This window comes from Nocardia sp. XZ_19_231 (assembly GCF_015355705.1).
Taxonomy (GTDB): domain Bacteria; phylum Actinomycetota; class Actinomycetes; order Mycobacteriales; family Mycobacteriaceae; genus Nocardia; species Nocardia salmonicida.
This window is the reverse complement of record NZ_JACUZI010000005.1, coordinates 509,684-624,091: the sequence shown is the minus strand read 5'-3', so window position 1 is coordinate 624,091 and position 114,408 is coordinate 509,684. Positions and strand designations below refer to the sequence as shown.

General features: G+C 67.3%; 103 protein-coding genes and 1 pseudogene (2 of these 104 only partly in view). 54 read left to right on the top strand and 50 right to left on the bottom strand.

Annotation, left to right across the window (positions count from 1 at the left end):
* Positions 1-757: the 5' portion of a sulfate adenylyltransferase subunit CysD gene (cysD, locus tag IBJ82_RS24915; protein ID WP_194828372.1), read on the bottom strand. It extends 149 nt beyond the left edge of the window; only the first 757 of its 906 coding nucleotides appear in the window; it begins with the start codon at positions 755-757; its stop codon lies off the left edge, out of view.
* A gap of 87 nt (positions 758-844) precedes the next feature.
* Here cysD and IBJ82_RS24910 point away from each other — a divergent pair, with 87 nt between their 5' ends.
* The 6 genes from IBJ82_RS24910 (at position 845) to IBJ82_RS24885 (ending at position 7,677) form a co-directional block, all read left to right on the top strand.
* Positions 845-1,774: an IclR family transcriptional regulator gene (locus IBJ82_RS24910; RefSeq protein ID WP_370585461.1), complete on the top strand. Its 930-nt coding sequence runs from the start codon at positions 845-847 to the stop codon at positions 1,772-1,774.
* A gap of 177 nt (positions 1,775-1,951) precedes the next feature.
* Positions 1,952-3,241, top strand: coding sequence for a hypothetical protein (locus tag IBJ82_RS24905; protein WP_194828371.1), 1,290 nt, complete (start codon positions 1,952-1,954; stop codon positions 3,239-3,241).
* 42 nt (positions 3,242-3,283) lie between these two features.
* Positions 3,284-3,955 (top strand): GntR family transcriptional regulator, encoded by a 672-nt coding sequence (locus IBJ82_RS24900; protein WP_194828370.1) that lies wholly within the window; start codon positions 3,284-3,286, stop codon positions 3,953-3,955.
* Positions 3,956-4,012: 57 nt separating this feature from the next.
* Positions 4,013-5,398, top strand: a complete 1,386-nt coding sequence (locus IBJ82_RS24895; RefSeq protein ID WP_194828369.1) for an allophanate hydrolase — start codon at positions 4,013-4,015, stop codon at positions 5,396-5,398.
* Positions 5,395-6,078 (top strand): cysteine hydrolase family protein, encoded by a 684-nt coding sequence (locus IBJ82_RS24890; RefSeq protein WP_194828368.1) that lies wholly within the window; start codon positions 5,395-5,397, stop codon positions 6,076-6,078. Before IBJ82_RS24895 ends, IBJ82_RS24890 begins: the two co-directional genes overlap by 4 nt.
* A gap of 15 nt (positions 6,079-6,093) precedes the next feature.
* A complete protein-coding gene (locus IBJ82_RS24885; protein WP_194828367.1) occupies positions 6,094-7,677 on the top strand; it encodes a regulator in 1,584 nt (527 codons plus the stop codon).
* A 34-nt stretch (positions 7,678-7,711) separates the two neighbouring features.
* On the opposite strand, the gene IBJ82_RS24880 is transcribed toward IBJ82_RS24885, so the two are convergent.
* The gene (locus IBJ82_RS24880; protein ID WP_194828366.1) at positions 7,712-8,560 is read right to left on the bottom strand and encodes an SDR family oxidoreductase; all 849 of its coding nucleotides are present in this window, start codon (positions 8,558-8,560) and stop codon (positions 7,712-7,714) included.
* Between the two features lie 153 nt (positions 8,561-8,713).
* On the opposite strand from IBJ82_RS24880, the gene IBJ82_RS24875 reads away from it, so the two are divergent.
* A complete protein-coding gene (locus tag IBJ82_RS24875) occupies positions 8,714-9,550 on the top strand; it encodes a DUF5995 family protein (RefSeq protein ID WP_228537583.1) in 837 nt (278 codons plus the stop codon).
* 14 nt (positions 9,551-9,564) lie between these two features.
* Here IBJ82_RS24875 and IBJ82_RS24870 read toward each other — a convergent pair whose 3' ends face one another.
* On the bottom strand, positions 9,565-10,500 hold the full coding sequence (locus IBJ82_RS24870; protein ID WP_194828364.1) for an SDR family oxidoreductase: 936 nt from the start codon (positions 10,498-10,500) through the stop codon (positions 9,565-9,567).
* Positions 10,501-10,605: 105 nt separating this feature from the next.
* Positions 10,606-12,333: a GMC family oxidoreductase gene (locus IBJ82_RS24865; RefSeq protein WP_194828363.1), complete on the bottom strand. Its 1,728-nt coding sequence runs from the start codon at positions 12,331-12,333 to the stop codon at positions 10,606-10,608.
* Between the two features lie 99 nt (positions 12,334-12,432).
* Here IBJ82_RS24865 and IBJ82_RS24860 point away from each other — a divergent pair, with 99 nt between their 5' ends.
* From IBJ82_RS24860 to IBJ82_RS24845, 4 genes are all read left to right on the top strand, one after another.
* Positions 12,433-13,149, top strand: coding sequence for a MerR family transcriptional regulator (locus IBJ82_RS24860; RefSeq protein WP_194828362.1), 717 nt, complete (start codon positions 12,433-12,435; stop codon positions 13,147-13,149).
* A gap of 7 nt (positions 13,150-13,156) precedes the next feature.
* The gene (locus tag IBJ82_RS24855) at positions 13,157-13,897 is read left to right on the top strand and encodes a TetR/AcrR family transcriptional regulator (RefSeq protein ID WP_194828361.1); all 741 of its coding nucleotides are present in this window, start codon (positions 13,157-13,159) and stop codon (positions 13,895-13,897) included.
* Positions 13,898-13,981: 84 nt separating this feature from the next.
* The gene (locus tag IBJ82_RS24850) at positions 13,982-14,575 is read left to right on the top strand and encodes a hypothetical protein (protein ID WP_194828360.1); all 594 of its coding nucleotides are present in this window, start codon (positions 13,982-13,984) and stop codon (positions 14,573-14,575) included.
* Between the two features lie 121 nt (positions 14,576-14,696).
* Positions 14,697-15,695 carry a diiron oxygenase gene (locus IBJ82_RS24845; RefSeq protein ID WP_194828359.1) on the top strand — a complete coding sequence of 333 codons (999 nt, stop codon included), beginning with the start codon at positions 14,697-14,699 and terminating at the stop codon, positions 15,693-15,695.
* A 17-nt stretch (positions 15,696-15,712) separates the two neighbouring features.
* Here the strand turns inward: IBJ82_RS24845 and IBJ82_RS24840 are convergent, their stop codons facing one another.
* The 3 genes from IBJ82_RS24840 to IBJ82_RS24830 all read right to left on the bottom strand — a co-directional run bounded on the left by IBJ82_RS24840 (position 15,713) and on the right by IBJ82_RS24830 (position 18,583).
* Positions 15,713-16,435: a TetR/AcrR family transcriptional regulator gene (locus IBJ82_RS24840; RefSeq protein ID WP_370585459.1), complete on the bottom strand. Its 723-nt coding sequence runs from the start codon at positions 16,433-16,435 to the stop codon at positions 15,713-15,715.
* Positions 16,436-16,473: 38 nt separating this feature from the next.
* Positions 16,474-17,796: a family 1 glycosylhydrolase gene (locus tag IBJ82_RS24835; protein ID WP_194828358.1), complete on the bottom strand. Its 1,323-nt coding sequence runs from the start codon at positions 17,794-17,796 to the stop codon at positions 16,474-16,476.
* Between the two features lie 241 nt (positions 17,797-18,037).
* Entirely contained in the window at positions 18,038-18,583 is a 546-nt protein-coding gene (locus IBJ82_RS24830) for a nitroreductase/quinone reductase family protein (RefSeq protein ID WP_228537581.1), read from the bottom strand.
* A 110-nt stretch (positions 18,584-18,693) separates the two neighbouring features.
* Here IBJ82_RS24830 and IBJ82_RS24825 point away from each other — a divergent pair, with 110 nt between their 5' ends.
* From IBJ82_RS24825 to IBJ82_RS24815, 3 genes are all read left to right on the top strand, one after another.
* Positions 18,694-19,176, top strand: coding sequence for a nitroreductase family deazaflavin-dependent oxidoreductase (locus tag IBJ82_RS24825; protein ID WP_228537580.1), 483 nt, complete (start codon positions 18,694-18,696; stop codon positions 19,174-19,176).
* A gap of 45 nt (positions 19,177-19,221) precedes the next feature.
* Entirely contained in the window at positions 19,222-20,211 is a 990-nt protein-coding gene (locus IBJ82_RS24820) for a LacI family DNA-binding transcriptional regulator (RefSeq protein ID WP_194828357.1), read from the top strand.
* Between the two features lie 236 nt (positions 20,212-20,447).
* Positions 20,448-21,290, top strand: coding sequence for an SGNH/GDSL hydrolase family protein (locus IBJ82_RS24815; protein ID WP_194828356.1), 843 nt, complete (start codon positions 20,448-20,450; stop codon positions 21,288-21,290).
* Positions 21,291-21,335: 45 nt separating this feature from the next.
* On the opposite strand, the gene IBJ82_RS24810 is transcribed toward IBJ82_RS24815, so the two are convergent.
* Together IBJ82_RS24810 and IBJ82_RS24805 are read right to left on the bottom strand one after the other, a co-directional pair.
* Entirely contained in the window at positions 21,336-22,538 is a 1,203-nt protein-coding gene (locus IBJ82_RS24810; RefSeq protein ID WP_194828355.1) for a site-specific integrase, read from the bottom strand.
* A 103-nt stretch (positions 22,539-22,641) separates the two neighbouring features.
* Entirely contained in the window at positions 22,642-22,881 is a 240-nt protein-coding gene (locus IBJ82_RS24805) for a hypothetical protein (RefSeq protein ID WP_194828354.1), read from the bottom strand.
* 129 nt (positions 22,882-23,010) lie between these two features.
* Here IBJ82_RS24805 and IBJ82_RS24800 point away from each other — a divergent pair, with 129 nt between their 5' ends.
* A complete protein-coding gene (locus tag IBJ82_RS24800) occupies positions 23,011-23,589 on the top strand; it encodes a hypothetical protein (protein WP_194828353.1) in 579 nt (192 codons plus the stop codon).
* On the opposite strand, the gene IBJ82_RS24795 is transcribed toward IBJ82_RS24800, so the two are convergent.
* On the bottom strand, positions 23,559-24,257 hold the full coding sequence (locus tag IBJ82_RS24795) for a helix-turn-helix domain-containing protein (RefSeq protein WP_194828352.1): 699 nt from the start codon (positions 24,255-24,257) through the stop codon (positions 23,559-23,561). The two genes, IBJ82_RS24800 and IBJ82_RS24795, sit on opposite strands and share 31 nt — an antisense overlap.
* Before the next feature lie 90 nt (positions 24,258-24,347).
* On the opposite strand from IBJ82_RS24795, the gene IBJ82_RS24790 reads away from it, so the two are divergent.
* A complete protein-coding gene (locus IBJ82_RS24790; RefSeq protein WP_194828351.1) occupies positions 24,348-25,469 on the top strand; it encodes an acyl-CoA dehydrogenase family protein in 1,122 nt (373 codons plus the stop codon).
* A gap of 35 nt (positions 25,470-25,504) precedes the next feature.
* Here IBJ82_RS24790 and IBJ82_RS24785 read toward each other — a convergent pair whose 3' ends face one another.
* Positions 25,505-25,945 (bottom strand): hypothetical protein, encoded by a 441-nt coding sequence (locus IBJ82_RS24785; RefSeq protein WP_194828350.1) that lies wholly within the window; start codon positions 25,943-25,945, stop codon positions 25,505-25,507.
* 339 nt (positions 25,946-26,284) lie between these two features.
* Here IBJ82_RS24785 and IBJ82_RS24780 point away from each other — a divergent pair, with 339 nt between their 5' ends.
* A complete protein-coding gene (locus tag IBJ82_RS24780; protein WP_194828349.1) occupies positions 26,285-26,809 on the top strand; it encodes a methyltransferase domain-containing protein in 525 nt (174 codons plus the stop codon).
* Positions 26,810-26,859: 50 nt separating this feature from the next.
* Here the strand turns inward: IBJ82_RS24780 and IBJ82_RS24775 are convergent, their stop codons facing one another.
* Positions 26,860-27,339, bottom strand: coding sequence for a MarR family winged helix-turn-helix transcriptional regulator (locus tag IBJ82_RS24775; protein ID WP_194828348.1), 480 nt, complete (start codon positions 27,337-27,339; stop codon positions 26,860-26,862).
* 102 nt (positions 27,340-27,441) lie between these two features.
* Between IBJ82_RS24775 and IBJ82_RS24770 the strand changes: the two genes are divergently transcribed.
* From IBJ82_RS24770 to IBJ82_RS24760, 3 genes are all read left to right on the top strand, one after another.
* Positions 27,442-28,518 carry an epoxide hydrolase family protein gene (locus IBJ82_RS24770; protein WP_194828347.1) on the top strand — a complete coding sequence of 359 codons (1,077 nt, stop codon included), beginning with the start codon at positions 27,442-27,444 and terminating at the stop codon, positions 28,516-28,518.
* Between the two features lie 235 nt (positions 28,519-28,753).
* Complete coding sequence (locus tag IBJ82_RS24765) at positions 28,754-29,272, top strand: pyridoxamine 5'-phosphate oxidase family protein (RefSeq protein WP_194828346.1); 519 nt, start codon at positions 28,754-28,756, stop codon at positions 29,270-29,272.
* A gap of 124 nt (positions 29,273-29,396) precedes the next feature.
* A complete protein-coding gene (locus tag IBJ82_RS24760) occupies positions 29,397-30,041 on the top strand; it encodes a DUF4097 family beta strand repeat-containing protein (RefSeq protein ID WP_194828345.1) in 645 nt (214 codons plus the stop codon).
* A gap of 175 nt (positions 30,042-30,216) precedes the next feature.
* On the opposite strand, the gene IBJ82_RS24755 is transcribed toward IBJ82_RS24760, so the two are convergent.
* Positions 30,217-30,837 (bottom strand): TetR/AcrR family transcriptional regulator, encoded by a 621-nt coding sequence (locus tag IBJ82_RS24755; protein ID WP_194828344.1) that lies wholly within the window; start codon positions 30,835-30,837, stop codon positions 30,217-30,219.
* Positions 30,838-31,019: 182 nt separating this feature from the next.
* On the opposite strand from IBJ82_RS24755, the gene IBJ82_RS24750 reads away from it, so the two are divergent.
* The 4 genes from IBJ82_RS24750 (at position 31,020) to IBJ82_RS24735 (ending at position 34,495) form a co-directional block, all read left to right on the top strand.
* On the top strand, positions 31,020-31,628 hold the full coding sequence (locus IBJ82_RS24750; protein ID WP_194828456.1) for a CatB-related O-acetyltransferase: 609 nt from the start codon (positions 31,020-31,022) through the stop codon (positions 31,626-31,628).
* Between the two features lie 32 nt (positions 31,629-31,660).
* Complete coding sequence (locus tag IBJ82_RS24745) at positions 31,661-31,951, top strand: hypothetical protein (protein WP_228537579.1); 291 nt, start codon at positions 31,661-31,663, stop codon at positions 31,949-31,951.
* A gap of 206 nt (positions 31,952-32,157) precedes the next feature.
* Positions 32,158-33,615 carry an amidase gene (locus tag IBJ82_RS24740; RefSeq protein ID WP_194828343.1) on the top strand — a complete coding sequence of 486 codons (1,458 nt, stop codon included), beginning with the start codon at positions 32,158-32,160 and terminating at the stop codon, positions 33,613-33,615.
* A gap of 10 nt (positions 33,616-33,625) precedes the next feature.
* A complete protein-coding gene (locus tag IBJ82_RS24735; protein ID WP_194828342.1) occupies positions 33,626-34,495 on the top strand; it encodes a class I SAM-dependent methyltransferase in 870 nt (289 codons plus the stop codon).
* Here IBJ82_RS24735 and IBJ82_RS24730 read toward each other — a convergent pair.
* Both IBJ82_RS24730 and IBJ82_RS24725 read right to left on the bottom strand, forming a co-directional pair.
* Positions 34,490-35,686 carry an MFS transporter gene (locus IBJ82_RS24730; RefSeq protein WP_228537578.1) on the bottom strand — a complete coding sequence of 399 codons (1,197 nt, stop codon included), beginning with the start codon at positions 35,684-35,686 and terminating at the stop codon, positions 34,490-34,492. The genes IBJ82_RS24735 and IBJ82_RS24730 overlap by 6 nt on opposite strands.
* A gap of 69 nt (positions 35,687-35,755) precedes the next feature.
* Complete coding sequence (locus IBJ82_RS24725; RefSeq protein ID WP_194828341.1) at positions 35,756-36,049, bottom strand: hypothetical protein; 294 nt, start codon at positions 36,047-36,049, stop codon at positions 35,756-35,758.
* Between the two features lie 173 nt (positions 36,050-36,222).
* On the opposite strand from IBJ82_RS24725, the gene IBJ82_RS24720 reads away from it, so the two are divergent.
* Positions 36,223-37,029 carry an alpha/beta fold hydrolase gene (locus IBJ82_RS24720; RefSeq protein ID WP_370585457.1) on the top strand — a complete coding sequence of 269 codons (807 nt, stop codon included), beginning with the start codon at positions 36,223-36,225 and terminating at the stop codon, positions 37,027-37,029.
* Between the two features lie 20 nt (positions 37,030-37,049).
* On the opposite strand, the gene IBJ82_RS24715 is transcribed toward IBJ82_RS24720, so the two are convergent.
* Positions 37,050-38,492 carry an amidase gene (locus IBJ82_RS24715; RefSeq protein ID WP_194828340.1) on the bottom strand — a complete coding sequence of 481 codons (1,443 nt, stop codon included), beginning with the start codon at positions 38,490-38,492 and terminating at the stop codon, positions 37,050-37,052.
* 186 nt (positions 38,493-38,678) lie between these two features.
* Between IBJ82_RS24715 and IBJ82_RS24710 the strand changes: the two genes are divergently transcribed.
* Positions 38,679-39,518, top strand: coding sequence for an alpha/beta fold hydrolase (locus IBJ82_RS24710; protein WP_194828453.1), 840 nt, complete (start codon positions 38,679-38,681; stop codon positions 39,516-39,518).
* Positions 39,519-39,538: 20 nt separating this feature from the next.
* On the opposite strand, the gene IBJ82_RS24705 is transcribed toward IBJ82_RS24710, so the two are convergent.
* Positions 39,539-40,108, bottom strand: coding sequence for a TetR/AcrR family transcriptional regulator (locus IBJ82_RS24705; RefSeq protein WP_194828339.1), 570 nt, complete (start codon positions 40,106-40,108; stop codon positions 39,539-39,541).
* On the bottom strand, positions 40,098-41,669 hold the full coding sequence (locus tag IBJ82_RS24700; RefSeq protein ID WP_194828338.1) for an MFS transporter: 1,572 nt from the start codon (positions 41,667-41,669) through the stop codon (positions 40,098-40,100). The genes IBJ82_RS24705 and IBJ82_RS24700 overlap by 11 nt, the downstream gene beginning before the upstream one ends.
* A gap of 378 nt (positions 41,670-42,047) precedes the next feature.
* Here IBJ82_RS24700 and IBJ82_RS24695 point away from each other — a divergent pair, with 378 nt between their 5' ends.
* Together IBJ82_RS24695 and IBJ82_RS24690 are read left to right on the top strand one after the other, a co-directional pair.
* Positions 42,048-43,166 (top strand): hypothetical protein, encoded by a 1,119-nt coding sequence (locus IBJ82_RS24695; RefSeq protein ID WP_370585456.1) that lies wholly within the window; start codon positions 42,048-42,050, stop codon positions 43,164-43,166.
* Between the two features lie 48 nt (positions 43,167-43,214).
* Positions 43,215-43,400 carry a hypothetical protein gene (locus tag IBJ82_RS24690; protein ID WP_194828337.1) on the top strand — a complete coding sequence of 62 codons (186 nt, stop codon included), beginning with the start codon at positions 43,215-43,217 and terminating at the stop codon, positions 43,398-43,400.
* Between the two features lie 4 nt (positions 43,401-43,404).
* On the opposite strand, the gene IBJ82_RS35470 is transcribed toward IBJ82_RS24690, so the two are convergent.
* Both IBJ82_RS35470 and IBJ82_RS35465 read right to left on the bottom strand, forming a co-directional pair.
* Positions 43,405-43,995 carry an LGFP repeat-containing protein gene (locus tag IBJ82_RS35470; protein WP_370585473.1) on the bottom strand — a complete coding sequence of 197 codons (591 nt, stop codon included), beginning with the start codon at positions 43,993-43,995 and terminating at the stop codon, positions 43,405-43,407.
* 468 nt (positions 43,996-44,463) lie between these two features.
* Positions 44,464-45,117 (bottom strand): annotated as a pseudogene (locus IBJ82_RS35465) (DUF1906 domain-containing protein); the annotation flags it as partial.
* A 232-nt stretch (positions 45,118-45,349) separates the two neighbouring features.
* Between IBJ82_RS35465 and IBJ82_RS24680 the strand changes: the two are divergent.
* The 15 genes from IBJ82_RS24680 (at position 45,350) to IBJ82_RS24610 (ending at position 61,019) form a co-directional block, all read left to right on the top strand.
* Entirely contained in the window at positions 45,350-46,105 is a 756-nt protein-coding gene (locus IBJ82_RS24680; protein ID WP_194828335.1) for a prolipoprotein diacylglyceryl transferase, read from the top strand.
* Positions 46,102-46,500 carry a hypothetical protein gene (locus IBJ82_RS24675; RefSeq protein WP_194828334.1) on the top strand — a complete coding sequence of 133 codons (399 nt, stop codon included), beginning with the start codon at positions 46,102-46,104 and terminating at the stop codon, positions 46,498-46,500. Before IBJ82_RS24680 ends, IBJ82_RS24675 begins: the two co-directional genes overlap by 4 nt.
* 5 nt (positions 46,501-46,505) lie before the next feature.
* A complete protein-coding gene (locus tag IBJ82_RS24670) occupies positions 46,506-48,056 on the top strand; it encodes a radical SAM protein (RefSeq protein WP_194828451.1) in 1,551 nt (516 codons plus the stop codon).
* The gene (locus tag IBJ82_RS24665) at positions 48,053-48,325 is read left to right on the top strand and encodes a hypothetical protein (RefSeq protein WP_370585455.1); all 273 of its coding nucleotides are present in this window, start codon (positions 48,053-48,055) and stop codon (positions 48,323-48,325) included. Before IBJ82_RS24670 ends, IBJ82_RS24665 begins: the two co-directional genes overlap by 4 nt.
* 69 nt (positions 48,326-48,394) lie before the next feature.
* Positions 48,395-49,843 carry a S8 family peptidase gene (locus IBJ82_RS24660; protein ID WP_228537576.1) on the top strand — a complete coding sequence of 483 codons (1,449 nt, stop codon included), beginning with the start codon at positions 48,395-48,397 and terminating at the stop codon, positions 49,841-49,843.
* Positions 49,844-49,851: 8 nt separating this feature from the next.
* Positions 49,852-50,463 carry a 1,4-alpha-glucan branching protein gene (locus tag IBJ82_RS24655; RefSeq protein ID WP_194828333.1) on the top strand — a complete coding sequence of 204 codons (612 nt, stop codon included), beginning with the start codon at positions 49,852-49,854 and terminating at the stop codon, positions 50,461-50,463.
* Positions 50,464-50,542: 79 nt separating this feature from the next.
* Positions 50,543-51,748 carry a GNAT family N-acetyltransferase gene (locus tag IBJ82_RS24650; RefSeq protein WP_194828332.1) on the top strand — a complete coding sequence of 402 codons (1,206 nt, stop codon included), beginning with the start codon at positions 50,543-50,545 and terminating at the stop codon, positions 51,746-51,748.
* A 139-nt stretch (positions 51,749-51,887) separates the two neighbouring features.
* Positions 51,888-54,197 (top strand): excinuclease ABC subunit UvrA, encoded by a 2,310-nt coding sequence (locus IBJ82_RS24645; RefSeq protein WP_228537656.1) that lies wholly within the window; start codon positions 51,888-51,890, stop codon positions 54,195-54,197.
* On the top strand, positions 54,194-54,781 hold the full coding sequence (locus tag IBJ82_RS24640) for a DUF308 domain-containing protein (protein WP_194828330.1): 588 nt from the start codon (positions 54,194-54,196) through the stop codon (positions 54,779-54,781). Before IBJ82_RS24645 ends, IBJ82_RS24640 begins: the two co-directional genes overlap by 4 nt.
* Before the next feature lie 222 nt (positions 54,782-55,003).
* Positions 55,004-56,425, top strand: a complete 1,422-nt coding sequence (locus IBJ82_RS24635; protein WP_370585453.1) for a three-helix bundle dimerization domain-containing protein — start codon at positions 55,004-55,006, stop codon at positions 56,423-56,425.
* Positions 56,426-56,687: 262 nt separating this feature from the next.
* Positions 56,688-56,888 (top strand): hypothetical protein, encoded by a 201-nt coding sequence (locus IBJ82_RS24630; RefSeq protein ID WP_194828329.1) that lies wholly within the window; start codon positions 56,688-56,690, stop codon positions 56,886-56,888.
* 124 nt (positions 56,889-57,012) lie between these two features.
* Entirely contained in the window at positions 57,013-58,377 is a 1,365-nt protein-coding gene (locus IBJ82_RS24625; protein WP_194828328.1) for an MFS transporter, read from the top strand.
* A gap of 107 nt (positions 58,378-58,484) precedes the next feature.
* Positions 58,485-59,312, top strand: coding sequence for an alpha/beta fold hydrolase (locus IBJ82_RS24620; protein ID WP_194828327.1), 828 nt, complete (start codon positions 58,485-58,487; stop codon positions 59,310-59,312).
* Between the two features lie 46 nt (positions 59,313-59,358).
* Entirely contained in the window at positions 59,359-59,787 is a 429-nt protein-coding gene (locus tag IBJ82_RS24615) for a nitroreductase/quinone reductase family protein (protein WP_194828326.1), read from the top strand.
* A 116-nt stretch (positions 59,788-59,903) separates the two neighbouring features.
* The gene (locus IBJ82_RS24610; RefSeq protein WP_228537575.1) at positions 59,904-61,019 is read left to right on the top strand and encodes a serine hydrolase; all 1,116 of its coding nucleotides are present in this window, start codon (positions 59,904-59,906) and stop codon (positions 61,017-61,019) included.
* 10 nt (positions 61,020-61,029) lie between these two features.
* Here the strand turns inward: IBJ82_RS24610 and IBJ82_RS24605 are convergent, their stop codons facing one another.
* Positions 61,030-62,022 (bottom strand): YafY family protein, encoded by a 993-nt coding sequence (locus IBJ82_RS24605; protein ID WP_194828324.1) that lies wholly within the window; start codon positions 62,020-62,022, stop codon positions 61,030-61,032.
* A gap of 62 nt (positions 62,023-62,084) precedes the next feature.
* Here IBJ82_RS24605 and IBJ82_RS24600 point away from each other — a divergent pair, with 62 nt between their 5' ends.
* Positions 62,085-63,221, top strand: coding sequence for an epoxide hydrolase family protein (locus IBJ82_RS24600; protein ID WP_194828323.1), 1,137 nt, complete (start codon positions 62,085-62,087; stop codon positions 63,219-63,221).
* 18 nt (positions 63,222-63,239) lie between these two features.
* On the opposite strand, the gene IBJ82_RS24595 is transcribed toward IBJ82_RS24600, so the two are convergent.
* Complete coding sequence (locus IBJ82_RS24595; RefSeq protein ID WP_194828322.1) at positions 63,240-64,250, bottom strand: saccharopine dehydrogenase; 1,011 nt, start codon at positions 64,248-64,250, stop codon at positions 63,240-63,242.
* Between the two features lie 83 nt (positions 64,251-64,333).
* On the opposite strand from IBJ82_RS24595, the gene IBJ82_RS24590 reads away from it, so the two are divergent.
* Together IBJ82_RS24590 and IBJ82_RS24585 are read left to right on the top strand one after the other, a co-directional pair.
* Positions 64,334-64,924: a TetR/AcrR family transcriptional regulator gene (locus IBJ82_RS24590; RefSeq protein ID WP_194828321.1), complete on the top strand. Its 591-nt coding sequence runs from the start codon at positions 64,334-64,336 to the stop codon at positions 64,922-64,924.
* Positions 64,925-64,934: 10 nt separating this feature from the next.
* Positions 64,935-65,450, top strand: coding sequence for a GNAT family N-acetyltransferase (locus IBJ82_RS24585; protein ID WP_194828320.1), 516 nt, complete (start codon positions 64,935-64,937; stop codon positions 65,448-65,450).
* A gap of 50 nt (positions 65,451-65,500) precedes the next feature.
* Here the strand turns inward: IBJ82_RS24585 and IBJ82_RS24580 are convergent, their stop codons facing one another.
* From IBJ82_RS24580 to IBJ82_RS24490, 19 genes are all read right to left on the bottom strand, one after another.
* Positions 65,501-66,382: an NAD(P)-dependent oxidoreductase gene (locus IBJ82_RS24580; protein ID WP_194828319.1), complete on the bottom strand. Its 882-nt coding sequence runs from the start codon at positions 66,380-66,382 to the stop codon at positions 65,501-65,503.
* Between the two features lie 49 nt (positions 66,383-66,431).
* Entirely contained in the window at positions 66,432-67,061 is a 630-nt protein-coding gene (locus IBJ82_RS24575) for a class I SAM-dependent methyltransferase (protein WP_194828318.1), read from the bottom strand.
* Entirely contained in the window at positions 67,061-68,683 is a 1,623-nt protein-coding gene (gene nuoN, locus IBJ82_RS24570; protein ID WP_194828317.1) for an NADH-quinone oxidoreductase subunit NuoN, read from the bottom strand. The genes IBJ82_RS24575 and nuoN overlap by 1 nt, the downstream gene beginning before the upstream one ends.
* Positions 68,680-70,302, bottom strand: a complete 1,623-nt coding sequence (locus IBJ82_RS24565; protein ID WP_194828316.1) for an NADH-quinone oxidoreductase subunit M — start codon at positions 70,300-70,302, stop codon at positions 68,680-68,682. Before IBJ82_RS24565 ends, nuoN begins: the two co-directional genes overlap by 4 nt.
* Complete coding sequence (nuoL, locus tag IBJ82_RS24560) at positions 70,299-72,185, bottom strand: NADH-quinone oxidoreductase subunit L (RefSeq protein WP_194828315.1); 1,887 nt, start codon at positions 72,183-72,185, stop codon at positions 70,299-70,301. The genes IBJ82_RS24565 and nuoL overlap by 4 nt, the downstream gene beginning before the upstream one ends.
* Before the next feature lies 1 nt (position 72,186).
* Entirely contained in the window at positions 72,187-72,486 is a 300-nt protein-coding gene (gene nuoK, locus IBJ82_RS24555; RefSeq protein ID WP_056819797.1) for an NADH-quinone oxidoreductase subunit NuoK, read from the bottom strand.
* On the bottom strand, positions 72,483-73,319 hold the full coding sequence (locus IBJ82_RS24550) for an NADH-quinone oxidoreductase subunit J (protein WP_194828314.1): 837 nt from the start codon (positions 73,317-73,319) through the stop codon (positions 72,483-72,485). The genes nuoK and IBJ82_RS24550 overlap by 4 nt, the downstream gene beginning before the upstream one ends.
* Positions 73,316-75,106, bottom strand: a complete 1,791-nt coding sequence (gene nuoH / locus IBJ82_RS24545) for an NADH-quinone oxidoreductase subunit NuoH (protein WP_194828313.1) — start codon at positions 75,104-75,106, stop codon at positions 73,316-73,318. The genes IBJ82_RS24550 and nuoH overlap by 4 nt, the downstream gene beginning before the upstream one ends.
* Positions 75,099-77,558 carry an NADH-quinone oxidoreductase subunit G gene (locus IBJ82_RS24540; protein WP_194828312.1) on the bottom strand — a complete coding sequence of 820 codons (2,460 nt, stop codon included), beginning with the start codon at positions 77,556-77,558 and terminating at the stop codon, positions 75,099-75,101. The genes nuoH and IBJ82_RS24540 overlap by 8 nt, the downstream gene beginning before the upstream one ends.
* Positions 77,555-78,874, bottom strand: a complete 1,320-nt coding sequence (gene nuoF, locus IBJ82_RS24535) for an NADH-quinone oxidoreductase subunit NuoF (protein ID WP_194828447.1) — start codon at positions 78,872-78,874, stop codon at positions 77,555-77,557. Before nuoF ends, IBJ82_RS24540 begins: the two co-directional genes overlap by 4 nt.
* Entirely contained in the window at positions 78,874-79,590 is a 717-nt protein-coding gene (nuoE, locus tag IBJ82_RS24530; protein ID WP_194828311.1) for an NADH-quinone oxidoreductase subunit NuoE, read from the bottom strand. The genes nuoF and nuoE overlap by 1 nt, the downstream gene beginning before the upstream one ends.
* Positions 79,591-79,696: 106 nt before the next feature.
* Positions 79,697-81,010, bottom strand: coding sequence for an NADH dehydrogenase (quinone) subunit D (gene nuoD, locus IBJ82_RS24525; RefSeq protein WP_194828310.1), 1,314 nt, complete (start codon positions 81,008-81,010; stop codon positions 79,697-79,699).
* On the bottom strand, positions 81,010-81,762 hold the full coding sequence (locus IBJ82_RS24520; RefSeq protein WP_194828309.1) for an NADH-quinone oxidoreductase subunit C: 753 nt from the start codon (positions 81,760-81,762) through the stop codon (positions 81,010-81,012). Before IBJ82_RS24520 ends, nuoD begins: the two co-directional genes overlap by 1 nt.
* Positions 81,759-82,313 carry an NADH-quinone oxidoreductase subunit B family protein gene (locus IBJ82_RS24515; protein ID WP_101468016.1) on the bottom strand — a complete coding sequence of 185 codons (555 nt, stop codon included), beginning with the start codon at positions 82,311-82,313 and terminating at the stop codon, positions 81,759-81,761. Before IBJ82_RS24515 ends, IBJ82_RS24520 begins: the two co-directional genes overlap by 4 nt.
* Positions 82,314-82,323: 10 nt before the next feature.
* Positions 82,324-82,704 carry an NADH-quinone oxidoreductase subunit A gene (locus tag IBJ82_RS24510; protein ID WP_194828308.1) on the bottom strand — a complete coding sequence of 127 codons (381 nt, stop codon included), beginning with the start codon at positions 82,702-82,704 and terminating at the stop codon, positions 82,324-82,326.
* Positions 82,705-83,076: 372 nt separating this feature from the next.
* Positions 83,077-83,478 (bottom strand): response regulator transcription factor, encoded by a 402-nt coding sequence (locus tag IBJ82_RS24505; protein WP_131816457.1) that lies wholly within the window; start codon positions 83,476-83,478, stop codon positions 83,077-83,079.
* A gap of 311 nt (positions 83,479-83,789) precedes the next feature.
* Complete coding sequence (locus tag IBJ82_RS24500; RefSeq protein WP_194828307.1) at positions 83,790-84,854, bottom strand: hypothetical protein; 1,065 nt, start codon at positions 84,852-84,854, stop codon at positions 83,790-83,792.
* Positions 84,855-84,939: 85 nt separating this feature from the next.
* Positions 84,940-85,287: a thioredoxin gene (gene trxA / locus IBJ82_RS24495; protein WP_194828306.1), complete on the bottom strand. Its 348-nt coding sequence runs from the start codon at positions 85,285-85,287 to the stop codon at positions 84,940-84,942.
* Positions 85,287-85,757: a MerR family transcriptional regulator gene (locus tag IBJ82_RS24490; protein ID WP_194828305.1), complete on the bottom strand. Its 471-nt coding sequence runs from the start codon at positions 85,755-85,757 to the stop codon at positions 85,287-85,289. The genes trxA and IBJ82_RS24490 overlap by 1 nt, the downstream gene beginning before the upstream one ends.
* 183 nt (positions 85,758-85,940) lie before the next feature.
* Between IBJ82_RS24490 and IBJ82_RS24485 the strand changes: the two genes are divergently transcribed.
* Positions 85,941-87,020, top strand: a complete 1,080-nt coding sequence (locus IBJ82_RS24485) for a class 1 fructose-bisphosphatase (RefSeq protein WP_194828304.1) — start codon at positions 85,941-85,943, stop codon at positions 87,018-87,020.
* Positions 87,021-87,050: 30 nt separating this feature from the next.
* On the opposite strand, the gene IBJ82_RS24480 is transcribed toward IBJ82_RS24485, so the two are convergent.
* Both IBJ82_RS24480 and IBJ82_RS24475 read right to left on the bottom strand, forming a co-directional pair.
* Positions 87,051-87,404, bottom strand: coding sequence for a PLD nuclease N-terminal domain-containing protein (locus tag IBJ82_RS24480; RefSeq protein WP_194828303.1), 354 nt, complete (start codon positions 87,402-87,404; stop codon positions 87,051-87,053).
* Between the two features lie 7 nt (positions 87,405-87,411).
* Positions 87,412-88,443: a hypothetical protein gene (locus IBJ82_RS24475; RefSeq protein WP_194828302.1), complete on the bottom strand. Its 1,032-nt coding sequence runs from the start codon at positions 88,441-88,443 to the stop codon at positions 87,412-87,414.
* Positions 88,444-88,556: 113 nt separating this feature from the next.
* Between IBJ82_RS24475 and IBJ82_RS24470 the strand changes: the two genes are divergently transcribed.
* Positions 88,557-89,153, top strand: coding sequence for a TetR/AcrR family transcriptional regulator (locus tag IBJ82_RS24470; RefSeq protein WP_194828301.1), 597 nt, complete (start codon positions 88,557-88,559; stop codon positions 89,151-89,153).
* On the opposite strand, the gene dinB is transcribed toward IBJ82_RS24470, so the two are convergent.
* The 4 genes from dinB to rox all read right to left on the bottom strand — a co-directional run bounded on the left by dinB (position 89,150) and on the right by rox (position 93,385).
* The gene (dinB, locus tag IBJ82_RS24465; RefSeq protein WP_194828300.1) at positions 89,150-90,376 is read right to left on the bottom strand and encodes a DNA polymerase IV; all 1,227 of its coding nucleotides are present in this window, start codon (positions 90,374-90,376) and stop codon (positions 89,150-89,152) included. The genes IBJ82_RS24470 and dinB overlap by 4 nt on opposite strands.
* Before the next feature lie 33 nt (positions 90,377-90,409).
* Entirely contained in the window at positions 90,410-90,883 is a 474-nt protein-coding gene (locus IBJ82_RS24460) for a flavodoxin family protein (protein ID WP_194828299.1), read from the bottom strand.
* A gap of 105 nt (positions 90,884-90,988) precedes the next feature.
* Positions 90,989-91,876: an RNA polymerase sigma-70 factor gene (locus IBJ82_RS24455; RefSeq protein WP_194828298.1), complete on the bottom strand. Its 888-nt coding sequence runs from the start codon at positions 91,874-91,876 to the stop codon at positions 90,989-90,991.
* 72 nt (positions 91,877-91,948) lie between these two features.
* Complete coding sequence (gene rox, locus IBJ82_RS24450; protein ID WP_194828297.1) at positions 91,949-93,385, bottom strand: rifampin monooxygenase; 1,437 nt, start codon at positions 93,383-93,385, stop codon at positions 91,949-91,951.
* A 216-nt stretch (positions 93,386-93,601) separates the two neighbouring features.
* On the opposite strand from rox, the gene IBJ82_RS24445 reads away from it, so the two are divergent.
* From IBJ82_RS24445 to IBJ82_RS24420, 6 genes are all read left to right on the top strand, one after another.
* Positions 93,602-93,979, top strand: a complete 378-nt coding sequence (locus tag IBJ82_RS24445) for a BlaI/MecI/CopY family transcriptional regulator (protein WP_357213769.1) — start codon at positions 93,602-93,604, stop codon at positions 93,977-93,979.
* 69 nt (positions 93,980-94,048) lie between these two features.
* Positions 94,049-95,161 (top strand): winged helix DNA-binding domain-containing protein, encoded by a 1,113-nt coding sequence (locus IBJ82_RS24440; protein ID WP_194828296.1) that lies wholly within the window; start codon positions 94,049-94,051, stop codon positions 95,159-95,161.
* Between the two features lie 49 nt (positions 95,162-95,210).
* Positions 95,211-96,290 (top strand): dihydrodipicolinate reductase, encoded by a 1,080-nt coding sequence (locus tag IBJ82_RS24435; RefSeq protein WP_194828295.1) that lies wholly within the window; start codon positions 95,211-95,213, stop codon positions 96,288-96,290.
* Entirely contained in the window at positions 96,287-96,766 is a 480-nt protein-coding gene (locus tag IBJ82_RS24430) for a carboxymuconolactone decarboxylase family protein (RefSeq protein ID WP_194828294.1), read from the top strand. The genes IBJ82_RS24435 and IBJ82_RS24430 overlap by 4 nt, the downstream gene beginning before the upstream one ends.
* Positions 96,767-96,861: 95 nt before the next feature.
* Positions 96,862-97,275 (top strand): NUDIX domain-containing protein, encoded by a 414-nt coding sequence (locus IBJ82_RS24425; RefSeq protein WP_370585452.1) that lies wholly within the window; start codon positions 96,862-96,864, stop codon positions 97,273-97,275.
* Between the two features lie 8 nt (positions 97,276-97,283).
* Positions 97,284-97,763 (top strand): hypothetical protein, encoded by a 480-nt coding sequence (locus IBJ82_RS24420; protein ID WP_370585451.1) that lies wholly within the window; start codon positions 97,284-97,286, stop codon positions 97,761-97,763.
* Between the two features lie 14 nt (positions 97,764-97,777).
* Here IBJ82_RS24420 and IBJ82_RS24415 read toward each other — a convergent pair whose 3' ends face one another.
* The 3 genes in view from IBJ82_RS24415 to IBJ82_RS24405 are tightly spaced (at most 29 nt apart) and all read right to left on the bottom strand, a layout consistent with a single transcriptional unit that may run on beyond the window.
* Positions 97,778-98,563 (bottom strand): MerR family transcriptional regulator, encoded by a 786-nt coding sequence (locus tag IBJ82_RS24415; RefSeq protein ID WP_194828291.1) that lies wholly within the window; start codon positions 98,561-98,563, stop codon positions 97,778-97,780.
* 29 nt (positions 98,564-98,592) lie between these two features.
* The gene (locus IBJ82_RS24410) at positions 98,593-99,273 is read right to left on the bottom strand and encodes a serine hydrolase (RefSeq protein ID WP_194828290.1); all 681 of its coding nucleotides are present in this window, start codon (positions 99,271-99,273) and stop codon (positions 98,593-98,595) included.
* 26 nt (positions 99,274-99,299) lie between these two features.
* Positions 99,300-114,408: the 3' portion of a non-ribosomal peptide synthetase gene (locus tag IBJ82_RS24405; RefSeq protein WP_194828289.1), read on the bottom strand. Its footprint extends 1,202 nt past the window's final position; only the last 15,109 of its 16,311 coding nucleotides appear in the window; the start codon falls outside the window, past its right edge — the gene reads right to left on this strand; its stop codon occupies positions 99,300-99,302.

The window sequence follows — 114,408 nt, the reverse complement described above, 5'->3', positions numbered from 1 at the left end:
TGCAGGTGGCGTCGCCGACCGTGCGGAACCGGACGGTGGCTTCGAAGGTGCGTTCACCGGGGGCCGGGGTGATGAATCGTGTCGCCGACAGCAGCATGCCGTCGCGTTCGATCACTTGACGCCGGTGCGCGTAGTACAGCGAGGGCAGTTCGACGGCCTCGCGATCGATGTACTCCCAGATGTCGAGCTCGGTCCAGTTCGACAGCGGGAACACCCGGATGTGCTCGCCGGGCTGATGGCGACCGTTGTAGAGGTTCCATACCTCGGGCCGTTGGGCTCGCGGGTCCCACTCGCCGAAACTGTTGCGGAAGCTGAACACGCGTTCCTTGGCGCGGGCCTTCTCCTCGTCGCGGCGCGCGCCGCCGAATGCCGCGTCGAACCGGTGCTCGGCGATAGCGCGCAGCAAGGTGGTGGTCTGCAAGGGATTGCGGGTGCCGCCGGGGCGTTCCACGGCGCGGCCCGCGTCGATGTCGTCCTGTACGCGGGCGATTTCCAGGCGGGCACCGGTGCGCTCGGCGGTGCGGTCGCGGAACTCGATCACCTCGTCGAAGTTGTGGCCGGTGTCCACGTGCAGCAGCGGAAACGGCAATGGCGCGGGCCAGAACGCGCGCCGCGCCAGATGTAGCAGCACGGCGGAATCCTTGCCGCCGGAGAAGAGTAGCGCCGGTCGCGCGAGCGTGGCCGCGACCTCCCGGAAGATGTGCACCGACTCGGCCTCCAAGGCCGCCAGATGCGATAACTCGTACCCCGTCTGCACTGTTCACCCACTTCACTCGCGCATTTCGTCGGAAAACATTCCCCGACGGGTTGCGGTGTCGAATATTCGACGCTATTGTTCGGTATTGTGACACCGACGATAAGCCGGGCCGAGCTCGCCGGTCAAGAGGTGACGCCGGATTCGCCCGGTGATGCCGAGATTCCCGGCGCCGCGTCGCCGCCGACACAGCGCGTGGTGAAGGTGCTCGAGCTGCTGTCACGGCGGGCGACCGAACGGCTGTCGCTGGCCCGCATCGTGCGGGAAGCGGGGCTCTCGCGCGCCACCGCGCACGCCGTGCTCACCCAGCTCACCGCCGATGGCTGGACGGTGCGCGACGAGGACGGCTGCTACGGCATCGGCTTGCGGCTACTGACCGTGGCCAGGCGTGCCGAGACAGCGTTTCCGCTGCGCCGCACCGCGGTGGCGCACCTGCGAGCGCTGTCCGAGCAGGCCGGCGTGCCGGTGTTCCTCGCCGAACGCGATGGGGAGAGCATCGTGGTCACCGAGGTCGTCGGTCATCCGTCGGCGGGCTGGATCCGGCCGGGTCGGCGCCTTCCGCTGGCACCCCCCGTCTGCCGCGAATTCATCGCCTGGGCAACGGAACCCGTCAGGCAGGCGTGGCTCGCGACCGCGAACTCGGCTCACCGTGACCGCCTCGCCCGTGTACTCGCCGAGATCCGAACCCGCGGCTACTCCGTCGAACGGCTGGTCGACGACTCGACACCGATGCTGGAAGTCCTGGCGGGCCTGCGTGATACACCGATCACCGCCGCCCTGCGCGCTCAACTCGGTTCCGTCATCACCGAACTGATCACCATCGACTACCTGCCCGATGAGCTCGGCCCCGAGAACGCGGTGGTTACCCTCGCCGCCCCCATCCGTGATCGCAACGGTGTGGTAGTGGCAGCGGTCGTCAGCTGCCCCGACACCCGGTTGTCGAGCCGGGCATTGAGTGAGCTCGGTGCGGCGACTGTGGCGGCCGCGGACCGGATCACCGCGGGCGTACCAGGAGACTGAAGCACGCCCTGCCGGTCAGAACCTGGATTCGGATGACCGCCTCTCGCACCGAACGGGTTGTGTTCCTACGGTTTCGAGTACTCGGCAGCGGCGGTTCGCCATTACGCTGAGGGGTGGATCTGCCCGAATGCGACCCGCTCGACGGTCGCGGAGGCGGAGGGCGAGGAAGGACGGGCCGTGGCAAACGACAGTGATCGGTGGTGGGAGGCGCCCGAAATCTCAGGCTCCACCCCTGACTCCACCGCGCAACCGGCGTCGGATCCCACCATCCTGAGAGCTCCCGGCAACCAGGGTCAGCCAGGCGCTGCGCAGCCGGTACCCGGACAGCAGCCGGGAACGGGGGAGCAGTCGCCATGGCAGCAGCCCGGTAGCGGCCAGCATCCGTTCGCGCCGCCGACAGTCGTCGGGCAGCACCCGTTCGGACAACCGGGGACCGGCGAACAGCCGTACGGGCAGCAACCCGGTACCGGACCGCAGCCACCGTGGCAGCCGCCGGCGACGGGACAACCGGGTAGCGGCCAGCATCCGTTCGCGCCGCCGGTCGGGCAGTGGGCCGGGCAGCAAACATACGGGCAGCAACCCGGAATGGGCCAGGATCCGTACGCCCCGCAACCCGGCAGTGGGCAGCCGTACCAGCCGGGAACAGGCCAACAGCCGTACGGGCAGCAGTATGGATCGGGCCAGCAGCCGTTCGCCCAGCCGGGATACGGGCAGCAGCCCTACGGCTATGCTCCTGCGCCACAGCAGTATTCGCCCCCACCACGTCGCAGTGGTGGCTCGGGCGGGATCATCGCGGTGGTGGCCGTCGTCCTGGTGCTGGTGATCGGAGTCGGGGTCGCGGTCGCGTTTGCCGCCCGTTCCTCCGACGAGTCCTCGGCGTCGGCGGGTACGACCACAACGAAGGCGGGACCACTGTCGGGCACGAGTACCGCACCCCTTGCCCCGGGCTCGAAAGGTGTGCTCATCCCGACCTATCGCGTCGCCTACGACGTGCCGACGGCCTGGACGATCCACTCCGACTCCGACCCGATGTCGTTCACCACCGCGACCGGCTCGGTGGACGGACGCGGTCAGGCCACCGAGGGAGCCAACTACTGCCCCGGCTCGGTCTACCGCGCCATGGCCGGAGTTACCTCGAGCACGGAAACCGACCTCGCTGCCGCCGCCAAGAGCGTCGCGAAAATCTCCGCGGCAGGAGGATATTCGGACTCGACCGGCGGAAAGATCAGCACGCCTACGTCGCTGAAGACCCAGAGCGGAGTCAGCGGCCAATTCGTGGAGACCTCCGGCGCGTGGACCCCACAGATCCCGGGTTGCACGGCGAACGCCTACTCCGTGTACACCTTCGGGTTCCGCAACGCCGCCGACACCACCCTCGTGCTGACCATCCTCGTCGACCGTGGCACCACCGGCGAACTCACCGCTGACCAGGCTCAGAAGATGATCGCCAGCCTGCGCCTGGTCTAGCGACATCGGCGCCACCGCGCTCGGAGTTCGTAGACTCGACTCATGACGGCAGCCGCATCGAATTCGACCGATCTCCCGGCGAGTCTGGTGGAGATGACCGCTGACCACGTGCGTGCGGAGGTACTCGGCGGTGCCTTGGCGCCGGGGGAGCGGGTTGGTGAGGAGGCGCTGTGCGCGCGGCTGGGTATCAGCCGGGCGCCGGTGCGTGAGGCATTGCGGCGCTTGGCCGAGCAGGGGCTGGTCGAGCACCTGCCGCGGCGCGGTTACCGCGTGGTCGTGTGGTCGGCGCAGGATATCGTGCAGCTGTTCGAGGTGCGGCGGGCGCTGGAGCAGCACGCGCTGTCCGCCGCGCTCCCGTCTGCGGATCTGCCGCGACGGCTGAGTCGGGTCCGTGCCGCGTTGGCGGAGCTGACCGCGGCGGACCAGCGTGCGGACTGGGTCGCCCGCGACGATGCGCACCGTCGCTTCCACGTCGAAATCGTTGCGCTGGCAGGCAATCGGCAGCTGGACCTGGTGTACGAGCAGGTTCTGGTGAAACTCCAGCTCGCGATGGCGCGCAATCTGCGCGAGGAAACCGAGGCAGGCGCTCGTCGCGAGGGGGTGCGCAGACATCAGGAACTGCTCACCGCGCTGGAGACCAATGATCCGCTCCGGGCCGAGGCCGCGCTGCGCAGGCACGGCGAGCAAACATACCTGAAACTCGGTATCTGCTAACACGTCCGATACAGACCGATCCCACCGCCGTCATACTTTCTGTCGACAATCGACAACATGACAGGCTCTACGGTCACCGAAATTCTCACCCAGCATCAGGGTGGCAGCGGTTCCCCGACCAGAACCGCGGAACGGGTGGCCGACGCGATCGCCGCGCGCGGCGACGACGGCACCTGGATCACTGCGGTGTCGCGCGCCGAGTTGCTCGCTGCCGCAGCGGCTATCGAACGCAGGCCGGGCGCACTGACGCTGCCGTTGTACGGCGTGCCGTTCGGGGTGAAGGACAGTATCGACGTCGCCGGCTACCCGACGACCCTGGCCTGCCCCGACTACGCCTATGTAGCCACCCGCACCGCACCGGCGGTGCAACGCTTGCTCGACGCGGGCGCGCTCTTCGTCGGCAAGACCAATCTCGACCAGTTCGCCACCGGCCTCAATGGAACAAGGACCCCTTATCCGGTGCCGCGCAGCGTCTTCGGCGGCGATCTGATCTCCGGCGGTTCCAGTTCTGGATCCGCGCTTGCCGTCGCACTCGGCCAGGTGCCGTTCTGTGTGGCCACCGATACGGCGGGATCGGGCCGCGTGCCCGCCGCGCTCAACGGCATCGTCGGCTGGAAGCCGTCCCGCGGCCTGATCAGCACCGTCGGGCTCGTGCCCGCCTGCAAGTCGCTGGACTGCCTCACCCTGATGGCGACCACTGTCGAGGACCTGGATCTGGTCGCGGAGGTGATCATGGCGGTTGATCACGAGGATCCGTGGACCCGCGCCAGGGGCGGGCGATTCCCCGGCGGCCCGATCCGGCTCGGGTTGCCGGCACCGCGGGAGCTCGAGTTCTTCGGCGACGAGGCCATGCGCGCCGCGCACCTCGGCGCGCGAGACAGGCTGCCGGGCAAGGGGTTCGACTGCGTCGACACGACCCTCGCGCCGTTCCTCGCGGCGGGCGCTCTGCTCTACCAGGGCCCGTGGGTGGCCGAACGCCTGGTCGAATTCGAGGAGTTCCTGACCGAACGGCCGGACTCGATTCTGCCCGTGATCCGGGAAATCCTCGACAGCGGACGACAGTTCAGCGCCGTGGACGTGTTCCGCGCGCAACAGCGATTGCAGACACTGCGCGCGGAGGTCAACCGCATGTGGGACGAGGTCGACGCGGTGATCGTGCCGACCATCGGCACCACGTTCACCGTCGACCAAGTGCTGGCCGATCCGATCGCGACCAATACCGTGCTCGGCCATTACACCCACTTCGGCAATCTCCTCGACTTGACCGCCATCGCGGTTCCCGCAGGCACCACGCGCGACGGAAGACCTGTCTCGCTCATGGTGTTCGGCCCGGCGCTCGCCGACGACGTCGTCCTCGCCGCCGCCGCGCGGCTGCTCGACGAGCCGCGCACCGCGGCTTTACCCCACCACCTCGGCCCGGTATCCCTCCAGGAGCGACGATGACCGAAATCCCTGCCGACCCGACCCCATTGTCCTTCGATCCCGCGACGACGGCGCTCGTCATCATCGATATGCAGCGAGACTTCCTGCTGCCCGGCGGCTTCGGCGAAAGCCTCGGCAACGATGTGGCCCTACTTCGCACCGTGATCGAACCGCTCGCCGAGCTGCTCGCGGCCGCTCGAGCGGCGGGCATCACCGTGATCCACACCAGAGAAGGGCACCTGCCCGATCTCTCCGATTGTCCACCGGCGAAACTGCGGCGCGGCAACCCGTCTCAGCGGATAGGCGATCCGGGACGGTTCGGGCGCATCCTGATCCGCGGCGAATACGGTCACGACATCATCGACGAACTGGCACCGCTCGACGGCGAGACCGTCATCGACAAGCCGGGCAAGGGCGCGTTCTACGCGACCGAGCTGGCCACTGTGCTGCAACAGAATTCGATCACCACCTTGCTCGTCGCCGGCGTCACCACCGAGGTGTGCGTGCACACCACCGTGCGCGAGGCCAACGACCGCGGCTACGAATGCCTCGTCGTCGCGGACTGTGTCGGCTCGTATTTCCCCGAATTCCAGCGTGTCGGGCTCGCGATGATCGCCGCCCAGGGCGCGATCTTCGGCTGGGTCGCCGACTCGGCGGATGTCATTGCCGCACTCACCACCACAGCCCCCGTCACGGCCTAGCGAACAGGATCCACCATGTCCGTCGACACCTCGAAAACGACCACCGCACCAGAACCACCTGCGCCACTGGCACTTCCGTGGTGGACGAGGGGAGACACCAACGCCTTCTTCGGCCTGGCGTTCAACATCCTGGTCAACGTCCTCACCCTGACCACGCTCACCATCGCGGTGGTCAAGATCCCCAGCACCGATGTGCTCGGCACGGTGCTCCCGGCTCTCGGTATCGCCCTCGTGCTCGGCAATCTGTATTACATGGTGCTGGCCAGGCGCCTGGCGCGGCGCGAAGGACGCTCCGATGTCACCGCCCTGCCCTACGGGCCGAGCGTTCCGCACATGTTCATCGTCGTGTTCGTGGTGATGTTGCCGATCTACCTGGCGACGGGAGATCCGTTGCGGGCGTGGGCAGCCGGTCTCGCCTGGGCGTTCATGATCGGCGTCATCGTGATGATCGGCGCCTTTGTCGGCCCGTACATCCGCAAAGTCACCCCGCGAGCCGCGATGCTCGGCACCCTGGCCGGAATCTCGATCACCTTCATCGCCATGCGCCCCGCCGCGCAGATGTGGGAGGTGGCCTGGATCGGGCTCCCGGTGCTGGCCATCATCCTGATCGGCTTCTTCACCGACGTGAAGATGCCGGGCAATATCCCGGTCGGACTGGTCGCGCTGCTGGTCGGCACGGCGATCGGTTGGATCGGCGGATACATGTCGGCACCCGACGTTGCCCAGGCCGCAGGCGATATCGCGCTCGGCTTGCCCGACCTGCGCCTCGACCTGCTCTTCGACGGTCTGAGCGACCTCGCCCCGCTGCTGGCGACCGCCATCCCGCTCGGCATCTACAACTTCACCGAGGCCATGAGTAATGTGGAGAGCGCGGCTGCGGCGGGCGACAACTACAACCTGCGCAGTGTGCTGCTGGCCGACGGCTTCGGCGCGGTGATCGGCGCCGGCTTCGGCTCACCGTTCCCGCCCGCGGTCTACATCGGTCATCCTGGGTGGAAGGACGCGGGCGGGCGCACCGGCTATTCCCTTGCCAGTGGCCTGACCATCGGAATCATGTGTCTGCTCGGGCTGTTCGGTGTCCTCGCGACGCTGCTGCCCATCCCGGCGATCGTTCCGATCCTGCTTTATATCGGCCTGCTGATCGGCGCGCAAGCCTTCCAGGCGGTGCCGCGCATCCATGCGGTCGCGGTCGTGGCCGCGCTGCTGCCCAATCTGGCGGAATGGGCGGTGACCCAGATCGACAACGCGCTGTCCGCCGCCGGGACATCGGCGGAGAAGATCGGTTCGGACGCGCTCGGCCAAGCGGGCGTGGTCTACGACGGGCTGAAGGTGTTCGGTTCCGGTGCGGTGCTGGCCGGTCTGGTGCTCGGCGCGATTGTCACGTTCATCCTCGACAAACGGTTCCGGGCGGCCGGAGTGGCAGCGCTCATCGGCGCGGGGCTGAGCTGGATCGGGCTGATCCACGCCCACGCGGTCGAATGGGCTGCCGCGCCCGGTGTGGCGCTGGGCTATTTGTTTTTCGCAGTGGTCTGTCTGGCCTACTCGCTGCTGCCGTCTCCGAGCACGGAGACCCCTGTCGCCGACGAGGTCGCCGTGTGAGGTGGTCTGCCCGGCTCGGCGCACAGGAGCTGGGTCAGGAGGTCTTCGGCAGTGTCGTGAGGAAATCGCGGAAGTCGGTGGCGGGGTGGCCGGTCAGGTTCGGGACCGCATCGGTGACGTGCTCGAGCTCGCCCCGAGCGATCGCGGTGTACGTGCTGACCCAGCCGTCGACTTCCCATTGCGGCGCGTTGTATTTCGCGCGGGAGGCATAGGCCTCGTCGACGGTTTGGTCGACGTAGCGGAACGGACGACCGAGGATCTCGGTCATGTCGGCGGCAGCGGTGCTCAGGCTGAACGCGAGCGGACCGGTGAGGTCGAAGGTCTTGCCGAGGTGGGCGGTCGAATCGAGCACTGCCGCAGCACAATCGGCGACGTCGGCACGAGTGACCGCGGCGACCTTACCGCCGGCCGCAGGGCCCTCGATCACGCCGTCGGCATCGGCGAAGTGCGGGATGATGTCCTGGTACTGGTTGTCGCGCAGGAAGGTGAACGCGAGCCCGGAGGCGCGGATCGCCTGTTCGGTGTGCCAGTGGTCGCGACCGAAGGTGAACGTGGCATCGGGCGCCGCGCCGACGAACGACAGATACACGATCCGTTGCACACCCGCGTCTTTCGCGGCGTTCACCACCGCGGTCTGCTGGGCAGCCCGGTCGGCGCTCTCGGTGGCGGAGACGAAGAAGAAGGTCTGCACGCCGTCGAGCGCGACACCCACGCTGGCCGGATCGCCGAAGTCGATGGTGGCCGTGGTGGCACCGTCGATGGGCGCGATGTGGTCGACGTTGCGTCCGAGCAGTCGCAATCGCGCGCCCGACCGCGCCAGCAGGTGGGCCACGCGGCCGCCGATATGTCCACTGGCTCCTGAAATCGCGATGGTCTCCGGCATCGGTCCAGGCTATGTGGCGGCCGCGGCAGGTCGTGCCGACACGCCCAGCAGGCAGGTCTGCGCGCGCGTCGAAGCGCGGATCCGCGGATGAGGTGGTGGAATCGGCGCGTGCGCGTATCGAGTGGAATTGCAGCCTGTGTCGCGGTCGTGGCGATGGCCTTGCCCGTAGGCCCGGCCGCCGGCGCGGTTCAGGACACGGCGTGCGGGTCGACCCTGTCGCAGGCCGACATCGCCGAACTCGCCCGGCTGTCGGACACGTCGGCGATCTCGGGTGCGGGCAGCCTGGCCGGCCTCGAGGATGCGGTCGCCCGCCACCACCGGATCACCGAGATCCTCGTCGAGCATCGAGACCTGCGCGGGCTGTTCGCGATCGGGCTCGACGGCGTCGAATACGCCGCGGTGATGCCGATGCAACGCGATCCGGCGGCATTCGTGAATCGCGAGTACGCGCACGCGATCAGCTTCGAACTGCTGCGGCGGTTCCTCGACAATCTGCACGCCGAATTCACCGGTGGTATCGCGGAACCCCAATGGGCGCACTACTTCGCGCTGGCCCGCGACTGTGGGGCATCGCGCGCTCGCACGGCCATGGCTGGATACAACGCGCACCTGACTGTCGACCTGACCTATTCGGTGGCCGCGGTCGCCAGCAAGCCCGAGAACGCGCCGGACTACTTCAAGATCGTGGCGGGAATCGCCTCGGCCGGCGACGTGATCATCGACCGCACGAAGGCGGCCTACGGCGCCGACCTCGGACCACTGTGGCGGTTCTACTTCGTCGGCGAAGGACTCGACCAGCTGTTCGGCGCGGGCGTAGCCACCGAACAGATGCTCATCGCCGCCGACCTCGGCGCGAACACGGTGATCTTCACCAACGGCCTCGCCCTACAAGACCCCGCCCTCGCACCCGCGATCCGCACCGAGATCACGGCGTTGTGGCAGGCAGCCGATCTGGCTTTCGAAGCATTGGCCCGAATCAACGCACTCTGAACACGTCGGTGCCTTCAGGAGCGGTCGAACAGGATATCTGCCGCGAGCGGGTCATGACAGATGTCGTCGAGCTCGAGAAGCTGGTGGATCCAGGTCGGCGCGGAGACCGGATTCCGGATCAGCGCGCGCACCGTGATGGCGGCGACCACGGCCGTAGCCAGTGATTGTCCGCGCCCGCTCGCCGATCTGATGGATCCGTCCGCGGACTGCGCGAGAGCTACCCAGCGATCGCTGCTGCCGGGCATATGGGCAGGCGCCAGCGATTGCAGAGCAGGGGTCCAGGTGAGGGCGGCCAGACCGAGAGTGGCGAGTCGGGAGTCGAGGCGGAGGTAGGTGCGCACCGGAACACCGAACTCGCGGGTGAGACGGTGCTGATCGGCGAAGTCGGCGCGCAGTGCGGGAAACGGTCGGTAGCCGGCGTGCGCGGGCGCTGCAAAGCGTTGCCGCCCGGTGAAATTACGGATGCTCGTGCCGTCGGCGTCGGGAAAGCGCTGACCGAGCAGCCGGTAGGTCCAGGCAGTCGCGGCGGGGCCGTGGGTCTCGCCGGAGCCGAGGCCGATCATGATGTCGACGGGGCCGCTGCGGGGTGTGAGTGCGTCGACGGCGAGCAGGGTGGTGAGTCCGGGAGCCAACCCGACGCCGAGCACCACGGGACCGCCGACGCCTTCGAGTGCCTGGACATAGCTCGACGTCGCGGAGATATCAACGAAGACGATCCCGTGACCGACACAGGCCTGGGCCAACCCGACATCCTCGGTGCCCGCGCAGTTCACGACGATGGTCGCTCCTGCCAAAGCCGCGTCGACACCGGCGCTGTCGCGCAGGTCGACCACCCGGTCCGCCCTGGCGGGATCGCGCCCCGCCGCCTGCACGGAGATCCCTTCGGCACGGAGCAATCGCACCAGATGCGCGCCGACCGTTCCGTATCCGCCCAAAACCAGCACCGTCATCGAAGGCTCCTCCCCGTCGTCGGCACCGATGCTACGTGGCCGGGAACAGAAAAGGCCCCGGCCCTCGCGGTGTCAACCGCAAGGCCGGGGCCTGGTTTCGTCGAATCAGCCCGCGGTCTTCTCCGAGCTGCGGACCTCGATGATCGGCAGGATCAAGGCGGCGGGCGCGCTCGCCGGCACGACCGGCTGGTTCGGGCGAACCGGGGCGATCTTGGTGTAGCCAGCGCTCTGCTCGGGGCGGGTGTCGACCTCGCCGTTGTTGGGCCAGTAGGCGGCCGCGCGCTCAGCTTGGGCGGTGATGGTGAGCGACGGGTTGACGCCGAGGTTGGCCGACACGGCGGCACCGTCGACAACGCTGAGCGTCGGGTAGCCGTACACGCGGTGGTAGGCGTCGATCACGCCGTGCTCGCGGTCGGCGCCGATCGCCGCGCCGCCGAGGAAGTGCGCGGTCATCGGCACATTGAACACATCACCCCAGGTACCACCGGCGACGCCGCCGATCTTCTCCGCGACCCGCCGGGTGACATCGTTGCCCGCCGGGATCCACGTCGGGTTCGGTTGTCCGTGGCCCTGTTTGGAGGTCAGCTTGCGACCACCGAACAGTCCGCGCTTGGTGTAGGTGGTGATCGAGTTGTCCAGGTGCTGCATGACCAGGGAGATGATCGTGCGCTCGCTCCAGTTCTTCGTGCTCATGAAGCGGAAGAAGGTCAGCGGATTGGACAGCACCAGGCCCAGGAACCGCAGCCATCGTGGCACCCGGCCGCCGCCGTCGACCATGAGCGTTTGCAGCATGCCCATCGAGTTGGAGCCCTTGCCGTAGCGGACCGGCTCGACATGGGTATCGGGGGTGGGGTGGATGGACGAGGTGATCGCGACACCCTTGGTGAAGTCCTGGTCCGGCCCCAGCGTTCGGGTCGCCGCACCGACGATCGACTCGGAGTTCGTGCGGGTCAGCAGGCCGAGTTTGTCCGACAGATTCGGCAGCGCACCCTCATCACGCATCGCGTGCAGCAGCTTCTGCGTACCGAGCGTGCCCGCCGCGAGCACGACATGCTTGGCGGTCAACGTCTTGGGCGCCTTGCGCAACCACGCGCCGGTGCGCTCGGTGGCCACATCCCAAGTACCGTCGGGCAGCGGTCGCAGCGACGACACCGTGGTCATCGGAATGACCTGCGCGCCGGCCTTCTCCGCGAGATAGAGGTAGTTCTTCACGAGGGTGTTCTTGGCGCCGAACTTGCAACCGACCATGCAGTCGCCACATTCCACACAGCCGGTGCGCTCGGGACCGACACCACCGAAGTAGGGGTCGGCCTCGGTCTCACCCGGGGTACCGAAGAACACGCCGACGGGAGTCTGCACGAACGTGTCGCCCACACCCAGGTCCTCGGCGACGGACTTGAAGATCTCGTCGGCGGGAGTCATGTGGGGATTCGTCACGACGCCGAGCATCTTCTTCGCTTGCTCGTAATAGGGGGTCAGCTCGGTGCGCCAGTCGGTGATCTCCCGCCACTGCGGGTCCTGGAAGAACGGCTCCGGCGGCACGTAGAGGGTGTTGGCGTAATTCAGCGAGCCGCCGCCGACGCCGGCGCCGCCCAGGATCAGGACGTCGCGCAGCGGGTGGATGCGCTGGATGCCGTAGCAGCCGAGCTTGGGCGCCCACACGAATTTGCGCAGGTCCCAGCTGGTTTTCGGCAGTTCGTCATCGGCGAAGCGGCGGCCCGCCTCGATGACGCCGACCTTGTAGCCCTTCTCCACCAGGCGCAGCGCGGTGACACTGCCACCGAAGCCGGAACCGACGATCAGAACGTCGAAATCGGTGGTGCGCTCGGGCATGGGGGAGCTCCTCGATCGGTGTCGACAGTGACGCGGGTAACGCTAATGGCGACAGCCAGAGCTGTCAACGTAGGCTCCGCTTCGACCTATGCTGTTCGGGTGGCCCGATACACCCGAGCGGAACTCGCCGACGTCAGCGGCGTGGCGTCGCGCACCATCCGCTACTACCACTCGCTGGGCGTGCTGCCCAAACCCGGCCGCGCGGGCAAGGAAGTCGTCTACTCCGACCAGCACTTGGACCGCTTGCGCGACATCGTCGCCATGCAGGCGCGCGGGCTGCGCCTGGACGCGATCCGCGAGGTGTTCGATGCGGAGCCGCAGGCCGGTGATTGGCGTGTGCTGTTCGATCCGCGCGCGAGCCAGGCGGCCGAACGCTCGTGCCACATCGACGACGCCGAGCTCGCGACGTTGCTGGGCGACCGCGGTGCCGATGTGCTCGCGGAGCTCATCTCGGCGGGATATCTCGAGCGCCGTGACGAGCGCTGGTTCCTCGGGGACCGGACGATGTTCAAGGCCGCGCTGGTGCTCTACGACGTCGGCATCGACATCACGCTCAGCGGGGTGCTGCGAACGATGATCCAGTCGCGGATCGCCGTGCTCGCCGACGAACTGGTGCACACGATCCGCGATGCCGCGGGCACGAGCTACGGCGGCGAGAGCGTCGGTGTGGACCTGAACCGCTTCCGCGACCGATTGCTCGCGATGGCATGGGAGGTCGGCGGTACCACGCTCGCCACCGAGATCGAACGCGCCGCGGCCGCCGCCGACGACGCGGCCGGGCGCCGTGCTCCGGCCCGCGCCACCAGTGGGCGATGATCGGAGGATGAGTTCCGAGCAGCCGGGCCCGCGCGCACTGGCGCGCGCGCAGACGATCGCCGACATCAAACGCATCGGTCGCGAACACCTCGCCACCCAGGGCGCCGCGGCACTGTCGTTGCGTGCGGTCGCGCGTGATCTGGGTGTGGTGTCCTCGGCGGTGTATCGGTACGTGCGCAGCCGAGACGAACTGCTGACCATGCTGGTGGTCGACGGCTACAACGCATTGGGCGACGCCGTCGACGCGGCACTGATCGACGCACCCGACGACCCGGCGACCCGTTTCCGGGTCACCGCGCGGGCAGTGCGGGAATGGGCGCTGGCCGAACCCGCCTGGTACGGACTGCTCTTCGGCACGCCCGTGCCCGGCTACGACGCACCGGCTTCTGACACCGAGGCGCCAGGGGTACGGGTGATCGCGATCCTGCTCGGCATCGTCGACAGCGCTTACCGTCAGGGGCAACTCGACGTTCCCGCCGCCGGACCGGCGATCAGCGCGCGAACGGCCGCCGATTTCGCGACGATTCGCGAGCAGTTCGGTCTACTCGCCCCCGACTCGGTGATCGCGTCCGCGCTCACCGCATGGACCACGCTGTTCGGTGCTGTGAACTTCGACGTGTTCGACATGTACGGCCGTGACACCTTCGCCGATCGCGCGGAAATCTTCGGCCTGAATATCGATCGGTTACTGCATCTGCTCGGCTTCGTCGTGCCGCGTCCAGATGATGTGGACTGGTCGGTACGGTAGCGATTCGAAGAGTTCCCGCGGTATGTGGGGAGAGGGAATGTGTGAACGGCGACGACGGCGTCGCCAACGAAGGAGAGTGCCCGAGTGAATTCCCGCGAGGAGATCTTGCGCCGAGTCCGTGACGGGCTGCTCGACCTACCCGAGGACGAGCGCCGGGTCCCGATGCGTCGATCCTCCGGCAGGCACGCGTTGGTGGATCCGGCCGAACGGGCCGAGGTGCTCGAGCGGTTCGTCGAACGGTTGCGCGAGCACGGCTCGGTGGTACGCACCGTCGACATCGCGGGCCTGCCCGCCGCGGTGGCCGACGTGCTCTACGGCATGAGCGTGCAGACGGTACTCGCCGCGGTCGAGCCGGGCCCGGCGTGGTTGGACCACTGGGCCAGTGCACCGGGGCATCGGGTCGTGCACAGCGGCTCGGACTCGGACGAGTCCGGTGAGGCGGTGGTTCGCGACGCGGTGGCCGGTGACGCGTCTACCGGTTCGCTGGCACTCGATGCAGACGGTGGACCAGCCGTCTCCGAGGACATGCCTCAGCTCTGTGTCGTACGCGCCGACCGTGTGTACCTCGCCCTGCCCGAAGCGCTGGACCATCTCGACCAACGTCGTCCGCTGATCTGGCTCGGCGGTCCCGGCGATACCGAGTTGGCCCGCCAGATGGTGGTGTTGCTCGTCGAATAGCTCGTGGGGAAACGTTATCGAGCCAGGGTTGTGTGGGACTAGAGGTCTCAGTTATTCTCGGGTAACGGTGTGACGGCGCTAACAGGGCCGTGTGCGCCGCACGCGAACCGAGGAGGCACCGATGACGCTGACCGAATCGAGCCGTGGCGGACCCATCAGCGAGGAGTACCGAGAGGCGCTGGCAACCCTGTCACAGGGGTCTGTCGACCGCCATTTCGATCCCTACCTCGATATCGACTGGGATTCGCCCGAGCTCGCCCTTGACCCGAACGACGTGCGGTGGGTTCTCTCGCCGGAGATCGACCCGCTCGGCGCTACGCAGTGGTACCGCGATCAACCGCTGGACCGGCGCATCGCGATCGGCAAATGGCGCACAGCCAATTCGATCAAGGTCGGCGCCGCCTTCGAGAGCATCCTGATCCGCGGAATGATGCAATACATCATGAAGCTGCCGAACGGGTCGCCCGAGTTCCGGTACTGCTTGCACGAGATGACCGAAGAGTGCAACCACATCCAGATGTTCCAGGAGCTGGTCAACCGCATCGACGTCGACGTGCCCGGCATGCGACCGATGTTCCGCGCACTGTCGCCGCTGATCGGTGTGGCGGGCGGCTACGCCCACACGATCCTGTTCATCGGCATCCTCGGCGGCGAGGAACCGATCGATCACTATCAGAAGGCCGTGATCCGCGAAGGCGCGTCGATGCCGCCGATGGTGTTGCGCACCATGCAGATTCATATCGCCGAGGAAGCGCGCCACATCTCCTTCGCCGGCGACTTCCTCACCGCGCATATCGGGCGGATGGGCAAGTTCAATCGTGGCGTCTGCTCGGTGGCCTTCCCGATCGCGATGCGCTGGCTGGCCAGCGAGATCATGGCGCCGCCGCGTTCGTTCGAGCGCGAGTTCGATATTCCGCGCGAGGTCATCGAGCAGGCGTTCTGGAAGTCGGATCATTCCCAGCAGATCCTGTCGGGCTACTTCGGCGATATGCGCAAACTGGCCAATGACCTCGGCCTGATGAACCCGTCCGCCAAGTGGCTGTGGCGCAAGTTCGGCATCGACGGGCCCGTGTCGCGCTACCGCAGCGAGCCCGAACGCAGCGCTCGGCGCGTCGCCTGAGCTGACGTCGCCGGCGATCAGCCGCCGGCGACCAGCTGGGTGATGATCTCGGTGAGTTGCTGGTCGGGGTCGAGGTTCAGGCCGTGGCGGCGGGCGACGCCGTCGACCACGTGCCAGGCGTAGGAGGCGACTTCCTCGATCAGCTGATCCCTGGTGAGCGCGGGATCGGGGTCGTTGGCCCAGCGGGTGACGGTGGCCTCGGTCATCGAGACGATGGCGAAAGTCATCGTGTCGGCCGAGGCCTCGTCGGTCACGCCGACAACACCGGCCAGGCCGGTGACGAGCGCCCTGGTCGAACCCGCGATGGTGTCGATCAGCGCGCTCATCGCGTCGATATCGGGATCGGCCTCCGACGGGCCTGTCCGCAGGAACTCGTGTAGCCGGGGATGGTCCTGGATCCAATCGACGACGCCGCCGATCGTGCGAACCAGGATTTCGTGGATGGATCCCTCGGCGATGTCGAGGGCATCCTCGATGTCGGCGACGAACCGGTCGGCGATCTCGCTCCTGATTCGGCGATCGAGCTCGTCGCGGCCGGCGAATTGCCGGTAGAGCACAGATTTCGCGAGCCCCGCGTGCTCGGCGATCTGGATGATCGGCACCTCGACGCCGGCGGGCGCCTGTTCGATCAGCTCGACCGCGGCCAGCACGATCCGCTCCCGGCGGCTGTCGTTGTGCGGCTGCCATCGGGCTTGCCTGCCGCTCACGGCACCGGCGGGGTGTGACGCTGTGCTCGACACCCGCCCGAGTGTAGAGCAAGCATCGGTGGTTCAAACCTCTACCGGGGGACCGACACCGGATCGGTGCAACTGGCGAGCCCGTCGACGAGCGAGCACGCGGCGACGGGGCGCGTCGGCCGGTAGTCGGGGGCGACGCCGCCCGCCGCGGTGATCGCGCGGTAGGCGGCGACCGCGTCGGTGGGCGTGCGGGTCAGGGTCGGGTCGGTGAGTACGTCGACCGTGTAGAGGCCGAAACGTGGTGTGTAGGAGCCCCATTCGTAGTTGTCGGTGAGGCTCCAGTAGTTGTAGCCCATCAGCGGGATGCCGTCGGCGACGGCGCGCTGGAGCCAGTAGACGGTGTCACGCAGCGAATCCGCTCGGGTGTAGCCGTCGGCGCGGGGGAGTCCGTTCTCGGTGGGGATGCCGTTCTCGACGATGTAGAGCGGGCGGCCGGGGAACTTCCGCGCGTAGTGGTCGAGCGCGTAGTAGATGCCTTCGGGTTGCAGCGGCAACGTCCAGAGGCGGTCCGGATCGGGGATCTGTAGCTGGGTGGGGGAGAAGCCGTAGTAGTAGTCGATACCGATGTAGTCCAGGCGCGCCGAGATCCGGTCGAGCAGTGGTCCGCTGACCGCATCGTCGACAGTGGGGATGTAGGCGACATTGCTGGTTACCTGGGCGCCGGGATGTACGGCATGGATGTAGTCGTAGATGCTGTTGTGCGCCTGGGCGATTCGTTCACCCATGGTGAGAACGTCGGCGGCGCCGATGCCGCCGTGGCGCAGATCGTTGACCAGATAGAACGTCGGCTCGTTGAACGTCACCCACAGCGGATCCGCGTCGGCGAACCGGTCGACGACCACGCGCGCGTTGGACAGCCAGTTGGTGACGATCTCCGGATCGCGCCAGCCGCCGCGGTCGGCCGCCCAGCCGGGGTACACCCAGTGATCGAGCGTCAGCATCGGCCGCATCCCCGCCTCGGTGATCGCGCTGACGACGTCGTCGTAGAACGCGAGTGCCGCGTCGTCCCAGACGCCGGGTCGCGGTTGGACCCGAGCCCACTCGATGCCGATGCGGTACACGCGCACACCGAGTTTCGCGGCGAGCGCGATATCGGAGCGGTAGCGATTCCGGAAGTCGACCGAGTTCAGATAGGGATCGTCGGTGCTGCCGGATTCGACATATCGGCGCCAATTACTGTCCGGCGCATCACCTTCGGCCTGGAACCCGGAAGCCGCCACTCCCCAAAGGAATTCGGGCCCGAGTGGTGCCAGCTGGGCCGGCGCTGGTGGTCGAGCCAGGGTGGGGGAGTTGCTGGTCGTGAGCAAGGCCGCGGCGGCCACAGCGACCGCGGCGAGGATTCGGCGACCAGTGGGGGAGGGCATGGCACTCCTGGCGTCTCAGAGGAGGGGAGGGGAGTTCAGTGTGCGACATCGAGGTAGTTGTGCGGGGGAAGTGGGGCGGAACGGCGGGTTTTGGAGCCTGTCAATATCAGAATTAACATGAAGTTACGTAGATATGCGCATCTACTCATGTGTTTCACCTCAGCATGAATCCGGCCGCCTCAATTCACGACATGTTCTAGCTAAACAACGACTCGCCAGCAAAGACAGGAGAGGGGTTGCGTCAGGTCGCCAAATCGATGGCAACTGCGCGACCGGTGTCGAACCAGTACGCGTGCAGGTTGCGGATCTTCGCCCGTGAGGGCATACCGCGCAGGTGGACGGCACATTCGCCGAAGTCCACCGGCACCACGGTGTCGCACAGCAGGGCACGTGCGGTGGCGAGTTCGTCCGCGTCAGCGATCTCCCTGGCGGTTCCGCTGTGGGTGCCGTCAGGCAGCTTCAGGGTGACGCGGGGGTCGGCACGGACATTGCGGAGCCAGGCATTGACCGCGTCGGGCTGCTGAATCGTCACGTGCGGCGGCATCAACTGCACCAGATACGCCCGGTCGCCGTCGCGAAAGACCCGGACACACTTCGGGCGCGGTAGCCCGGTTTTGCGCCCCGTGGTGGTGAGGATGCCGTACCCGCGTGGGGTGCGGATGCGGAAGAACGGCGCCATGCCCGCACTGAGCAGCTTGCCGTCGCGGGGGCCGCGCACCAATCGGCCGTGTTTGCCGATTTCCGCTTCGGCCGCGGTCCGCCGCGCTTCGTTTCGGGCGTCGTCCATGCCTTTATGGTCCGCTCGCGGTGATCGGTCGTCCAGCACTTCGAGTGAGTTGCCTCTCAGCGCAGCATCGTGAGTGGGCGAACTCGGTTCGCTCGAGCCAGGATTCGTGGATGGTTTTCAATCCCTTGCCGGGCTTTGCGCGCGTGTTCGCGACACAGCCCTGGGTGATGCGTGGCGCCGGTGTAGTCCTGCCGACCGAGCGGTTGTTGCGCAGGCTCAGTGGCGGTCGGTGGGGTGTACTCGACCTGGTCGGACTCCCATCGATCGAGATCACGGTGGTCGGGCGCAAATCAGGGCAGCCGCGCACCACCTCGCTGCTATGCGTGCCCGACGGTGACGGCTTCTATCTGGTCGGCTCGAACTGGGGCAAGCCCGAGCATCCGGCGTGGTCGGCGAACCTGCGCGCGGCCCGTACGGCATCGGCCCGTTTCGGTGGCAGCTCTGCGTTCCCGGTGACCGTCACCGAGATCACCGATGTCGAGCGCAAACGCGTGTGGGACCAGGCCGTCGAGTTCTGGCCGGGCTACGAGATGGAATTCCAGCTCTCGGGTGGTCGTGAGTTCCGCATCTTCCGACTCGACCGGATCGTCTGACCCTCAGCGATCGCTGGCTGATACCTTGGGCGGCCAGGAGGAGCGTTGGCGCGGATCACCAGTCTGGATGTCGCTCGCGAAGCCGGAGTCTCACAGACGACGGTGAGTTTCGTGATGAACGGCAAGAACGAGTTCGGGATTTCGGAGACCACGCGGCGACTGGTCCTCGATACCGCACAGCGGCTCGGCTATGCGCCGTCGGCGGTCGCTCGGGCATTGCGCAGCGGCCGCAGCCAAGTAGTGGTGTTCCTCTTGGCGGATGCTCCGGTGTCGGAGCCGTTCGCGCGGTTCAAACGCGAGGTAACGACCGCTTTGCAGGCGCAGGGCTTCACGTGCGTGTTCCTCGAGTTGACCGGGCTGGCAGGTGGGGTGAGTGCCGTGTGTCAACATCTGGACCCGGCCATCGTCGTTTCGGCGACTGTTCTTCCCGAGGCCGACAAGCAGGCGTTGGTGAAGTCGGGGGTGCCGGTCATCGACGGCGTTTCGGGGTCCGAGGATGCCTCGGTCGCCGGACTCGATCAGCGCGAGATCGGGCGAATGCAGGTGCGGCACTTGGCCGATCGTGGGCATCGGGTGATCGGGTTCGCCGCGGTCGAAGAGCCACAGGATCAGCCGTTCTGTCTGCCTCGGCTGGAAGGCGCTCGCGAACAATGCCGACTACTCGGGCTCGCGGAGCCGGTGGTGGCGAGCATGGATTATTCGCTGGACGGGGCCGCCGACGCGTTGACGCGTTGGGTTGAGAGCGAGCCGCCGGTGACGGCTGTGGCGACGTTCAACGACGTTGTGGCAGTGGCGGTCATGGGTGCGTGCCGGTTGCGTGGCCTCGATGTTCCCGGCGATCTGGCGATCATCGGGGTCGACAGCGAGACGATCGGCACGCTGACGGTGCCCACGTTGACCAGTATCGGCATCGATCTGACGGTTCCCGCCGGGAGTCTGGCCGGCGCTATCGTCGATCTGGCGCAAGGCGGCCCGGCCCAGGCGCGCGCGGTCGCGACGGATGCGCTGACGTTGGTTCACCGCGGGTCGTCCTAACCCTCGCTGAGGCGCCGCGACCGCCCAGTCGGTGGCCGGTCGTGGCTGTTTCGTGCTCGATTCTTCCTTCGAAGGTTCTCACTAACTGTTAGCCTCCTCTCATCTAAGACGTATTAGATCGAATAGCCGCTGCAATCAGGCAACGGCTATTTGTCGCACCCTGATCGCGGAATCCGTAGACACCATCGCCAGATTCTTCGTCGCCCAACCGATTCGACATAGAGGTGATCCGAACGATGCGCAACGTTGCACACCGTGTACTACTCCTTGCCACAGCGGGACTGCTGTTGTCCCCGGCGGCGCTGTCGTCCGCCGCACCGGCGGACCCTTCTCACCGAACTGGTGCCGAATTCGTCGCGATCGGCGACTCCTATATCGACAGCGGCTCCTTCGCGGGCTCGCTCATAGGACCGTGTATTCAGGCCACCGACAGCGTCGCGCGACTCATCTCCGCGAAGATGCCGCAGACCAGCTTCGGCGATTGGGGCTGCGGCGGCGCTGTCACCGCCGACATCACGCAGGTATCACCGATGGGCCCGCAGGTGGACGGGTTATCCGCCGCCACCGAGTTCGTCGCGGTCTCCATCGGCGGCAACGACGAGAACCTGTTCGTCTCGGTGATCAGCAACTGTTTCGTCGCCGCCACCTGCACGCAGGCCTTACGAGACCAGGCCGCAGACGCGCTCACGAGACTTCCGGCGCGACTGGACGCCGCGTACGCCGCGATCAGACAACACGCCCCCAACGCCGAGATTGCCGTGCTCGGCTATCTGAATATCCTGCCCGAGGACCCCACCGGCTGCTTCATCGATGCGATCGCGGGCCCGACGGCCATCGCATTCAACATCCGCGCGCAGAAAGCACTCAACGACACAGTCGCGGCGGCCGCTGACCGAGCGGGTTTCACCTTTGTCGATCCGGCCTCCGAGGGCGATCATTCGATCTGCGCCCCTGTGGGGCAACGCTATGTGTCGTTGGTCGGACTCGAACCCGGAGAGGGAGGCACGTTCTTCCATCCGACTCGACTGGGCCGGGAGTATATGGCCGCGAAAGCGTATGAGGCGTTGACCGTCAATTGATACGAGAACTGCGGAGCCGGATCGCTTGCCGGCAGTCACTCGGGTTCAGAGGCCGAGTTTGGTGACGGCGTTGTCTTCGAGTGGGTTCGCGGTGCGGATGTAGCCGTGGACGGTGCGGGGGTTGGACCAGCGGCCCTGGCGCATGATCTCGCGGTCGCTGGCTCCGCCGAGCGCGGCTTGGGTGGCGAAGCCGGCGCGCAGTGAGTGCCCGGAGAACAGGTCGGGGTCCAGGCCCGCGCGGGCCGCGTAGCGCTTGACGAGTTCGGCGACGGCCCGGCCGGACAGGGCGGTGTCGCTGATCGAGCCGTGTCGGTTGATCGTGGGGAACAGCGGACGGTCTTCGTCGGTGCTGAGTCGGGTTCCGGTGAAGCCGTGGCAGCGGTGGATCGTGGTGGCGGCCGCGAGGTTGTTCGTCGTCCAGGTTCGCGCGCCCGCGTCGCCGGTGTCGGCGTGGACTTCCAGAAGTCGAACCCAGTCGGCGAAGGCGCAGATCGGGCAGGTGCGTGGGTGTTTGCCGCGAGGTAGGGCGATGCGTTGTTCGGCGACGCCGGTCGGGTCGGTCTTCGTTGTCGGCAGGTGCACGACGAGCAGCGGTTCGCCGGTGGTGTGGTCGGTGCGCACGTGCACGTCGCTGATGCGCAGGCCCGCGAGTTCGCTGCGCCGCAGAGCGCCGGCGAAACCGACCAGCAGTGCCAGCGCGTCGCGGCGGCGCGCGGGTTCGGTGGGCCAGTCGGGTGCGGGGAGTTCGGCGAGAAGTTGGTCGAGGGTGTGCAGCAGGACCGGCCGTTTGCGGGTCGGTGGGGTGCGACGGGTGCGACGGATGCCGCGCAGGGTGAGCCGGACGACGTCGGAACGGGTCGGTGAGGGGAGCCCGTTGGCGGCGTGGACTGCGGCGACGGCGGCGGATTTGCGATCGAGGGTGGCCGGGCTGAAGGCCCACGTGCCGTTTTCTCGTCGGGCGTCGGCGGAGGCGGCCAGGTAGACGGCGACGTCGAGTGGGTCCGCGGGCAGCGCCTGGCGCTGTTCGATCGCGCACCAGCCTGCCCAGGCGATCCAGTCTGTTCGATAGGCGCGCAGGGTGTTCGCCGATTGGGACGCTTCGAGGTAGCGGCGCAGCGCGCCTGCTTGATTGTCGTCGAAGCGTTCGCGGACCAGGCGTAGGGCCGCGGTGTCGACCAGGACGCTGCGCACTCCGCGGCGTAGTTCGGTGCGGACCTGTTCGGGAAGCACGACCGATGCGTCGCTCAAACCTCGCCACTCCTCGCGTGAATCGCCTCTGATGACTCCTGGCGTTGCAGCCTAATCGTGCGCGGGCGTGATGACGCAGGGACGCGGAGTCATCGGTGTGACGTCACGGCATTTCTTCGAGCTCGGCGAGCTGGGTGTGGATGTAGGCAGCGAGCCGGTGCCGGGCCGCGCCGGTGAGGAAACTGGTGTCGCCGAGGCGCGGGAAGTGCTCGTCGACCTCCTCGGTCGGTGCGCCGGTGGTGGCGGGCGCTTGGCTGACGAGCTCGAGTCGTGCCGGATGCTGTTGGGGCAGAGGAACACTCGGTTCGTACGGCTCTGAGGTTGCTGCTCCGGTACGTACCATGAATGAACCCTAACGTTTTGATTACGGCCGTTGCCAACATCGCGGGCAAAGTAGTGATTACTGACACGTTTTGTTCGATTTAGTTCATGACGGCCGGTCCAGGTGCGTTCGGGCCGCCATCATGGGGCGATGCGGGTGGTCATCGCCGACACAGAGATTCAGTTCGTCGACTATCCTTTCGCGGGCGCATCGGTGTATCCCGATGGCGTGCTAGCGGTTTCGGAGATCGCCGACGCCGATCCGCGCGCTTTTCCGCCGGAACTTCGCACGGTTTCGGGGGAGACGCTGTTCGTGCTCGCGTCCGATGCGCCGGCCCTCGCCGAGTTCTGTCGGCGCACCGAGATTGCCGTGCGTCGTCGTGGCGATATCTGGGCTGATCTGCTGGAGCCGTTCCTCGACACGTCGTTCGACGACGAGGATCAGCGCGCTACCGAGGCGCGCCTGCATCGGGCGGGGATCGCGTCGCCGGAGGTCGCCGACATCCGGGGGCGCGTCGAGCGGGCCATGATGTCGTACAACTTCGACAGCATGTTGTGGGAGTGGGTGCATCTGGGCCTGTACGACCTGTTGTCCGCGGCCAACGGCGTCCTGGTTCGGCCCGCAGCACGTGCGACGCTCGGAGATCCCGAACAGCTGTACCGCTGGGCGATGCGGATTGCCGCGCGCACCGGTCCCGATCACGACGCGAGCGCTGCCGGATCGGGTTGAGCCGTCGCGGCGACATATCCGGCGACCGGGCTCAACTGCAAGACGGCAGGCATCCGGCGGGTGAGTGCGGGTGGGCCGGTGAACCTGATCCGTCCGGTGTGCTGCGCGTGGGCGAGCGGCATGCGTCCCAACCACACCTCGTACAGGCCCGCGACGTCGGCGTTGATGGTGACGTCGACGGGATAGCCGGGGTCTGTTTCGCACACCGAGGCGACGGCGGCTTCGACCACGATCCAGAAACGGCGGATGTCGTCGGTGAACCGGACGTGCAGCACCTGGCGCCGTCCGGGCAGCATGGAGGTGTCGAGCCTGGTGTGCATCCACCACACCAGCAGCGCCGCGTCGAGCTCTTCGTCCTGTGGTGCGCCGAAGGTCCAGCGCGCACCCCATTCGCCGAGGCCGAACAGGATCGGCTCGAGTTGGCTGCCCGCTTCGGTGAGCAGGTGTTCGGTGCCGATCTTCTCGATCAGTCCGGCGCGTTCGAACTGGCGCAGGCGTTTGGCGAGCAGGCTGCGGGAGAGGCCGGGTAGGCCGCGAGCGAGGTCGTTGAAGCGGGTGGTGCCGACGAACAGGTCGCGCAGGATGAGCAACGACCAACGTTCGCCGAGCACGTCGAGCGCGCGCGAGATCGGGCAGTACTGGCCGTAGCCTGCTGTCGTGGTTGTCATGGTCACCTCACCGACGGGGTCCATTTTCAGGACCGGGAGAGTCCACTTTCTGGACTATCTGGTTATCGCGGCGCTTCCTACCTTCGAAACATGACTTCCACAATTTCTGACACCACGTCCAGCACCGACCGGGTCGCACTGGCCCGCGAGATCGGTGAAACCTTGCGTCTCGAGGTCCCCGAACGGGACCGCACCGGCGAGATCTCTGTCGCCGCGTTCGACCGGTTGCGGTCGAGCGGTCTGTCGGCGGCGCTCGTGCCGGTCGAGTTCGGCGGCGGGGGCGCCTCCCATCGGGAGATGGGGCAGATCCTGCGCGAACTCGGCAGCCACGATCCGTCGACAGCTGTCGCGTTCGCGATGCATTCGCACCTGGTGGCCGCGCAGGTGTGGCGGCACAACCATGGGGTGGACGCTTCGGCGGTGTTCGCGAAGGTGGCGGGCGGGGCGATCCTGGTCAGCACCGGGGCCTCGGATTGGGTCGAATCCAACGGGCAGGCTGTGCGCGTCGACGGTGGGTATCGGGTGAGTGCGCGCAAGGCGCCCGCGAGTGGGTGTGAGGTGGGGGACGTGCTCGTCACCAGCGTTCGCTTCGACGACGAGGTGCTGCATTTCGCGGTCCCGTTGTCGGCCGCGGGGGTGAGCATCGACAAGACCTGGGATTCGTTCGGTCTGCGTGCGAGTGGCTCACACACGGTCGTCCTCGACGACGTCTTCGTGCCCGACGCCGCCATCTCGATGACCCGCCCCGCCGGTCCGTGGCCGCCGGTGCTGAATGTGGTGATCGGCGCGGCCCTTCCGCTCGTACTGGCCGCCTATCTCGGTGTCGCGGACGCGGCGGTCGACCTCACCGCGCACCTGCTGGCGGGCCGTTCCGACGCCCACACGATCCAGTCGGCAGGCGAAATGCTCAACGCCTACACCACCGCCGAGGACCTCATCACCGCCATGTTCACCGACTCCGAGAACCTGAACTTCCCCAATACCGACACCTACGCCGCCCGCACCCTCAGCCGCAAGACCGTCGCGTCCGACGCTCTCATCACCACCGTTCGACTGGCAATCGAAACCACCGGTGGCGCAGGGTATTCCCGCGCCTGCGACCTCGAACGCCTCTACCGCGACATCCACGGCTGCCAATTCCACCCCCTGCCCCGTGCCAAACAGACCCGCTTCAGCGGGCGAGTTCTGTTGGGGCACAACCCTCTCGGCTGAGGTGACGGGGTCATCCGTGGTGGATGGCCCCTCGGCTACCCGTACAGGTGGTCCGAGACGGTCGGGTCGTTGTCCAGCACATAGTCGACGACACTCCAGAACTCGGGCAGGCGAGGGTGGACCAAACCGTCCGCGCGGGAGAGCACCACGCCGTGGACATCGTCGGCGGATCCGTCCAGGCATGCCTGGACCAGGGTTGCCGCAGGGTTCGGATTGTTCTGCACCGGCCCGACCCGGCAACCGAAAGTCACGTGATCGTCGGCGGTGTCGGAATCCCAGGTGCCCAGAATGACGTCGATCCAGGTGTCATGGGCCTGACCCGTGTGGTGGTAGCTGTTGGCGAAGTACGCCGCGTAAGCAATCCCGTCGCGGGTGATCATGTTCCAGGTGCGCTCGATCGGCTTGTGACAGCAGGGGCATTCGTACCGCGCGAACTGGCGCTCGTCCAGATCGGCCGCGAGTTCGGTGGTTTCCATGTCAGGCAGCCGCCGGGGTCGGTCGGTTCGCGAGGTGCGAGATGGCTCGCTCGCGACGGGTTTCATCGGGCACGCACACGTTTTCGGCGGCGAATTCCGCCGCCCGAGACCGCAGAAGATCTTGATTCACCGCCATATGATCCGCTACGGCGACGAATTTCGCATAGTCGACAGCATGTCGACATGATTCAATCACCGGGTGTTGATGTTCGCGCAACTGTGGTGGCCGCTGATCTAGCGGCTGACCGAGTTGTGCTCGGCCGCCCCCAGGGTGGCCGAATCTGTCGTGAAGACAGCTGTTCCGGCCCCGTGGGCGGTCCCGGAAACAGGAGGACGACCATGTGCGACATAGCCTATTTCGACAACGGCGTCGAACGCGTGGCCGCCACCGCGGTCGCCGAAGCAGGCCGCGGTAACGAATACGTCCGCGAGCACGCCGACGCCTACCGCTGGACATTCTTTGCCGACCCCGACGAACACCGCCGCGCCCGCCGCGAGTCGGCCCACCATTTCGCCACCCACACCCGCACGTCCCCCGAGCGCTACATCCCGGCCCGTCTCCCCACACTCCCGTTCGCCGACAACACCTTCGACCTCGCCCTGAGCTCACACCTGCTCTTCAGCTACGCCGACGACTTGGACTACACCTTCCATCACCAGGCGATCATCGAACTGGCACGGGTCGCCACGACCGAAGTCCGACTTTTTCCCTTGACGCCCATCGGTTCGTCGGCCCGGTACCCGCAGCTCGATCAGTTGCTCGCGGATCTGTCGCACTCTGGTATCCGAGGCCGAATCGTGGAGGTCGAATACGAGTTCCAGGCGGGTGCGCACGAGATGCTGGTCTGCGAGATGACGACTTAGGTGGCGCAGTGTCGCCCGAGCGTGTCGATCTCGATGCCTGGTCGAGCGATTCAGTGTGACGACTCGTCGGTGGCGCCCGTTCTCCGGTTGTGGTGCTCCAACAGTTTCGACAGCAACTCCGTCAGGTGTTCTCGGTCCGGGGGAGATAGCGGTTCCAGGAGTTCTTCTTGGCTTTGGGCGAGTTGTTTTTCCAGGCGACGCAGTTGGCGTTTGCCCGGGGTGGTGAGGGAGATGACGTTGCGGCGGCGGTCGGTGGGGTCGGGGGTGCGTTCGACGAGGTTGTGGTCGGCGAGTTCGTTGATGGTGGCGACCATGTCGCTGACGTGGATGCCGCTGCGGCGGCCCAGGGTGGCTTGGCTGGCGGGGCCGAATTCGTCGAGGCTGGCCAGGAGGCGGTAGTGGTAGCCGCGGGCGTCGGCGGCGGCGAAACCTTCGGTGACCAGGCGGTGGGCGTGGTTGGCGGTTTGGGTGAGTAGCCAGGTGGGCAGGTTTGCCCACCTGGCGGGGGTCGGCTCGGGTGGGTGTTCCATGTGACAACTCTAACAAATCGTTTGTTTGACCAACGATCGCGATATCGTTGGTCACACAAACGTTAGTCGCCCGAACGTTGGGCCGACAAAGGAGTCGAGACCATGATCGAACCGTTCCGCGTCGACATCCCGCAGGCTGATATCGACGACCTCAACAACCGACTCGCCCGCACCCGCTGGCCCAACGAAATCGCCGACGCCGGCTGGGACTACGGCTTCCCCCTGGCGCGGTTGAAGGAACTCGCCGAATACTGGCGCACGGGCTACGACTGGCGAGCGCACGAGGCGGAGCTCAACGAACTCGCGCACTTCACCACTGAAATCGACGGCCAGAACATCCATTTCGTCCACGTCCGCTGCCCGAAGCCGGACGCGCTCGCGCTGATCCTCACCCACGGCTGGCCCGGCTCGTTCCTCGAATTCCTCGACGTAGTCGAACCACTCTCACGCGACTTCCACCTGGTGATCCCGTCCATCCCGGGCTACGGATTCTCAGGTCCGACCCATGAACGCGGCTGGGATATCGTCCGCGTCGCGCGCGCCTGGGCCGAGTTGATGCGTCGGCTCGGCTACGAGCGCTACGGCGCGCAGGGTGGCGACTTCGGCTCGGGAATCTCCCAGTCGCTGGGTGCTCTGGCGCCCGAGAACGTTGTCGGCGTCCACGTCAATTACCTGCCGACCCGGCCGAACCCGGAGGTCGAGCTCTCCGACGCCGACGAAGCGCGACTCGACAAGGTCAAACAGCTCATGGCGAATCGCCCGCCCTTCCAAGCACTGCAAGCCGCCACCCCGCAGACCATCGGTTACGCGCTCACCGACTCACCCGTCGGCCAACTCGCCTGGATCGCCGAACGCTTCGCACAGTGGACCGACCCGCGCTCGCCGATCAGCGACGACCGGATGCTCACCGACATCTCCCTGTACTGGCTCACCGCCACCGCGGCGTCTTCGGCACGACTTCATCGGGAGTCTTCGCGGGGGAGCGAGCCGTGTCCGGTGCCCCTGGGTGTCGCGGTGTTCGCCCACGACATCACCCAATCGGTGCGCCCGCTGGCCGAGCAGCTCTACGACATCAGGCACTGGTCGGAATTCGACCGCGGCGGTCACTTCGCCGCGATGGAGGTGCCGGACCTGCTCGCCGCAGACATTCGGGAGTTCTTCCTGCACACCATCAAGTGAGTTCGAGTCGTCTCCGTCGCGACTTGCTCGGCATCGGGCCGGAAACACGATCGCACGCCGTGGCGCAGGCTCATCGCTTCGATGGCGATGAAGACGAGAAAGAACGGAACTGCGTAGAGCGCAGTCGAGCGTCTGTCGGCTGGCGATCGGTGCGGAAAGTTGACAGGAGGTGTCAGGTTATCGGTCGAGGATGGGATTCGGCGGTTGGTACACCACTGAGAGATAAGGGACCTCCTTGCGTGAAACTTCAGAAGATCTCGCAGAACTTCAGGCGCTTCTCGTCGCCTCGCTGTCCAGCGCTACCTCACACCTTCGCTCGATCATCGATGGTGAGAACACGCTGACCGCAGAGCAGCTCGCCCAGACCCTCACGGGCATGTGCACGCTCGCTCTGTCCACGGTGACGGCGAAGGGCGAACCGCGGATCAGCGCCGTGGACGGACATTTCCTGCACGGGCGGTGGCACTTCGGTACGGCGCGCAACGCTGCGAAGGCGCGCCACCTCGCAGCACGACCGGCCGCCAGCGTCGCGCATCTGCGCGGTGAGAACTTGGGCGTGTTCACGCACGGCACGGTTGAGGTCCTCAACCCGCTGGGTGGCGAGCCTTGCGCGGACTGGCCAGAACTGCTCGCGTACTTCCAGGACTTCTACGGCGACGACGCCTTCGACTGGGACAACGAGGTGGTCTATTACCGGCTGCGCCCGCACTGGATGACCGTCTACGCACCCGACATCACCAGGCTCGCTACCTGACCATCGGGGCATTTGTAGCTCCGCCGGAAACTCAGGGTTGCGCTATACGTATACATCTACTTATAGTGAGAGCACGCAGTGTACGTATACATCTACGTATAGCCGTCGCAACCTAGGAGTGCAGATGCCTACTTTCCAGACGCCGCAGCCGATCGTCGTCACCGTTGATGTGGCCTGCGGTGATGTCACCGTGGTCGCCGCCGACCGGGCCGACGCTGTTGTCGAGGTTCGACCGGCCGACTCGTCCAGCAAAGCGGATGTGCGTGCAGCCGAACAGATTCAGGTCGAATTCGCCGGTGGCAAGCTGACGGTCGAGTCGCCGAAGAAGTGGAAGGCCTTCACACCGTTCGGCGGCAACCCCGTGGTCTCGGTGACTGTCGAGGTGCCGATCGGTTCCGTGCTCGACGCGACCATTGCCATGGGTCGACTGGTGAGTGTCGGCGAATTCGACCAGTGCGACCTCGAGGTATCCGCCGGCGACATCGTGGTCGAGCGCCCGGGCGGTTCGGTGACCGCGAAGACCGCCAAGGGCAACATCCGCGTCGACGAGGCTGCGCGCGGGGTGCTCCGACTGGAGACCTCGATGGGCGATCTCGAGGTGGGGATCCGGCCGGGCAGTGCGGCGCGGCTGGAGGCCAACGCGCTGTGCGGCAGCGTGCAGAACCGGATGGAACCCGTGGACCCTTCGCAGGGGAGCGGAGATTCTGTGCAGGTATTCGCTCGCAACCTCTACGGGAACGTCACCGTCGGGCACGGAACTCTCGTGTAGTGCAGGCCAAAAAGGTTGCGCCCGAGGCTATTCGCGCGTGACGTTCACTGTCCTCGGCAGTGATCGTCTGGCCGACCGGCAGCACATGATGGGCCACCAGCGCTCCGGAACACCGCGACAGCCGCCGACCATCCCCTGGTCGGCGGCTGTTTTGTCGTCGGCGCGGGCGCTTGTGTCATCGATTGAACGCGCCGGCGTCGGCGGCGAGCGCGGCGCTGGTGGCCGCGCGGCCGGGCAGGCGGGGGTCGGGCTGAGTGCGCAGGAGAACCAACTGGTGGTAGACCGGTGCGGTCGCGGCGATCAGTAGGGCGTGTGCGTCGACATCGGGTGGAAGCTCGCCGCGCTGGATCGCGCGCTCGACGATGATCTCCGACTGCGCGTACCGGTCATCCCATAACCGTCGCAGAGCTCCGGCGGCTTCCTCGGATCGGAACGACGCGGCGATCAGCGCGACCGCGAGCGACGGCTCCTCGATCAAGGAATCCTGGATCTCGTGGTTGAGCGCCGCGAGATCGCCGCGCAGCGAGCCGGTGTCGCGAGGGCTCCATTGTTGGTCACTCGCCGCATCGAAGAGGTCGGCGAGCAGACCGCCGACGTCTTGCCAGCGGCGATACACCGTGGCTCGGTGCACGCCCGCGCGGGCTGCGACGGCGTCGATGCTGAGCGCGTCGTAGCCGTGTTCGGCCAACTCCGCGGTGACGGCGTCGAGCACCTGGGTTCGGATGCGGGCGGTTCTGCCACCCGGGCGGGGTCGGGCCGGGGGAGCGGGCTCGGAGGCCTCCGGTTCGGATCTCATTGTCGGCAATCCGATCGCTTGACGAGGTAGGGCTGTCGACGTAGCTTAGTGCGACAGTTGTCGTATTAGGAAACGGTGGGCGTGCGACCTCCACCGGCGCCCGGTAGCGCACCCGCCGAAGGAGTTTCGCTGTGCCCCACGAATCCACGCCTGTTCCCGCAGACCCGACCGTGCTGCACCCGATGCCAGAGCAACCGCGAGTCGTGCTGCTGAAGCCGCTGATCACCTCGCCGCTCATCGAGGTCGGCGAGTACTCCTACTACGACGACCCCGATGAGCCGACCTCGTTCGAAACTCGCAACGTCCTCTACCACTACGGGCCGGAGAAACTGATCATCGGGAAGTTCTGCGCGCTGGGCACCGGAACGCGGTTCATCATGAACGGGGCCAACCACCGGATGGACGGCCCGTCGACCTTTCCCTTTCCCATCATGGGCGGCTCCTGGTCGAACCACTTCGACCTGCTCACCGGACTGGCCGACCGAGGTGACACCGTCGTCGGCAACGATGTCTGGTTCGGCAACGGCGTGACGGTGATGCCCGGCGTGCGAATCGGGCACGGCGCGATCATCAGCACCGGCTCCCTCGTGGCCCACGATGTCCCCGACTACGGCATCGTCGGCGGAAATCCGGCCCGCCTCATCAAAACCCGTTACAGCGACGGCGAAATCGCCCGACTGCTGGCAGTGGCGTGGTGGGACTGGCCCGCCGAGCACATCACCGCACACGTGCCGACGATCATGTCGGGCAGCATCGACGACCTGGAAGCCGCCGCCGAATCCTTGAAATGAGTGAAATACCTTCTCGCCCAGCCCATATCGCGATGGTCGGCATCCCTATCGTCAGTCATGTCCTGCCGAGCCTCGCGATCATCCGTGAGCTGGTGGCTCGTGGCCATCGCGTCACCTACGCCAACGACCCGGCCGTCGCGGACCCGATCACCGCAGCCGGTGCCGAGCTGATCCCGTGCACCTCGACGCTGCCGGTGGCCGACAACAACTGGCCCGACGACCCTGTCGCAGCGATGAACCTGTTCCTCGACACTGCCCTGCTGGCCCTCCCGCAACTGCAAGCGGCCTACGACCACGACCCCGCGGACCTCTGTCTGTCCTGAACGATCTGATCGGCGATCCCGAGGTCGCCCGCCGCTCAGCGCAATTGCGCGCTGAAGCAAAGGCCGAAGGCGAGACTATCCGTGCCGCCGATCTCATCGAAGACATGCTGGTCTGAACAGTATCTTCATCGCCGGCTGAGACATCTGTCCCTGTTGTTCAAACAGATGTTTTATGGCTCCCGTGACCTGCGGTTAGCGTCGAATTCATGGATTGGAATTTCGCGTCGGCCGAAGAACTCGTGACCGCTTTGCGTGCCGGTGAGGTGACATCGGTGGAACTGACCGAAGGGGCGATCGCCCGGATCGAGCGTGACGACGAGACGATCAACGCGATCTGTGTGCGGGACTTCGATCGTGCTCGGGTCGCCGCGCGTCGTGCCGATCAGGCGCGTGCAGGTGGTGAGGATCGGCCGCTGCTCGGTGTTCCGGTGACAGTCAAGGAGTCCTACAACATGGCTGGGCTGCCCACGACCTGGGGCGTGCCGCAGAACAAGGACTATGTGCCAACCGAGGACGCGATACAGGTGTCGCGTCTGGCAGCCGCCGGGGCGGTGATGCTCGGTAAGACCAATGTGCCGTTGGGGCTGCGAGATGTGCAGAGCTTCAACGAGATCTACGGCACCACCAACAACCCGTGGGATCACCGCCGGACGCCGGGTGGATCTTCCGGCGGATCATCGGCGGCACTGGCGTCGGGATTCGGTGCGCTGTCCATCGGCTCCGACATCGGCGGTTCGCTGCGCACCCCCGCGCACTTCTGCGGTATCTACGCGCACAAGCCGACCCTCGGGCTGGCAGCGAATCGCGGAATGGTCGCGCCGCCCGCGCAGGCTTTGCCGGTCGACCTCGACCTCGCCGTTGTCGGTCCGATGGCGCGCACCGCCCGCGACCTCACACTGCTCCTCGATGTCATGGCCGGCCCGGACCCACTGACGCTCGGTAAGGCCTACGAGTTGGCACTTCCGCCTTCGCGCCATGAGCGGCTCAACGATTTCCGGGTTCTTGTCCTCGACGAACATCCACTCATCGGGACCGGGATCGCGGTACGGGCAGGGGTGAATCGGGCAGCCGACGCACTCGCCGACGGCGGTGCCCGCGTCGAACGGCACAGCGCGCTGCTGCCCGATCTGGCCGAGGCCGCGACGATCTATATGCAGTTGCTGTTCTCGGGCTCGGCCGCAGGGCTTCCCGTCGAAGCGTACGAACAACTTCGGACCCAGGCCGCCGAACTGAGCACCCACGATCAGAGTCTCGGTGCGACGCGGTTGCGCGGCATGGCCTTCACCCACCGCGACTGGGTCGAGGCGAACAACCGCCGCGAACTCCACCGCCACGGCTGGCGTCGACTCTTCGCCGAGTTCGACGCCGTGGTGTGCCCGATCACCCCGACTCCCGCATTCCCACACGACCACGATCCCGATCTGCTGGGACGCCGAATCGACATCGACGGCGTCGAATACCCCTACCTCGACCAGCTCGCCTGGGCCGGTCTGGCCACCATGCCCGGCCTACCGGCCACCGCCATCCCTACCGGCCTGTCACCCGAGGGGCTGCCGGTGGGAGTGCAGCTCGTCGGTCCGATGTTCGAAGACCGCACCCCGCTGCGGCTAGCCGAATTGCTGGAGCAGAAGATCGGCGGCTTCCGAGCACCCCTTCGTGAGTAGGTTCGTGAGCATGGACAACGAGGGACCCAGTCGGACAGCGCTCACGACGGCCTACGCTCGCGCCTACCATCAAATCGCTGACAGGCCACTGATCCTCACCGACCCGATCGCGGCGCGTCTGCTCGGCGTCACCGCGGACGAACTGTCCGAATGGGCCGAGCCGACAGATGATCGTCGCGGTGTCGAGGTAGGAGATCGGGCGCGACGGCTGTTCTTCGCTGCTCGCGCCCGCTTCGCGGAGGACCGCGTAGCGGCGGCAGTCGCTGCCGGGGTAGGACAGCTCGTGGTGCTCGGCGCGGGCCTCGACACCTTCGCCTACCGCAACCCGCACCCGGAGCTGCGTGTGTTCGAAGTCGACCATCCTGCTACCCAAGCCTGGAAGCGCCAACGTCTCGTCGCGGCCGACATCGATCGCCCCGACACGTTGACCTTCGTACCGGTCGACTTCGAAACCCAGGTGCTGGCAACGGAACTGGAGTCAGCCGGTTTCATCCGGTCGGAGCCGGCCGTGTTCGTGTGGCTCGGTGTGGTGTTCTATCTGACCTCGGGAGCCGCTCAGTCGACCCTCGAATACATCGCTGGTCAGGCCGAGCCGGTCGAGGTGATCTTCGACTACCTGCAACCGGCAGGTACCGACGAGGATCGCGCGCACCTGAAGGCGCGCGCGGATCGCCTGGCCGCTGTAGGCGAGCCCTTGTTCAGCTACTTCACACCCGACGACATCGCCGCACAGTTGCACGCTCTCGGCTTCACCGACGTCGAAGACCACCCCGCCACAGACCTCATCGACAGCTACCTGGACGGATACGCGCAATTCGGTGGCGAACCGGTCCGGGTTCTGCGCGCAAGCCGCATACTGCGGGCAATGAAGCGGTCATAGACTTCGAGAGGTGAACCGAAAGATGATCGCGGCGGCTGCCCCGATGGTCGCCGCGGTGATCGCCGCCGTGGTCGGCCAGCCGAACCAGCCGACCGATGCCGCGCCGAAAGCAGTGCCGAGGCTTCCGCCGACGAAATACACCAGCATGTAGGCACTGTTGAAGCGGGCGGGGGCCGTGGGGTCGATCGCGAGAACGGTGCTCTGATTCGCTACCTGCGCGGCGAAGAGACCGGCATCGAAGAGGGCCAGGCAGACCAGCGTCACGAAGAGGTCGGTGAGCGCGAACCCGGCGACGACCAACGACGCTGCCGCTATCGACAGACCGATCATGATCACGCGCCGGGCGCCCACTCGGTCTGTCCACGCGCCGGCCACCTGCGTCGCCAGAATCCCCGAAAGACCGGCCAATGCGTACAGGCCGATCCGTTCCGACGAGTACGAGAAGGGTGGCTGCGACAGCGCAACGGCCAGACCCGCCCACGTCGCGCAGAACGCGAAGAACCACAATGCGCCCGCGATGGCCGCGATCCGCAGCATGGCGTGGCGCACGAGCAGGCCGGGAAGCGAACGCAGAGTCGCGAGGTAGCCCCGCTGCCCTGCGCCCCGACCAGCGGGCAACATCACCAGGCAACATCCGGCGATGAGCGCGCAAGCGGCGGCAAACGTCAGAAGCGTTCCACGCCAGCCGATCTCGTCGGCAAGCCAACCACCGAAGATCCGGCCCGCCAGGATCCCCACCGAAATTCCGGCGGTCACGACACCGAGTGTTTTCGCGCGTCGACGCGGGGGAGCGAGCCTGCCCGCGACCGAGCTGAGGCTCGCTCCCACCGTCGAACAGGCTCCGATCACCGCAGTCATCAGCGCCAACTGCCACCTACCACCGACTGCGGCACTGAGCGCCAGGGCAACCGCCAGCACTGCGAATTGAGTCCCGATCACCCGCCCGGGTGCGAACCGATCGACCAGTGGCACAAGCAGACCCAGACCTGCCATGTACCCGATCGGTCCACACGCGAGGGCGAGTCCGACCACCGTGATCTGTAAACCCAAGGAATCGGCCACGTCCCCGATCGCGGGCTGCAGGGGGTAGATGGTGGAGGTCCCGAGCGCGGCCGCGAGCGCCATGAGCAGCACGACCGAACCCCGCAATCGGGTGTCGGCGGGGATCTCGACGGCAGGATCTGTAGTCATATCGACCGACGGTAGAAAGTGCGAGTACCCGACGCTGGCGGGAAATCGACACAGCCGTGTGCCCGCCGATCAGGTCCAGACGTATCGCTGCAGGCCTATGCGTTGCCAGCCGCGATGCATTTTGGCGGAGGCCGCCCGGCGGTATTGGGTCCAGGTGGCGTAGCGGTCAGCGGAGGCGGCCAGGTGAGCGCCGTCCGATGTTTCGCCGAGTTGCCAGGCCTGCAGTGAGCGGCGAATCTGTGCCAGCTCCGCCGGATCGGCTCCGATGCCGTTCGTCTGCCACGGAATCGGTCGCTGCCTAGCCGCATTCTGCTGGAAATAGTCCAGCCACTCCTCGGTGGAGCGCACTCGACGCTCACCCACCCGCGAGCCTGTCGCCGACGGACTGTTTCGTTCCCCCGCGATTTCCCCTCCGTGCAGCTCCACTCGTACCCGAAAGGCGACGTCGCCGCCAGCGCCTGCTGATCATTTGCCGCGCAGGGCAATACTGTTGCGTGGGCATTCGCCGAAATCTTTGATGATGAGAGGACGAAGTCATGACGAGCAGGCTCCGATCGAACATGGCGGTCGCGGTCGCGGTCGGCCTGGGTGCGGGCGCGCTCAGCGCCACAGCACCCGCTCTGGCCGCTGACACCCCCACCGTGGTGTTGGTGCACGGCGCGTTCGCCGACACGACCAGCTGGGACGGTGTCGCCGAGGCCCTGCGCGCGGACGGTTACCGCGTGGTGGTCCCGGACAATCCGCTGCGCGGTCCCGCCAACGATGCCGCCGCGATCGAACGCACCCTCGCCACGATCGACGGGCCGATCGTGCTGGTCGGACATTCCTACGGTGGCGCGGTGATCACCAACGTCGACGACCCCGATGTGACCGCGCTGGTCTACATCGCCGCGTTCGCCCCGCAGCAGGGTGAGCCCGCCCAGTTGGCGCTGGATCCGATCCGCTTCCCCGGTAGTCAACTGCTGCCCCCGGTCCTGCAGCTCGCCGTCGTCGACGACAGCCAGGGCATCGCGGGCAAGAACCTCGACGGCTACGTCGACCCGGCGTCGTTCCACGAGGTGTTCGCGCAGGACGTCAGCGACGCGACCGCCGCCGACATGATCGCCCACCAACGCTCCATCGCCGTAGCGGCGAACATCGAACCCTCCGGACCGACCTCCTGGTCCCACACGCCCAGCTGGTACCTCGTCTCGGGCGCCGACCGGGTGATCCCACCGTCTTCCCAACGCTTCATGGCCGACCGCATCGGCGCCCGCACCACCGAGATCCCCGCCTCCCACGCCTCCCTGGTCGCGCAGCCCGCTGCTGTCGCCGCCGTCATCGAAGAGGCCGCCACGCACTGACACTCGAGGTAACGGCCTCGTCAGTGGCGTGGTCTGACCCAGCCGCCGAACGCTTTCTCGAGGGTGAGAGCCGCGGCGATCGAGAGGTGGTCGCGGTTCGGGCCCGCGACCACCTGAACTCCCAGCGGCAGACCGTGGGAGCCGCGACCGAGGGGAACCTGGGTAACCGGTAGTCCCGCGAGGCTGAACGGCGCGACCGTGTTCGTACGCCAGAGGCGCCCGGTGGTGCGACCGTGACGGGGTGCGACCGTGGTCAGGGTGGGGTGCAGGAGCAGTCCGTCGCCGATGGTTGCGGTGATCTCGGCGGCAGCGTTGTGCGCGGCAGCGGTGATGCGCCGGGCCATCGGGCCTGGTACTCGTGCGGCGATCAGTTCGCCGAGCGCGAGGAGCCGGGTGGCGAGTGTGTGGTCCCCGCCCGCGGCGGTGAGCTGCCCCAGCGCGAGGATGTCGGCGCCTTCGTTGCGCATGATCTCGGCGAAGCTGATGCCGGTTTCCTCGGCCAGCACGATCGAGGCGAAGAGCCCGATCATCCGCAGAGCGGGCATCGGTACACGGGTGATCTCGGCGCCGACATCGGCGAGCGCGGCCGCGGCACGGTCACGTGCTGCCAGCACTTCGCGGCCGACGCCGGGGGCGAACGTCTTGTCGAGCAGCACCACGCGAACACCGCGTAGTGAGGTGGTCGCCGGATCGCCGAGGGTGACGTGCTGTATCAGTGGATCGGTCCCGTCGGGGCCTGCCATGATCTGCAGCAGCGGCATGAGATCGGTTGCATGGCGGGCGATGACCCCGTTGGAGCACAACGCGGCGACCCCGAAGGGCGGTGGCCAGGCGCCGGTGGTCGGGAGCAGACCGGTCGAGGGGCGGTGGCCGAAGACGCCGTTGCAGAAGGCGGGGATGCGGATCGAGCCGAGGGTGTCGGTGGCCAACCCGAGCGGGGATCCGCCGCTGCCCACTGCGGCACCCTCACCACCCGAGGACCCGCCCGCGGTGCGTGTCCGGTCGTGCACATTGTTGGTTCGCCCGTAGACCCGGTTGGTCGACTCGATCCACATGCACCCCTCGGACGTGTTCGTCAGACCGAGCACGATCGCGCCGGCATCCAGGACTCGTTGCACCACAGTGGCATTGGCGGCAGGACGCAGATGCTTGCGTGCCACCACACCCGCCGTGTTCGGCAGACCGGCGACAGCCAGGGATTCCTTGACGGTGATCGGTACGCCGAACAGCGGTGGCAGGCTCGCCGGTCCGGTCGCGAGATGGGCGTCGGCGGCGTCGGCCTGCTGTCGCGCGGTGTCGTAGCAGTCGACGACCACGGCGTTGGTGGCAGGGGCGAAGCATTCCAGCACGGCAATGTGGGCATCGATCACCGCACGGACGGTCACCTCGCGAGCGCGGATGGACGCGGCCAGGCCGATCGCGGACTCATCAGTGGTCGTCGTGCCGTCGGGGCGAAGCATCATGCGTTACAGTATTACGTACTCCGTCAAACCGTATCCGGCTGGTCGGCAAGCGGAAACTGCCCCCAATCGCAGGACGCTGCATACGATTTCCCCCGCACCGATGACTTTCGGGTGAATCCGTCGTCGTTACCACTGGGTGTACCGACAGACAGGAGTCCAGGCATGACGCGACCGGTTCGATTCGATATGACCGCGGTACGGGCGAACGGGGTGGATCTCGGCATCGAAAGCTTCGGCCGCGAGGACGACCCGCTGGTGCTGCTGGTCGGCGGCACAACGATGCTGTCCTGGCCCGACGCGCTGTGTGAACGACTCGCGTCGGGCGGACGGCGTGTGGTGCGCTACGACCTGCGTGACTCCGGTGCGTCGACGCTTGTCGACCCGGAGCACCCTGCGTATGACTTGCGGGATCTCGCCGCCGACGCGGCCGCGCTGGTCGAGGCGCTCGGAGCCGGGACCGCCCATCTCGGTGGGGTCGGTGTCGGTGGGATGATCGCTCAGGTCGCCGCGCTGGACCACCCGGACGTATCCTCCGCACTGACGCTGGTCAGCACCCGGTCGGTGGCGCCCGGCCGGGTCGACGAGGACCTGCCGGACCACGAGGGCGCGATCATGCGCCAGCTCTTCTCCCGCCCGAAGCCGGACTGGACCGACCGAGACGCGGTCGCGGCGTTCGCCGCCGAGGGCGCCGAGCTATTGGGAAACGATCCGGAGCAGGCGCGGTCGACGGCAGCCCGAATCTGGGACCGGACGCCGTCACCCGATCCTGCCGTCCACCAGGCGAACCAGCTCGGGATGGTGTTCTCCCGGATCGACTGCACCCCGCGATGGCGGGAGCGGCTCGGTGAACTCGACGTGCCCACGCTCGTGGTGCACGGCCGCGCCGACCCGTTCTTCCCCGTCGGCAACGGCGAAGCCCTCGCCGCCGAGATCCCCGCGGCGCGACTGCTCCTCCTCGACGACATGGGCACCGCCCTGCGCCACACCGCAGCCGACCAGATCGCTGCCGCCATGCTCGCCCTCTGATGCGCGGCGTGCCGTCCGACCTAGGGGCTGGAGCGCAGCAGCGCACCGCGCAGGACTTCGCGGATATGGTCTGGGTCGGCTTCGTGGTCGTCGAGAAGAATGGCCGTACACAGTCCGTCGCACAAAGCGACGAAGGCTTCGACCGCGTCGGGATCGTCGGTCTGTGTTCGGGCGAGTTCCGCGACGCCCTCACGCCAGCTTCGCGCGGCGGGGCGTAGCGCGGGTCGGCGGGCGGCCAGGGTCGAGAGTTCGCGTTCGGCGAGTGCGCGCTCACGGCCGGGGCCTGCCGATTCGGCGACGAGCCGGGCGAGGCCGTCCAGTGGGTCGTCGGCGGTGTCGATGAGCTCGCGAATGCGCTGGGTGTAGGCGTCGGTGACGCTGGTCAGGGCTGCCACCAGCAGCTCGTCCAAGGTGGCGAAATAGTAGAGGGTCAGGCTAGTGGTGATGTCGGCCTCTTTGGCGACAGTTCGGTGGGTCACCCCGGCGGCGCCGTCGCGGTGCACGATCACCAGTGTTGCCTCGATGATCTGGGCTCGGCGGCGATGGCCGCGTTGTGTGCGGCCATCGATCGTGTCGTGGTCAACCACCATGTCCCTCTCGCCGGTTCTGCCCGCTGCCGCACGTCGAGGCTATCGTCTGCGCCGCAGGGGTGGCGGCACCGATCGGGCGGATGTGGCGCAACATCGTGAAGCACGCGATCGCCGCGCCCGCCACGGCGATACCCGCGGCGATCGCGGCAGTCCCGAGTCCGCTGGTGAACGCGTCCTGCGCGTGGTCCAGTGCGGCGACCGGCAGCTCGTCGGTCACCGACACCGCGCCGGAGAGGCTGTCGCTGTAGGACTCGGCTACGGATCGGGGCATCCCGGCTGGGGTCTCGACCGCGGCCCGATAGATCGCCGTCGTGAGACTTCCCAGCAGCGCCACCCCTGCCGCGATCCCCAACTCCTGGACGGTCTCCGACAACGCCGCGGCTGACCCCGCTCGCTCCGATGGTGCCGCGCTCACGACGATGTCGGTGCCGAGTGCGGCGATGACACCCAGGCCGAGATAGACGAACGCGAAGCCGACGACCACATCCACCTTGCTATCGGTCCCGGCGAAGGCGAGCAGGACATACCCGATCAGTGACAGGGCCAACGTGCAGGCCATGACGATGCCCGGGGAATAACGACCGGCGATCACGGGGGCACCGATCCCGCCGATCAGCATGGCCAGCGCCGGTGGCCCCATCCACAGCCCAGCACTCAGTGGCGAAAGGCCCGCGACGAGTTGCAGGTATTGAGTGACCAGGTACATCACTCCGCCGAAGCCGACCAGGCCGATCAGCAAAACGGCCAACGCGACGGAGAAGGCCGGGCTACTGAAGAGCCTGATGTCCAACAGCGGCTCCCGCAAACGCCATTGGCGACGGAGGAAGGCGACCGTCGAACCACCACCGAGCAGAACCGCGGCCAGGGCCTGGGCATCGACGCCGTGTGCGGCGACGTGCTTGATCGCATAGACGATCGGCAGCATCGCCGTCAGCGAGAGAGCGACGCTGCGCAGGTCGAGCCGTGTGGCATCGCTGCGATACTCCGGCAGCAGCGCCGGCGCCGCGACCAGCACCGCGACGCTGACGGGGACCGCGATCAGAAAGGCCGCACCCCACCAGAAGTGGGAAACCAGGACGCCGCCCACGACCGGTCCCGCCGCCATTCCCAGTGCGAACATCGTGGCCCACACACCGATCGCCAACGCCCGCTGCCTGGCGTCGGTGAACAGGACGCTGATCAGGGACAACGTCGATGGCATCAACGTCGCGCCGGCCACGCCGAGCAGTGCCCGCGCCGCGATCAGCCAGCCAGCACTGGGGGAGAACGCCGCGAGCACCGAGGCCGCACCGAATGCCACCATGCCGATCATCAGCAGGCGCCGGCGCCCGATCCGGTCGCCCAGCGTTCCCATCGTGAGCAAAAAGCCCGCGATGAGGAATCCGTAGGCATCCATGATCCACAGCGTCTCGGTAGCGCTCGGCTGCAGGTCGGCGGCCAGGCTCGGGACGACGAGGTAGAGCACCGTGACATCGAGACCCAACAGCACGGTCGGCAGTGCCAATACCGCCAGGCCCACCCAACGCCGCCACTGCGCATGGGATGAAGGTTCTGCGTCCATCTCACCCTCTGATCTAGTTGAACGTACGTACTAGTTGTACCATCGTTCAAATTTGAAGTTCAAGGGGGGCGAGATCTCATCTCCACGAATTCGGCACGGTCGGCCTGCCGTGTCGCGTGAAATTCCGCTCCCCGCAACGGAATGAACCGAGCACAGTTTTCGACCGGTTCCGTAGCAGTAACGTTGCGTTGGCAATGACCAAACGTAAACGTAATAAGATCAAGGTCATTGAGAGCGCAGGGAGATCCTGACCGCCGATAATGTTCACTTATCGGCGGTCAGGATCGAGAAGGCTCGATTCGACTCTCCCAGGGGCGACACGGAATTCGTTTCGTGTATTACGTAAAGAAATGACGAAACAAACGCTACGATTCTCCCGTGTCGAGCGTCTGCAACTACCCGGGCTGTGCCCGCCCCATCACCCGCGCCGGTGGCCCGGGTCGTCCCTCCGAGTACTGCGATCACCCGGACCACACCCGGTGGCGAGCCTGGCGCGAAAGGCAACGGCAGCAACAGGAGTCCGAGAGTGCGGCCGCTACCGTCACTGTGACGGCTCAGGGTCCGGTGACCGTGGCGCGGTTGCGGGCCGATGAGCTGCTCGGCCAATTCCGTGGACTGGCCGAGCAATTGGGGACCACGTTGAACGCCGCAGTGGCCGAGCTGCAGACGATCGGGGATCCATCGGTGGCCGAAGCGCAGGTCCAGGCCGCGCAGGCCGACGCTGCCCGCCGGATCGCCGAGGCCGAGATGGCGACGGTGGCGGCCGAACAAGCGCGCCGCGAAGCCGAGGAGCAACGCGCGCTGGCGGAATCAGTGGCCGAAGAGGCGGTGGCCGCCGCGGAAGAAGCTGAGCAGGCGGTGGGTGAGGCGCTCGCGGCCAGGGACGAAGTCGTCGCCTCGGTCGACGCGCTCACCAGGCAGGCCGCCGAGGACGTGTTCGCGGCGCGCAGCGATGCCGAGGCGCAAGTCCGTGCGGCACAACGACAAGCGGCCGACGACATCGACAAAGCCAAACAGGAAGCCGACGACACCGTGGCCCGCGCCGAACAGCGCGCCGACACCGAGATTGCCCACCAACGCCGAGACGCCGACGCTCGCATCGCCGCCGCGAACGCCGAACGTGACCTCGCCATCCAGCGCGCCGCCGACGCCGACCGAGCCACCGAACGCGCCGAGCAAGCCACCGCCGAGCGAGTAGAGGCCGCCGCCGAAGCGCGCGAGGAGTGGCGGCGGGCCCGCACCGAACTCGACACCGCACGCGGCGAACTCGACCGCACCCGCACCGAACTTGCCGAACTGCGCCGCACCACCACCATCGACACCCAGCAGCGCCGCGACGAATCCGCGGCCGCGCTGGAACAGGTTCGCGCCGAAGCCGCCGAACGATGGGCCGCGCTCGACGACGCTCGCAAGCAAACCCTGGCCCGAGCCGAACGCGCCGAAGCTCAGCTCGACGAACTCCTCGCCACCACCCGCACCCCGATACCGCAGACATGAGTGGGGTATCGGCGGCGGTGAGAAGCGACCTGGACTAGCGTCACGCACATGACCGAGCAGCCCGGCCCTCTCGAATCGACCCGTGAGTTCGCCGCCATCGACATCAACGACATGCTGAACGCCGAGGAAACCTACACCGGCCCGACATCACGGACGCGGCTGATCGCGATCCTGGTGGTGGCCGCGCTGGTATTGGGCGCGGGTGCCACCACCTTCGCGATCTTGCTGGCCTGATCCCTCACGCGGGCCGAGCCAACGGGGTGTCGGGCTCGCCGGAATTACGCAGTGCAACGATCTGTTCGGGCACCCAGTAGATCCGGCCGAATTCGAACGCCTGATAGACCCCGTCGTCGTGGCCGGTCTCGTCGGAGGTAGGCCACCCCAGTTCGCCGTTCTCGTAACCGGCCGCTGCCCAACGCGCACCGATCGCACCGTGCACCCAGTACGCGGGTTGCCCGGCGCGTCGGTAGACGGTGCCACCCTGAAACGTTTGCGACAGCCCCGGTCCGGAACCGCGCGGATCGGGCAGTTCGGTGTGCTCGGCGGTCGGGTAGCCCAAGGGGCCTGCCTCCCACCCCAGCTCGGCATATTTGGACATGACCGCCGTCGGGATCGCGTGGGCATCGGTGGTCGGATGCCAGTAGACGTAGCCGTGCTCGAATTCGGCGAAACGTCCCAGCCCGTCCGGTGTGGGGAGTTCGCCGTCGGTGCGGCGCGCGCCCAACCACGGGGACGCTGCGGCACGAATATCGATCGCCGTCGGCGCGGACCCACCGGCGAACGCGGCGACATGGGCGGCGAAAACATCCCACGGGAAGTTCGGTCCCACATCGGTGTGGGAGCCGATGCCGAGCGCCCTCGTGACGTACTGGTGATCGGAGATGCCGTCGCCGACGTAGTAATCCGGTTCGATCACCTCGGTCGAGTACCCGTGGCGGTGCGCGCTGCGCACGGCCAGGAACGCCGCGATCCGCAGATCACCGTCGATGCGCAACCACTGCTCACGCGACCACGCGATCCGGCTGCCGGCGAAGCACAGATTCACGGTGAAAGGGTTCGCCGACAGCACCGACCACGACGCGCGTTCCTCCGCTACCACCCGCACCACCACCGCGTCGCGCAGCGTGTAGTGGTAGGACACGCCGTTGGCGGGGTTGTTCAGGTAGGCGGCAAGGGATTCGGCGGTGCCGTTGCCTTCCTGGGTGTGCAACAGAAAGTTCGTGACGCGGGCGCCGTCGCGCGAGGAGTGCGAGGGTCCGAGGCGGTCGATCTCGGTGAACTGCGGGACCGCTACCGAACGGTCGAGTGCCCACTGCCCGAAGTCGGGGGCGAGGATGTCGTTGACATCGACACGAGTGCCGTCGATGAGAGGTCCGGGGTTGCTCGGGGTGTCGATCACCCGCTGGTAGAGCACCGCGCGCGGTTCCCGCTCTGTGCCCGACCAGGCTCGCGTCTGCCACGCCCAACTGAATTCCCCGCGCGCGCCGACCACGCCGTCCTCGATCGCCCACGCGCACACCCGTGAATGCCCGTAGATCCCGGTCCATTCCGTACCCAGCACCGAATTGACCCCGCGAAAGAACTCGACGGCCGTGCTGTTCCACTGCGACAGCGAGATGTCCTCGTCGACGGCGAAGAAGATCGGGGCCTGTCGAGGCGCGCCCACACTCAGGTGCGTGGCCAACGCCTGCTCGGCCATTCGCCGACCGCCGTCGAAACCAGTGGTCCAGTCCGACGGCGTCGCGTCGCCGGGTTTTCCGTATTGCCAGATGGAGACGATGTCGAGCCCGGCAGCGGTGAGTGCGCGCGCGTAGTCGGCGGTGATCGGTTTGGCACCGAAGTTCGCACCCGGCCTGCTCGGTGAGATGTAGGCGAGGACCGCCGAATGGCCCGCCGCGGCGATCGCCCGCGGATCGATGAGCCTGGCCGCGAAATCGACAGCTGTAGACATGATTGACCCCCTGTATGACTGCGTACCCGATGGAATTCCCGAACTGGTGGAACTATCGCGATGATCTACGCTGGTACCCGAGGATCGGTACCGGGGTGAGGATCTCACCTCGCGCTATTCTAAACGAAACGCTTACTCCCGCATCGCCGTTCACCAACGAACAGGGTAGTACCCGAATTCGGGAGTAGTTTCACTCACGCATGCAGGCCCTGGTGCCCGCTAACCTTTGGCCATGGTGGCGCAGCTGATGTGGGGGATCCCGACGCACGGGTTGTTCGTCGCGCTCGGTGTCGCTGTCGCCGCGGTGGTGTTCGTGACCGAGTGCAGGCGCCGCGACGCGCTGCGCGAAGAGTCGCTGGTCGCGGTCACCGGAGCGTTGGTCGGTGGGGCGATCGGTATGCGGTTGTCGAGTCTGGTCGAGACGCTCGATCCCTATGAGAGCTGGATGTTCGGTGCGCGCAGCGTGCTCGGCGGATTGCTCGGCGCGTACGTGGGCGTGTTGATCGCGAAGCGGATTATCGGCTATCGGGAACGGACCGGTGACCTGTTCGCCCCCGCGGTGGCGCTGGGAATGGCCGTGGGGCGCATCGGGTGCTTGCTCACCGAGGCACCGGGACGGCCCACGAACCTGCCGTGGGGAATTCACGCGGCCGCGACGGTGCCGCAGTGCCCCGGGTGTGTGGCCGGTGTGGCGATGCATCCGAGTTTTCTCTACGAAATCGTCTTCCAGCTGGCCGCTTTCGGCGCACTGTGGTGGTTGCGCGACCGGATCAGCACACCGGGGGAGCTGTTCACCCTCTATGTCGGTGCTTATGCGATCTTCCGGTTCCTGGTCGAGTTCACTCGCGCCAACGACACGGTGTGGCTGGATCTGACGCGCCCGCAATGGTTCCTGCTGCCGGGGTTGGTCCTGGTGGCGGTGCGCTGGACCATCGGCTATCGGCGTGGCAACTACGACGGTGTACTTCGACGAAAGGTCGCTGCATGAACTTTCCTCCCGGACCACCACCGAATATGCCACCCCCACCGCCCTATCAGGGTGGGAAGCCGCCGGGACAGGGCGGTCAGATCGCGGCGATGGCGTTGGCGGGTGCGATGGCGTTCATCATGGTTAACGCGATCGCGGGATTCGTCGTGTTCTTGGTGGTGGCCTCCATCAACGACGACACCGCGACCAGGGCGCTGGTCGGGCTCACCGCGGTGGTCAGTGCCGCGGCGGCTTTCGGGGGTGGCTGGCTGTTGATCCGGCGCAAACGGCCCGCTCCCAAGGGGTTCGGAATGGGGCTGATGATCGGGTGGTCGCTGGTCACGGTGTGCACGGCGGGTTTGTGCACGGCCATCAACCCGGAGCTGTACACGGGCATGTTCGGGATGGCGCGATGACCGGGATGCCGTTGCGGGGCGATCGAATCCTGCGCTATGTCACCGCGTTCTGCCCCCGCTGTCACGACGAACACCCCGAAACCCCGCTGTCCGACGTCGCGCGACTGTCGGGCTGGCTGGCCGAACGGGACGGGAAGGTCTTCCTCGAACGCGGGTGTCGCACCCACGGTATGGTGCGGACCCTCTACGACGAGGACCCCGAGATCCTGGCCTACCTCGAAGAGTGGACGGCCCCGACCAAAGCGCACCTGCCCGACGCCGCGGGCAATTTCGATCCGGTGCCCTCGGCCTACCTGCGCGGGCTGCCCGAGATGCAGACCCAGCACACCTGCATCCTGCTCGAGGACATCATCGACAGTTGCAACCTGCGCTGCCCGACCTGTTTCGCCGATTCTTCGCCCGAACTGCGCGGTGTGGTGGCGGTCGAGGACGTGCTGGCCAATGTCGATCAGCGGCTGGCCCGCGAGAACGGGCGCCTGGACGTGCTGATGCTCAGCGGCGGTGAGCCGACCCTGCATCCGCAGTTGGCGCGACTGCTGGCCGAGCTCACCGCACGGCCCATCACGCGAATCCTGCTCAACACCAACGGTCTGCGCATCGCCGTCGACGACGAACTGCTGGCGCTGCTGCGCACCCATCGCGACCGGGTCGAGGTGTATCTGCAATACGACGGGGAAACCGCGCAGGCCTCACGCCACCATCGCGGTGGTGACCTGCGGGTGCGTAAACAGCAGGCGCTGCAACGACTTTCGTCGAACGCCGTCTTCACCACCTTGGTGATGACAGTTGCGCTGGGCGTGAACGACGACGAGATCGGTGCGGTGCTGCGCACCGCCATGGACACCCCGTTCGTCGGCGGAGTCTCGATCCAACCGCAATTCGGGTCCGGGCGTTCGGGAGCGATCGACCCGATGGACCGGCTCACCCACACCGGTGTGCTGCGCCGACTCGGCCCGCAGACCGACGGGCTGGTGACCTGGCGTGACCTCACCGCGCTGCCGTGTTCGCATCCGCACTGCTGCTCGGTCGGTTACCTGTTGCGCGATGACGCCGGGCAGTGGCAGTCGCTGGTCTCGCTGATCGGGCACGAGCGGTTGAAGCAGCAGCTGGGGCTGGTGTCGAACCGGATCGCGGACTCGGCGCTGCCCGCCGAACTGCGGATGGCGGTGCAGGAATCGCTGCTGGGACTGCTGTCGGAGCAGTCGTCGCTGTCGCATCCGGAGATCGGGCGGGTGTGGCGCAATATCTGCGAGAACTGTGACCTGGGAATGTCGACCCTGCTGACGTTGGCGTCGTCGGCATTGCCGGGACGGCGCAAACGGTTGCGGACACTGCTCGGGGAACGGGTCGTGCGGATCACGATCAAACCGTTCATGGATATGTCGACGATGATAGAAGAACGACTCACCCAGTGTTGCGTGCATGTAGGCACCCGCGCCGATGCTGATCAGTGCGCGCCGTTCTGTGCGGTGCAGGCGTGGCCCGCGCTGTCGCGGCAACGGTTGTCGGCGTCGGCACCGTCGGGACGGGCGTTGCTGCCGGTGGAGGTGCGGTGAGCGAGCGCGGGGTCTATTACGAGGAGGCGATGCGCGCCCAGCAGCCGCACGACCCCTTGACGTTGTGTGTGGTGGCAACCGTGGCGTTGCTGACGTGGTTGGTGGGCCCGTGGGCGGTGGTCGGGTTCGGCGCGCTCGCGTTCGCCGGATATTGGCGGGCGTGGCGAGCCGGGTTGCGGCGCAGTCGATGCTGGTTGCGCGACACCCGCCTGGTGCTGGCGTATGTCGCGGCGATCGCCGTGGTCGGGGTCGTCGGCGCGATGTGGTGACGGCGTGTCGCCAAAGCCGGTGCGGCAGAACAGTAGCGGGCGAGCGCGGGGCACGGTTGACTGGTAACCATGGCCGCCACTCGATCCAGCAGGCAGCGTCGATCAGGGGTGCCCGCATCCGCGGTCCCGCCGGGCGAATTGATCGTCATCACCACGTCGACCGGCCCGGAGATCACACCGATCGCCCTGCGCGAGAACCGATCCGTCCGCACCAGGGTCGATGAGTTACTCCCCGGCACGGCACGTCTGGTGCCGATCTTCGGTCCCGACAACCGACTCGCGGCCAGACTGGCCGACACACCACAGGCGCCGGTCGCGGGGGACTACCTCAGCTACTACTCGGTGCACGGTGACCTGGGTGACCTCGGCGACCTCGCGCATCGGCTGCGCGAGGACGACACCGTCGCCGCCGCCTATGTGAAGCCCGCGGCCGAACCACCGCTGGCACCCCTCGCCGAGAACATCGTCGCACCGCGAGCACCCGCTGTGACACCCGATTTCCGGGTCAGGCAGGCCTATCTGGACGCCGCGCCCAACGGTATCGATGCGGTGTGGGCGCACGGTCGGCCCGGCGGGCTCGGCACCGGCGTGCGGGTGATCGACGTCGAGGGTGCGTGGCGGTTCACCCACGAGGACCTACGCCAGAACCAAGGCGGGATGATCGGTGGCACCGCGTCCGACGATCTGGGGTGGCGCAATCACGGCACCGCCGTCGCCGGTGAGATCAGCGGCGACCTCAATGCCTTCGGCGTCACCGGGATCGCGCCCGAGGCCCACATCAGAGCCATCTCCGTCTTCGGCATCGGCTCGGCCGCCGCGATCCGCTCCGCGGCCGACGCCGTGAACCCCGGCGACATCGTCCTCATCGAATTGCATCGCCCCGGTCCGCGATTCGACTACCGGGCCACTCCCGATCAGCGCGGCTACATCGCCGTGGAATGGTGGCCCGACGACTTCGCCGCCATCCGCTACGCCGTGAGCCGCGGCGTCGTCGTCGTCGAAGCGGCGGGCAACGGCGGCGAAAACCTCGACGACGCCGTCTACGACACCCGCCCCGGTGATTTCCCCGCCACCTGGCACAACCCGTTTCGCGCGGGCCGGGCCGACTCCGGCGCCATCCTGGTCGGCGCGGGCGCCCCACCACCGGGCCTGCACGGCCGCGACCACGGCCCCGCCCGCTCGCGTCTCGACTTCTCCAACCACGGCGCCCGCCTCGACGTCCAAGGCTGGGGCCGCGAGGTCACCACTACCGGCTACGGCGATCTCCAAGGCGGCCCCGACGAAGACCTCTGGTACACCGACGAATTCAGCGGTACCTCCAGCGCCTCGCCGATCGTCGTCGGCGCCGTCGCCGCCTATCAGGGCATCCGCGCCCACGGCCCCGGCCGCGCGACCCCCGAGCAGATCAGAACCCTGCTCCGCACCACAGGCTCCGCCCAAACCGCCGCCCCCGGCCGTCCAACCACCCAGCGCATCGGCACCCTGCCCGACGTGCGCGCCATGTCGGCGAAAGGCTGATACCCGCGATGGCATTTATCCACCAGACCACCGTCACCCCGTCCAAGACCGATGTCGTCGCGACGTGGTTGCCAAGCCGGCAGTGGTACCGGGGCACGACGCCGCGCATACGCAAGGCCGGAGGGTTCCGCCTCGACGATCCCGCAGGCGAGGTAGGCATCGAATTCCTACTGTTCGTCGACGATTCCGGGGCGGACGAAGTGTTGTATCAGGTGCCGTTGACCTATCGTGGGGCGCCGCTGCCAGGAGGTGACTCCGCGCTCGTCGGCACTGCCGAGCACGGAGTACTGGGCAGTCGCTGGATCTACGACGGCACCCGCGATCCGGTCGCGATCGGCGCCGTCGTGGATCTGCTGACAGGTCGCACGACGGCTCAGGCACAGAGCCTCAGCGACACGCCGGATCTGACGGTCGTCGTGACGCAGCCCGAACACCGGTCGATCGAGGGTGAGGTCGGCGTCGGTGTGGACGGCATCGCCTACACCGACGTTCCCATCGGGTCCGCTGTCGTGCGATTCCACCGCTCGCCCACGGCCGTGCGACTCGGCGCGGCGTGCTCGGTCGCCGCACCCTCCGCGCTGGGCCCGGTCGTGGAGCTGATCACCGTGCTGACCGACTAGCCCCACAGCTGCTCCCCACCAGCCACCCCGGGTCGAAAACCAGATGTGGCGTAGTGGGGTGGCATGGGAGGGTACGAGGATGGCATCGGCGAAGAGCGTGCGCGTTCGGGCGGCTACCCAGGCGGACTCGGCTGCGATCAGGGGGTTGCAAGAGGCCGGGTTCGGGATGCGGTACGGGGGTGACGAGGACGAATTCCGGGGCAAGGTCTTCCCGGTCGAGCGGTCGTTGGTCGCGGTGGACGGTGACCGGATCGTCGGGCATACGGTAGATCGGACGATGACGGTCACGGTGCCGGGGGAACGGTCGGTGCGGGCATGTGGGGTATCGGGGGTCGCGGTGGCGCCGACGCATCGGCGGCGGGGGATTCTGCGGGAGCTCTATGAGGCCCAGCACGCTCGAACCGAGGCCGACGGATTGCCGTTGACGATCTTCACTGCCAGTGAGGGCACGATCTACGGGCGGTTCGGGTACGAGGTGGCCATTTTCGACACCGCGGTCTACATCGATACGCGGCAGGCCGAATTCCGTTCCACCACACCCGATCCCGGTGGTGTCACCTTGGAGACGCTGACCGACGCCGTCCCGCGGATTCGCGAGATCTACCAGCGCTGGCAGGAAGTGACATCGGGTGCGCAGGATCGTCCGGATGCCAAGTGGGACCTGTTCTTCGCCGATGTGGAGCGCCATCGCCAGGGTGCGACGACACTGTTCGTGCTGCTGCACGCCGACGGCTACGCCCTGTATCGACGCTCCCGGCGCGAGAGCCGCGACATCGCCTCGGTGTGGGAACTCCGCGCCGTCACCCCCACCGCGCACGCCGCGCTGTGGCGGGTGCTGCTCGGCATGGACCTCGTCGACACCGTGGAAGCCGAGATCGCCGACGACGATCCGCTGGCTCACATGCTCACCGACCCGCGCGCGGTGCAGGTGACCCACCGCGGCGACGCACTGTGGGCACGGGTCATGGACGTACCCGCCGCCCTGACCGCGCGCACCTACCGCGCCGACCTCGATACCGTGCTGGCGGTGCACGATCCGTTCCGCGGCGCCGGCGGGAATTTCGCCCTGCGGATTCGTGACGGCCTCGCCGAATGTGAACCGACCACCCGGACAGCGACACTCGCCTTCGACATCAACATTCTCGGCGCGCTCTACTTCGGCGGGCAGCGCGCGAGCGCTTTCGCCGCCGCGCACCGGATCGCCGTCGAGGATCCGAAGGTGCTGCGCGCGTTCGACGAAGCGTTCACCGCCGACCGTGCGCCGCAATTGGGCTGGCCCTTCTAGGCTCGACGCCAACGGGCGCGTTCGCCCGAAGGTCACCGCTTCGGGAGTACGGTAGGTAGCTGTGGATTCGCACGAGGTCGATCCTTCGGTTCGGGTGCGTGGCGCCCGGGTCCACAATCTGCGCGATGTCGACGTGGATATGCCCCGAGACGCCCTGGTCGCGTTCACGGGTGTGTCGGGCTCAGGCAAGTCTTCGTTGGCGTTCGGCACGCTGTACGCGGAATCGCAACGCCGCTATCTGGAGTCGGTGGCGCCGTATGCCCGGCGGTTGCTGAACCAGGTAGAAGCTCCCGATGTCGACACTGTCACCGGCCTACCGCCGACGGTGGCCCTGGCCCAGCGCCGTTCCTCGCCGTCGTCACGATCGACCGTCGGCACCGTCACCGCGATCTCGAACACCTTGCGCATGCTCATGTCCCGCGAAGGTGACTACCCCGACACCCCCGCCAGGACCGGTCCCGGGCACTACCCGGAGGGCACCAACCGCCTCTACTCCGACGCGTTCTCCCCGAACACCGTCGAAGGCGCCTGCCCGCGCTGCCACGGACAAGGCGTCGTCCACGAAGCCACCGAGGCATCGATGGTCCCCGACCCGTCGCTGAGCATCCGCGAGGGCGCGATCGCGTCGTGGCCCGGCGCCTGGCAGGGCAAGAACCTGCGCGACGTACTGAGCGCGCTGGGCTACGACATCGACCGCCCGTGGCGTGAACTCTCACCCGCCGCCCGCGAATGGATCCTGTTCACCGAGGAGAAACCGGTCGTCACGGTGGAACCCGTGCGCGAACCACATCGCATCCACCGCCCCTACCAGGGCACCTACACCGGCGCCAAACAGTTGCTGCTGCGCTCGCACGCCGAATCCAAGAGCGAGGCCACCAGGGCCCGCGCGGCCGAGTACCTGCACACCGCCGTCTGCCCGCTGTGTGACGGGCGGCGACTCAAACCCGAAGCGCTCGCGGTGACTTTCGCCGGGTACAACATCACCGAACTCGCCGACCTGCCGCTGGGTGAGCTCGTCGAGGTGTTGCGGCCCTACACCCCTGGCACGGAGGCGCTGGCGGTGCTCACCCAGGACCTGACCTCGCGTATCGATGTGCTGATCGAGCTCGGGCTCGGCTATTTGAGCGTCGACCGGGAGAGTCCGACCCTGTCCGGCGGTGAGCTGCAACGATTACGGTTGGCCGGGCAGCTGCGGTCGGGACTGTTCGGTGTCGTCTACATTCTCGACGAGCCGTCAGCGGGACTGCACCCGGCCGACACCGCCGCACTGACGAAAGTGCTCGACCGGCTCAAGAATTCGGGCAACAGCGTATTCCTCGTCGAACACGACCTCGACGTCGTCCGCCACGCCGACTGGCTCATCGACATCGGCCCCGGCGCGGGCGTGCACGGCGGCACGGTGCTCTACGCCGGTGAAGTCGACGGCTTGCGCGAGGTGGCCGACTCGGTCACCCGGCCCTACCTGTTCGACGAGATCGTGCGCCCCCCGCGCGCGGCCCGCACGCCCACCGGCGCGCTGCGATTGCGCGGAATAACCAGCCACAACCTGCAAGACCTCGACGTCGACATCCCCCTCGGTGTGTTCACCGCGATCACCGGCGTCTCCGGATCGGGGAAATCCACGCTGCTGCACGCTGTTTCGACCACCGCCGAGGCCGATGCGGACATCGTGCGAGTCGTCGAAGTCGATCAGGCGCCGATCGGGCGCACCCCACGGTCGAACCTGGCCACCTACACCGGTCTGTTCGACACGGTGCGCAAACTGTTCGCCGCGACCGAGGCCGCCCAAGCCCGCGGGTACGGCGTCGGCCGGTTCTCGTTCAATGTCGCCGAAGGGCGTTGCCCGACCTGTCAGGGCGAGGGATACATCACCGTGGAACTGCTGTTCCTGCCCAGCACCTACAGCCCGTGCCCGGCCTGCCACGGTGCGCGCTACAACCCCGAAACCCTCGAAATCACCTACCGCGACACCACTATCGCCCAGGTGCTCGACATGACCGTCGACCGCGCCGCCGACTTCCTCGCCGACGTCGGCGTCGTCGCGCGTGCTCTGCACACGCTGCGCGATGTCGGCCTCGGCTACCTGCGGCTCGGGCAACCGGCCACCGAACTGTCCGGTGGTGAAGCGCAGCGGGTGAAGCTGGCCACCGAGTTGCAGCGGGCGCGGCGCGCAGGCACCGTCTACCTGCTCGACGAACCGACTACCGGGCTGCATCCGGCCGACACCGATATCCTGATGACACAACTGAATTCGCTCGTCGACAGCGGCGCGAGCGTGGTAGTGGTCGAACACGACATGACCGTGGTCGCCGGAGCCGATCATGTGATCGACATGGGACCGGGCGGTGGCGGGCAGGGGGGCCGAATCGTGGCACAGGGGACACCGGAGCAGGTGGCGGACAATCCGGTGAGCCGGACCTCGCCCTATCTGGCGGAGCGGCTGACATGATCCGCGACGCCGATCGGACCGGCACCGCGATGCTCGTGGCCGGTGGGTGCTCGTTCGCGCTGGGTGTGGCGCTGCTGCTGTGGCCGGGGCGCGACGAATCCACCCTGGCCACGCTGTTCGGGATCTCGCTGGTGCTGAGCACCGCGGTGCAGACGTATCTGGCGTTCATGGCGCGGATCGCGTTCCTGCTGCGGGTGCTGGTACTGATCAGCGCGGGGCTCACCGGGATATTGGCCGGGCTGGTCTTCTCCGGCGGCAATATCGAACTGCTCGCCCTGTGGATCGGCATCGGCTGGTCGGTGCGCGGCGTCGTGCAGGCGCTGGTCGCGGCGTGGGACGACAGCATCGTCGACGGCTGGACCCACGAAGTGTGTGGGCTCGTCACCACCGCGATCGGCATCACCGTCATCGCGATCACCTTCCAGACGGTCACGGGGCTGGCAACGATGGCCGGTGGTGGGCTGGTCGTGATCGGTGTCATGGAACTGCTCGCCGGTGGACTCTGGCGGGCGGCGCTGCACGCGGCGCACGGGTCCGCGACCGAGCAACAGGGTCGGCCGATTCGTGCCGCGACCGAGCTGTAGTAGCGAATCACATACTGCGAGTGCGTAATTCGAGGTTTACGCGAACTCGGGGACAACGCGACATTGCGGGCAGTCGAGCGCGTGCTGAACTCTGTGTGCACCCTTGCTCACGGCTGGGGTAACTGTGCTGCGCGCCGGTAGCGTGGCCCGCGGCGTGCGCACGGGGAGGGCCCTGTTCGGCGCGCCGCGTCCGCAGCCCGATTGTGAGCCCAGGAGAATGTGGTGTCGCGCGTAGTACCCGGCCTAGCTGCCGATGCCGTCCAGCGTGAAGAGCTGGCTATGCGGCGCATGACCGAGAGTTTGGTCGAAGACCTGTCCGAGGACGTCCCCGTCGACCAGGTGACGTCGGCGGTAGGCGCCGCGCACCATCGTTTCACCGATAAGCCGATCCGGGAGTTCGTGCCGATTCTGGTCGAGCGGATCGTGCGCCGTGAACTCGCCGATCCCGATCCGACGGTGCGGATTCCGGCCCCCTCGGCCAGCGTGCGGGCCTCCGAGCTCATCGCGCGAGAGTCGAACACGACCGAGAAGCAGCCGAAGCGGCTGGTGAGCAGGCGGGCAGTGGTGCCGATGTCGCTCGGCGCGGCCGTAGTTGTCGCCGCCGTCGTGGCCGGAGTCGTGCTGTTGCCCGGAGGTGCCGATGCTCCAGCCGCCGCTCCGGTCCCCGCAGCGACTGTGGTGCGCGGTGTCGTCGGGTCGGAGAAGATGTCGTTCTTCGCCGATGAGCACGTGGTGAAAGTTCTCGCCGACAACGGCATCCGAGTCGAGGTCGAACCGGCCGGTTCGCGCCAGATCGCGACCACCGTCGATCTCGGCGCCTTCGATTTCGCGTTCCCGTCCAGCATTCCGGCCGCGGAACGAATCCAGCGCCAGCGCAACATCACCACCAAATACACGCCGTTCTCGTCGCCGATCGCCATCGCCACCTACCGGCCGATCGCGGACCTGCTGACGACGGCGGGGGTGATCAAGCCCGGTCCGGTCGCGACGTTCGACATGAACAAGTACCTGGAGTTGGCCGGCACCGGCGTGCAGTGGGACGACCTGCCCGACAACACCACCTACCCGGTGGCCAAGAACATCCTGGTCTCCACCACCGATCCGCGCAGCTCCAACTCCGCGGCCATGTACCTGTCGATCGCCAGCTATGTCGCCAACGACCACACCATCGTGCGCGGCGCCACCGCCGAACAGCACGTGTTGCCCGCCCTGTCGAAGCTGTTCCTCGCCCAGGGCTACACCGACAACAGCAGCGAAGGACCGTTCAACCAGTACCTCACCAACGGCATGGGCCCGACCCCGCTGGTCTGCATCTACGAGGCACAGTTCGTCGAAGCGGCGGGCAAGGGCCGGATCAAGCCGGACATGGTGCTGACGTACCCGACCCCGACCGTCCTGTCGAGTCACACTCTGGTCCCGTTGAACCCCACCGGCGACAAGATCGGCAAACTCCTCACCGACGATCCCGAACTGCGTCTTCTGGCCGCCGAACACGGTTTCCGCACCGGCGACACCGCCCAGTTCACCTCGGTCGCCGCCGAGCGTTCGGTGCCGGTGGCCGCCGATCTGATCGACGTCGTCGACGTACCGGCCTACGAGACCCTCGAGCACCTGCTCGACGGGGTTGCCAACTCCTACAACTGAACCCGGCCCACACTGGTGCCGCGCAGCTCTCAGCTGTGCGGTATCGGCGTTCGCTCGTTGCGGGTGCCTGTCGGTCGAAACACTGCGTGCTCGCGTGCTTCCGGGTGAGAACTCAGCACGCGGACCCCTTGACGAAGGGACTGACTTGCGGGAATCGTAGTCACCGCGACCCGGGGGCTTGACACGCATTCAGTGCACGACTGTACACTGAGCTTTCCAGGTGATACCAGCTGGTTTGCACTGCGAATGGAGTCCCACCGAGATGGACAAATTCGAACCCGGCCGAGAACTGCTCAACGAACTGTCCATCGCGGCGCGCCGGACAGGTATCGCGCTGGCGAGCATCGTGGGCGACGCGGGGCGCAAGAGTGCCCGCGAGGTGGTCGATCTGGCGCACGAAGGTCGCGAACTGGTCGCCGCGACACTGCGCGCACGCGCGGACGAACTTCGCCGTCGCCGTTAGCTCGACCGCGCCCTGCCGGTGAATGTGCCATAGCGGAGAACATCCTTGCCGATTCGGCAATTTTTCTGGGCAGCTCGGCTGACAGCTGGTGATACTCGGGTCCTCGATTCGAGGAGGACCGCCCATGCTGGACAACCCTATTCGCGCCCGCGCCACCACCGTTCGTCCCTGGACGGTGCTGGCGGTGTGTTCGCTGAGCCTGTTCGTCGTCGGGCTCGACGCGACCATCGTCACCGTGGCACTGCCCGCGATCGGTGACGGCATCCATGTCGGGCCGCAGGGCCTGGAGTGGGTCGTCGACTCCTACACCTTGGCGCTGGCGAGCTTTCTCATCACCTCGGGGGCGATCGCGGATCGGGTCGGGCGGCGTCGGGTATTCCGGCTCGGGCTAGCGGTTTTCGGCATCGCTTCGGCGGTGTGTGCGCTGGCGCCGACGGTCGAGGTGCTGATCGCGGCACGGATCGCCCAGGGCGTGGGTGGATCGATGCTGAGCCCGGTGGCGTTGGCGATCGTGGTGTCGACGATCACCGATCCGCGGCAGCGAGCACGGGCGATCGGGGTGTGGGCGGCGGTGTTCGGGGTGAGCATGGCGGTCGGACCGACGCTGGGAGGGGTGCTGGTCGACTGGTTCGGATGGCGGTCGGTGTTCTGGATCGCGGTACCCGTGGTGGTGATCGCTCTCGTGCTGAGCGCGGTGTTCGTACCGGAATCGCGGGCCGAGCAGGTACGCCGGATCGACGGCGTGGGGCAGGTGTTGCTGGTGCTGGTCATCGGCGGGGTGATCGCGCTACTCATCGAAGGGCCGCGGATCGGGTGGGGCTCGACCACGGCAGTCGCCGGATATCTCGGCGTCGGGGCCGCGACCGCCGGATTCGTGTGGGTGGAGCGCCGGGTGGCCGAGCCGTTGATCGATCCCGCGCTGTTTCGGCGGGCGCCGTTCTCTGCCGCGGTCGTCGGGGCGGTGGTGGTGTTCGTCGCGCTGACCACCACCTTGCTGCTGAGTACCTGGCATCTGCAGCAGGGACGGGGGATGAGCGCGGTCGCGGCGGGGGCGATCACGCTGCCGCTCGCGGTGGCCGCGACCTTCTGCGCACCGCTGTCGGGAATCCTCGTCGGCCGCGTCGGTGCTCGACTGCCGTTGTTGCTCGCGGGTGGATTCCTCACTGCCGGTGGAACTCTGCTCGTCTGGGCGGGCGAGGAGCCGGATCTGATCGTGATGCTGGGCGCGTTCGCACTGATCGGAGTCGGCTTCGGGTTCGCGAACGCCCCGATCACCAACACCGCGGTGAGCGGATTGCCCGCCGCCGGGGCCGGGGTCGCGGGTGGGATCACCTCCACTGCTCGGCAAGTCGGCGCCGCGGTCGGCATCGCGGTTGCCGGCGCACTGATCGCCGGTGCCGGATCGACCCGGCTCGGGTGGATCGTCGTCGCCGGTTGCGGCGTGATCGTTGTGGCTCTGGCACGATTTTCGCCGTCGAAAGAACTTTGACCTGCGACAAAGGTTATGGTGAAAGGACATTCGCAACGACCGATGAGTTCTCATAGCCCGCACCGTCTGTATGAGTGCTACCTGTAGCCGAGATCCGGGAGAGCCTCATGACCGCCAGTTCCGCCGTCACCACCGGCACCCTCGTGGTGCCCGACGCCCGCCTGTATTACGAGGTCCGTGGGGCGGGACCGCTGCTCGTCCTCGTCGGTGCCCCGATGAACGCCGCCTCGTTCGCCGCCGCAGCCGAACAACTCGCCACCACCAACACCGTCCTCACCACCGACCCGCGTGGCCATTTCGGTAGCCCCCTCGACGATCCGAACCAGGATTCGACGGTGCTCGCCCGTGCCGGGGACCTCGCCCACCTCATCACCCATCTCGACGAGGGTCCGGCCGTGGTCTTCGGCTCCAGCGGCGGCGCCGTCACCGCGCTGGCGCTGGCTCAGACCCACCCCGATCTGGTCACCACCGCCGTCGCCCACGAACCACCGCTGCGCGAACTGCTACCCGACGCCGATGCCCAGCGCGCGCTCACCGAGGACATGATCGCCACCTATGCCACCGGTGAGGTGATCGGCGCCTGGCGAAAGTTCTTCGCCCAAGCCGAGATCGCCGTCCCGGACCGGATGCTCGAACAGATCTTCGGCGGCGACCGCGATCCTCAGCAGGTGGCCAGCGAACGCTTCTGGTTCGCCCACGAACTGCGCCCGACCACCGCCTGGGTACCGGATCCGCCGTTGCTGCGCTCGATCCCCACCCGCGTGATCGTCGGAATCGGTGCCGAGTCCACCGGTCAGTTCTGCGATCACACCGCACGAGAACTGGCCTCGGCGCTGGGCGTGGAACCGGTCCTGTTCCCCGGCGATCACACCGGATTCGTCAACGACCCGGTCACTTTCGCCGCCCGCCTGCAAGAAGTACTCGACGAGCCGTGAGCGTGGTTGCTCGCACACGGGGAGATCGGGGGAGAAGATGCCAGGCATGAGCGAATCCCAGGACTGGAACAGCAAGATCATCGCCGAGTTCCGCGACAACGAAGGGCGAGTGGGTGGGCCCTTCGAGGGTGCGCCGATGGTGCTGGTGCATCACCGAGGGCGGCGCACCGACCGGCAACTGGTGTCGCCGATGATGTACCTGGCCGACGAGAACGACCCGAAGGTCATGTACGTCTTCGCGTCCAAAGCCGGTGCCCCCACCAATCCCGACTGGTACTACAACCTCACCTCGGCGGGCAAGGCGGAGGCAGAGGTCGGCACCGAGACCTTTGCGGTGACCGTCACCGAAGTCACCGGCGCCGAACGCGACCGCCTCTACGCCGAGCAGGCGCGACGGTATCCCGGTTTCGCCGGATACGAGGAGAAGACGAAGGGTATCCGCACCATCCCGGTGCTCGCGTTGCGTCGGATCTGATCCGATGATGTAGCGGGACAGGGCGACCGGACCGCCCTGTCCGCTACCGCAGACCGATGTGGTGGTAGTACCGCAGTCCGATGTGTGTGCGGGCCTGCGCTTCCTACCGTTCGATCATGCGTTGTCGAATCTTCACCGTGCCGATCCTCACGGCCGCGCTGATCCTGTCCGCCTGCACGACGAGCGAGGCCGATCCCGTCGCGGGAACCAGGGTGGACAGCGTGCGTGGCGACCTCGATTCGATGGTCGGCTCGGGCGCCGTCGGGGCCATGGCAACGCTCACCGAGAACGGCGCGAGCACCGTCGTCGGCTCAGGACTGGGCGATACGGTCGCCGCGACTCCGATCGTCACCGACGTTGCCCAGCATGTGCGGATCGGCAGCGTCACCAAGTCCTTCACCGCCGCGATCGTGCTGCAACTGGTCGCCGAACACCGCGTCGACCTCGACCGGTCCATCGACACGTATCTGCCCGGATTGCTCACCGGTGACGGCGTGGACGGTCGCGCGATCACCGTCCGCCAGATCCTGGGCCACCGCAGTGGTTTGCCCGAGCCGGCTCGATCCCCGGAGCTCGACGAACACGAAGCGGCCAAGAACGGTCGCACCTTCACCCCCGCCGAGGAGATCGCACTGTCTCTGGAGAACCCCGCGAAGTTCGCGCCCGGCAGCCGGTTCGAGTACACCAACATCAACTACATCGTCGCGGGCATGCTGATCGAGGCGGTGACCGGACATCGCTACACCGACGAACTGCGCGACCGCATCCTGATTCCGCTCGGCCTGTCGAATACCTACCTGCCCGCCACCGGCGAAACCGGGCTGCGCCTGCCCCATCCCACCGGTTACACCACCGTCGACGGCACCGTCGCCGACACGACAGCGATGGAGCCGTCGGTGCCGTGGACATCCGGCGCCCTGGTCAGCACCGGCGCCGACGTGAATCGGTTCTTCCTCGCGCTACTGGCCGGTCAGGTCGTGCCCGAGCCACAACTTCGACAGATGCTCGACGGAATCGACATGGGCAACGGTGACGGCATGTCCTACGGTCTGGGCCTCGGCTACACCCCCCTGCCGTGCGGTGCCCAGTTCGTCGGCCACATCGGCGGCGTCCCCGGATTCTCCACCGTCGCGGGCGCCACCCGAGCCGGCCTGGCGGTCACCATCGTCCACACCGGCACATCGTCGGCTGTCGATCTCGGCGGGATGCTCACTCACGCACTGTGTGACTGAATATCGTGCCTCAGCGTTCCGGTGGCGCAGGATGCAAAGTTGCACCGGGTGCATTCACGATCGCGTCACGGCAGCGCTCGCTCACTGTGCGCAGCGCCGTGATGAGCTCCGGTGGATCGGTGACGGTGAACTCGGTGTCCAGGGCGGTGATCATCCAGGCCAGCGAGGCAGGGGAGTCGGCACCCAGGTGCAGCAGACAGCGGGAGTCGTCGACCGCTTCGAGCACACCCATTCCCGGCCAGACACGCTCGGCCAGCTCGGCGGCCGATCCGCGCAGGGTGACGACAGTGCGCCACGGCCACGACGCGACCGACAGCCTGCGTGACAGATAGGTTGCCGCGTCGCCGTCGGGTAGCGGCCGCGGGGCGAATCGTGGGCCTGTCGGCACGCGCGGCTGGAGCCGGTCGATGCGGAAGGACCGCCAGTCCGCCCGGTCGACATCCCAACCGACCAGATACCAGTGCCTGCTCACATTGACCAGCGAATCGGGTTCGACATCGCGGCGAGACATGTGACCGGCGTGGTCGGTGTAGTCGAAGCGCAGACGTTCGTGGCGGCGGCAGGTTTCCGCGATCGTCAGCAGGGTCTCGGGCGCCACCCGCGGTGCTTGGGCGGCAACCCGCACCATCGACTGCTGCAAGGTCGTCAGCCGATGGCGCAGCCGCGACGGCAGCACCTGTTCCAGTTTGGCGAGTGCGCGCAACGACGCGTCCTCGATGCCGGTGACGGTGCCGCCCGAGGTGGTGCGCAAACCGACCGCGACGGCCACGGCTTCCTCGTCGTCGAGTAGCAGCGGCGGCATCGACGCACCGGCCCCCAACCGATAACCCGCGCTGCCCTGCAAGGCCTGCACCGGATAGCCGAGTCCGCGCAGCCGTTCCACGTCGCGGCGCACGGTGCGCGCGGTGACATCGAGCTTGGTCGCGAGTTCGGCGCCGGACCACGCGCGGTGGGTCTGCAGCAACGACAGCAGACGCAGCAGTCGGGCAGAGGTGTCGGACATCTGTTCATCATGCCGCGAACTTAGGAACGATACTGACCTAAGCGGTCACTAGCGTTGCCGGTATGAGCGACATCGACACCTTCCGGATCGACATCCCGCAGTCCGAGCTCGACGACCTGCACGAGCGGCTCGCCCGCACCCGCTGGGCCGAGGACCTGCCCGGCACCGGCTGGACCTACGGCCTGCCCACCAGCTACCTGCGCGATCTCGCCGACTACTGGCGAACCGGGTTCGATTGGCGCGCCGCCGAAGCCGCACGCAACGCCCACCCGCAGTTCGTCACCGAGATCGACGGGCAGCGCCTGCACTTCACCCACGTCCGCTCCGGCGAACCGGACGCGCTGCCGCTGGCGCTCGTGCACGGCTGGCCGTTCACCGACTTCGGCGCGACGATCGGACCGCTGACCGACCCGCGTGCGCACGGCGGCGACCCGCGCGACGCCTTCGACCTCGTCATCCCGACCCTGCCCGGTTTCGGTTTCTCCGGACCCACCCATCAGCCCGGCCAGGCCGCGACCGAGCGATCCGCCGAACTGATCGCCCGGCTGATGAGCGAACTGGGCTACGAGCGCTACGGCGCGCAGGGCAGCGACGCAGGCTCGTTCATCGCCCCGCAACTGGGTCGCGTCGACACCGCGCGAGTCGCCGGCGTGCACCTCAACGCCGCGATCACCATCCCCGCCTGGAACGACGACGGCGCGGGCTACACCGAGCAGGATCAGGAAAAGCTTGCCGCACTCCAGGATTGGAGCAGCAACGAAACCTCGGCCTACGCCGGTGTCCACGGCACCCGCCCCCACACCCTGGCGCACGCGCTCACCGATTCGCCGGTCGGCCTGCTCGCCTGGATCGTCGACGTCGTCAACACCTACAAAGACCCCGCCGCCGCGCTGCCCGAGGACTCCCTCGACCGCGACGCCATGCTCGCCGAAATAGCGATCCTGTGGTTCACCGGCACCGCCGGATCCTCGATGCGCCTGTACAAGGAATCCCAACAGTGGGGCGCCGACCTGCCCAGCTCCGGTGTCCCGACAGCGGTCGCGGTCTTCCCCGGCGACACCACGATTCGCGGCATCGCCGAGAAACAGAACAACCTCGTCCGCTGGACCGAATACGACCGTGGCGGGCACTTCGCCGCGATGGAAGCGCCCGACCTGCTGGTCGAGGATGTGCGCGAATTCTTCCGCTCGGTGCGGTAGGGCTCGTCGGCCTCCGGGTCATGACCGGAGGCCACCGCCGTCTCGATGCCACACGGCACCGATCTCGCTCAGTCGCTCGACCGCGTAGCTCGGGTCGACCAGTGCCTCCGGGGTGTGGATGCCCGGTGCGGGACGATCGCCGCGCAGGCCGAGTAGCCTTTCGACGCCGAGCGCGATCCCGAGGGCAGTCAGCGGGCGCTGCCCATCCCGATGGACGAGATGCTGTGTCCTGGCGATCGGTTCGCCGGTCGAGTCGGTGCCGACGAGATCGATGATGATCTCGATGGAGGCAGGCTCGCCGCGCCGTCTGGTCGGGGTCTCTCCGACCGCGAAGTCGACCCGGACGTTCGGTGCGCCGGTCGCGAGGGCCAGGCTCGGCACATCGAGAACCGGGATGCTCTGACCGGGCAGCGCCGTGCCGTCGACCGTGTACACGTCCGCTTGTGCGTCGGCCTCGGTGAGCCAGGTGAAGACGCCGTCGCGTCGCACCAGGCCCGCCGAGGTGACGGCCGACCACCGCTCCAGGTCCGCGATTCCCGCCGGTCCGCCGGTGTCGGTGTCATCGAGGGCGACACCGACTCGAACCGAGTCGACACGGTCGAACTCGCGCGCGGAATCCACTGCGGCGAGAACGATGATTCCCGCCATCAAGTGGCTGGCGACCAGAACCGGTGCCGCACTCGACCTTTGCGCGCCCGCGACGATCTCCGGGCCGATGTCGAGCAGGCCGCTGGAGATACTGAGGTAGGGCAGTCCGTGGACCTGCGCGTAGTGCAGGCCGTTGAGTCGGTCGTCCCACAGTGTCGCGACCACCGCCGAGTAGGTGGCATCGGCGAGACCGAGATCGCGGCGGGACAGATCGATCGTGACCGCGGTCGCGGTGCCGAGTTCGTCGGCCACGCGTTGGGCCCGGCCGAGATCGCGACCCGCGATGGTCAACGGCAGGGTCGGGTGCCACCGGCGCAACAGGGCGGCGGTGTCCGACCCCGCCTGCCCCGACCCGCCCATGATCAGAACCGATTTCTCCATGGTGAATTCCTCTCCAGCAGTTAAGCTACGTTTTGTAACTTACTCTTTGTAGCTAAACTGGAGGAATGGCGCAAGGGAGGACGATGACCACACGATCTGGTCGGCTGGCGAAGCCGGCCAGGCGCGAGCAACTGCTCGATACCGCCTTGACGTTGGTCCGCGAGCACGGCACAGACGGACTGACCCTGGCCACCCTCGCCGAAGCCGCGGGAGTGAGCCGACCGATCGTCTACGACCACTTCGGCACCCGCCCCGAACTGCTGCTCGCGCTCTACCGGCAACTCGACGAACGCCACCGCCAGGCCTCGGAACAAGCAGTCCGTGACGCCGCCCCGACCGTCGACGAGATCGCGCGCGTCATGGGCGCCGCCTACTTCGCCTGTGCCACCGACATGCCCGAGTTCGACGCGATTTCCGCCGCGCTGAAAGGGAACCCGGACGTCCAGGCGATCCAGCACGCCATGCTCGACAGCTACCGAGACTGGATGGCGGCCACCCTGCAACCGTTCTCCGCACTCACCACCGCGGCGCTGCGGCTGCGCTGTGTCGGCGTGCTGGGCGCGGCCGAAACGCTGGCCGCGGAACTGAACCTGGGCACGACGTCGGCCGAGGAGGCAGTCTCGGCACTGACCGATCTGATCGTGGGGAGCATCGGTGCGAGTCAGCGGAACTGACGGTCCGGATGTGCCCGCGTTGATCACACCCTCCGTGGATCTGTACAGCGCGTGGCGCGAGGCGCACTTGGAGTGGGGACCTGGTTCCCACGAGGACGGTTTCGGCCTGCTGCCGAGTGACGACGTCGACTCCGTGGCGGGATTCGAGGTCTGGGTGGCGCGGCTCGCTGCCGCGTCGGCCGAGAGTGGTGACCGACGCTGCTCGTATCGCTGGATAGTCGAGGGTGATCGTGTACTCGGCGGGATCGCGTTGAGGCACGGGAACAGTGACTTCGTGCGGAAAGTCGGCCATATCGGTTACGGCATCCGGCCTTCCGCGCGTCGACGTGGACTGGCGACCTGGGCGTTGGGGCAGATCATCGCTGAGGCGAGAACGGCGGGCATGGACCGCGTGTCGGCAGTCTGCGCGGCAGACAATCTCGGGTCGGCGAAGACGATCGAGCGCCAGGGTGGCGTACTCGAGGCCATCGAGGACACCGAACTCGGTCCGGCGCGGCGGTATCGGATCACAGTTCCTGGCCAATAGCGGCACTTTTGGCGTGGAGGGGCGCTACGTCAGCGCCCCTCCACGGCCGATCATCGACGGCCGAAGTGTTCGACCAGTCGGGAGTAGCTGTCATGCCCGTGGCCCGCTGCGATGGCCTCGGTGACCAGGTTTCGCGTGTAGGTGGGCAGATCTGTATCGAGGCCTCGGGCCTGGCTTTCGGCGATCAGGTCATCGAGGGAGGGCAGGTGGTGGTTCAGGTCGCCGAAAGGGGTGGCGAATTGGCCGTGATCTATTTCTTTCGCCAGCGTCGGGAACAGGGTCGGCAGGGCCGCCAAGGAGGGCAGCGCCTGCTGGTGGAACTCGTCGATCCGGAGCCCTGCGTTGCCGAGAAGTGCTGCGGCGTGGAGGAATCCGTTCAGTAGGCCCCACATGATGTCGTGCACGGCCATGCCGTACAACACTGGTACGCCCGGATCGGCAGAGACGTACGTGGCGCGGCCGCCGAGAACCTGGAGCAGGGATTCATACTGGTCGAAGGCGTGACGGGCGCCGCCGTAGAACACCAGCGTCTCGGGGGAGCCGATACCCGGAGCGATGGTCATGATCTGGCCGTGCAGGTAGTCCGCGCCATATTCGTTCGCCAATTTCTCAGTGGCAGTGGCCTGTTCGGAGGTCCCGTCGGTCAGGTCGACCACGGTTCGCTCCGCGAGCCCCGACCCCACCGCGCGTAACAGTTCCGCTGCCACCGCGCCACCGGTGACATTGACGATCACCACCTCGGCTGCTCCGACCGCCTCGGCCGGCGACGCGGCCCACCGGGCTCCCTTGGCCACCAGCGGATCCGCTCTGTCTTGCGACCGGTTCCACACGGTGACACCGTGACCACTCTCCACGAGAGTCGCGGCCAGAGCCGACCCCATCTCGCCCAAACCCAGAACTGCGACTGCCGGTAAGTTTTCGTGTCCGCTCATGAAACGGACACTAGAACCTCAACCTCTCTCGAGGTCAAGGCCGAAGGTCTTACCTACGCAGGACGGTCGCGAGCCAGGCGGGGGTGGAATCGTTGAAGCGGGTTCGCAGGTGTTCCGGAGCGATGTTCGCCAGCCGCCATGCGGGACTGTCGACGAAGGGGGCGGCGAGGGCGTCCTCGCTGACCGGATGAGGTCCGATATCGGCTCCGACGTCGCTGAAGCACAACACATACAGGGCGGCGCCGTCGTCGGCGACCGAGGCCAAGCTCGCGACGTATTCGACGCGTTCGGCCTCGTCGAAGGTGTGGAACAGGCCGCAGTCGAGGATTGTCTCGAAGCGGCGGTACAGGCGTTGCAGGTGCAGGGCGTCGGCCATGGCGAAGTCGACGTCGACAGTGCGGTCATCGGCTGTTCGTCTGGCGACGGCCAGGGCTGTTTCGGCCACGTCGACGCCGAACACCGGCAGGCCGCGGGCGGCGATGAACAGTGCGTTGTCGCCGGTGCCGCACCCTACGTCGAGGACCGGTCCGCAGAATCCGCCTGCCTCGGCCAGACGGACGACAGCCGGTTGGGCAACGCCGATATCCCAGGGCGCGGGGCCGTCGAGATAGGACGCGTTCCACGGCTGGCCGGATCGGCGTTCGTGACTGGTCGGTGGGCGAGGGTCGGGCTGGGGCATCAGCGGATGAACAGCGCGGAGCGCTCGGCGAGGTCGAGAACCGGCTGGGGGAAGATGCCGAGCAGGAGGGTGGCGCCCGCACTGAAGGCCACGACCAGCGTGGTGGCGAAGGGGGCGGTCACGGTGGGAGCGTCGGAGGGGGGATCGGTGAAGAACATCAAGACGATGACGCGAACGTAGAAGAAGGCGGCGATGGCGCTGCACACGACGCCGATGATGACCAGCGGGGTGTAGCCGGCACCGGAGGCGGCCGCGAAGACAGCGAACTTGCTGACGAATCCGCTGGTGAGGGGCAGACCGGCGAAAGACAGCAGCAACAGGGCGAATGCCGAAGCCAGCCAGGGGGATCGGCGTCCGAGACCTGCCCATTGGGACAGCGCGGTCGCTTCGTCACCGGAAGCGTCGCGGACCAGGCTGACCACCGCGAACGCACCGACGGTGCCCAGGCCGTAGGCCAAGAGGTAGAACAGCACGGCCGCGACACCGGCGGTGTCGGCGGCGACGATGCCGACGAGCAGGAAACCGGCGTGGGCGATCGAGGAGTAGGCCAGCATCCGCTTGACGTCGGTCTGGGTGATGGCCATGATCGCGCCGACGACCATGGTCGCGACCGCGACCGCGGCGATGACCGGGCGCCACTCCGAGCTCAGCGCATTCACTCCGACCATCAGCACCCGCATGGTCGCACCGACGGCGGCGATCTTGGTGGCGGCGGCCATGAACGCGGTGATCGGTGTCGGCGCGCCCTGATAGACGTCGGGAACCCAGGCCTGGAACGGGACCGCACCGATCTTGAACAGCAAACCGACAGCGAGCATCCCGATGCCGAGCAGGGCCAGGGTCGCGTTCTCGGGCTGCTTGTCCAGTGCCGCTCCGATTCCCGGCAGGGACACCGTGCCGGTCTGCCCATAGAGCATTGCGACGCCGTAGAGTAAGAACGCGGAGGAGAACGCACCGAGCAGGAAGTACTTCATCGCCGCTTCTTGCGAGAGCAACCGCCTGCGGCGAGCCAACCCACACAGCAGATACAGCGGCAGCGACAGCACTTCGAGCGCGACGAACATCGTCAGCAGATCATTGGAGGCGGGAAACAACAGCAGACCACCGACTGCGATCATCGTCAGCGGGAACACCTCGGTGGTCGAGACACCCGAGCGCACCGCCGCGAGCTCGTGCGCGCTGCCGGGCACCGCCGAAGCCTGCGGGGTGAACGCGTCGACCCCTCGATCCAACGCGGCCGCCGCCCGACTCCACGTCCCCGGCCCGCTGCGTGCCCGCGGCACCGCGCCGCGCTCGGCGATCAAGAGCAGACCCAGCAACGCGACCAGCAGGATCGTGCCCTGCAGGAACAACGTGACCCCGTCGATGGCCACCGCACCCACCACCGCCGTGCCCTCGGTACCCGCGAGCAGCACCACTGCCACCAGCGCGCCGACCACACCGGCCACCCCGAGCGTCAACTGCGTCAAATACCGGTAGGGCCGTGGCACGAACGCTTCGACGAGCACCCCGACCACACCGACCGCGAATACGATCAGCATCGGGGCGAGCAGGTGGTATTCGATGCTCGGTGCGGGCGCGATGGCCGCGAGCTCGGTGATGGTCACGGAGTCCGTCCTCATTTGTGGCCGCCTGCGGGCGGAGTGGCCGCACCTGCTTCGGGAGCGGGGACCGTCGGAGCGGGATCGTGCTTTCCGATCGTCGACAGGGTGTGTCCCACCGCGGGATCCACCAGATCCAGGATCGGTTTCGGATAGAACCCGAGCACCAGCAACGCGACCAGCAGCGGCACCACCACGGCCAGCTCACGCGGCACCAGATCGCGCAGGTGCTCGTTGCCCTTCTTCAGCGGGCCGGTCATCAACCGCTGATACAGCCACAGCACGTATATCGCGGCCAGCACCAGCGCACCGGTCGCGATCACCGCCGCCACCTGATACTTCGGGAATGTGCCGACCAGGACCAGGAATTCGCTGACGAACGGCGCCAGACCGGGCAACGAGAGCGTGGCGAGGCCCGCGATGAAGAACGTGCCCGCCAACACCGGCGCGACCTTCTGCACGCCGCCGTACTCGGCGATCATCCGGGTGCCGCGCCGGGAAACGAGGAATCCGGCGATGAGAAACAGTGCGGCCGTGGACAGCCCGTGGTTGACCATGTACAGCGTCGCCCCCGATTGGGACTGGCTGGTCATGGCGAAGATGCCCAGGATGATGAATCCGAAGTGTGAGATCGAGGTGTAGGCGATCAGGCGCATCACATCGGTTTGGCCGATCGCGAGCAGCGCGCCGTAGAGGATGCCGATCACGGCCAGGGTGATGACCAGGGGCGCGAAGGTGTCCGACGCCAAGGGGAACAGCAGCAGGCAGTAGCGCAGCATGCCGAAGGTGCCGACCTTGTCGACCACGGCCATCATGAGCACCGCGCTGGACGGGGTGGCCGAGACCGCCGCGTCGGGCAGCCACGTATGCAGTGGCCACAGCGGTGCTTTCACCGCGAAGGCGAACATGAAGCCGAGGAAGAGGGCGTTGAGAACCGCGGTGCTGCCCCCGAGTTCACCGTTGTTGGCCGCGGCCACCACGACGCGCAGATCGAAGGTGCCCGCGGAACCCTCGCCCAGGCCCGCGTTGACGGTCAGCACGTACAGCCCGATCACCGCGGCGAGCATGATCAGCCCACCGAACAGGTTGTAGAGCAAGAACTTCACCGCGGCGCGCGAACGTTGGGCGCGGATCGCGGCATCGGTGGTGCGGGTGCCGAAACCGCCGATGAGGAAGTACATCGGGATCAGCATCGCTTCGAAGAACACGTAGAACAGCAGGATGTCGAGGGCGAGGAACGAGATCAGCACCATCGACTCGACCAGCAACATCAACGCCATGTAGATGTGGGTGGTGCGGCGTCCGTCACCGGTGGCGGTGTCGTCGTTCCAGCCTGCCAGGATCAGCAACGGCACCAGCACCGCCGTCAGCAAGACCAGCGCGGTGGCGATGCCGTCCAAGCCCAGGGTGTAGCCGACACCGAATGCCGGGATCCATTCGTGGGATTCGACGAACTGGTACTGGGCACCGCCGGGCTGGAACCGCGTCGCGATGACGACGGCGAGCGCGAGCACGCCGATCGAGACCGCGAACGCGATGGCGCGCGCCACATTGCGCCGGACGGCGGGCACGACGAGCACCACACCCGCACCGATCGCGGGGGCGAGCCAGAGTGTCGTCAGCCAGGGAAACGAGTTCACCAGAACCTCACTGCCAGCAGGGCAGCGGCCACCAGTGCCGCGCCGGTGAACATGGACAGGGCGTAGGAGCGCACGAAACCGGTCTGCACCTTGCGGATTCGCGCCGACAATCCGCCGATCCCAGCGGCCGTGCCGTTGACGATCCCGTCGACGCCCTTCGCGTCGACGAACACCAGCGCCCTCGTGAGATGGCGACCGGGGCGTTCGAAGACCGCTTCGTTGATCTTGTCGCCGTAGAGATCGGCGCGCGCGGCCGCGGTGAGCACACCGACCGGTTCCGGGGCGACCTCGGCGATCGGGCTCTCGGCGTACTTGCGGTAGGCGACGGCCACACCGATCGCGACCGCGGTCAATGCCAGACCGGTGACCACCGCCGCAGGGATCACGGGCTCGCCGTGATGGGACCCGACGACAGGTTCGAGCCAGTTCACCAGCGAGGACCCCCACACGAACAGTCCGCCTGCGAAGACCGAACCGAACGCGAGCAGGATCATCGGCCCGGTCATCACCGCGGGTGACTCGTGCGGATGGGTGTCGGGCTTCCAGCGGCGCTCGCCGAAGAACGTCATCAGCATCACCCTGGTCATGTAGAACGCGGTGAGCGCGGCGCCGACGAGAGTGACCACGCCGAGCAGGATTCCGGTGGCTCCGCCGTAGTCGAAGGCCGCCTCGATGATCTTGTCCTTGGAGAAGAACCCGGACAGCGGTGGCACCCCGATGATGGCGAGATAGCCGAGGCCGAAGGTGAGGTAGGTGATCGGCATCAGCGTGCGCAGCCCGCCGTAGCGGCGCATATCGGTTTCGTCGTTCATCGCGTGCATCACCGAACCGGCACCGAGGAACAGCCCCGCCTTGAAGAAGCCGTGGGTGAGCAGGTGCATGATCGCGAACGCGTAGCCGGCGGGGCCGAGGCCGGCCGCCAGGATCATGTACCCGATCTGGCTCATCGTCGAGGCGGCCAGTGCCTTCTTGATGTCGTCCTTGGCACAGCCGATAACGGCGCCGAACAGCAGCGTCACCGCGCCGACGGCGATCACCGCGGTCCGCGCGTTCGGGGCGAGATCGTAGATCGGGTTGGAGCGGGCGATCAGGTACACACCGGCGGTGACCATGGTGGCGGCGTGGATGAGCGCCGAGACCGGAGTGGGGCCCTCCATCGCGTCGCCGAGCCACGACTGCAGCGGCACCTGCGCGGACTTGCCACAGGCGGCCAGCAACAGCAGCAGCCCGATCGCGGTGAGGGTGCCTTCGCTCGCATCGGGGCTCGCCGCGAACACGGTACTGAAGTCGAAGGAACCGAACGTCGTGAACATGACCATCATCGCGATGGCCAGGCCCATGTCACCGACCCGGTTCACCACGAAGGCCTTCTTGGCCGCGGTTGCGGCCGAGGGCTTTTCGTACCAGAAGCCGATCAGCAGATAGGACGCGAGACCGACACCTTCCCAGCCCAGGTACAGCACGAGGAAGTTGTCGGCCAGGACCAGCACGAGCATGGCGGCCAGGAACAGGTTGAGATAGCCGAAGAACCGGCGCTTGCCCGGGTCGTGGCTCATGTAGCCGATCGAGTAGAGGTGGATCAGCGACCCGACACCGGTGATGAGCAGTGCGAAGCAGATCGACAGCTGGTCCAGTTGCAGGCTGAAACCGACTTGGAGATCACCGACGGACACCCAGTTGAACAGTTCCTCGTGCACGGCGCGGTCGGCGTCGGCGCGCCCGAGCATGCCGAAGAACGCGACGACGGCCACTGCGAACGAGGCCACCGCGGCCGCGGTGGCCAAGTACGGGCCCCAACGGTCGGCGAGACGGCCGAACAGGAGCAGGACGATCGCGCCTGCGAGCGGGAGGGCGGGCAGCAGCCACAGCGTTGCGGTACCCATGTCAGAACTTCAACAGGTTGGCGTCGTCGACCGAGGTCGACCGGCGGGCACGGAAGATCGTCATGATGATGGCAAGGCCGACAACGACTTCGGCGGCGGCGACCACCATGGTGAAGAACGCGATCACCTGTCCGTCGAGGTTGTCGTGTAACCGGGCGAAGGTCACGAACGCCAGATTCACCGCGTTGAGCATCAGCTCCACGCACATGAACACCACGATCGCGTTGCGGCGCAACAACACTCCCGCGGCGCCGATGGTGAACAGCAGCGCAGACAGGAACAGGTAGTTCTGGGGGTTCACCGCTTGCCTTCCTCGTCGGCCGTCGGGTTGTCGTCGCTGATCTTGTCCGCGTGCAGCGTGCCGACCGAGGCCACGGCGGCTTCGGTGTGGGCGCGGGTGCGGCGGTGACGCAGGATCGTGCTCACCGAGAGTTCGGCGAAGGAGCCGTCGGGGAGTTGGGCGGGGCTGTCGACGGCGTTGTGTCGCGCGTAGACGCCAGGTGTCGGCAGCGGAGTGGCCCGTTCGCCCGCGGTGCGGAAGCGGTCGCGCGACATTTCGCGCTGCCCGCGTTTGGGGGTGAACTGTTCGCGGTGAGCCAGCACCATCGCACCGATCGTGGCCGTGATCAGCAGTGCGCCGGTGAGTTCGAAGGCCCACACGTAGCGCAGGAAGATCAACTCGGCGAGTTCGGCGATCACGTCTCGGTCTCCGAAACCGCGGCCGGGGAAGCTCGTTCCGCTGTCGCGCAGGGCCGCCCCGATGCCGCCGATGAACAGCAACCCGAATCCGACCCCGACGACCGCGGCGGCGATGCGCTGCCCGCGCAACGTCTCCCGCAGCGATTCCGCGGAGTCGACGCCGACGAGCATCAGCACGAACAGGAACAGCATCATCACCGCGCCCGTGTACACCACGATCTGCACCACGCCGAGGAACAGCGCGCCCTGGGCGATATAGAACACCGCGAGCGCGATCATGGTGGCGGCCAAGCACATCGCCGAATGCACGGCCTTGGCCGCGGTCACCATTCCCAGCGCGCCGAGCACCGTGATCGGGGCGAGCACCCAGAACAGCACGCCCTCACCGGTGGAGGTGGCGGCGACTTCGGCGGCCAGCATGTGTGCGGTGCTCATCGCAGGACCTCCTGCTCCGACGGTGCCGGACCGACCCGGCCCAGGTAGTAGTCGGCCGCGTCGGTGCCCGGTGCCATCGGGTGCGGCGCGGGGGTCATCCCCGGCTGCATGGGCGCCATCAGCTGGTCCTTCTCGTAGATGAGATCGGCGCGGTTGTCGTCGGTGAGTTCGTATTCGTTGGTCATCGTCAGCGCGCGCGTCGGGCAGGCCTCGATGCACAGGCCGCAGCCGATGCAGCGCAGGTAGTTGATCTGGTAGACGCGCCCGTACCGTTCACCGGGGGAGAAGCGTTCCTCCTCGGTGTTGTCGGCGCCTTCGACGAAGATCGCGTCGGCCGGGCACGCCCACGCGCACAGCTCGCAGCCGATGCACTTCTCGAGTCCGTCCTCGTAGCGGTTGAGCTGGTGGCGACCGTGATAGCGCGGTGCGGTCGGCACCTTCTCCTCGGGGTAGGACTCGGTATTGGGCTTTTTGAACATGGTGGCCGCGGTGACCGCGAAACCGGCGAGCGGTTCGAACAGGCCGATCTGGGGTTGGTCGTTCGCGGGCCGCGCAGGCATCGGCGGGACCGGGAAACCTAGGAACACCGACGAGGTCGATGGTTCCTGTGGCGGCAAGGGCGGCAGACCCTTGCTGCGCCCGGCGCGCAGGAACATCGCGATCATCGCCGCGGTGATCACCACACCCACACCGACCAGGATCAGGTTCTGTCCGGGCAGGCCTTCGAGGTCGAGCACCCGGGCACCGGCCACGATCATCACCCACACCAGCGAGGTGGGGATGAGCAGTTTCCAGCCGAGGTTCATGAACTGGTCGTAGCGCAGGCGGGGCAGGGTGCCGCGCAGCCAGACGAACACGAACAGGAACGTCCACACCTTGAGGGTGAACCACAGCAGCGGCCACCAACCGGAGTTGGCGCCCTCCCACAGGCTGATCGGGAACGGTGCCCGCCAGCCGCCGAGGAACAGGGTGGTCGCCAGCGCCGACACCGTTGCCATGTTCACGTATTCGGCGAGCATGAACATCGCGAACTTCAGCGACGAGTACTCGGTGTGGAAGCCGCCGACCAGTTCACCTTCGGCTTCGGGCAGGTCGAAGGGCGCCCGGTTGGTTTCGCCGACCATCGACACGCAGTAGATGAGGAACGAGGGCAGCAGCAAGAAGACATACCAGGTGCCTTCCTGCGCGCCGACGATCTCGGAGGTCGCCATGGTTCCCGACAGCAGGAACACCGTGGCGAAGGTCAGCGCCATCGCGATCTCGTAGGAGATCACCTGCGCGGTCGAGCGCAGGCCGCCGAGCAGCGGGTACGTCGAACCCGACGACCAACCGGCCAGCACGATGCCGTACACGCCGATGGAGGTGATGGCGAGGATGTAGAGCACGGCGACCGGCATATCGGTGAGCTGCAACGCGGTCTGCGTCCCGAAGATCGACACCTCCGGGCCCATCGGGATCACCGCGAACGCCATGAACGCCGGGATCACCGAGATGATCGGGGCGATCACGAAGATCGGCTTGTCCACGATCGCCGGGATGATGTCTTCCTTGAGCGCCATCTTCACACCGTCGGCGACCGACTGAAGCATGCCGCCGGGGCCGATCCGGTTCGGACCGACCCGCATCTGCATCCACGCGACGACTTTGCGTTCGGCGTACACCGCGATCAACGGCACCAGCATCAGGTAGACGAACACGCCTAGTGCCTTGACCACCACCAGCCACAGCGGGTCGGTGCCGAAGACAGGTCCGGCCTCGGCCGCGAGGAATAGCACTCGATCACTCATGACGGTGTTCCTTCATCCTCTCGTCGGCGCGACGCACGCGCACCACGGCGCCGGGTGTCACACCGAGTTCGGCGGCGACCGTCGAGCCGGGCGAATGCAGCGGCAGCCACACCACCCGGTCGGGCAGGTCCGTGATCATCAGCGGCACCGAGATCTCACCGCGGTCGGTGGAGACGATGACGTGATCGGCATCGTCGGCTTCGATCTCGGCGGCGGTCGCGGCCGAGAGCCGAGCGACCGGCGGGCGGGCGATGCCGGCGAGGTTGGGTTCACCGTCTTGCAGGCGACCGGCGTCGAGCAGCATCCGCCACCCGGCGAGTACCGCTGTTCCGGGGCCAGGGGCGGGGCGGGTCTGGCTGGTGAGTTCCGGCGCCGGGATGGGTTCGCCCGTCCACGGGCCGAGCGCGTCGAGTTCGGTGCGCGCGGCGGCGGGGTCGGGCAGGTTGATCGAGACGCCCATCTGCGCGGCCAGTGAGTGCAATACCCGCAGGTCCGACAAGGGGGCGGCGACGCGGCGGGTGGTGTCGAGCGAGGCCGCGGTGAAGGGGCGCGGTCGGCCTTCCCAGGTGCGGAAGGTGCCGGACTTCTCCATCGCGGTCGCGACCGGGAAGACGACGTCGGCGCGTTCGGTGACGGCACTGTGCCGCATTTCGAGGCTGACGACGAACCGGGCCGCGTCGATGGCGGCCAGTGCGGCCGCAGGGTCGGGCATATCGGCCGGGTCGACACCGCCGATCACCAGCGCACCCAACTGGGCGGCGCTCGACAGGATCGCGGTGGCATCGCGGCCCACCGTGACCGGGAGCTCTCCGGACTGCCACCGGTGTCGAACCTGTTGGCGCGCGGCGGGATCCACCACGGGCCTGCCGCCGGGCAACAGAGCGGGCAGTGCGCCCGCTTCCAGTGCGCCGCGTTCGCCCGCGCGGCGTGGCACCCATGCCAGCGCGGCGCCGGTGGCATCGGCCAGGCGGGTCACCGCCGACAGCGCGCCGGGGCTGCCCGCGAGCCGTTCGCCCGCCATGATGACCGCGCCGGGGGTGTTCAGCAGCGTCATGAGTTCGGTGGCATCGGCCGAGGTTTCGGCCATGATCGAGGTGATGACATCGGCTTCGCCGCAGGGCGGGGTCTGGATGAGCGCGCCCGACATGCGTTCGAGGCCGCGAGACGCGAACGGTGCCAGCGAGACCACCCGCTGCCCGCGCGTCCGTGCAGCCTTGCGTAGCCGCAGGTAGACGATCGGCGATTCTTCTTCCGGTTCGAACCCGACCAGCAGTACGACGGGAGCACGGTCCAGCGCTGCGAAGTCGACCTGGACACCGCGTCCGGCGATGCGGGCGGCGAGGAAACGTTCTTCCTCTTCCGAGTGCACCCGGCTGCGGAAGTCGATGTCGTTGGTAGCGAGGACCATGCGCGCGAACTTGCTGTACGCGTAGGCCTCTTCCTCGGTGACTCGGCCGCCGACGAGTACCCCGGCATTGCCGATCGCGGCCTTCAAGCCCGCGGTGGCGGCGGTGAGGGCTTCGGGCCAGGAGGCAGGGGCGAGGACGCCGTCCCAGCCGCGCACCATCGGTGTGGTGAGGCGGTCACGTTCGGTGGCGTAGGCGAAGGCCCAGCGACCCTTGTCGCAGTTCCATTCCTCGTTGACCTGCGGATCGTCACCGGCCAAGCGGCGCAACACTTTTCCACGGCGATGGTCGGTGCGTTGCGCGCAGCCGGAGGCGCAGTGCTCGCAGACGCTGGGGGTGGAGACCAGGTCGAACGGGCGGGCCCGGAAACGGTAGGAGGTGCCGGTGAGCGCGCCCACGGGGCAGATCTGCACGGTGTTGCCGGAGAAATAGGAGTCCAGTGGTTCGGCCTGGGCGGTGCCGACCTGTTGCAGCGCACCGCGATCCATCAGTTCGATGAACGGGTCACCGGCGACCTGCTGGGAGAACCGGGTGCAGCGTGCGCACAGCACGCACCGCTCCCGGTCCAGCAGCACCGCCGTGGACAGCGGAATCGGCTTCGGGTAGGTCCGTTTCTCCCCGTCGAAGCGGGATTCGGCGCTGCCGGTGGACATCGCCTGGTTCTGCAGCGGACACTCGCCGCCCTTGTCACAGACCGGGCAGTCCAGCGGATGGTTGATGAGCAGCAGCTCCATCACCCCGCGCTGGGCCTTCTCGGCGACCGGCGAGCTGATCTGGGTGCGCACGATCATGCCGTCGGTGACGGGGATCGTGCAGGAGGCGACCGGCTTTCGCTGCCCTTCGACTTCGACGAGGCACTGCCTGCACGCGCCGACGGGGTCGAGCAGGGGGTGGTCGCAGAAGCGGGGGATCTGCACGCCGATCAGTTCGGCGGCACGGATCAGCAGGGTGCCGACGGGCACCTCGATGGTGGTGTCGTCGATGGTGACGCTCACCATGTCGGTGGGCACCACTCCGCTGCTGTTGCCTGGCGCGATGGCAGTCATCGGTCCTCCTTCGCTGGTGCCCACACCGTCGAGGCGGCCGGGTCGAACGGGCAGACGCCGAGTCGCTGATGCGCGAGGTATTCCTCGCGGAAGTACTTCAGCGAGGAGAAGATCGGGCTGGCCGCGCCGTCACCGAGCGCGCAGAACGATTTGCCGTTGATGTTGTCGGCGATGTCGGCGAGCTTGTCCAGGTCGGCTTCGGTGCCTTGGCCGGCTTCGAGTCGGCGCAGCAATTGCACGAGCCAGTAGGTGCCTTCACGGCACGGTGTGCACTTGCCGCACGATTCGTGGGCGTAGAACTCGGTCCAGCGAAGGACAGCGCGTACCACGCAGGTGGTGTCGTCGAAGATCTGTAGGGCTTTGGTGCCCAACATGGAGCCGGCGGCGGCGACACCTTCGTAGTCGAGGGCCACGTCGAGGTGTTCGTCGGTGAACATCGGTGTCGACGAACCGCCGGGCGTCCAGAACTTGAGGGTGTGCCCGGCTCGCACGCCGCCCGCGTACTCGAGCAGTTCACGCAAGGTGATCCCGAGCGGAGCCTCGTACTGGCCGGGGCGGGCGACATGTCCCGACAGTGAGTACAGGGTGAAGCCGGGTGACTTCTCGCTACCCATCGAGCGGAACCATTCGGTGCCGTTGCGCAGGATCGAGGGCACGCTGGCAATGGATTCCACATTGTTGACCACCGTCGGGCACGCGTACAGGCCCGCGACGGCGGGGAACGGTGGGCGCAGTCGCGGCTGTCCGCGCCTGCCCTCGAGGGAATCGAGCAGGGCGGTTTCCTCACCGCAGATGTAGGCGCCCGCACCGGCGTGCACGATCAGGTCGAGATCGAAGCCCGAGCCGAGGATGTCGTGGCCGAGCAGGCCCGCCGCGTAGGCCTCGGCGACGGCGGCTTGGAGCCGGCGCAGTACCGGCACCACTTCGCCGCGAACATAGATGAACGCGGTCGCGGCCCGGATGGCATACGCGGCGATCACGATGCCTTCGATGAGGGTGTGCGGGGTGGCCAGCATCAACGGAATGTCTTTGCAGGTGCCGGGTTCGGATTCGTCGGCGTTGACGACGAGGTAGTGCGGTTTCGTCGTGCCGTCGGGGCCGGGGCCCTGCGGGATGAACGACCACTTCATCCCGGTGGGAAAGCCTGCCCCGCCGCGACCGCGCAGACCCGCGTCTTTGACGGTTTGGATCACCTCGTCGGGCGGTATCCGCAGGGCGGCGCGGAGTCCGTCGTAGCCGCCGGTCGCGCGGTAGCTTTCCAGGGTCCATGACCGCGGGGTCGCCCAGTGTTCACTGAGGACGGGGGTGAGCGCCATCATCGCAGTCCCCCTGCCGAGTCATCTTCTGCCGCCGCGGTTTCGAGCCCCGCCAGGGTGGGTGCGCCCGGTGCGCCTTCGAGGGCGCCGGGGCGCTCGTCGGGGAATCCGGCGAGAATCCGGCCGGTCTCGCGGAACGTGCACAGTGGTGCACCGCGGGTCGGGCGGACCTGGTGGCCCGCGCGCAGCGCGTCGGCGATCGCGAGTGCTGATTCGGGGGTCTGGTTGTCGAAGAATTCCCAGTTCACCATCATGACCGGGGCGTAGTCGCAGGCGGCGTTGCATTCGATGTGCTCGAGGGTGATGGCGCCGTCGGAGGTCGTCTCGCCGTGCTTGATATCCAGATGTTGTTGCAGCGCTTCATAGATCGCGTCGCCGCCGAGGATCGCGCAGAGGGTGTTCGTGCACACGCCGACGTGGTAGTCGCCGGTGGGGGTGCGCCGGTACATCGAATAGAACGTGGCGACCGCGGTCACCTCGGCGCCGGTGAGGTTCAAGTGATCGGCGCAGAAGTCGATGCCGGTGCCGGTCACGTAGCCTTCCTCGGCTTGCACCAGGTGCAGCAGCGGGAGCAGCGCGGAGCGGGGGTGCGGATAACGGGTGACGATCTCCTTCGCATCCAGTTCGAGACGTTCGCGCACATGCGGCGGATACGGTTCGGGACGAGTGCTGAGGCTCAGGAGAATCGGTGTGCTGGTGGGGTTTTCGGTGCTCATCGGTCTACTCCGCCCAGTGAGACGTCAGGGCACGAAGGCAGTGCGGCATTCATCGGTCTACTCCGCCCAATGATGAAGTCAGGGCACGAAGGCAGTGCGATACTCCTCATCGGTCTACTCCGCCCATGACGGGGTCGATGCTGGCGACGGAGGCGATGACATCGGCGACCATGCCGCCCTCGCACATCGCTGCCACCGCTTGCAGGTTGGTGAACGAGGGGTCGCGGTAGTGCACCCGGTAGGGCTGGGTGCTGCCGTCGCTGACCATGTGCACACCCAGTTCCCCGCGTGGGGACTCCACCGCCGTATACACCTGTCCCGCAGGCACTCTGATGCCTTCGGTGACGAGCTTGAAGTGGTGGATCAGCGATTCCATGGAGGTGCCCATGATCTTGCCGATGTGCTTGGGCGAGTTGCCGAGACCGTCGGGGCCCAGTTCCAGGTCGGCGGGCCAGGCGATCTTCTTGTCGTCGATCATCACCGGGCCGGGCCGCAGCTTGTCCAAGCACTGTTCGACGATCTTGATCGACTCGGTCATCTCGGCGACCCGGATGATGTAGCGGCCGTAGCAGTCACAGCCGGTGGTGGTCGGGATGTCGAATTCGTAGTTCTCGTAGCCGCAGTACGGATCCGATTTGCGCAGATCGTGCGGCAGGCCGGTGGCGCGCAGCACGGGGCCGGTGATGCCGAGGGCCATGCAGCCGGTGAGATCGAGGTAGCCGATGTCCTGGGTGCGCTTCTTCCAGATCGGGTTGGCGCTGAGCAGGTGCTCCATATCGCGGAGTCGGCCGGGCAGCAGGGCGAGGAGTTCGCGGACCTTGGTGACGCCGTCGTCGGGCAGATCCTGGGCCAGCCCGCCGGGGCGGATGTAGGCGTGGTTCATCCGCAGGCCGGTGATGGTTTCGAAGACGTCGAGGATGAGTTCGCGTTCCCGGAAGCCGAACAGCATCGGGGTGAGCGCGCCCAGTTCCATGCCGCCGGTTGCCAGCGCCACCAGGTGCGAGGAGATGCGGTTGAGCTCCATCAGCAGCACCCGCACCACGGTGGCGCGTTCGGGGATCTGCTCGGTGATGTCGAGGAGTTTCTCCACGCCGAGGCAGTAGGCGGTTTCGTTGAAGAACGGGGACAGGTAGTCCATCCGGGTCACGAAGGTGACGCCCTGGGTCCAGTTGCGGAATTCCAGGTTCTTCTCGATACCGGTGTGCAGGTAGCCGATGCCGCAGCGGGCCTCGGTGACGGTTTCGCCTTCGATCTCGAGGATCAGGCGCAATACCCCGTGCGTGGACGGATGCTGTGGGCCCATGTTCACCACGATGCGTTCTTCGGCGCCGCCGTCGATCACTTCGCTGACCTGGTCCCAGTCCTGGCCTGCGACGGTCACTACCGGTGGTTCGTCGCGGCGGAAGTCGGTGTCGGTCATCAGCTGTAGGTCCTCCGCTCGTCGGGCGGCGGTATGCGCGCGCCCTTGTACTCCACCGGGATCCCGCCGAGCGGGTAGTCCTTGCGCTGCGGATGGCCGCGCCAGTCGTCGGGCATGGTGATGCGGGTCAGGGAGGGGTGCCCGTCGAAGAGGATGCCGAAGAAGTCGTAGGTTTCGCGTTCGTGCCAGTCGTTCGTCGGATAGACCGAGAACAGCGACGGGATGTGCGGATCGGCATCGGGTGCGGACACTTCCACGCGTACGCGCCGACCGTGGGTGATCGACTTCAAGTGATAGACCGCGTGCAGTTCGCGGCCCTTGTCGTCGGGATAGTGCACGCCGTTGACACCGAGGCACAGTTCGAATCGCAGGGTGCTGTCGTCGCGCAGCGTGCTCGCGACGGCGACGAGATGTTCGCGCTTCACGTGCAGGGTGAGTTCGTCGCGGAACACCACGATCTTCTCGATCACGGTGTCGAAGGCGATGACTCGTCCCACGAGTGCGGCGCGCAAGGTGCCGACGAAAGCGTCGAACCAACCGCCGTACGGGGGCGGGGTGCCCGCGGGCAACGAGACCGGGGTGACCAGACCGCCGTAGCCGGACGTATCACCGGTGCCGGTGACGCCGAACATGCCGCGGCGGGTACCGATCACCTCGTCCTCGGCCGGTTTCGGCTGCGGCTGGACGGGTGATTCCTCCGGAACTTCTTGTCCCGCGGGGTTGTCGGTGTTATCGGGGGAATCGAAGGTCATCGCAGCAGCCCCTCCATCCGGATGGTCGGCGTGCTGGCCAACGCGGCCTTTTCGGCGGCGCGGATCGCTTCTTCGCGGTTGACGCCCATCGGCATCTCAGCGATCTTCGCGTGCAACGCCAGGATCGCGTTGAGCAGCATCTCCGGGCGCGGCGGGCAGCCGGGCAGGTAGATGTCGACCGGGACGATGTGGTCGACGCCCTGCACGATGGCGTAGTTGTTGAACATGCCGCCCGAGGACGCGCAGACCCCCATGGCCAGCACCCATTTCGGTTCGGTCATCTGGTCGTAGACCTGCCGCAGCACCGGCGCCATCTTCTGGCTCACCCGGCCCGCCACGATCATCAGGTCGGCCTGACGCGGTGAGGCGCGGAACGCTTCCATGCCGAAGCGGGCGATATCGAATCGTCCGGCACCGGTGGCCATCATCTCGATCGCGCAGCACGCCAACCCGAACGTCGCGGGCCAGACCGAGCCCTTACGCAGGTAGCCGGCGAAATCTTCGACCGTGCTCAGCAGGAACCCGCTGGGCAGTTTCTCTTCGAGACCCATTATTTCCCACTCATTCCCAGCTGAGGCCGCCGCGACGCCACTCGTAGGCGTAGGCGACAGACACATTGACGATGAACAGCGCCATCGCGGCGAGACCGAACAGCCCGAGCGTGTCGAAATGCACCGCCCAGGGGTAGAGGAACACGATCTCGATGTCGAAGATGATGAACAGCATCGCCGTGAGGTAGTACTTCACCGGAAAGCGCTGTCCTGCTGCATTTCCCGGGCCACCGCCGATGGCGTGCGGGGTCGGCTCGATGCCGCATTCATAGGGTTCGAGTTTGGCCCGGTTGTAGCGTTTCGGGCCGATCAGCGACGCCATGATGACGGAGAACACCGCGAACGCCGCGGCGATGGCGCCGAGTACGAGTGCGGGCACCTCGATGTTCACGACTGCACTTCCCCTCCTCGCTGGAGCAGGCCGAGCCGTGTGGCCCGGCCGCGGACGGCAGCTTTCGGCGAGACGGGGCCGACAACGTTGTCCGCCGAACGGGGGCTCGCGCAAGGCTGTGCAGCGATGGCGGAGCGTTATACAAGTGCCCGTGCTCGTGTGAGCTAGAGCACAGAGTACCGCCGTTTCGGGGCTCCGCCGCACGTTTCCGGGGCGGGGTTTGATCGATATCGGTACCGCGATTCATGAGCGATACGGGGGTAATCGCCTACGGGCATGCGGCAGCGAACCGCTGGCGTTACCAGTGGCGATAGGCAGAAAGGTGCGAAGGGGACTATCCGACGGCGTGGGACGATGTCCGGACGCTCCCGGTCAGCGGGCGAGCAGGACCGCCGCGACCGCGTTGGTGAGCTGCATGGCGTCGATCGGGTGCGAGACGGCGGCCTCGGCACGCGACCAGTTGGCCAGCCAGGCGTCATCGGGGCGACCGGTGAGCACGACCACCGGCGGGCACTGATCGATCTCGTCCTTGAGTTGCTTGGCGATGCCGAGGCCACCGGTCGGAGCGGATTCACCGTCGAGGATGGCCAGATCGATCCCACCGGCATCCATCTGCTCGATGACCACCGGCGCGGTAGCGACCTCGAAGAAGTCGAGCTCGGGTAGATCGGCGCGCGGCCTACGACCCAGCGCCAGGATCACCTGTTGGCGGGTATCGGCATCGTTGCTGTAGACCAGCACACGCAGAGGGGTGGAACCATTGGATTCGGCCACGCTCGGATCGTACGTCCGGGGGTGGCGCCACCGTGGCAGGTTCGCCGGATCGACCAGTCGCGCAGTGGTATAGGCGGCGATCAGCGCCTGGCCGGGTCTGCCCACGGCCGTCGCGGTGGTAGATCGAACTCGCTACGGATGCCGGTGAACAACCTCTCGACTTGTGCTCCGTAGGCGATCGCGGCTTCGTTGAGCGCGGAAAGCGCGGCCCTGTAGCGGATCGGCATGTCACACGTGAAAGACCGTGTTGAGCGCGAAGTGTGGCGACTGATCTCACCGTGGTCGTACGGGCTCGGCTTCGGGGTGCGGCGCTACCAGTTGCCGTCTTTGACGGCGTTGTCGCCCAATGGAATCACCGGAAGGCCGTATCCGATGGGTGGATTGGGGTGTTCGTCGGCGAGCCAGTTGCCGGTCGGTTTCACGTCGGCGAGCTCGGTCGAGGGTGGTAGGTCGTCGGCGTCGGCGGCGTAGTAGTCGAACCACGGCAGACCGTTGGCGGCGTAGGCCTGGGCGGTGATCGGGGTCGGGGGTGCGGGTTCGCCGGTGATCTGCTGCCATTCGGCGGCGGAGGCGAGATGGACGAAAATCCTGCCGTCGCTGTCGGGGCGGTAGTCGTCGATGGGGCGGGTATCGGCGTAGATCTCCTGGCGCATCGTGCCACCAGCGCCCAGGCCCATCTTCCTGGCCACGGGCAGACCCGCTGGCGCCGCACCCCGCGAAGGACCGCCGGGCGCGCTGACGGGCACCGGCCCACCATAGGGCGCTGCGCCGGAGGCGGCCGACGCCCACGGCGGTTGGGCGACCGGGGTCGGTGCGGGTCGCAAGCGCTGCTGCCGTGCGCGCTCCTGCTGCTCCCACATTTCTCGCGCGGCGTCGGCCAGCCCGTGCACCGACATCTGCACACCGCCCCACTGTTCGGTGCCGGTGACCTGGCCTTCGACGGTCGCACCGAGACCCATCGGCACCGCGACGAACTGGCGGACGGTCCCCTGTCCTGAATTGATTCCGTCCAGCCACGGCTGTTCGGGCAGCGCGAGGTAGTTCTGCGGGTCTTTCGAGAGCGTGTCGCTCCACGGCTTGCCCGAGACCGCGCAGACTTTGCCGACGGCGACCTTCAGCGCGGTCGGCGCAGTGGCGGAGAAGCGCAACCACATGGCTTCGCGCTGGTAGACCGGCAACATCACCCCACCGCGTTCGCGCCATTCCTCGGGCACGGTGTCGGGGTAGTCGGCGACCCGTCGCAGCGGGAAGGTGCCGAGGCCGGGCGGCAACGGATAGGTGCCCGTTTCCGGCAGTCGCAAGGTCCGTACGAACGTCACCCGGACACCGCCCGGCAATTCGAGCGCGTCCCCCGCCAGTTTCACCGCAGTTGCCATGTCCCACCCCTTCATTCGACTGTCCCCAGGCAGCGACCGCGCCTGGCGACGACCGTACCGCGGCGCCGACAGCCGTCTACCGGGATCAGCTGCTCACTGCGTCGTCCAACTCGGCGAGGAGCCGGGCCTTGGATCGGGCGCCGACGAGGGTGCGCAGTAGTTGGCCGTCGCGGAAGAGCAGCAGCGTCGGCGCCGCCATGACTTGGTAGTTGCGGGCGGTGAGGGGGTTTTCGTCGGCGTTGAGGGTGCGAACGGTGAGGGTGTCCGCGCGTTCGCGGGCGACCTCGGCCAGCACAGGCGCGATCATCTTGCACGAAGGGCACCACGTCGCCCAGACGTCCACGAGGACGAGGCCGGGGTGGGCGAGAACGTCGCGGTCGAATGTTTCATCGGTGACCGCGACGGTGTCGGCGATCGCAGAACTCTGAGTCATCATGATTCCTTTACTCGGTGTGGTTGCTCGACGTGGCCTTCGATCGCCCCGTTGCGGTCTGATGGGGGCTGCCGCGCACAGACCGCCTCCGGCCACGGGAGCATTCGAGTGATGCTGTGGCGGTGCGCGGCGTCGCGGAGTCGATCGGCGAGGGCGTCTCTGCGGGCGGTGAGTGCTTCGATCTCGGTGTTCAGTGCGTCGATGGTGCGCTGGTATTCGGCCAGTGATGCGGGGCAGTCGTCTACGTGTTCGCTGCCTGTGGCCAGGCAGTCCAGGAACGGGCGTGTCTCCTCCACCGGGATTCCCAGGCGATTCAGGGATCGGATTTCCTGCACCAGGCGGACGGTGTGGTCGTCGTATTCACGGAAGCCGTTGGGGTGGCGTTCCGGCGCGACCAGCCCCAGAGCCTCGTACCGCCTGATGGCCTTGGGGCTGAGCTGAGCCAGCCGCGCAAGCTCTCCGATCCTCATGTAGCGAATGTAAACGCTGCCCCCAGGGGCAAGGTCAAGCACGAAGGCCGGTCGAGGTACAGCGGCCGGTGCGGTATGGGATCGCGGGTGGTGTCAGGAGAGTTCACATTGATTGTGGGCGGGTTGTGAGCCATTCTGGAAAGGGCAAGGGACACACCGGATTTCACAGGGGGTTGTTGCCGAATGCCGAATGGGCTGAAAACGCTAACTCGCTACACGATCGAGGAAGAACATCGGCATCCCGGATCGTCGGGGGAATTCTCCGCGCTGGTCAATGTGGTGGCTACGGCGGCGAAGATCATTGCCAATCAGGTGACGCGTGGGGCGATCATCGGGTCGGGGGTCGACGACGAGTCATCGGTGAGTGGGCGGCTCGATGTGCTGACCGACGAGATCATGGTGGGGCAGACGCAGTGGTCCGGGCATTTATCGGGGCTGTTGTCCGAGCAGCACGCGACGGTGTTGCCCGCTGCTCAGCGGAGGGGGAAGTATCTGCTGGCCTATGACGCGTTGGACGGGTCGAGCAACATCGACGTGAATCTGCCGGTCGGTTCGATTTTCAGCATTCTGCGGGCGCCGGACGCGGTGGTCGCCGGCGACGCCGAACCTACCGAGACCGACTTCCTGCAACCGGGTGTGGAGCAGGTGTGCGCGGGGTTCACGCTGTACGGGCCCGCGACCATGCTGGTGCTCACCACCGGCAGTGGGGTCGACGGGTTCACCCTCGATCGGGAGATCGGGGCGTTCGTATTGACCCACCCGCAGATGCGAATCCCGCAGGACACTTCGGGATTCGCGATCAATGCCGCCAATGAGCGGTTCTGGGAGCGGCCGGTGCGCAGGTACGTGCTCGAATGCCTGGAGGGCGTGGAGGGTCCGCGCGGACGCGATTTCAATATGCGGTGGGTGGCGTCGCTGGTGGCCGACACGTTCCACATCCTGACCAGGGGCGGGCTGTATCTGTACCCGCGCGATACCCGCAATCCCGCACTGCCGGGCCGTGTTTCGCTGCTGTACGGGGCGAATCCGATCGCGTTCATCGTCGAACAGGCGGGTGGGGCGGCGACCACCGGGCACGAGCGGATGATGGAGGTTCCCCCGGCCGAGGTACATCAGCGGGTGCCGTTCATCTTCGGTTCCCGCAACGAGGTGCTGCGCATCGAGCGCTATCACCGGGAGCCGGACGCGGGTAAGCGGTTCGACAGTTCACTGTTCGGGACGAGGTCACTGTTCCGTGCGGCCAGGCACGACCAGCGCACGTAGATCCGCTACCGGCCAGCACTTTTCGGGTGATCAGACCGGGTCTTGGTCGCGTTCTTCCTGTTGCCTGCGGGCTTCGCGACGTTGCTGTTCGGCACGCTCGCGCAGGCCGCGCAGGAAAGCCTCGTCGTCGTCGGGATTCGACGCGACCCTGCGCCCTGGGCGGTCGTATTCGCCGAAGCGGGTATTCGACGTGGGCCGCGACTCCCCGACCGGCCTGCCCGCGAACAACCACAGCAGCGCGCCGATCGTGGGGATCAGGACCACGACGATGATCCAGCCCATTTTCGGGAGGTGCCGGATGCCCGCGTCGGGGCTGGTGATGATGTCGACCAGGCAATACACCCACAGGGCGAGAGTCAGAAAGCCGATGACGGCGTAAGGCATTCGGCGATTATTCCATGTCGGCTCGCACGGTCGATCGGTAGTGGTCGGCCACCGCGGTGAAGGCGAGTTTCGGCTCCCATTCCAGGCCTGGATAGGTGTGTCCGGTGTGGTCGAGGACTTTGACGATGCCGTAACTGGCGAGATCGAGGTCGTCTCGGGGGTCGCCGTCGGGGCGGTGCGGCATATCGTAGAGGGCGAACAGGAACACGAAGGCGCTGTCGATACCGCTGTCGTCGAACAGTTCCAGCAGTTCGCGCAGATAGGTGGCCTGGCCCGCTTCGTCGCGGAGGTAGGCCGCGCGCAGGCGAACCGGGCCGGGACCGTACTCGACGATCTCGAGTCCGCGCGCACCGACATCACCCGCGCCCTGGAAGCTCGCGGCACCGAATTCGGTGACGGCCACGGGCTTTCCCTGCGCGACGATGTCTCGGACGCCGTCGGCGAACCGGTCGGCGACCTCGGCTGAGCGGTACAGGTCCAGCGACACGATGTCGAACGGTGTCCAGTCGACCCGTTCCAACGGCACTGCGGCGTAGGTGATCTTGCCGCCGAAGTGTTCACGGACCACCGACACCGCGGTGCCGAGGAAGTCGTTGATCCGTGCGCCCACCTCGGCGACCAATTCCGGGAGGGCGTCCTGCACGGTCAGTGCCGCGACTCGTTCGTCGAGGCTCTCGCCGGGCAGGAAGCCGATGTTCATCAAGCTCAACTCGGCACCGCTCACGAACACCACCTCGGCGCCGCGCTGCCGGATGCGCTCGGCGCGCTCGGCGCAGTCGACGAAGAGGTCGAGCATCTGTGCGGTGGTGCGCTCGAGGGGGTACGGCGAGAACCACACCTCCAGGCCCAGGTCGGCGGCGTAGGTGGCGGTGAGTTCGAGTCGGTTGGGGTCGCCGCCGACGATGCGGACCGCGGTGCAGTGCAGATCGTCGCGGATGATCCGCAGTTCCTGGTGGACGATGTCGGGGTCGAAGTGAGGGCGAGACGACTGGCCGTCACGGATGAAGCCGGTGTCGTAGGTGATTCCGTTGGCGCGCATGATGCGTCCTTCTCGAGCAGGTAAGGTACTGGCCGTACCGTATATCAAGAGTGAGCAGGCCACAAGGATGGTTGCCTAAGGTACTGTCGTACGAAATTCAGAGGAGGTCGCCGATGGCGGACCACGAGAAGTCGGGTGCAACGCGCAGGCGCGGTGCCGAACTCGAGGACGCGATTCTGCGGGCCGCCGCGGCCGAACTCGCCGAGGCCGGCTACGCCGGGCTGACCATGGACAGGGTCGCCCAGCGCGCGGGGACCAACAAGAACGCCATCTACCGGCGCTGGCCGAACCGGCTCGCCCTCGGCATCGCCGCATATCGGCAGTTGGCCACCACCGTAGACGTTCCCGATACGGGTGACCTGCGCGATGACGCCCTCGAATTGCTGCGGCGGGCAAACCGGCATTGGAGTTCTCCACTCGGTGCGATCATGCGCGAACTGCTCGCTGCCGCCGGTGGCGCCGCCGAACTGCTGGCGCAGCTGCCCGAACAGTCCGCCGATGGGACGGCCGCGATGTGGTTGACGGTGCTCGGGCGCGCGGTGGCGCGCGGTGAGGCGCCGCCGGAGTGCCTGCATCCTCGGGTCGCCACGGTGGCGGTCGTGCTGCTGCGCAACGAGTTCGTGCTGCGTGGTGTGCCGCCCGCGCCCGATGATGTGCTGGTCGAGATCGTCGACGAGGTGTACCTGCCGCTGGTTCGCCGACGTGGCTAGTCGGGAAGTAGCGGGACGGAGATGCCTTCGCCGCTGCGCAGGAGTGCGGCGCGGGTGACGGCGGTCGAGCCGAAGCGGCGGCGCAAGTCGTCGAGGGTGGCGTCGAGGGTGTTCTCGGCGCGCGCCTCCAGGGGCAGGGTGAGTTGCATGGTGTCGGCGTCGTCGAGGTTGGTCAGCGAGAGCCCGATCAGGGTGATGCCGCGTTCGGTGATCAGCGGTTGGGCGGTGCGTAGGAGCAGGCGAGCCGCATCGCGGATCGCGGTGGAGGAATCGGTGGCTTCGACGAGGGTGTGCGAGCGGGTGGCCCTGGTGAAGTCGTCGAAACGTAAGCGCAGCACCACTGTTCGGCATACGCGGTCGGCGGCGCGCAGGCGGCGGCCGAGTCGGTCGGTGAGGCCGTCGAGGTAGGCGGCGATCTCTTCGGGCTCGCGGGGGCGGCGGCCGAGGGCGCGTTGAGCGCCGATCGAGCGGCGTCGTTTGCCGGTTTCCACGCGGCGTGGATCGCGCGCCCAGGACAGAGCGAACAGGTGACGGGCCGCGGCGGGACCGAGGATCGCGCGCAGATGGGGTTCGCCGAGTTCGGCGAGCTGGCCGATGCGGGTGATGCCGTTGGCGTGCAGGGTCGCCGACGTGACTTTGCCGACGCCCCATAATCGCTCCACCGGCAGTGGGTGCAGGAAGTCGAGTTCTTTGCCGGGTTCGACGAGTCGTAATCCGTCGGGTTTGGCGACGGCGGAGGCGACTTTGGCGAGGAACTTGTTGCGCGCGATGCCCACCGAGATGGGCAGGCCGACCTGAGCGGCGACCTGCGCGCGCAATCGGTGGCCGATCTCGATCGGCTCCCCGTTGATCCGGCGTAACCCACTGACATCCAGGAACGCCTCGTCGATCGAGATCCCCTCCACCACCGGGGTGGTGTCGTGAAATACCGCGAACACCGCCTTGCTCGCCTCGGCATAGGCCGACATCCGCGGCGGCACGACGATCGCGTGCGGACACAACCGCAATGCCTGCCCCGCGTTCATGGGAGTGCGGATACCGAACGCCTTGGCCTCATAGCTGGCCGCCAGCACCACCCCGCCGCCCACGATGACCGGTTTGCCGCGCAGCCACGGCTGATCACGCTGTTCGACCGAGGCGTAGAACGAGTCGAGGTCGGCGTGCAGGATCGAGGCTTCGGCGCGGGACTGGATACGCGGGGCGGCGGAATCGGACACGAACATATGTTCGCATCGGGGTATGACGAGTTCTGTCGGTCAGGGCGCGGCGGTAGTCCTGGTGCGCAAATTTTCGGCGAACGCGCGGGCAGCGGTGAGGTCGGCGGCGTCGGGGTGGCCTTTGTGGATTCCGCCGACCAGGCGCAGCGGTAGCACGGTGTCGAAGCCGCGGCAGCCGAAGGCGTCGATCACGTCGAAGCCCTTGCGCTCGATGTCACGGGTCAAGGTGGTGACATAGCGGCGAATCGGTGTTTCCGGGAACCCGCTGGTGCGGAAGACGAACGCCTTGCCCTGGTGCCCGGTCGGCAGCGCGTCGACGAATCGGCGCAGTTCCGGGTGGAAAGCCATGTTGTAGATTCCCGAACCGAAGCCGACGAGGTCGCAGTCGGCGAGCTCGGCCGGGTCGACGTCGGCGGGGGCGATGACCCGGCCGCCGAGCACCTGGTTCATGGCCTCGGCGACGCGCTGGGTGTTGCCGTGCGACACCGACTTGCACACGAGGATGACCTTCATGGGGATGGTCCTTTCGTTCCGCTGCACTTGCTGGACACTCTCGGAGACACCGCTCGGGGTCCCAGCGTGACACGCCCGCTTTGCGTCCTCGGTCACAGCACGCGATCAGGGCAGGTCGGCGGAGATGTCGAGGGACCGGATGACATCGACCGTCTGCAGTTTGTCGGGATTGCGGACCGCGTAGAGGCCGGTGATGAGGTCGTCGGTCACCTCGACCACCAGCACCGTGTCCAGGTCGCCGTTCGTCGACCGGGCGAGCACCGCGGGTTGGGCGTTGAAACTGCCGAATTCGACAGTCGCGCCCGCCATCGAGTTCTGTGTCAGCCCGATCATGAACCGCGCGACGGACTCGGCGCCGATGATCGGGCGGCGTGCGGCGGTGACGCGGCCACCGCCATCGGAGATCTCGACGACGTCGGGAGCGAGCACTGCCAGCAGGGCGCCGACATCGCCGGTGTGGGCGGCGAGCAGGAAACGGCCGATCACCGCCCGACTGGTGTCGGAGTCGGGTTGGAAGCGTCGTCGCCGAGCCGCGACATGCGCGCGGGCACGGTGGGCGATCTGTCGCACGGCGGTGTCGGATTTGTCGATCATGTCCGCGATCTCGCGGTGGCTGTGTCCGAACACTTCCGACAGGACGAACACCGCACGCTCGGTGGGTCCGAGGGTTTCCAGCACGAGCAGCATCGCCATCGACACCGACTCCGCCAGCAACACGTCGTGGCCGGCATCGGGGGTGGTGCGGATCGGTTCGGGCAGCCAGGTGCCGAGGTAGTCCTCGCGGCGCCGCCGGACCGAGCGGAGATGGTTGATCGCCTGACGGGTGACGATCTGAACCAGATACGCGCGCGGATGCGTCACCTCCGTCGCCTCGCGCCAGCGCAGGTAGCTGTCCTGCAACACATCTTCGGCATCAGCGGCGCAGCCCAGGATTTCGTAGGCGATCGTGAACAGCAGTGGCCGGAACGTGGTGAACGTGTCGAGCTCGGTCATCGGGCCAACCTCATACGCCGATGATTCCGGGCGACATCGAGTCGGCGCAACCACGTCGACACGCACTGGTGGTCAAGAACCTTCCCGGTTCGCCCCGCCGAACCAGACCGGCAGGTGGGCGAGCAGACCCTGTTGGTCGTCCCCGACCCACGCCACATGCCCGTCCGGGCGAAGCAGTACCGCGGGGGCGTCGAGCTCTTCGCTGACATCGACGATGTGGTCGACGCGGTCCGCCCATCCCCGCACCGACAGGCGCCCGGTCTGGTCGAGCAACAGCCCGCGGCCCGCGTGCATGTGTGCGTAGAGGCGACCGCGTTTCAAGGCGATGTCGCGCAGTCGTCGACCGAGCAGGGGATCGCCCTCGCCGAAGTCGTAGCGGATGCCGATGGCGATGATCTTCTCGGTGAGATAGCGACTCACGTCGTCGAAATCCATCAGTTGCGACACCAGCTTGCGCACCGCCTGCGGACCCGGGTCCAGCGACATCAGCGCCATCTGGGCCCGGGTGTTGTCGAGCACGTCGGCGGCCACCGGGTGACGTTCGATCTCGTAGGTGTCGAGCAGGCCCGGTGGCGCCCATCCGTTGATCTCCGCGGCCAGTTTCCAGCCGAGGTTGAACGCGTCCTGGACGCCGAGGTTGAGGCCCTGTCCACCGGCGGGCGGGTGGATGTGGGCCGCGTCGCCTGCCAGCAGCACGCGACCGACGCGGTAGTGCTCGGCCTGACGGGTGCCGTCGCCGAACCGCGACAGCCACCGTGGCGAGTGCACCCCGAAGTCGGTTCCGGCGGTGGCGACGAGCTGCTGTTTGAATTCGTCGAAGCTGGGTGCGGCCGTACGGTCCTCGGCGACGCCGTCCGCGGGGGTGACCACGCGGTAGACCCCGCCGCCCAGCGGCATCGCACCGAAGCGCAACTGGGTCTTGCGGACTTCGGCCATCACCTCGGTGATCGTTTCCGGTGACGCGGTCAATTCCATTTCACCGAGCAGTGTCTCGACCCGGCTCGGCTCACCGGGAAACGCGACGCCGAGCAGCCTGCGCACGGTGCTGCGGCCGCCGTCGCAACCGACGAGGTAGCGCGCCCGCAACTGTGTGCCGTCAGCCAGTTCGACCGTGACCGCGTCGTCGTGCTGACCGAATCCGACCACTTCGGTGCCACGCCGGATCTCGACCCCGAGCTCGGTGGCGTGCTCGCTGAGCAGCTGGTCGGTGAGGGGCTGTGGGATGCCGAGAACGAACGGGTGGGCGGTGTCGAGTCGCTCGGGTGCGGGTTTGGGGATGCCGGCGAAGAAGCCGCCGACCGGGTGCTTGCGGCCGAGCGCGAGAAACCGGTCGAGCAGGCCGCGCTGGTCCATGATTTCGATGCTGCGCGCGTGCAAACCGAGCGAACGAACGATCTTCGTCGGCTCGGCATCCTTTTCCAGCAGCACCACACGCACCGCGTGCAACCTCAACTCGGCGGCCAGCATCATGCCGGTCGGTCCACCGCCTGCCACGATCACGTCGATCATCGAATACTCCCCTTCGACCAGATATCCGCAGGTTGCGGGCTCGCCGAGAGATTGTGCAGCACGACCGGGGCCTTGCCGCAAGCCCCGGGGTGCGCTATAGATTAGAGGTGGCAAGGAGTGGATTTCCCTCCTTGCCATTGCCATGCTCGCGACTCTCACCGAGGTCGTGCCGGTACTGTGAAGCCGGTTCGGGCAAGGTGAAGGAGTCGGTCGGCGGTGCGTGGTTTCGGGGATCTCGAGGCAGTGCTGATGGATCGGCTGTGGGATCGCGATGTGGACACGACCACGGTGCGCGAACTGTTCGACGAACTCGCGACCGAGCGCGACATCGCCTACACCACCGTGATGTCGACCATGGACAATCTGCACCGCAAAGGCTGGCTGGCCAGAGAGCGTGCGGGGCGCGCGTACCGGTACTGGCCGACAGTGACCCGCGAGGAATACAGCGCCCGGCTCATGCACGAAGCGCTCGGTGTCGGCGGCCGATCCGACCTGGTTCTCAACTTCTTCGTCGACCGGATCAGCGAGGACGAGTTCGCGGGATTGCGTGCGGCCTTGCGCCGCGTCGCCACCCGCCGCAGCGAGGCGAGCTGACCCGAACGTGTCGGAGTGATCTGATCTGATGGGGACGTCCAACGGGATCGGTCACGGGGATGGGGACGCATGCTGAGTGTCGGATGGGATCAGGTGTTCGCCTGGCGGCTGGGTCGTCAGTTCGTCGCGGCACCGACCGGGGGCTCCGCGGAGGATGTCGCGGCCAGGTTGGCCGGGGTGCAGGCGCAGGTGGCGTCGGCGGCGGAGACGGCTGTCGCGGTACGGAGTTCCGATGCCCGCGCAGTCGGTGTCGGAGAGGCGTTGGGCGCGGGCACGCTGATGAAGACCTGGGCGATGCGCGGAACTCTGCACGCGATGGTGCCCGAGCAGGCAGCGGCGGCGCTGTCGCTGATCGGCTCGGCCCGCACGTGGGAGAAACCGTCCTGGCAGAAGACTTTCGGTGCGACCCCCGAGCAGGTGGCCGCCCTGGTGGAGGTGGTGTCCGGTGTCCTGGCCGATCAGGTCCTGACCCGTGACGAACTGGTCGAGGCGGTGCTCGCCGAACCCGGCTTCGCCCATCTCGGCGAGCAATTGCGGTCCGGGTGGGGTGCGGTGCTCAAACCGTTGGCCTGGCAGGGCGCGCTGTGCCACGGTCCCGCCCGCGGCAGCAAGGTCACCTTCACCGCACCGGCCGGCCTGACCACCCAATGGAAGGGCTTACCCGAACCCGAGAGCGCCGCACCGACGCTGATCAGCGCCTATCTCGGCGCGTACGGTCCCGCGACGCCGGAGGCGTTCGACGCGTGGCTCAGCCGCAACAGCGTGCGCAAGACCGTGGTGCGTGGCTGGTTCGCGGCCATGGGCGAGGCACTGACCGAGGTCGACGTCGAGGGTCGGATCGGCTGGATTCCGAGCGAGTTCGCCGATGATCTCGCCTCGGCGACCCTCGACGGCGGCGTCCATCTGCTCGGCCCGTTCGACCAGTACGTGTTGGGGCCCGGTACCGGCGACACCGTGCTCCTGCCCGCCGAGCACCGGTCGAAGGTGAGCAGGACGGCGGGCTGGATCTCTCCGCTGGTGCTGCTCGACGGCCGGATCGCGGGCACCTGGGAACAGGTCGACGACGAGCTCGTGGTGTCGATGTTCGACGGGCGCAAAATCCCGAAGCGCACGCTGTCCGCGGCGGTGACTCGGTTCGCCGAGGCGACCGGCGCACGCGGGCTCGGCGTGCGCGTCGGCTGAGATTTCGGATACTCCGGACGCCGAACCAAGCGCTTGCTACGGTGGCTCGATGATCCCCACGATCGTCTGGGGCACCGGAAATGTCGGCCGCGCGGCCATCCGTGCCGTGGCTGCCCATCCGGCGCTCGTTCTCACCGGGGTGCTCGTGCACAACCCCGACAAGGTCGGCCGAGACGCGGGCACGCTCGCGGGCCTCGACACCGAATTGGGGGTGGCCGCCAGCGACGACATCGACGCGCTCCTCGCGGCCGGTCCGCGGGCGGTGGTGTACGCGGCTTCCGGGGAGATCCGGCCCGATGACGCGCTCGCCGACATCGTGCGAGCCATCCGCGTCGGGGCTGTCGTCGTCACCCCCGCGCTCTACGCCCTCTACGACCCGCGCAACGCACCGGCCGAAATGCGCGAACCGGTACTGGAAGCCATTGCCGCGGGCGGTGGTTCGCTGTTCGTCTCCGGCGTGGATCCCGGTTGGGGCAACGATGTGCTGCCACTGTTGATCAGCGGGCTCGCCGCCACCGTCGACGTGGTGCGTTGCCAGGAGATCTTCGACTACTCCACCTACGACCAACCCGACTCGGTGCGCTATCTCGTCGGCATGGGACAGCCGATGGACTACCAACCGCCGATGCTGATGGCGAGCGTGCCGACGATGGTGTGGGGCGGCCAGATTCGGCTGATGGCCAGGGCATTGGGTGTCGAACTCGACGAGATCCGCGAAACCGTCGACCGGCGCGCCCTCGACTCGACGGTGCAGACCATCCGGATGGGGGCCTTCGACGCGGGCACGCAGGGGGCGGTGCGGTTCGAGGTGCAGGGCATCATCGACGGTCGGGCGCGCATCGTGATCGAGCATGTCACCCGCATTCATCCCAGCTGCGCACCGGACTGGCCGACACCGCCCGACGGCGACGGCGCCCACCGGGTGATCATCGAGGGTTCGCCGCGCATCGAGGTCAGCGTGGAAGCGACCGATGAGGGCGGCAATCGCGCGGCGGGCGGAAACGCCACGGCGGTGGGACGTTTGGTCAACGCCATCGACTGGCTGGACGAGGCGCCGCCCGGTCTCTATGACGCACTCGATGTGCCGCTGCGTGCCGCGGTCGGCAAACTCGGAAGGACACCACGATGATCATCGATATTCCCGAGGGCAAAGATCCCATCGGTTATGTGTGGGGCGAGATGGTGCCCGGCATCGGCGTCGCCGCGGCGGCGTTCTCGCTGTCGGTCTACGAGCACTCCACTCTCGGCCTACGTGAGTTCGAAGCGGCCCGGTTGCGGATCGCCCAGATCAACGGGTGCCTGTTCTGTCAGGACTGGCGCACCGAACGCGACGGGCTCAAGGTCGAAGCGGAATTCCCCGACGCGGTCACGCACTGGCGTGACACCGACCGGTTCGACGAACGCACCCGGCTGGCCGCCGAATACGCCGAGCGCTATGCCACCGACCATCACGGCCTCGACGACGAATTCTGGGTCAGGATGTTCGCTGAGTACTCCCAGGCCGAGGTGGTGGAGCTGAGCATGAGCATCGGTTCCTGGCTGGCCTTCGGACGCCTCAATCGAGTTCTCGGGCTGGACACCGTGTGCGTGCTGCCCGGGCACTGACCGCCGGCTGCGCCAGACATCGCACCGCATTACCACCGGCTGTGTGCCAGACGCTGAGCAACACTGTCGCACCGATCCCGATTATGCTGCGGGCCGTGGTGGAACCTGCGCAACAGCAGCTCATCGATACGGTGGCCTGGGTGCTGATCGAGAACGGTCGCATCCTGTGCGCCCGTCCACGCGGCAAGGACGTGTTCTTCATTCCCGGCGGCAAACGCGAAGGCGCCGAGACCGACCTGCAGACGCTGGTCCGTGAGGTCGCCGAGGAACTGACCGTCGAACTCACGCCGGACAGCGCCGTCCACGTCGGCACCTACGAGGCCGCGGTCGCCGACGGGCACGACACTGTGGTCCGGATGGCGTGCTACACCGCCGACTACCGCGGGGTGCTCACGGCCAGCAGCGAGATCGAGGCGCTGGCCTGGTTCGGGTTCGGCGACCGCGATCTGGTCCCTCCGGTCGACCAGCTGCTGTTCGACGACCTCGCGGCGGCCGGGTCACTGCGGTGATCGGCGCGGTGGCACGGTCGGCGTTCTATGAACTGCTGGCACTGCCACTGGCATTCGCGCGGATACGGACCCGGCTGCGGGTGCCGCGTCTGCTCCTGCGCGAACCTGTCGGCGCCCGCAATGTTTCGCTGGGACGTTGCCTGATCCACTCGGTGCTGTCGGGGGGTCTCGGGCTACTCGGCTGGTTCCTCGCGATGCTCAGCGTGTTGGTTCTGGTGCGTGGTCTGGCCTATCCGCTGGTCGCCGCCGATGGTTACGAGAACTCGTGGGGCGGGCCCACCCTGGTGGGTGCGTGGGCGGTGCACGCGGCGCTGGGCGTGCTGATCGCGCCGGTGTTCGTCGGCTCGATCGCCCTGTTCGGCCGGTTGCAGCTGCGGGTGATCCGGACTGTGCTCGGCGGTGACCGATCGTGGTGGGCGATTCCGATCGTTCTGGTCCTCGCGGCGGCGGGCGGGCTGTTCTTCGTGGCGTGGGTGCATCAGATCTGAGGGGTGGTAGCGCCTCAACGAGAGTTCTGTCCGGGAATCCGAACACCCGCGGCACGCAGTTTCGCTTCGACGAGCGTGGACATCCGAGCCGCGGTCGATTCCGGCTCTTCACCGTGGTGACGGATCAATGTGTAGCGTGTCGCGGCTTCGGTGCGGGCTTGTAGCCCGGTCACGATCTCGAGGTGATCGGGGTTGGCGAGATAGTGCTCGGCCACCGCGGCGGCGACGTCTTCGATCCGGGGGTCGTCGGGCTCCCAGCTCATGGCCTCGGAGGCGCGCCGGTACACGGCGAGGAACTCGGGGTCCTCGATGGCGTTCTCGACATTGGCGAGGTAGTCGTCGAAGCCTTCCGGTACGAGAGCTCTGGCCAGCACCCAGCCCTCGCGGGCGGCCGCTATGTCTGCCTGACTGATGCCGAGTTCGGGCAGGCGGGCGAGCAGCGCCACCGCGCGGTCGGGCAGCAGCGTTCGGTCGCCGTCGGCGAGGCGGTGCAGGGTGTCGCGGCGGGCGATCAACTCCTCGATCCGTTCGGTGAGGCGCCGTTCGACGTCGGCCAGTTCGGTGGCGAACGATGCCGCGTCGGCATCGAGCAGGGTTCCGATCTCGGCCAGCGGTACTCCGGCGCCGGCCAGGGTTCTGACCTGTACCAGGCGCAGCAGCGCGGCCGAGCCGTACCGGCGGTAGCCGGAGCTGTCGCGCGCTGGTTCTTCGAGCAGACCGTTGCTCTCGTAGTGCCGCACGGTCTTGATCGTGACGCCGGCGAATACCGCGGCCTGGCCGATTGTGACGCCGTTGTTCATCTGCTCAGTCCGCCCTGCTCGGGGTAGTCCTACTGAGAAAGTTGACCTTGATGCGAGGGCGAGGTCAAGTCCTCGGCGCCGAACACCTCGTCGACCAGCCGTTGCGTGGCAGCCTGGAACACCGTGGACAACGACAGGTCGGCGTCGTCGACATAGTTCAGCGCCGCGGTCATGGTTTTGGTGCCGTCGGGCGTGCTGTACATCAGCGCCGCGTGACCACCGTGGCCGCCGTTGTGGGTGATGACGGTGCCGGTCGCGGTCTTCTGCGCGAACACCCCCAGGCCGTAGCCGACCTTGGTTTCGGGCGTGAGCATCTCGGCCAGCAGCGCGGCGGGCAGCAGCTCGCCGTTCAGCAGGGCGGAAATGAAGGTGTGCAGGTCCTTGCTGGTGGAGATCATGTCGCCGCCGCTGGAGATCCAGGAGGGGTTCTGCATGCTGACATCGACGGTCTTCTCTACGCCGGCGTCGTCGTAGCGGTAGTAGGCGTGGGCGTGCGGTCCGCCGATCTCGGTGGAGGTCTCCGGCACCACGGTGTCCGACAGTCCGAGCGGACCCAGGATCAGTCGCTGCATCTCCTCGGCGAGTGGGTGGCCGGTGACCGCTTCGATGAGCAGCTTGGCCAGCACGTAGTTGGTGTTGGCGTAGCTCCAGTCGGTGCCCGGTTCGAAGTCATGAGATGAGCTTCCACCTTGACCCAAGGTCAACCGCAAGGGTGATCCGGGTCACTCGACTTCGGCTAGCTCAGCTTTCTTCGCACTGTGTCGGCGATGACGGCGAGGGCGCGGTCCTCGGTCATTCGCCAGTGGGTTGCGTCCACGGGATGGTTGTCGACGGAGCCGGTCACTGCCTGGTCCCAGGACGACGCACCGGCGGTCCCGGTCGGATCGTCTTGGGCCGCGGTGAAATAGGTGATGGTGCCGTCGAATCGGCGGGGGTGATAGGCGGCGTCGAGGGTGAGCGAGGTGATCGCCGCGTCGACGATTCGGTCGATGCGGGCGGGGTCGAGGGGTGTCTGCGGGGCGGAGTGTTCGAACAGGGTTCGGGCGAGTCGGTGCAGGTCGACGGGTTCGGTGAGGTCCACCTCGTCGGCGCCGACGAACCCGCCGAGCAGATCGGCAGCGGTCGCGGGGGTGGCGACGGCCGTCGCCGCCGACGACAGGGTGCTGTCCAGCATGGCCAGCACCGCGACGTCCTCGCCGTCTTCCTGTAGCAGCACCGCCATGGCGTGGGCGATGACGCCACCGAGGGACCAGCCGAGCAGGTGGTACGGGCCCTCGGGTTGCACCGCGCGTATTTCCTTGAGGTAGAGCATTGCCCATTGCTCGATCGAATCCGGAAGGGGCTCGGCCGAACTCAACGCCGGTGATTGGAGTCCGTAGAGCGGGCGGTCGAGGTGGGCGGCGAGGCCGCTGAAGGACCAGGCGATGCCGCTGATGGGGTGGACACAGAACAGGGGCTCGCCGGTGCCCTCGGTGCGCAGAGGCAGCAGGATGTCGAAGGCGGCGTCGGTGCCCGCCCTGTCGGTGCCCTCGGCGCGCAACGCCGCGACGATGCCCGCCGGAGTGGGCGTGGTGAAGATCCAGGTGACGGGAACGGTCGCGGCCGTCGCGGCGCCGAGCTGGGTGGACAGGCGGGTGGCGCTCAGGGAGGTGCCGCCGAGTTCGAAGAAGTGGTCGTCCATGCCGACGCGGTCCAGGTGCAGGATGTCGGCGAAGATGTCGCAGACCGTGTGTTCGACGGCTGTGTCCGGGGCGCGGTAGGTGCGGGTGGCGAGTTCGGGGGCGGGCAGGGCGGCGCGGTCCAGTTTGCCGACGTGGGTCAGGGGGATGTCGTCGAGGACCATGATCGTGGTGGGGACCATGTGGGTGGGCAGCGACTGGCTTGCCCACCGCACGAGGCTGTCCACGTCGACTTCGCGACCGTGCGCGGCGACCACATAGGACACCAGCACTGTTGCCCCGGCCTGGTTCTCGCGACCGACGGTGACGGCGGAGCCGACGTCGGGGTGCGAGCCCAGGACCGCGTCGATTTCCTCGAGTTCGATGCGGAACCCGCGGATCTTGAGCTGGAAGTCGGTGCGGCCACGGTATTCGAGTTCGCCGTGTGTGTTCCATGCGGCGAGGTCGCCGGTGCGGTACAGGCGGGTGCCCGCGTGGAACGGGTTGGCGACGAAGCGTTCGGCGGTGAGGTCGGGGCGGGCCAGGTAACCGGTGGCCAGTTGGGCGCCTGCCAGGTACAGCTCACCCGGCACACCGACCGGGACCGGGCGTAGTCGTGCGTCCAGGACGTAGACCTGGCTGTTCCAGACCGGTGTGCCGATCGCGACGGTGGTCGTGTCGGCGGCGCTCACCCGGTGGCTGGTGATCGAGACCGCGGCCTCGGTGGGGCCGTAGACGTTGAACAGCGCGATATTCGGTGCCACGGTGGCGAATCGGCGAGTTAGTGCGGCCGGGAGGGTTTCGCCGATGGCCAGGACGCGGCGTAGCGACGGCGCGAGCGTTTCGCCGAGCAGGGTGTCGAGCATCGACGGCACGACGTGCAGGGTCGTCACTTGTTCGCGTCGCATCAGCTCGGCGAGGTAGGTCGGGTCCCGGTGACCATCGGGTGCGGCGAGCACCAGTCGACCGCCGCAGACCGCCGCGGACCAGAACTCCCAGACCGACAAGTCGAACGTGGCGGCTGTCTTCTGCAGCACGCTGTCTTGGGCGGTGAGCCCGAATTCGTTCATCTTCCAACGCAATTGGTTGACGATCGCTGCGTGGGAGACGGCCACACCCTTCGGACGACCTGTCGATCCCGAGGTGAAGATCACGTAGGCGGTGTTCGCGGCGCGCAGGGGGGTGCGGCGGTCGCGGTCGGTGATCGGGGCGGGGCTGTGCGTCGCGAGGTCCAACTGCTCGACGCACAGCACGGAGGTTCCCGGTGAGTCCGTCGCGTCGAGCCATGTGCCCGTGCTGGTGAGGGTCAGCAGTGGCGAGGCGGTATCCAGGATGTGCCGGGTGCGTGCCGGTGGTTGGTCGGGATCGAGGGGGACATACGCGCCGCCTGCCGTGCTGACCGCGTACATCGCGACGACCAGGTCGACCGATCGGCGCATGGCCAGCGTCACGCGGGTTTCCGGGCCGACGCCTGCCGCGATGAGATACCGGGCCAGGCGGTTCACTCGCGCGTCCAGGTCGGCGTAGGTCAGGCGCTCCTCGTCGGCGACTAGGGCTTCGGCATCCGGTGTCGAGGACACGGTCGCATCGAGCATCGAGACCAGGGTGGTGCTCGGGTCTGCTGGTCGCGCGGTGTGATTCCAGGTGTCGAGGAGCTGGACTCGTTCGGCGGGGGCGAGCAGGTCGATGGTGTGCAGGGGCGCGCCGGGGTCGGTGACCACCGCCGTGACGAGACGGGTGAGTCGGGTCAGGAATCCGGCTACCGTGGCCGCGTCGAACAGGTCGGTGGCGTAGGTGCAGTAGCCGCTGATGCCGGCGGGCGAACCCTCGGCGGTGTAGCGGTCGGCCAGGATCAGGTGCAGGTCGAACTGGGACAGCGCACGGTCGAGCTCCACCGACGACACGCTCATCCCAGGCAGGTCCATCCGCACCTCGGCCAGGTTCTGGAACGACAGACCGACCTGGAACAACGGGTGCCGGGCGGTGGAACGGGCCGGGTTGAGAACTTCCACGAGCCGTTCGAACGGGATGTCGGCGTTGGCGAAGGCGGCCAGGTCGGTGTCGCGTTGGCGGGTCAGCTGTTCGGCGAAGCTCGCACCGGTGTCGACTCGGGTGCGGAACACCAGGGTGTTGACGAACATACCGATCAGGTCGTCGAGAACGGCGTCGCCGCGACCTGCGACGGGGGTCCCGATAGCGATGTCGGTGGTGCCCGACAGTTCGGCGAGCACCACCGCCAGGGCGGTGTGCACGGCCATGAACAGGGTCGCGCCGTGGGTGCGCGACAGTTCGGCGAGGGCGGCGTGGGTGGCGGTGTCGATGGTGAAGGGGACGCGGCCGCCCGCATAGGACTGGATCGCGGGTCGTGGCCGGTCGCGGGGTAGTTCGAGCTGGTCGGGCAGCTCTGCCAGGGCCTGCTGCCAGTAGGCGAGCTGGGCAGCCGACATCGAGGTGGGGTCGGTTTCGTCGCCGAGCAGGCTTTGCTGCCAGATCGCGTAGTCGGCGTACTGCACGGGCAGCGGGGCCCAGGCGGGGGCGTTTCCTTGGGAGCGTGCGGTGTAGGCGGTGACGAGGTCGCGGGTGAGGGGTCCGCCGGAGAAGCCGTCGCCGGCGATGTGGTGCACGGCCATGGCCAGGACGTAGTCATCGGGGCCCAGTTCGAACAGGGTGGCGCGCAACGGGACCTCAGTGGTGACATCGAAGACCGTCGACGCCAGTGCTGTCACCGCTGCGTCGTCGCCCTGCGTGGTGACCTGCAGGTGTGGCACGTCCGGGTGGTCGATAGGCAGCACGATCTGTGCCGGGGCGAGGTCGACGGTCGGGTAGACCGTGCGCAGGATCTCGTGGCGTGCGACCAGATCGGTGAATGCCTGCCGCATCGCGGTGGTGTCGAGTGCCCCGGTCAGACGGAGCACGACCGGAATGTTGTAGGCGGCGGTTCCGGTGTCGAAGCGGTTGAGGAACCACATGCGCTGCTGGGCCGGCGAGAGGGGGATGTGATCCGGTCGTGGGCGCGCCGCCAAGGCGGGGCGGTGGGCCGCGCGGGTCAATCCGGCGATCTCGCGGGTGCATTCGGCGACAGTGGGTGCGGCGAACAGCACGCGCACCGGCACCCGGATGTCGACCGCCGCGCTGAGCCGTGCGGTCAGGCGGGTGGCGAGCAGGGAGTTGCCGCCCAGGTCGAAGAAGTTGTCGTCGGCGCCGACGCGTTCGGCGCCGAGCACCTCGGCGAACATCTCGGCGACCGTTCGCTCCAGCCCGGTCGCGGGCTCGCGGTAGGCGCGGGTCGCGAATTCCGGTGCGGGAAGGGCGTTCCGGTCGATCTTTCCGGCAGCCGACAGCGGGATACGCTCCAAGACGACGACCGCCGCCGGGACCATGTGCGCGGGCAGCATCGATGACGACCACCGTGCGATGGCGCCGGGATCGATGTCGCGGCCCGTCACATACGAGACCAGCGCGGTCTCACCGGCGGGGTTCTCGGCGCCGATCGTGAGGGCGAAACTCAACTGCGGGTGCCGCAGCAGGACGGAGTCGATCTCGCCGGGCTCGATGCGGAAGCCGCGGATTTTGATCTGGAAGTCGGTGCGGCCCAGGTACTCCAGCTCGTAGGTGTCGCCGTGCACCCAGCGGACGAGATCGCCGGTGCGGTACATGCGTTCGCCGGGTCCGGCCCACGGGCAGGCGACGAAACGGTCGGCGGTGGCGGCGGCGCGGCCACGATAGCCGCGTGCGAGTGCGGGACCCACCAGGTACAGCTCACCGGTGGCGCCCACCGGGACCGGATGCAGGCGGGCGTCGAGGACAACGGCACGCATGCCCGGGACGGGACGACCGATCGTGACGCGGTCCCCGGCACACAATGCCGAGTAGGTCGCGCCGATGGTCGCTTCGGTGGGGCCGTAGCCGTTGAGGAAGCCGCGGCCGGGTTGCCAGCTCGCCAGCAGTTCGGGGGTGGTGGCTTCACCGCCTGCCGACACGCACTGGAGATCGGGCAGGGCTGCCGGGTCCAGGGTGCTCAACAGGGCGGGGGTGATGATCGTGTGCGTCACCTGTTCGGCGCGCAGCAGGTCGTCGAGGTCGGTGCCGCCGAGGGTGTCCGGGGGTGCGATGACCAGGGTGGCGCCGTAATGGAACGCGGTACCGAGTTCCTCGATCGACTGGTCGAAGCTGGGCGAGCACACGTGCAGCATGCGGTGGTCGTGGCGCAGGCGCATCAGAGCTGCCGAGTGCGCGAGGAGAGCGCCCACTCCGGCGTGGGTGACCGAGACGCCCTTGGGTGTGCCGGTGGAGCCGGAGGTGTAGATCACGTAGGCGATGTTGTCGCGGCGCAAAGGTTCTCGGCGGTCGCGATCACGCACCGGGGTCGACGAACAGGCGGCGATGCGGGCCTGGGCGGTCGGCTCGTCGAGAATCAACCAGCGCAGGGATCCGGGGAGTCTGTTCGCCTTGGCCGCGACGGTGAGGCCGATGGTCGCGCCGGAGTCGTCGAGCATGTGGCGCACGCGATCGTCGGGGTAGTTCGGGTCGACCGGCAGATACACCCCACCGGCTTTGGCGATGGCCCAGAAGGCGAGGACCGACTCGTAGGAGCGCGGGACGGCCGAGGCGACGACTGTTTCCGGGCCGATTCCCTCGGCGACGAGGACTCGGGCCAGGCGTGAGGAGTCGGCGTCGAGGGTGCCGTAGGTATAAGTGTTCGTGTTGTCGCGCACCGCGATTCGATGCTGGCCGTAGCCGGTGCCGCGTACGAGCAACTCGGGCAGGGTGCCGGTCGTCGAGGGGGTTGTGCCGTCGCCGAGGTGGGTCAGGAAGGTGTACTCGACGTGGTCGGATAGGGGTAGGTCGCCCGCCGGGGTCTGCGGTCGGTCGGCGATGGCGGTGAGCAGCCGGACCAGGCGTCGGACGAAGGTACCGGCCTCGTGGTCGTCGAAAAGGGTTCGGGCGAAAGATATCTCGATCGACATGCTCGACTTGTTCTCGATCACCGTCACGGTGAGTTCACCGGCTGTCGGGGCGTCATTCTCCGGCGTCGCAGCGTCGTCGGACCGTACTTGCAGGCACACCTGTCCCAGAGAACGGAGCTCGACGCCGAGCAGGTGCGCGAAGTCCGCGAGTGGGATTCCGGCATGAGCCATCGCCTGAGACTCGGTGTTGTGGGCCTGGTTAAGCAGATCGAGGAACGGTGCGGTGGGATCGATCGTGGTGCGTAGCAACAGATCAGGAGTGCCGGTGCTGATCACGATGTCGTCGGAAGCCGTCAGTCGTGCGAGGAGCACGGCCACGCCTGTGCGGACCAGCGTCTGCCAGCTCACGTTCGCGGTGTCGGCGAGGCGGCGGAGGTCTCGGTGCACCGACGCCGGGACCGCGAATCGGGTGCGGCCCTGTTCGGTGGCGCCGTGGCTATCCGATTGCCCGCTGCGCGAGTGGTCGGTGGGCAGGACCAGTCGGGCAGGTAGATCCGCCAAGGTCTGGCGCCAGTAGCGGGATCGGGTGATCGGGTCGGTCGGGTCGGCGGCGAGCTGTTCGGCGATGCCGACCGCGGGCGTGGTCGGGCTCGCGATGAGGTTGTCGATGGCCGTGCTGAGGCGGTCGGTGACCGCTCTGGCCACCGCATCGGAGACGAGGTCGCGGCGGTACTTGATCTGCACCTGGGTGCGGGCACCCAGGAAGACCAGCACCGTGATCGGGTAGTGGGTGTGGTCGGCGCCTTGCAGATCGTCGATGCTCAGATTGTCGAGTGCGCCGCCCGCCTGTTGAAGTCCTTCGACGTCGACGGGGTAGGACTCGAACGCGAGCATGGTGTCGAACAGCTCGCCCAGTCCCGCGACCCGCTGGATCGCGCCGAGACCGAGGTGGTGGTGATCGAGCACGGAGGCCTGCTCGGCCTGGACGGCGCGGATCAGGTCACCGACGTTGCCGGCGGGATCGATCCGCACGCGCACCGGAACCGCGTCGACGAACAGACCGATCATGTCGCCGACGCCGTCGAGTTGTGGCGGGCGCCCGGAAACGGTGGCGCCGAACACCACATCGTCGCGCGCGGTACTCGCGGCGACGACCAGGCCCCAGGCCGTTTGGAACACGGTGTTCGCGGTGACCTCGGCGGCCGCGGCGAACGTGGTCAGTTCAGCTGTGCGCGCCGCGTCGAGTTCGAACTCGCACAGCCCGTAGCCGGTCCCGGTCGCGGGCGGCCAGGTCAGCTCGGGGGCGATCATGGTCGTGCGCACCCCGTCGAGGACCTCCGACCACGCGCTCTCGGCGGCGGTGCGGTCCTGGCGGGTGAGCCACTCGAGGTAGTCGCGGTAGGGGCCCACCGGCGGGAGCGGGGTCGCGTCGCCGTGGGTGGCGTAGAGGACGAGCAGTTCCTTCATCAGCAACGGCATCGACCAGCCGTCGAGGAGGATGTGATGGCCCGTCAAGACGAGGTGGCTGCGCCCGGAACCGGTGATGTACACCGTGAATCGAAGCAACGGCGCGATCGTCGGGTCGAAACCGGCCTGCTGATCGGCAGCGAGCAGAGCGGGCAACTCGGCGTCGGCGGCTTCGACGATCCGGAACGGCGCTTCCACGGCGTCGGCGACGAGCTGGACCGGGGTGCCGTCGGGGGCGGTGACGAAGGCCGAACGGAGGTTGGCGTGCCGGTGCAAGACGGTCGCGGCCGCGTGGCGTAGCCGGTCGGTGTCGAGTTCGCCGGTCAGTTCGGCCACGAGCTGGATGACGTAGGCGTGGACCGACTCGTCGAGCATGTCGCCCAGTGCCAGCAGCGAGTGCTGCAACGGCGACAGCGGCAGCACATCCGACATACCCGGATGGGTTCGGCGCCAGGTGTCGAGGTCGGTTTGCGAGACCTGGACCAGCGCGACGTCGGACGGGGTCAGCCCACCCGCGGACGGGTGCTGGGTGTGATCGGCCAGGGCGGTGAGCCAGCTCGTCCAGTCCTCGGCCAGTTCCTCGACTTCGGACTCGGTGAGGATGCCGGTGGCGTAGCGGAAGTCCGCCCGCAGTTGCAGACCGGAATCGGTGGTGACGGCGATCGCGTTGATGTCGAGGACGGTGTGCGCGGGCAGGGCGGGGTCGTAGTCGACCTCGATCTCGCCGAGGTCGGCGGTGGGCAGCCATGCGACGTCGTCGGTGGGCCTGGCGCCGGTGGTCGCGCGGCCCAGATAATTGAAGCCGATCTGACCGATGTTGCCGGACAACAGGTTTCGGATCTCCGGTGTCCTGCGCAGCAGTCCGAAGCCGATGCCGTTGTCGGGCACAGCCAACAGTTGTTCCTTGACGGTGCGCACCGTCGCGGCGAGGGCTTCGTCGTCGAAGGTCGCAGGTGTGATGGCGCGCAGATCGAGGGCGACGGGGTAGACGGTGGTGAACCAGCCGACGGTGCGGGTCAGGTCCGCACCGGGGACGGCGTCCTCCTGGCGGCCGTGGCCTTCGAGTCTCAGTCGCAGAGTGGCGGAGTCGATGCCGCGACGCGCACGCCAGACGCGCACGGCCAGGGCCAGCGCGGCGAGCAGGGGGTGGTCGGCGCCTGCCCGGTATTGCGCGGGCAGGGTCGTGAGCAGGGGTTCGGTGATCTCGGCGGGGATCTGCACGGTGATCGACCGCATCGTTGCCTCGGTGTCGAGGCGGTGGTCGACCGCACGGGTGCCGAGCAGCGGGTCGGGGGTGGCCAGGACCCGCTGCCAGTGGCCGAGTTCGGCGGTGCGGTCGGCGGTGGCCAGGCCGTGCGCCCAGCGGCGGAACGAGGTCGCGACCGGCGGTAGGGCGATCTGTTGACCCGCGTCGTACTGGGCCCAAGCCATGACCAGGTCGGGCAGCAGGATGCGCCAGGAGACGCCGTCGATCACATAGTGGTGGGCGGCGACCGCGAGCACATCACGAGCGCCGCGGCGGCGGATCCAGGTGAAAGCGATCATGCGGGCGGCAGCCGGATCCAGTGCCGACAGGGCTGAGTCCATGGCGGCGCTGCCGATTCGGGTCAGCTCATCCGGTGCGGTCGCAGCCTCGCCCAGCGAGGGTGATGCTGCGGCATCCGACGTTGCTTTCGCGCCGGGCGAGCTCGCTATCGGCTGTGAGGCGTCGATCTCGGTGATCAGCGAGTCCACAGCGATGGCGTGGGTCGCCAGGACCTCCCATCGCCAGTCGTCGCCGTCTCGCCGCAGCCGGGAACGCAGCATGTCGTGGTGGCGCAGGACCGCGGTGATGGTGGCCTTCAGCCCGGCACGGTCGATGTTGTCGGGTAGGGCCAGGACCATGGTTTGGGCGAAGCGGTCGCTCGAACCGGTGGTCAGGAAGTCGGCCAGTACCGGTGTCAACGCGACATCGCCGATGCCGCCACCGGGCAGTTCGGCCAACACGGGCGCGTTCGGGCTGTCGAGGGCGGCGATAGCGGACAGCTTCGCCACGGTGCGGTGTTCGAACACGTCACGGGTGGTGAAGACGATGCCTGCCGTGCGGGCCAGGGAGACCAGCTGGATCGACAAGATGCTGTCGCCGCCGATCGCGAAGAACGAATCGTGCACGCCGACCTGCGGCACACCGAGGACGCGGGCGAACAGCTCGGCCAGCAGGGTTTGCATCGTGCCCGACGGCGCAGCGGCGGGTTCCGTCGCGGTGGCCGGTTCGGGCAGGGCGTTGCGGTCGAGTTTGCCGTTGGAGGTCAGGGGCAGCGTATCGAGGACCACGATCGCCGACGGCACCGCGTGCGCGGCCAGGCGATCTGCGGCGTACGCGGTGAGTGCGTGAGGGTCGGCCGAATGATATTGTGTCGCAAGCACATAGGACACCAGCGTCGTCGAACCGGATGGGGTTCGACGTCCCACCGTGACCGCGAATTCGACACCGGGGTGGCTGACGAGCACGGCATCTATCTCACCCGGTTCGATCCGGAAACCGCGCACCTTCAACTGGGTATCCGCGCGGCCGAGGTAGTCGATGTCGCCGGTGTCGCGGCGGCGCACCAGATCGCCCGTGCGGTACATGCGGGTGCCGGGCGCACCCCACGGGTCGGGGACGAATCGGGCCGAGGTCGTCGTCGGCTGATTGCGGTAGCCGCGAGCCAACGCCTCACCGGTCAGATAGAGCTCACCGGTGACGCCCGACGGAACCGGGTGCAGGCGGGCGTCCAGGATCATCGCGTGCGTGCCCTGCACGGGGCTGCCGATCGAGATGGGTTGCCCGGCGGTGAGTTCGGCGTAGGAGGAGATGATCGTGGTCTCGGTGGGGCCGTAGCCGTTGAGGTAGCGGCGACCGGGCTGCCACTTCGCGAGCAGTTCCGGGGTGGTCACATCACCGCCGACAGACAACGATTCCAGTGCGTCCAGACCGGCCGGGTCGAGGGTGCCCAGAACTGCGGGGGTGATGATGGCGTGGGTGACGGACTCGGCGGCCAGCAGGTCCGCGAGTTCGACACCACCCGCGATATCGGACGGTACGACGACCAGCGTCGCTCCCGTCGCGAAGGCGCACAGCCATTCCAATACGGAGGGGTCGAACCAGGGGGCGCAGATGTGTAGGAAGCGGTGGTCGGACTCGAGGCGGTAGCGGCGGACGGCTTCATCGACCAAGGGGGCAAGCCCGGCATGGGTCACGGTGACGCCCTTGGGCAGACCCGTGGAACCCGAGGTGTAGATGATGTACGCGGGGTGGTCGACACGCAGGGGTGCGAGTCGGTCGGCGTCGGTGATCGGCGTCGTCGGGTGGGTGGCACCGGCTCGGTCGAGGTCGTCGAGCGTCAGCCAGGTCAGGTCGTCGGGCAGGTCTTCGAGGTGCGCGGCGGCGGTGATGCCGAGTGTCGCACCCGAGTCTTCGACCAGGTGTTGGAGCCGCTGGGCGGGATTGCGAGGGTCCATCGGCACATACACGCCACCTGCCGCGGCGACGGCGAGTGCGGCGGCGACCATATCGAAAGAGCGTGGAAGGGCAACGGCGACAGCGACTTCGGGGCCGACACCACGGGCGATCAGCGCACGGGCCATTCGCGCGGTCTGCTCGGTCAGCTCGCCGTAGGTGATCGAGCGGTCCCTGTACCGGACGGCGACCCGATCTGGACCGTGGGTCGATCCGCGCGAGACCAGTTCGGGGAACAGCACGGTGGCGCCTTCGGGATCGGCGTCCCGCGCGGTCAGCGCCGCTTGCTCCTCCGCGTCGAGCAGTGTGAGGTCACCGACGGGGGCATGGGGGTGCTCGATCGCCGCTGCCAGCAGGCGAATCAGTCGCTGCGCGAAGACTTCGACTGTCGACTGGTCGAAGAGAGCGCTGGCGTAGACGAATTCGGCGGTGACGGCGTGTTCATCAGCGGCTCCGTGGTGCGCAGAGCTCAGGGACAGCACGAGATCCCGCGCGACCGTATCCACGTCCGAGGATTCGTCCGACACCAGCATCACCCGCACGAGAGGCTGCTCGTCCGGTGCGTGGCCCGCCGTCGGCCTGTTTCGCGCGAATGCTCGCCGGGCCGCCGTGGTCGCCTCGGCCAGCAGTTCGTCGACAACAGTGTTGCCGCGCACCGTTAGCCGCAATAGGTGGGGGGTGTCGATCGCGATGTCTTCGGTGCCGGACAATCGGGCGAGGAGCACCGCGAAGACCGTGTGCACGAGGCTGAATACCGTCGTGTCGCGGGATTCGGCGAAGTCCCGCATGCGCCGATGGAGATCGGCGGGGATCTCGAAGCGGACGCGCGCGTCGGTCACCACGGGAGTTGCCGGTCGGGCGCGATCGGTGGGGAGGTTCAGTTCCTGCGGGAGGTCGGTGAGAACCGAACGCCAGTAGGTCGACTCCGCGATCGGGTCGTCGAGTTGATCCAGGGTGTCCAGGAGTTGGGCGGGGGTGTGTTCCGGCGTTCGGACGAAAGCGTCGAGGGTGGCACGCAAGCGGTGCGCGAGAGCGTCCGCGATGCCGCTGTCGATCACGTCCAGGCGGTACTGCACACCGACGCGGATTCCGTCGCCGACCTCGACACCGACTGCCACCGGATAGTGCGTCGCGTTGGCCGCTGTGACATCGACGATCTCGAGGCCGTCGATGGAGCTGTGCGCGCGCCGCATTCCCTCGGTGTCGACGGGGTAGGACTCGTAGGCCATCAGCGTGTCGAACAGCTCGCCCGTGCCTGCGGCCCGCTGGATCTCGGCCAGGCCGAGGTGATGGCCGTCGAGTAGGGCGATTTGTGCGGACTGCAGCTGCGACAACATGTTTCGCAGTGGCTGGTTCGTGTCGACGTCGACACGAACGGGGATGGTGTTCGCGAAGAGTCCGACCATGCCGTCGACACCGTCCAACTGCGGCGGGCGGCCCGAGACCACCGCGCCGAACACGACATCGTCGCGACCGACCGCACCGGCCAACACCACACCCCACGCCGCCTGGAACAGCGTGTTGACCGTGACATCGTTGGCCGCGGCACAGACCGCCAATTCCTCTGCCTCGGCCGGTGGCAGTTCGACGGTGCACATCCCGTGCCCCTCGGTCGGCGCGGTCGGCGCGGCGATCGCCGCGGTGAGCAGGCTCGGCCGGTGCCCGGACAGCGCCTCGCGCCAATTCCGCAACGCGGCGGACCGGTCCTGGCCTGCGAGCCAAGCAAGATAGTCCCGGTAAGGGCGCACGCTCGGGAGCACGGTGGGGGCACCGTCGGTGGCATAGCAGAGCAGCAGTTCCTGCATCAGCAACGGCATCGACCAGCCGTCGACCAGCAGGTGGTGCGCGGTCAACACCAGATGCATGCCGTCGGCGCGCCGGTACAGCGTGAACCGCAGCAGCGGCGCTGCGGAAAGTTCGAAACCGATCCGCGCTTCGGCGGCCAAGAACTCCTCGGCATCGGCACGCTCGGTGTCGACGATCTGCCATGGCACCGTGACCCCCTCGGCCACGAAACCGACCGGCGTACCCGCCGCCGACGAGCCGAACGCCGTGCGCAGGATCGCGTGACGGTCGAGGACCGCTTGGGCTGCACGGCGCAGACGGTCGGTGTCGACCTCGCCCGCCAACTCCACAGCCAGCTGGACCAGATACGGGTCGGCCGGAGACACCTGGGCGAGGAACATCAAACCGAGCTGCAGAGGCGCCAACGGCAACACATCGGTCAGATGCGGACGTTCGCGATGCCAGGTATCGAGTTCTGCCTGGGTGACCTGGACCAACGGCACGTCGGCGGGGGACAGGCCACCCGCTGCCGGATCGCGCAGGTGTTCGGCGAGGATCGACAACGCCGCGGTCCAGCACTCGGCCAGTTCTCGCACCGACGCCTCGTCGATGATCTCGGCGGCGTAAGAGAACGACGCGCGCAGCTGCAAGCCGGTGTCGGTACTGGTGGCGAGGGCGTTGATATCGATGACGGCGGCCGCGGGCAGCTCTGAATCTTGTTCGGCGACAGGCTCGCCCCAGTCGGCGGTGGGTAGCCAACTGTGGTCGGTCGCGGCGACATCGCCCGCGGAAATGCGTCCCAGGTAGTTGAAGCCGACCTGACCCAGGGGGCCTTCGAGGTGGGCCGCAGATTCCGGGTCCAGGTGACGGAGCATGCCGAAACCGATGCCCTTGTGCGGCACCGCGCGAAGCTGTTCCTTGATCGCCTTGACCACGGCGGCTGTGGTATCGCCACCGCGCCACGCGGCGTCGTTGTCGACCGTGCTCAGATCCAGCGCGACCGGATACATGCTGGTGAACCAGCCGACCGTGCGCGTCAGATCGGCACCGTCGACCGCGGATTGCTCGCGGCCGTGGCCTTCCAGACGGACCCGGGTAGCGGGAGCGTCGACGCCACGTCGGGCCCGCCACGTGCGTACGGCCATGGCCAAGGCGGCGAGCAATCCGTCCTCGGCGCCCGCGCGGTACATCGTCGGCAGGTCGGTCAGGACCGCCTGGGTGATGTCGACGGGCACCTCGACGCTGATGGTCCGCACCGTCGACGCGGTATCGGTAGGCCCGAGCGGACGATCGCCCAGCAGCGGGTCGGGCACCGACAATGTCTGCTGCCAGTAATCGAGTTCCTCGCGCTTGCTGGTCGCCGCGTCTGTCAGGCCGTGCGCCCAGCGGCGAAACGACGTGCCGACCGGAGGCAAAACGATCCGCTGACCGGACTGGGCCCACGCGGCGACCAAGTCCGACAAGAGGATTCGCCACGAAACACCGTCGATCGCCGCGTGGTTCGCCGCGACGACCAGCCCGTCCTGGCCGTCCTCGCGGGCCAGCCAGGCGAAGCCGATCATCCGGTACGCCTGCGGATCCAGCGACGCGAGGACGGAATCCATCGCGGTGTCGGCGATTTCGTCGAGCTGGTCGGTGCCTGCCGGGATATCGACGCGGATGAGTAGCTCGTTCACGTCCACCGCGCCCGGCGGCAGTGCGTGCAGCTCCCACTTCTCGTCGACCTGACGCAGACCCGCCCGCAGCATGTCGTGGTGATCGATCACCGCCGTGAGGGTGTCCACCAGGGCGTTTCGATCGATCCCGGCAGGCAGGGCAAGGACCATCTGCTGGGTGAACCGGCCGAACACACGTCCCCCGGCCAGCGAGGCTGCCAGCACCGGCGTCAACGGCATCTCGCCCACACCACCGCCGGGGAGTTCGGCCAAGGTGGGCGCGGAGTCGGCACCCAGCACCGACACCCGCGCCAACCCGGCGACGGTCCGGTGCTCGAACACCGCCTGCGGGGTGAACGAGATACCGGCATTGCGTGCTCGCGACACGAGCTGGATGGACAGAATGCTGTCGCCACCGGCAACGAAGAACGAATCCTCGGCACCGATCTGCTCCAGGCCGAGGATCTGGGTGAACAGCTCGGCAATGGCGATCTCGACCGGACCTTCGGGCGCGCGGGAACCGACCGCCCCGAAAACCGGTGTGGGCAGGGCATTCCGGTCGAGCTTGCCGTTGGGGGTCAGCGGGATCTCATCGAGGATCATCAGGACGGTCGGCACCATGTGGGCAGGCAGCGACGTGCCGACGAAACGGGCTACTTCCTCGGTGTCGATCGAAATGCCGTGCCGGGGGAGCACATACGACACCAGTACCGTCGCGCCCGAGTCGGCCTTCTTACCGAGGGTGACCGCGTATTCGATGTCGGGGTGGGCGCTGAGGGCGGCGTCGATCTCACCGAGCTCGACGCGGAAGCCACGGATCTTCACCTGGAAGTCGGAGCGGCCGAGGTACTCGAAATCGCCGTCGGCCGTCCGTCGGACCAGATCGCCGGTCCGG

Bases quoted from the DNA above. Each gene is read 5' to 3' on its own strand.
- IBJ82_RS24900 (WP_194828370.1), top strand. From the start codon at position 3,284: ATGACGGCAGCCGCATCGAATTCGACCGATCTCCCGGCGAGTCTGGTG.
- IBJ82_RS24895 (WP_194828369.1), top strand. From the start codon at position 4,013: ATGACAGGCTCTACGGTCACCGAAATTCTCACCCAGCATCAGGGTGGC.
- IBJ82_RS24890 (WP_194828368.1), top strand. From the start codon at position 5,395: ATGACCGAAATCCCTGCCGACCCGACCCCATTGTCCTTCGATCCCGCG.
- IBJ82_RS24885 (WP_194828367.1), top strand. From the start codon at position 6,094: ATGTCCGTCGACACCTCGAAAACGACCACCGCACCAGAACCACCTGCG.
- IBJ82_RS24880 (WP_194828366.1), bottom strand. From the start codon at position 8,560: ATGCCGGAGACCATCGCGATTTCAGGAGCCAGTGGACATATCGGCGGC.
- IBJ82_RS24875 (WP_228537583.1), top strand. From the start codon at position 8,714: ATGGCCTTGCCCGTAGGCCCGGCCGCCGGCGCGGTTCAGGACACGGCG.
- IBJ82_RS24870 (WP_194828364.1), bottom strand. From the start codon at position 10,500: ATGACGGTGCTGGTTTTGGGCGGATACGGAACGGTCGGCGCGCATCTG.
- IBJ82_RS24865 (WP_194828363.1), bottom strand. From the start codon at position 12,333: ATGCCCGAGCGCACCACCGATTTCGACGTTCTGATCGTCGGTTCCGGC.
- IBJ82_RS24855 (WP_194828361.1), top strand. From the start codon at position 13,157: ATGAGTTCCGAGCAGCCGGGCCCGCGCGCACTGGCGCGCGCGCAGACG.
- IBJ82_RS24845 (WP_194828359.1), top strand. From the start codon at position 14,697: ATGACGCTGACCGAATCGAGCCGTGGCGGACCCATCAGCGAGGAGTAC.
- IBJ82_RS24835 (WP_194828358.1), bottom strand. From the start codon at position 17,796: ATGCCCTCCCCCACTGGTCGCCGAATCCTCGCCGCGGTCGCTGTGGCC.
- IBJ82_RS24830 (WP_228537581.1), bottom strand. From the start codon at position 18,583: ATGGACGACGCCCGAAACGAAGCGCGGCGGACCGCGGCCGAAGCGGAA.
- IBJ82_RS24825 (WP_228537580.1), top strand. From the start codon at position 18,694: ATGGTTTTCAATCCCTTGCCGGGCTTTGCGCGCGTGTTCGCGACACAG.
- IBJ82_RS24815 (WP_194828356.1), top strand. From the start codon at position 20,448: ATGCGCAACGTTGCACACCGTGTACTACTCCTTGCCACAGCGGGACTG.
- IBJ82_RS24805 (WP_194828354.1), bottom strand. From the start codon at position 22,881: ATGGTACGTACCGGAGCAGCAACCTCAGAGCCGTACGAACCGAGTGTT.
- IBJ82_RS24800 (WP_194828353.1), top strand. From the start codon at position 23,011: ATGCGGGTGGTCATCGCCGACACAGAGATTCAGTTCGTCGACTATCCT.
- IBJ82_RS24795 (WP_194828352.1), bottom strand. From the start codon at position 24,257: ATGACAACCACGACAGCAGGCTACGGCCAGTACTGCCCGATCTCGCGC.
- IBJ82_RS24790 (WP_194828351.1), top strand. From the start codon at position 24,348: ATGACTTCCACAATTTCTGACACCACGTCCAGCACCGACCGGGTCGCA.
- IBJ82_RS24785 (WP_194828350.1), bottom strand. From the start codon at position 25,945: ATGGAAACCACCGAACTCGCGGCCGATCTGGACGAGCGCCAGTTCGCG.
- IBJ82_RS24780 (WP_194828349.1), top strand. From the start codon at position 26,285: ATGTGCGACATAGCCTATTTCGACAACGGCGTCGAACGCGTGGCCGCC.
- IBJ82_RS24775 (WP_194828348.1), bottom strand. From the start codon at position 27,339: ATGGAACACCCACCCGAGCCGACCCCCGCCAGGTGGGCAAACCTGCCC.
- IBJ82_RS24770 (WP_194828347.1), top strand. From the start codon at position 27,442: ATGATCGAACCGTTCCGCGTCGACATCCCGCAGGCTGATATCGACGAC.
- IBJ82_RS24760 (WP_194828345.1), top strand. From the start codon at position 29,397: ATGCCTACTTTCCAGACGCCGCAGCCGATCGTCGTCACCGTTGATGTG.
- IBJ82_RS24755 (WP_194828344.1), bottom strand. From the start codon at position 30,837: ATGAGATCCGAACCGGAGGCCTCCGAGCCCGCTCCCCCGGCCCGACCC.
- IBJ82_RS24750 (WP_194828456.1), top strand. From the start codon at position 31,020: ATGCCAGAGCAACCGCGAGTCGTGCTGCTGAAGCCGCTGATCACCTCG.
- IBJ82_RS24745 (WP_228537579.1), top strand. From the start codon at position 31,661: ATGGTCGGCATCCCTATCGTCAGTCATGTCCTGCCGAGCCTCGCGATC.
- IBJ82_RS24740 (WP_194828343.1), top strand. From the start codon at position 32,158: ATGGATTGGAATTTCGCGTCGGCCGAAGAACTCGTGACCGCTTTGCGT.
- IBJ82_RS24735 (WP_194828342.1), top strand. From the start codon at position 33,626: ATGGACAACGAGGGACCCAGTCGGACAGCGCTCACGACGGCCTACGCT.
- IBJ82_RS24730 (WP_228537578.1), bottom strand. From the start codon at position 35,686: ATGACTACAGATCCTGCCGTCGAGATCCCCGCCGACACCCGATTGCGG.
- IBJ82_RS24720 (WP_370585457.1), top strand. From the start codon at position 36,223: ATGACGAGCAGGCTCCGATCGAACATGGCGGTCGCGGTCGCGGTCGGC.
- IBJ82_RS24715 (WP_194828340.1), bottom strand. From the start codon at position 38,492: ATGATGCTTCGCCCCGACGGCACGACGACCACTGATGAGTCCGCGATC.
- IBJ82_RS24710 (WP_194828453.1), top strand. From the start codon at position 38,679: ATGACCGCGGTACGGGCGAACGGGGTGGATCTCGGCATCGAAAGCTTC.
- IBJ82_RS24705 (WP_194828339.1), bottom strand. From the start codon at position 40,108: ATGGTGGTTGACCACGACACGATCGATGGCCGCACACAACGCGGCCAT.
- IBJ82_RS24700 (WP_194828338.1), bottom strand. From the start codon at position 41,669: ATGGACGCAGAACCTTCATCCCATGCGCAGTGGCGGCGTTGGGTGGGC.
- IBJ82_RS24690 (WP_194828337.1), top strand. From the start codon at position 43,215: ATGACCGAGCAGCCCGGCCCTCTCGAATCGACCCGTGAGTTCGCCGCC.
- IBJ82_RS24680 (WP_194828335.1), top strand. From the start codon at position 45,350: ATGGTGGCGCAGCTGATGTGGGGGATCCCGACGCACGGGTTGTTCGTC.
- IBJ82_RS24675 (WP_194828334.1), top strand. From the start codon at position 46,102: ATGAACTTTCCTCCCGGACCACCACCGAATATGCCACCCCCACCGCCC.
- IBJ82_RS24670 (WP_194828451.1), top strand. From the start codon at position 46,506: ATGCCGTTGCGGGGCGATCGAATCCTGCGCTATGTCACCGCGTTCTGC.
- IBJ82_RS24660 (WP_228537576.1), top strand. From the start codon at position 48,395: ATGGCCGCCACTCGATCCAGCAGGCAGCGTCGATCAGGGGTGCCCGCA.
- IBJ82_RS24655 (WP_194828333.1), top strand. From the start codon at position 49,852: ATGGCATTTATCCACCAGACCACCGTCACCCCGTCCAAGACCGATGTC.
- IBJ82_RS24650 (WP_194828332.1), top strand. From the start codon at position 50,543: ATGGCATCGGCGAAGAGCGTGCGCGTTCGGGCGGCTACCCAGGCGGAC.
- IBJ82_RS24645 (WP_228537656.1), top strand. From the start codon at position 51,888: ATGCCCCGAGACGCCCTGGTCGCGTTCACGGGTGTGTCGGGCTCAGGC.
- IBJ82_RS24640 (WP_194828330.1), top strand. From the start codon at position 54,194: ATGATCCGCGACGCCGATCGGACCGGCACCGCGATGCTCGTGGCCGGT.
- IBJ82_RS24630 (WP_194828329.1), top strand. From the start codon at position 56,688: ATGGACAAATTCGAACCCGGCCGAGAACTGCTCAACGAACTGTCCATC.
- IBJ82_RS24625 (WP_194828328.1), top strand. From the start codon at position 57,013: ATGCTGGACAACCCTATTCGCGCCCGCGCCACCACCGTTCGTCCCTGG.
- IBJ82_RS24620 (WP_194828327.1), top strand. From the start codon at position 58,485: ATGACCGCCAGTTCCGCCGTCACCACCGGCACCCTCGTGGTGCCCGAC.
- IBJ82_RS24615 (WP_194828326.1), top strand. From the start codon at position 59,359: ATGAGCGAATCCCAGGACTGGAACAGCAAGATCATCGCCGAGTTCCGC.
- IBJ82_RS24610 (WP_228537575.1), top strand. From the start codon at position 59,904: ATGCGTTGTCGAATCTTCACCGTGCCGATCCTCACGGCCGCGCTGATC.
- IBJ82_RS24605 (WP_194828324.1), bottom strand. From the start codon at position 62,022: ATGTCCGACACCTCTGCCCGACTGCTGCGTCTGCTGTCGTTGCTGCAG.
- IBJ82_RS24600 (WP_194828323.1), top strand. From the start codon at position 62,085: ATGAGCGACATCGACACCTTCCGGATCGACATCCCGCAGTCCGAGCTC.
- IBJ82_RS24595 (WP_194828322.1), bottom strand. From the start codon at position 64,250: ATGGAGAAATCGGTTCTGATCATGGGCGGGTCGGGGCAGGCGGGGTCG.
- IBJ82_RS24590 (WP_194828321.1), top strand. From the start codon at position 64,334: ATGACCACACGATCTGGTCGGCTGGCGAAGCCGGCCAGGCGCGAGCAA.
- IBJ82_RS24580 (WP_194828319.1), bottom strand. From the start codon at position 66,382: ATGAGCGGACACGAAAACTTACCGGCAGTCGCAGTTCTGGGTTTGGGC.
- IBJ82_RS24575 (WP_194828318.1), bottom strand. From the start codon at position 67,061: ATGCCCCAGCCCGACCCTCGCCCACCGACCAGTCACGAACGCCGATCC.
- nuoN (WP_194828317.1), bottom strand. From the start codon at position 68,683: ATGAGGACGGACTCCGTGACCATCACCGAGCTCGCGGCCATCGCGCCC.
- nuoL (WP_194828315.1), bottom strand. From the start codon at position 72,185: ATGGGTACCGCAACGCTGTGGCTGCTGCCCGCCCTCCCGCTCGCAGGC.
- IBJ82_RS24550 (WP_194828314.1), bottom strand. From the start codon at position 73,319: ATGAGCACCGCACACATGCTGGCCGCCGAAGTCGCCGCCACCTCCACC.
- nuoH (WP_194828313.1), bottom strand. From the start codon at position 75,106: ATGAGTGATCGAGTGCTATTCCTCGCGGCCGAGGCCGGACCTGTCTTC.
- IBJ82_RS24540 (WP_194828312.1), bottom strand. From the start codon at position 77,558: ATGACTGCCATCGCGCCAGGCAACAGCAGCGGAGTGGTGCCCACCGAC.
- nuoF (WP_194828447.1), bottom strand. From the start codon at position 78,874: ATGGCGCTCACCCCCGTCCTCAGTGAACACTGGGCGACCCCGCGGTCA.
- nuoE (WP_194828311.1), bottom strand. From the start codon at position 79,590: ATGAGCACCGAAAACCCCACCAGCACACCGATTCTCCTGAGCCTCAGC.
- nuoD (WP_194828310.1), bottom strand. From the start codon at position 81,010: ATGACCGACACCGACTTCCGCCGCGACGAACCACCGGTAGTGACCGTC.
- IBJ82_RS24520 (WP_194828309.1), bottom strand. From the start codon at position 81,762: ATGACCTTCGATTCCCCCGATAACACCGACAACCCCGCGGGACAAGAA.
- IBJ82_RS24515 (WP_101468016.1), bottom strand. From the start codon at position 82,313: ATGGGTCTCGAAGAGAAACTGCCCAGCGGGTTCCTGCTGAGCACGGTC.
- IBJ82_RS24500 (WP_194828307.1), bottom strand. From the start codon at position 84,854: ATGGCAACTGCGGTGAAACTGGCGGGGGACGCGCTCGAATTGCCGGGC.
- trxA (WP_194828306.1), bottom strand. From the start codon at position 85,287: ATGACTCAGAGTTCTGCGATCGCCGACACCGTCGCGGTCACCGATGAA.
- IBJ82_RS24490 (WP_194828305.1), bottom strand. From the start codon at position 85,757: ATGAGGATCGGAGAGCTTGCGCGGCTGGCTCAGCTCAGCCCCAAGGCC.
- IBJ82_RS24485 (WP_194828304.1), top strand. From the start codon at position 85,941: ATGCCGAATGGGCTGAAAACGCTAACTCGCTACACGATCGAGGAAGAA.
- IBJ82_RS24480 (WP_194828303.1), bottom strand. From the start codon at position 87,404: ATGCCTTACGCCGTCATCGGCTTTCTGACTCTCGCCCTGTGGGTGTAT.
- IBJ82_RS24475 (WP_194828302.1), bottom strand. From the start codon at position 88,443: ATGCGCGCCAACGGAATCACCTACGACACCGGCTTCATCCGTGACGGC.
- IBJ82_RS24470 (WP_194828301.1), top strand. From the start codon at position 88,557: ATGGCGGACCACGAGAAGTCGGGTGCAACGCGCAGGCGCGGTGCCGAA.
- dinB (WP_194828300.1), bottom strand. From the start codon at position 90,376: ATGTTCGTGTCCGATTCCGCCGCCCCGCGTATCCAGTCCCGCGCCGAA.
- IBJ82_RS24460 (WP_194828299.1), bottom strand. From the start codon at position 90,883: ATGAAGGTCATCCTCGTGTGCAAGTCGGTGTCGCACGGCAACACCCAG.
- IBJ82_RS24455 (WP_194828298.1), bottom strand. From the start codon at position 91,876: ATGACCGAGCTCGACACGTTCACCACGTTCCGGCCACTGCTGTTCACG.
- rox (WP_194828297.1), bottom strand. From the start codon at position 93,385: ATGATCGACGTGATCGTGGCAGGCGGTGGACCGACCGGCATGATGCTG.
- IBJ82_RS24440 (WP_194828296.1), top strand. From the start codon at position 94,049: ATGCTGAGTGTCGGATGGGATCAGGTGTTCGCCTGGCGGCTGGGTCGT.
- IBJ82_RS24435 (WP_194828295.1), top strand. From the start codon at position 95,211: ATGATCCCCACGATCGTCTGGGGCACCGGAAATGTCGGCCGCGCGGCC.
- IBJ82_RS24430 (WP_194828294.1), top strand. From the start codon at position 96,287: ATGATCATCGATATTCCCGAGGGCAAAGATCCCATCGGTTATGTGTGG.
- IBJ82_RS24415 (WP_194828291.1), bottom strand. From the start codon at position 98,563: ATGAACAACGGCGTCACAATCGGCCAGGCCGCGGTATTCGCCGGCGTC.